Below are 110860 nucleotides of genomic sequence, written 5' to 3'. Positions count from 1 at the left end.
TGCCGAGAGCGAAGAGCATCGCGGAGAGGAGCAGGAGCACGACGCCGGGCAGCTTGGCCCAGCTCAGTTCGACGCCCTGGCCGGTCACCAGCAGCGCCACGCCTGACAGGCCGAAAACCAGCGCGAGGATCCGTCCGAGGGTCGGGCGTTCCCCCAGCACCGGCCATGCCATCAGCGCGGCCCAGGCCGGCATGGTGTAGCTCATCATCGCGCCCTCGCCCGCCCCGACATATTGCAGGCCAAGTGTCGCTATTCCCATCCAGGCGGTGACGTTGAGCAGGGACGAAAGCAGCAGCGCTCCGCGCTTTCCCGCCGGAACCCCCATGGGGATGCCGCGCAGGAGCGCGAAAGCAGCCAGCGCGAAGCCGGCCAGTAGCCCGGCGAAGCCACGGGCAGTCAGCGGTGGCACTTCCGAGAGCAGGAATTTCAGCACCGGCCAGTTCAGGCCCCAGCCGAGCGTGGTGACGACGATGCAGAACAGCCCGAGGCGGCGCGCGCGCGCAGCTTCCACGGGCGCCACCACCGCCGAGGCCACCTCAGTCGAGATAATCCGGCTCCTCGCGGGCGAGGATGCGCTTTACGCTCTCCAAATGAAGCCGGGCGCTTTCGTCCCCGCCCTCCCGCATCTGGGCATAGGTGCGGGCCGCCACCTCGGGCGGCACGGGCTTGAGCGGACGGCCCGTGGCGAGGGCGAGGCGCTGCACCTCGGCGGCGCGCTCCAGGTAATAGAGGTCGTCCCAGGCCTCGGCGATTGAGGGGCCGACGATCATCACGCCATGATTCTTCAGGAAGCCGATATCGGCTTCCGCCATCACCGCCGCGATCCGATCGCCCTCCTCGGAGTCCAGGGCAAGGCCGTTGTATTCCTCGTCCACCGCGGTGCGGCCGTAGAACTTCAGCGCCGTCTGCCCCGCCCAGACGAGCGGCGGGCCCTCGAGCATCGAAAGGGCCGTGGCGTTCGGCATATGGGTGTGGAAGGCTGCGACGGCCCGCGGATGGCGCAGGTGCAGCCGGGCATGAATGTGGAAGGCGGTCGATTCCGGCACGCCCTCCCCGTCCAGGACGTTGCCCTCGAAGTCGCAGATCAGCAGGCGGGAGGCCGTGATCTCCGAGAAGGCCCAGCCATAGGGGTTCACCAGCATCAGGTCCGGCCGGCCGGGCACCAGCACGGAGAAGTGGTTGCAGATCCCTTCCTGCAGGTTCAGCCGCGCGGCCATGCGGAAGCAGGCGGCGAGGTCCACTCGTGCCTGCCGGATTTCCGGCGTGTTGAGGCTGCTGTTGCGGAGCAGCTTCGGGGCGGAGGGAAGCGCTTGCGCCATGGCGAGTTCCGGTCTTCGAGGCGCGCGCAAAGTCGCGCCGACCGGGCCGGACCGCAAGCGGTGACGAGCGGCTCACCTGTCCCGCGGCGCGTTGTGCGCCGCGGGTGCGTCCTGCGGAGCACGGCTGCCCCGCCCGGGCATCTCAGGTGGCGGCGGGCTGCGTCTTCGGCGCGGGCCGGGCGCCGAGCACCAGCAGCGCGGCCAGGAGGCAGGCGGCGCCGGCGAGATGGAATGCCGGCAGGTAGCTGGCGAGCACGTCCCGGCTCAGACCGCCACCGAAAGCCGCGAGGGCGGCGCCGAGTTGGTGGCCGGTGAAGACCCAGCCGAAGACCAGTGGTGCCTTTTCCCCCCAGAGGCCTGGCTGGCGAGCATCGCGGTCGGCGGGACCGTCGCAATCCAGCCCAGGCCGTAGAAAACGGCGAAGAGCGACAGCCCATAGAGGGAGAAGCTGCTCATCGGCAGGATGAGGAGGGAGAAGCCGCCGTGCTCGCAAGCGCCCGCCTCCGCTTCGCCGAATGCGCGGAGGCCGAGTTCCCCGGGCCGGTCGCGACCAAGCAGCAGCATCAGCGCTCCAGCGGCGCCATAGGCGAGGAGGACCGGCGCCATCGCCACCATGCCGATGCCGAGGCCGGTAGAGACGCCCTAGAACAGCCAAAGCTTCCAAAGCTGCGTCATGCGAGGCAGCCCGCGATCACCAGGGTCAGTGCCATGGCAATGCTGCGGCGCAGCCCGTAGCGCTGGAGGATGGCTGCCGCGAAGGGCGCCGTCAGCCCGCAGAGGAGCAGCCATAGGGCAAGGGCCCGGGAGATTGAGGCGGTCTCCCATCCTGTCTCGCGCTGCAAGGACAGAAGCAGCGCGCCCAGTACCCCATTGCGCCGTCCGAGGAGAGGGAGACGAGGACGGTGAGCCCCACCATCACCCAGCCATAGTGGATGCCGCACGGCGCGAGCCGCGCATTGAGGGAGGCGGCGAGCATCACGAAACTCCCTGGCCTGCGGCGACGGACGGGCTGGCATCGGGGCGCCGCGGAACCATCTGTCGTCTCATGATGGTAATCATGATTGAACATGACAGTCGTCATGATAAAGCCAATCCGCTATTCGGATGCTGTCCGGTGCGGGGTCAGGGAGGGCAGAACATGGCGCGGTCGTCGCGGGCAGAGGTGGCGGAGAAGCGGCAGGCGGTGCTGGAGGTGGCGTCGCGGCTGTTCCGGGAACGCGGGGTGGAGGCGGTGAGCGTGGCGGAGGTGATGGCGGCCGCCGGCCTGACCCATGGCGGGTTCTACAGCCACTTCGACTCGAAGGAGGCGCTGGCCGCGGAGGCCTGCTCCGAGGCCTTCGGCCGTAACCGGACACGGTGGAGCAGCCTGGCCGAGCGGCCAGCGGGCGAAGGACTGGACGCCCTGCTTGGGCACTATCTCAGCCCTGCCCATCGCGACTCCCCGGGCAGCGGCTGCGCCGCGCCAAGCTTTGCCGCCGAGGCGGCACGCGATGTGCCCGGTGGCGCGGTGCGTCGCGCCTATGCCAACGGCATCCGCGGCCTCGCGGAGACGCTCGAGGGGCTGCTCCCCGCCTCGGTGAAGCGCCGGCGGCGCGAGCGGGCGCTGATGGCCATGGCAGCGATGATCGGCGCCGTCTCTATCGCACGCGCCATCGGGGATGATCCCCTCTCGGACGAGATCCTGGCCACTGTGCGGGGGGAACTCTCGGCCTAGCATCGCGCGGATGGCGCCGGGCCCTTGCCCGTCCGGCCGCGGGGCCGCATTCATCGCGCTGCATCACGATGGAGCGACGCGCCCATGTCCGGGACCAACCAGCGCATCGACGGCCCGCGCCTGTGGGACAGCCTGATGGCCATGGCCGAAATCGGCGCGACGCCCAAAGGCGGCGTGAAGCGGCTGACCCTGACCGAGGTGGACCGCGCCGGTCGCGACCGCTTCGCGCAATGGTGCCAACAGGCCGGGCTGACCGTGCGGATGGACCATATGGGAAACATGTTCGCCCGTCGGCCGGGCCGCGACCCAAAGCGCAAGCCCGTGCTTTTCGGCAGCCATCTCGACAGCCAGCCGACGGGCGGCAAGTTCGATGGCGCGCTGGGGGTGATCGCGGGGCTGGAGGTGATGCGTACGCTCCAGGACCTGAACATCGAGACCGAGGCACCGCTCGAGCTGATCAACTGGACCGATGAGGAAGGCAGCCGCTTTGGCCATTCCCTCATGGGCAGCGGCGTGTGGTCGGGCGTCTACGACCAGGCCGCGACTTATGCGCTACGGGACACGGAGGGCGTGTCGGTGATCGAGGCGCTGGAGGGCATCGGCTACAAGGGCGACCATCCCGCACGGCCCTTCGAGGCGGATTCCTATTTCGAGCTGCATATCGAGCAGGGGCCGATCCTCGAGCGCGAGGGCAAGCGCATCGGCATCGTCACCGGCGGCCAGGCGCAGGTCTGGTATGAGGCGGTGCTGACCGGTCAGGATTCCCATGCCGGCACCACCCCGCCATCCGCAAGGCGGGATGCGCTGCTGGGCGCGGCGCGGACCGTGACGCTGGTGGATGGGATGATGCGCGCACGGGGCGAAGACGGCCGCGGCACGGTCGGGCGGCTGCAGGTCTTCCCCAATTCCTGCAACGTGGTGCCGGGCGAGGTGCGGTTTTCCGTCGAGTTCCGCCACCCCTCCGGCGATGAGATCGAGATGCTGGCGGCGGAGTTCCCGGCACAGGCCCAGGCGATCGCGGAAGAACTCGGGCTTGTGCTGGAGTTGCGCGAGCTGTTCCGCATCCCTGCCCAACCTTTCGACCCGGATTGCGTCGGGCTCGTGCGAGATGCGGCGGCCCGGCTCGGACTACCGGCGCGGGAGATCATCTCGGGCGCCGGGCACGATGCCGTCTATGTTGCGCGCTGTGTGCCCACGGCGATGATCTTCACTCCATGCAAGGACGGCCTTTCCCACAACGAGGCGGAGAGCATTCTTCCGGAGGAGGCGGCTGATGGTTGCCAGGTTCTGTTCGAAGCGATCCTGGCGCGCGCCAATCGCCCGGCCTGAGGGCAGGCACCCCCGCTGAGGGACGCCTCAGCGGGCAACCAGGTCTCCCGCCGATACGGCCCGGCCGAAGAGCCAGCCTTGCATCACGACGCAGCCCTCCTCGAGGAGGGCCTCGCGCTGCGCCTCCGTCTCCACGCCTTCGGCGAGGAGCGGGATTTCCATGCCCTTGGCGAGGATGGTGACGGCGCGGAGGATAGCGCGCTCCCGCGCCCCACCCGGCAGGCCGGCGACGATGGAGCGGTCGAGCTTCACCTGATCTACCGGCAAGCGCAGCAGATGCGCGAGTGCCGAGCGGCCGCCGCCGAAATCGTCCAGTGAAAGGCGAACGCCGTCTGCGATGAGCTCATGCAGCACGGGGGCGATGGCATCGAGGTCTCGCGCCGCCACATCCTCGGGAATCTCGACTTCCAGCGCCTCCGGCGCCACGCCGTAGCGGGCGAGCGTCGCCCTGACGCGGGCGGGGAACTCCGGGTCGCGCAGCGTAGTAGGAGAGATGTTCACGCCCACGATCTCCGGGCCCTCCCCGGCCGCCATCCAGGCGGCCTTCTGCCGCAGTGCCTCATCCAGTACCCAGGCATCGATCGCGGGCATGAGTCCGGCCGCATCAGCCTCGGGCAGGAACTCGGCCGGGGAGACGCTGCTGCCGCCCGGGCCGCCCGGCCAGCGCAGCAACGCCTCGGCGCCGCGCAGTGAGCCGTTGCGTGCGTCGACCTGTGCCTGCCAGGCGAGCTGGAATTCGCCCCCGGCAACGGCACCCGAAAGCCTCTGCCGCAGGGCGAGCCGGCGCGCGACGCGTTCCCCGAGCGCGGGGTCATAGGGAACCACGGCGCCGTTGCCCTGCCGCTTCGCCTGGGCCAAGGCGAGCGCCGCGGCGCGATGCAGGGCATCCGCATCCTCGCCGTCCTCGGGCGCATGTGCATGGCCGATATTGGCCCGGATCGGATTGGGTCCGGTGCCGAGATCGAGTGGCGCCGCCAGGGCACGCTGGATCCGGCTGGCTATCGCACCGGCTGCCTGCTGCGTGCGGAGCCCCGTGGCGATCAAGGCGAATTCATCCCCGCCAAGGCGGAAGACCTGGTCTAAGGGGCGGGTCTGGTCACGCAGGCGTCGCGCGGCCTCGCGCAGCATTGCATCGCCGGCCACTTGGCCGAGCGCATCGTTTACCGCCCGTAGCCCAGACAGGTCGAGCAGGAGCAGCGAGCCGCCATCCGGTTGCGTCATAAGCTGCGCCAGGGCCTGCTGAAAACGGAAGCGGTTCGGCAGCCCGGTGAGCGGGTCGTGCCAGGCGAAGTGCAGGGCCTGCGCCTGCGCCGCATGCAGCCGGGTGACGTCGAGCAGCATAAGCACGGCCTGTGTCTGCCCGCCGCCCTCCCCCGGCAGCCAGGGCGAGGCCACGAGGATCACCCGCCGCTCCGGCACGCCATCCTGCGCGGGCAGCACCCCCTCCACCTCCCGCCCGGGCTGCAGGCCGAAGGGGCCGCTGCCGGGATGGCCGAGCTGCTGCAGGCCAGATTCCATCAGGGTCGCCGGCAGGCGGCCACCGAAGAGGTCTGCGAGGCGGTAATTGGCGGCGAGCGTGCGACCCTCCGGATCCAGGTGCCAGATGCCGGCCGGAACGCTTTCGTGAATCGCGCGCGCGCGAAGGTCCCGGGCGCGCGAGCCCGTCACGTCCAGGGCAAAACGCGCCACCTCGCCGCCCGAAAGGCGCCGCTTGCTGACCTGGAGGATTCGGCCATCCGGCAGGGAGCGGTCGTATTCGGCGCGGGAGTCGTCCTCGTGCTCCAGGATCTGCTGGGCCATCTCGGCAGCGGTGCCATCCTCCCGGCCATAGGAGGCGGCGAGCAGGTCGTCGAGCTTCGCCCCGGGCGGCACCGGGCGCGGATCGATGCCTGGCAGGTCATAGCCCGGGCTACGGTCCAGCAGCGTGCGGTCGCGCGCGAAGACGGCGTAGCGCACGGCGGTCCTGTCCACTGCCTCCCGGAGAAGGGCTGCACGACGTAGGCGCGGCCAGACGGCGATTCCCGCCAGCAGGAGGGCGGTGACCATAACCAGCAGCAGCCCCGTCACCGCCGGCAACGCCATGGCGGGCGTCAGCAGGATGTTGATGGCGGCAGCGATTGCCGCGCAGCAAAGGAGGAGCCCGCCCCCCAGAGCGATCGCGCGCCGGAGGCGACGCGTCGGGGCCTCTTCGGGCGGCATCAGCGATCCATTCCCGTTCGTTCTTCAGATCCGGTTCGCAAGCCCTTCTTGGACGGCCCCAGGCGGCGCTTGGAACACTTATTTAGACAATATGACAGGTTTGGTCACGTCCGAAACGATGATTCGCTCGCGGAACACTTTATTGCCGTGGCCCCCGCCCCACACGGGCTGCCGCCGCAGGGTTGGCACGGCGGCGGCCCGCCTCTATAGCGGCCAGCGCGCGACTGAAATGCATGCGATCGGCCGACGACGCCGTGCGCCAGCCAGCGACGCCGCGGAGACCCCCTTCCTTGGCCACGACCGAACCTGACAAGCAGCCTCCGACGCCTGAGCGGAGCCCGGCGCTCGTGTTGCAGGACGCCATTCTGGCGCGCCCTGCGACGCCCATCCGCCGCATGGCGGATGCAATTCGCGCCCTCGCGATCGACGGCGTGGAGGCGGCGAAATCCGGCCATCCCGGCATGCCCATGGGCATGGCAGATGCCGCAACCGTTCTCTTCACCCGCTTCCTGAAGCATGACGTCGCCGATCCGCGCTGGCCGGACCGCGACCGCTTCGTCCTGAGCGCGGGCCACGGCTCGATGCTGCTCTACTCCTGGTTGCATCTGACCGGGCATGCCGGGATGGGCGTGGAAGAGCTTCGCCGCTTTCGCCAGCTCCATTCCCCTGCCGCCGGCCATCCGGAAGCGGGCGAGCACCCGGCGATCGAGACGACCACCGGTCCGCTGGGGCAGGGCATCTCCACCGCCGTCGGCATGGCTATGGCGGAGCGGCACCTCGCCGCGCGCTTCGGCAAGAGCCTAGTGGACCACCGCACTTGGGTGATCGCCTCGGATGGCGACCTGCAGGAGGGCATCTCCCACGAGGCCGCCTCGCTCGCCGGGCATTTCGGCCTGGGCAAGCTGACCGTCCTTTGGGACGACAACCACATCTCCATCGACGGCGACACGGCGCTTTCGGTGTCCGAGGACACACTGGCACGCTTCAAGGCCTATGGCTGGGCCGTGCGCCGCGTGGACGGGCATGACCATGAGGCTGTGGCGGCGGCGCTGAACGCCGCGACCAAGTCCCGCAAGCCGACGCTGATCGCCTGCCGCACCATCATCGGCTTCACCGCGCCGAAGAAGGCCGGCACGGCGGGCAGCCATGGCGCGCCGCTCGGCCCGGAGGAAGCGGCCGCGGCCAAGGCGGCGATGGGCTGGGAGTCCGGTCCCTTCGAAGTGCCGGCCGAGATCCGCGAAGGCTGGGAATCGGCCGGCAAGCGCGGCGGCGGCACGCGCCGCTCCTGGTTGAAGCGGCTGGCGAAGCATCCGCAACGCGCGGATTTCGAGCGCGCCATGGCCGGCAAGCTGCCGGAGCGCTGGGACGCGGCCATCGGCGAGTGGAAGGCCAAGGCGGCCGCCGAGAAGCCGAAGATCGCCACACGCGTCGCCTCGCAGAAGGCGCTGGAGGCGCTGGTTCCGGCCGTGCCCGAGATGATCGGCGGCTCCGCGGACCTCACCGGCTCCAACAACACCAATGTGAAAGGCATCCCTGCCCTTTCCGCTGAGAACTTCGGCGGGCGCTTCGTCCATTGGGGCATCCGCGAGCACGGCATGGCCGCGGCCATGAACGGCATGGCGCTGCATGGGGGCGTGATCCCCTACTCCGGCACCTTCCTCGTGTTCAGCGACTACATGCGCCCCGCCATCCGCCTTGCGGCGCTGATGCGGCAGCGCGTGGTGCATGTGCTGACGCATGACAGCATCGGCCTCGGCGAGGATGGCCCGACGCACCAGCCGGTCGAGCACCTGGCCGCCTTGCGCGCCATCCCGAACCTCTATGTCTTCCGCCCGGCCGACGTCATCGAGACGGCGGAGGCCTGGGAGATGGCGGTGAAGCGGACCGACGGGCCGAGCGTGCTGGCCCTTTCCCGTCAGAACCTACCGACGCTGCGCAGTGATGTCGGCGAGAACCGCACCGCGCGCGGCGCCTATGTGCTTGCCGAGGCCTCGGCGGAACGGAAGGCGACGCTGATCGCCACCGGCTCCGAGGTGGAGATCGCCATGGCAGCGCGCGAGACGCTCGAGGAGGCCGGGATCCCGACGGCCGTCGTCTCGATGCCTTGCTGGAAGGTCTTCGAGCTGCAGGATCCCTCCTGGCAGGAGACGGTACTCGGCACGGCGCTGCGGGTGGGGATCGAGGCGGCGCTGGAGTTCGGCTGGTCGCGCTGGCTCGGTCCTGACGGCATCTTTATCGGGATGCAGGGCTTCGGGGCGAGCGCGCCGGCGAGCGATCTGTACAAGCACTTCGGCATCACCGCCGATTCGGTGGTGGCGGCGGTCAAGCGCCGCGTGAACTGAGCGAACGGAAGGGACGGATATGGCGGTCAAGGTAGCGATCAACGGCTTCGGGCGCATTGGGCGGCTCGTGCTGCGCGCGGCGCTTGAGAGCGGCCGTGACGACGTCGAGTTCACGCATATCAACGATCTCGGCTCGGTCGAGGCGAATGCGCATCTATTCCGCTACGACAGCGTGCATGGCCGCTTCCCCGGCGAGGTGCGCGTCGAGGGTGACACGATGGTGATCTCGGCCGCTGGCCGCACCTACAAGCCGATCAAGGTGACGGCCGAGCGCGATCCCACCAAGCTGCCCTGGCAGGGCGTGGATGTGGCGGCCGAGTGCACGGGCATCTTCACCAATTCCGACAAGGCGGCGCTGCTGCTGCAGTCCGGCCCGCGCAAGGTGCTGGTCTCCGCCCCCGTTACCTGGGCCGAGGCGCATGCCGATGACTCCGCCCAGGCGACCATCGTCTATGGCGTGAACCACAAGATCCTGAAGCCGTCGCACCAGATCGTCTCGAACGCGTCCTGCACCACCAACTGCCTGGCGCCCATTGCCAAGGTGCTGCACGACAAGTTCGGCATCCTGCGCGGCTACATGGTGACGATCCACGCCTATACGGGCGACCAGAACACCGTGGACACGCTGCACAAGGACCTGCACCGCGCCCGCGCCGCGGCTGTCTCGGCCATCCCGACCTCGACGGGCGCGGCCAAGGCCGTGGGCCTCGTGCTGCCGGAGCTGAAGGGCAAGCTGGACGGCACCGCCATCCGCATCCCGACGCCGAACGTCTCTCTCGTCTCGCTCGACTTCGTGCCCGCGAAGACCGAGGGCCTGACCAAGGAGGCGATCAACGCGGCGATGAAGGAGGCCTCCGAGTCCCCCGAGTTGAAGGGTATCCTCGGCTACAACACGGCGCCGCTGGTCTCCATCGACTTCAACCACGACTCCCATTCCTCCACCTTCGACGCGACGCAGACGCAGGTGGTCGATGGCGGGCTGGTCCGCGTGATGTCCTGGTACGACAATGAGTGGGGCTTCTCGAATCGGATGAGCGACACCGCAGCCCTGCTCGGCTCGCTCTGAGACTGAACGGGGGCGCTTCGGCGCCTCCGGTTATTTCGGCCCCTTTCAGGAATAGCTCCGATGGCGTCCTTCCGTACCCTCGATGACCTCGATGCGAAGGGGAAGCGCGTGCTCGTGCGTGCCGACCTGAACGTCCCGGTGCGGGATGGGGCCATCACCGACCGCACCCGGATCGAGCGGCTCTGCCCCACGATCCGGGATCTGGCGGACAGGGGCGCCAAGGTGGTGATCCTGTCCCACTTCGATCGGCCGAAGGGCAAGCGCGTGCCCGAGATGTCCCTGAAGCCGCTGGCGGAGGCGCTTTCCTCCGCCCTCGGCAAGCCCGTCGCCTTCGCCGATGACTGCATCGGGCCGGAGGCCGCGGCGGCCGTTGCGAAGCTGCAGGACGGAGACGTGCTGCTGCTCGAGAATACCCGTTACCACGCCGGCGAGGAGAAGAACGACCCGGCGCTTTCGGCCGAGCTGGCGAAGCTGGGCGATGCCTATGTGAACGACGCCTTTTCCGCCGCCCACCGCGCCCATTCCTCCACGGAAGGCGTGGCGAGGCTGCTGCCCTCCTATGCCGGCCGTCTGATGCAGGCAGAGCTGGAGGCGCTGGAGGCGGCTCTGGGCACGCCGTCGCGCCCCGTGGTCGCCATCGTCGGCGGCGCCAAGGTTTCGACCAAGCTGGACCTGCTGGGCAACCTCTCGCGCAAGGTGGATGTGCTGGTCATCGGCGGCGCCATGGCCAACACCTTCCTCGCCGCCCAGGGCTACGACATGGGCCGTTCCCTGCAGGAAGCGGAGATGCACCCGACGGCGCTGCGCATCCTCGACGAGGCCAAGGCCGCGAATTGCGAGATCCTGCTGCCGCGGGACTTGGTCGTGGCCGCCGAGTTCAAGGCGCACCCGGCCACCCGCACCGTGGCGGTGGATGCCGTGCCCTCCGACATGATGGCCCTCGATGTCGGACCCGAGACGGTGGACATGATCGAGGACCGCCTGCGCAAGGCTTCCACCCTGGTCTGGAACGGTCCGCTCGGCGCCTTCGAGACGCCGCCCTTCGATGCGGCGACGGTGGCCGTGGCGCAGAGCGTCGCGGGGCTCACCCAGTCTGCCGGGCTGAAGTCCATCGGCGGCGGCGGCGACACGGTCTCGGCGCTGCGCCATGCCGGCGTTTCCGAGCGGATGACCTATGTCTCCTCCGCCGGCGGCGCCTTCCTGGAGTGGCTCGAAGGCAAGACCCTGCCGGGCGTTGCCGCGCTCCAGCAGGGCTGATCCCTCCCCGCCTCAAGCGGAAACCCGTCGCTCCGCACCCGCGGGCAGCGACGGGTCATGGGTGCAGAGGATCGTCACCTCCTCGCCATGTTCGCGGGCGAGCTTGCGGAGCATGCGTCGGCTCTGCAGCCGCGCCTCTTGGTTCACCTGCATGACGCGGGCATAGGCATCGACGAGGGGCGGCATGCGGAGCGGCTCCTGAAGTTCCGAATGCATGAAGACGGTGTCGCCTGCGTGCAGCACCCAGCCATCGCCCGTATTCAGCGCCACGCCGCAATGGCCTTCCGTGTGCCCGGGCAGCGGGACGAGGAAGATGCCGGGCGGCAAGCCTTCCAGCCCCCGCAGCGTGGGCAGGCCGAACCATGGCGCGCCGGGGGCGTCGTATTCCCGCATTGGATGATCGAGCTGCGGCGGGCGGTAGCGCCCCCGTGCGATCGGGGTGAAGCGCCGGCGCGAGGCGGCGGCTTCCCGCGCATCGACATGCACGCGCGCATGGGGAAAGTCCGTCAGGCCACCGGCATGATCGAAGTCGAGATGCGTCATGACGATGTGGCGCACATCGCCCGGGTCGAAGCCCATGCGGCGCAGGCGTGAGACGGCGGTCTCGTCCGCTTCCAGATGCACGCGATCGGCATGGTAGAAGGCACGGCTGAGGCGCAGGATAGGGCGACTGACGTCATCCAGACCGAAGCCGGTGTCTACCAGCACCAGCCCCGCCTCCGTCTCGGCCAACAGGCATCGGCAGGCCAGATGCGCCGGTCCTAAGCCCGATGTGTGTCCATCCCAGAGCCGCCCGCCAAAGGGGCGCATGGAACCGCATTCGATGGCGTGAATTCGCATGGAAGGCTGAACGCGCGGCCGGGCACCCCGGTTTGGCGAGCGCTAGGCCCCGAAAGGATGAGCGAGACTCTGCGAACAACTTGCATTCTCATAATCAAGGATCCGGGCTATGCCCTTCGCTCCGATTTTGGAGGAGATCCCGATGCCCAGCGTCGCGCGCCGCCTGCTGCTGGCCGCCAGCGTCCTTGCCGCGCCCCTCGCCGCCATGCCCGCCCTGGCGCAGGGCGAGCTGAACATCATCGCCCAACGCCCCGGCTCCCCGGATCAGGAGCCTTTTGCGAGCTTCGCGCGGCAAACCGGCAGCCTCGTCAACTTCCTGCCCAATGCCCGCAATGCTGCTGTCACCGCTCTCTCGGCCACCCCTCGCGGGCCAGGTGACCTGATGCTTGGGACGGATGCCGTGGCCCTGGCGCAGCTCGAGGCCGCCGGCATTTTCGAGCCCTATTCCTCCCCAGCCACGCAGCGCGTGCCGGCGCATCTGCGCCACCCGCAGAACCTCTGGACGGGCGTGTCCGCCCGGGCACGGGTGATGGTGGTGCGGGATGATGCCGCCAACCCGCCGGTACGCTTCGCCGACCTGGCCGACGCCAGGCTGCGCGGCGCGGTCTGCCCCACCGCACCGACTACCTACAACCAGTTCCTCGCAGGCAGGATGATCGTGCACCTGGGCGAGGCCGGCGCGGCGAGCTGGGCCAAGGGCGTCGCGGCGAATTTCGCGCCCGCCGTGCCCATCGCTTCGGACTTCGTGCAGATCCAGGCGGTGGCGGCGGGGCGCTGCGCGGTAGCGATCTCCAACCACTATTACCTGCTGCGCCTCGCGGCCTCGGAGAAGCCGGAGGAGCGCGAGGCGGCAAAGCGCCTGCGCGCGGTCTTCCCCGACCAGGGCGCCGACGAGCCGGGGGCGATGATCAACGTCACCGCCGTCGGCCTGCTGCGCGGTGCGCCGAACCGCGAGAACGCGGTGCGCTTTATCGAGCACCTGATGACGGAAAAGGCGCAGGCCGAATTCGGCGGCGGCATCTTCTATCCCATCCTGCCCGGCGTACCCGTTCCGGAAAGGGCGCAGGTGCTGGGCAGTCCGCGCTGGGACACGACGCCGGTGGCGCGGTTCGGCGACTCACGCGAAGCCGCGGCGCGCATCCTGCGCGAGGCTGCCTGGCCGATGCCGCAGCAGCGCTGATGCGCAGCGGCGCCGTCCCTGCCGGGGCGGCGTCGCCTCCTCAGTACCCCCGGGCGGGATCGATCCGGTTCGGAAGGGGCTTCCCCTCGCGCAGGGCGCGGATGTTCCGGAACAGGATGTCCAGGGTGCGGTCGTTGTAGCGCGCGCGGTCATCCGCCGAGATATGCGGCGTCACCACCATACCAGGGGTGCGCCATAGGCGGTGGTCTGCCGGCAGCGGCTCCGGCACGGCCACATCGGTGACGCAGCCTCCCAGATGGCCGGAGTCCAGTGCATCGCAGACCGCGTCCTGGTCCCACACCGCGCCGCGCGCGATATTCACGAGGCGCGCTCCCTTCGGCAGCAGCGCGATCCGCTCGCGCGAGAGGAGATTGCGGGTCTGGTCCGTCAGCGGGCAAGCAAGGACGAGGAAATCCGCCTCCGGCAGTACGGCATCCAGCGCATCGGTTGTGTAGGTCTCATCGCAGTCCGGATGCGCGCCGGGGCTGTTGCGCACGCCGATGACATGCATCCCGAACTGCTTCGCGCGCCGGGCAATGCCGCCGCCGAGCGAGCCGACGCCGACGATCACCACGCGCTCCCCTTCAAGGGTGGATGCATGGAGCGCCTTCCACTCGCCGCGCCGCTGCTGGTCGGCAAAGGCGGGCATATGCGACTGCAGCATCAGGATCGCCATAATGCCGAACTCGCCGGCCTTGTCGGCATGGGTGCCGCTGTTGTTCAGCAGGGCAATGGAATCCGGCAGCCAATCTTGCAGTGGCAGGGCGGGATCGACGCCTGCGGAGGTACAGGCAATCACCTTCAGCTTCGGCGCCATGCCGGGCAGCGCCCCCGCCGGGAAACGCTTGCGCAGCGCACGCGACCAAGTCAGCAGGATCTCGGCCTCGGGGATCGCGCGGGCGAAGCCTTCGTCATCCCTGGCGAAGGAGACCTCCAGCCCCGTCATGTCCGGGCTGCGGGCCAGGGCGGCCTGCCACTGCGCCTCGGTCACGGCGAAATGCGGATCGTTATAGGGGTTCTGGATATGGATGCGCATTCGGTTGATTTCGCATGAGCCGCCGCCCGCGTGAAGTGCTGGAGCAACGGGAGTAGCCTGGAAGCGTTGCGTCCCCATGGTCAGCCCCATCCTGCAGGAGGCCTCCCGACTGGTCGGGGAGGATCTCGCCTTTCAGCGCCGGGTCTGGCGCTTCCAGCGCATCGGCTGGGCCGTGATGGCAGGGTTCGTGCTGCTCGGCGCACTGGGGGCCTTCGGCGGCGGGCCCCTGGCCCAGGCGCGGTTGCGCAGCGACGACGGCACAGTCGAGATGGAGTGGGAGCGGATCGAGCGCATCGGCCGTGACAGTCGACTTCGCATCCGCACCACCGGGCCCCCATCCGGCTCGCTCATCCTGCGGCTGGAAGGCGAACTCACCGAGTTGGCGCTCCTCGCCATCGAACCTCAACCTGCCAGCGAGTCCCGCGCCCCGGGCCGGATCTGGCTGCGCTTCGATCCGCCGGCGGAGGGACATGCGGCCGAAATCCTGCTGAATCTCCGCTCCTCCCGCCCGGGCATGGTTGAGGGACAACTGGCGCTGGGCGAAGCCGTCCTGCCGCTGCGCCTCTTCGTGATGCCGTGATCCGATGAAGAGGGCGACTTTTTGGAAAGCGTGATCCGGGCGCTGGTGATCTATGTGGTGCTGAGTTTGATGTTCCGCATCACCGGCCGGCGCAGCATGAGCCACATCACCACCTTCGACTTCGTACTGTTGCTCGTGGTCGGAGAGGCAACGCAGCAGGCGCTGCTGGGAGAGGACTTCTCGCTCACCAACGGCATCCTGGCTATCGCGACTCTGCTCGGCCTCGACGTGACCGTCCGTTGGCTGAAGGCTAACCACCAGAAGACGGACCGGGTCATGGAAGGGCTGCCCACCATTCTCGTGGCGGATGGGCAGCCACTGCACGAGCGGATGCGCGAGGCACGGATCAGCGAGGCTGAGGTGCTGCAGAGCGCGCGGGAGGTGCAAGGGCTGATGCGGATGGAGGACATCCAGCTGGCGGTGCTCGAGGTCAGCGGCACGATCTCCATCATTCCGCGCCGCGAATCCTGAGGCCGGCATGGTACCGGGCCGCCCTGCCGACCTTCGGGGGGATGCGGTGACCGCGCGGCCCCCTATCGTGATCGACGCAGGCGTTCCACGGCGGGCGCGCCACGTCTAACCTCGGCCCCATGGAACACCTGACAGAACGGCCGGTCATCCCGCCCATGCGGAGCAAGCTCTTCGTCCCCGGTTCGCGGGAGGAGCTCTTCGCCAAGGCTTCTGCCTCGGCAGCTGACGCCCTTTCCTTCGACCTGGAGGATGCGGTGGCGCCGAACCGCAAGGATGCGGCGCGGGAAATGCTGGCGGGCTTCCTGCACGGTGGCGCGCATGGCGGAAAGGTCATCGTCGTGCGGGTGAACGGGATCGACACGCCGCATTTCGCGCCCGACGTTGCGGCGGTGGCCCTCCCCGGCACGCATATGATCAACCTTCCGATGATCCGCGACGCCGCCGAGGTTGTGCAGGCCGCCGAGGTGCTGGAGAAGGCCGAGCGCGACAACGGCGTGACTCAGCCCATCGGCATCCTCTGCAACATCGAGACGCCACGCGCCCTGCGCCTCGCCCATGAGATCGCGGCGGCGCATCCCCGCGTGACCGGGCTGCAGATCGGCTACGCTGACCTACTGGAACCTTATGGTTTCGACCGGATGGATGCAGCCATGCTCGCCCATGTGCGAATGGAGATCCGCCTCGCCGCTGCCGAGGCCGGGGTGGCCGCCTATGACGGCGCCTTTGCCAAGGTCGACCAGCTCGATGCGTATCGCGCCGAGGCCGCAGCCGCCCGCCGCATGGGTTACGCCGGCAAGAGCTGCATCCACCCGACGCAGATCGCCCTCGCCAACGAGGTGTTCCAGCCGACGCCCGCGGAGATCGCCCGCGCGAAGCGCGTGGTCGAGGTGGGGCGCGAACAGATCGCGGCGGGAATGGGCGCCTTTCTGGTGGATGGCAGCATGGTAGATGCACCTTTCGTCGTCGGCGCCGAGATGCTGCTCGACCTCGCGCGGAAGCTTCGGCTGCCCGGCGCGGACTGACGGGGCGTTGACTGACGGGGCGTGGACACGGGGACCGCCCGGCATGCGAACAGAGAAACGGGAACGGAGGACATGATGGGCGTGATCACGAGGCGGGCTTTGGGCGCGGCCGCGTTGGCGCTGCCGGCGGTTGCGCGGGCGCAAGGGAATGACCAGGGGAACAATGCAGGCAGCTGGCCGTCGCGGCCGGTGCGCGTCGTCGTTCCCTTCCCGCCCGGCGGCAGCAACGATGCCGTGGCACGTCCCCTCGCCGAGCATCTGCAGGCCAGGCTTGGCCAGCCCTTCGTGGTGGAGAACCGCCCGGGCGCCGGCAGCACCATCGGCTCGGCAGAGGTCGCGCGCGCGCCGGCCGATGGCTATACGCTGATGGTCACCTCCTCCACCTTCTCCACCAGCGCGGCGGTGCAACGCACGCCCTATGACCCTTCGGGAGACTTCGAGGCGGTGGCGATGGCGGCGGTGGCGCCGCTTGTCGTCGTCGCCGCGCCATCCTTCCCGCCGAACAACCTGGCTGAGCTGGCGGCCTATGTTCGCGCGAACCCCGGCAAGGTGGATTACGGCTCCTCCGGTCCCGGCAGCATCAATCAGATGGGCGCCGAGCTCTTCGCCCAGAAGGCGGGCGGGCTGCACATGCAGCACGTGCCTTATCGCGGCATGGGCCCGGCCACGACGGATCTCGCGGCCGGCACGATCCAGGTCATCTTCACCACCATCCCCTCAGCACGCGGCGTGATCAGCAGCGGGCGGGTGAAGGTGCTGGGCTGGACCGGTGAGAACCGGCCGGCAAGCGGTCCGCAAGCACCAACCCCGCGCGAGAGCGGCCTTCCCGACTACGAGGCCGGCATCTGGTGGGGGCTGCTCGCCCGCCGCGGCATGCCGCCCGCGATCCGGGACCGCATCAACGCGGTGGCCAACGAGGCGCTCTCCGGCGGCCGGCTCGCGGCCTATCTTGAGAGCGAAGGCGCCCTCCCCACCCCGCTCTCCGCCGCCGAGGGCGATGCCTTCCTGCAGCGAGACCTCGCCCAGTGGCGGGAGGTCGCGTCCAAGGGCAACATCCGCATCGAGTGAGCGGGGTCCGCTGCACCTGCCGCCGCGGCGCCAGCGGCGCGGGTGGTCTGGTGCAGCGCGATACCGCCCCCAAATGTAGCCGACGCCGCCCCTCGGCGGCGCCGGAATGGCGACAGTGGAGACGCCGGAGGGCGAATCATCATCCTCCCGGAGCCTTCATGCGCCGCCCCGGCGCCGGGAGCATACTGGTGGAGTCGCTGCGCCGCGCCCGGCGTCGAGGAGCCGTGGTGGCTTCGCGCAAGGGGCATCGTGCACGGATGACGGCCCGGCGCGTTCCCGCCGGGGAATGGAGAGACGCGATGAACAGGCGTTGCATGCTCCTGGCCCTCACAGGACTCGCCCTGGGTCCACCCGCCCTGGCCCAAGCGCAGGCAGGGCCGCGCCGCATCCGCGGCACGATCGACGGGCTGTCCGGCCGCGATCTCTCCATCGCGACGCGGGAAGGCCAGAAGGTCACCGTGCGCCTGGCCGAGAACGCCGGCGTATCGGCCCTGCGGCGCCTGGAGCTTTCCAGCATCACCCCCGGCAGCTTCATCGGCACGGCCGCCGAGCCGGGCCCGGACGGTGTCTGGCGCGCCTTGGAGGTGCTGGTCTTCCCCGAAGCCATGCGCGGTACGGGCGAGGGACATTTCGCCTGGGACCTCACCCCTAGCTCCACCATGACCAACGCGACGGTCGACTCTGCCGTGCAGGGCAATGACGGGCGCAGCCTCACGCTCACGGCGCGCGGCCAGCAGATCCGGGTGATGGTGCCGCCGGATGTGCCGGTGGTGACGCTGATCCCGGCCGCCATGGTGGATCTGAAGCCGGGCGCCCAGGTCTTCCTCACCGCGACCCAGGGGGCGGATGGCACCCTCACCGCCGCCCGCGTCACCGTGGCGCGGGACGGCGTGGTACCCCCGATGTGAGCGAGGCAGCCCTTCCCTCTCCTTCCGCCATCCGCCCGCGCCGGTCGCGGCGGGAGGGACCGCCGCAGCCCAAGCCAGGACCATGGCCCTGGCTCGACCGCGGCGGCCGCTTCTCCTGGATGAAGGCGGCGGTCCTGCTCGGGTGCTGCGTGCCATTGCTTCGGCTCGCGTGGCTCTGGACAAGCGACGGGCTGGGGCCGGAGCCGCTGACGGAAGCCACGCATCAGACCGGCAACTGGTGCGTGCGCTTCCTCCTCATCAGCCTTGCCATCACCCCGGTGCGCTGGGTGTTCGACTGGCCGAAAGGGTTGCAACTGCGGAGGATGCTGGGGCTCGCAGCGCTCGGCTATGCCGTGGTGCATCTCGCCCTCTATGTGGGGAACGAGCACCTGCGGCTCTGGCATGTGCTGCTGGAGATCGTGAAGCGGCCGTATCTGTCCACTGGCTTCACCGCACTGATCGGGCTCGCGGTGCTCGGCTGGACCTCCACCGATGGCTGGTTGCGGAAGCTCGGGCGGGAGTGGAAGCCGCTGCACCGACTCGTCTACCCGCTGGCGGCGCTCGGCATCCTGCATTTCTACATGCAGTCCAAGATCAACGTCTCCGAGCCCGCGCTGATGAGCGGCCTCTTCCTCTGGCTGATGTTCTGGCGGCTCCTGCCGGCGCGCTGGCGGGGCAATCCCCTGCCCCTGGTGCCGATCGCACTGCTGGCAGCGGCGGGGACGGCGGGACTGGAATACCTCTGGTACGCCCTGGCGACGAAGCTGCCGGCGCCGATGATCTTCGCGGCCAATTTCGACCTGGAGTTCGAATACCGCCCGGCCGTCTGGGTGCTGATCCTGGGGGTGGCAACCGCCGCCCTGGCGGCGGGGTGGTGGGGAATCCGCCAGGTCTTCAGGGATCCTCAGGACCTGCCCGCGCCACCTGGGCTTCGGGAGTAGCGGCTGCGGCTTCCGGAGCGGGCGCCGCGCCTGGCATGCAACGCACGGTGCCGGGGTTGGCCCGGGCCTCTGTGGGGACGGTCCCCTCGGGGCAGGCCAGTTGCCGGTGGGAGGCCGGCGGCAGGTCGTTGTGCCAGCCGGCCACCTCGGTATCCGCGCCGCCACCACGCCGTGCCACGCCGCGCCCGTCGCAGCGGCCGGGGCGGCCCCGCATCGGCCTTCCCCCATTCGGGCAGAGCCAGCGTTGGATCGCCGCGCGGTCGTTCAGGCCCGGCAGTTCCTGGGTGACTATCCTGGGGCCCGGCGACACCTGAAATACCTGCCGCTGCTGGGCCTGGGCCTCGGCCAGCGGGGGCGCCACGCCCATGATCAGGGCCGCGGCGCCCAGCGCCTTCATCCAGCATGAACGCTTCATGCCGCCGCAGATGGTGAGCCCTGGCCCCGAGACAAACCCCAGGGACGCTTGACGCGCTCCCGCCGGCGGGCGAAGCCGCTTGGAACCGCCAGCTTTGCGGAGGAGACCGCCTTGGACCTCGATCCCCAGATTAAATCGGCGCTGGAAGGCGTCTCCACCGCCACCTTGACGACGGTGCTGCTCAAGAAGGGGCTGCGCAACGTCTGGATGCGCGGCACCAAGCCAATCCGCGAGGGCCAGCCCCGCCTGGTCGGCCGCGCCTTCACCCTGCGCTTCGTCCCGGCCCGCGAGGACCTGGCGACGCCCGAGAGCTGGTCCTCCCCCATCTCCACCCGCGCCGCCATCGAGGCGATGCCGGAGGGCTGCATCACCGTGGTGGATGCCATGGGCGTTCAGGATGCCGGCATCTTCGGGGACATCCTCTGCGCCCGCATGGCAAAGAAGGGCGTCGCCGCCCTGATCACGGACGGGGTGGTGCGCGACATCGCCGGGGTACTCGGCACCGGCCTCCCGGTGTGGTGCAACGGCGCCGCGGCCCCGCCCTCCGTCGCTGGCCTCACCTTCGTCGCCTGGCAGCAGCCGATCGGCTGCGGCGGCGTGGCGGTCTTCCCCGATGACGTCGTGGTGGTGGACCAAGACGGCGCCGTGCTGATCCCGCAGGCCCTGCTGGAGGCCGTGACCGAGGCCGCCGTCGAGCAGGAGCGGCAGGAGAACTGGATCATGTCGGAGGTGGAGAAGGGCGCCGCACTCCCCGGCCTTTATCCCCCCAATGCCGAGAACAAGGCGCGCTACGAAGCGTGGAAGAAGGGCTGAACCCCATGACCGACCTGACCGCCGCCAAGGGCGTCTATGCCATTGCCCCGACCGCCTTCCACGAGGACGGAAGGCTCGATGAGGCCTCGAACGACCGCTACACCGACTTTTGCGTGGAGAGCGGCTGCACCGGCATCACCGTCCTCGGTGTGATGGGCGAGGCGCCGAAGCTGGACATGGCCGAGAGCGTCTCCCTCGCCTCGCGCATGATCAAGCGCGCGGGCATCCCCGTCATCGTCGGCGTCTCCGCCCCTGGCTTCGCGGCCATGACCTCGCTCACCAAGGCAGTGATGGACGCGGGCGCCGCCGGCGTGATGATCGCGCCGCCGAACACGCTGCGCACCGATGACCAGATCGTCGCCTACTATGCCCAGGCGGCCGAGGCGATCGGGGCGGACGTGCCCTTCGTGGTGCAGGACTTTCCGCAGACCTTCAGCGTCATCATGACCCCCGCCGTCATCCGCCGGATTGTCCAGGCCAACGCGAACTGCGTGATGGTCAAGCACGAGGACTGGCCCGGTCTCGAGAAGATCTCCGCCCTGCGCGGCTTCGAGAAGGACGGGTCGATGAAGCACATCTCCATCCTGTGTGGGAATGGAGGCCTGTTCATCGACTTCGAATGCGAGCGCGGGGCCGATGGCGCCATGACTGGTTATGCCTTCCCGGACATGCTGGCCGAACTCGTGAAGCTCCAGGCCGAGGGCAAGCGCGACCAGGCGCATGACCTGTTCGACGCTCACCTCCCGTTGCTCCGCTATGAGCAGCAGCAGGGCCCGACGGGACTGGCTGTGCGGAAATACGTGCTGATGCGCCGCGGTGTGCTGGCCAGCGACGCCCAGCGCCGCCCGGGCCTCGGCCTGAGCGCCACCGCCAAGGCCGAGGTGGACTACCTGCTCTCCCGCGTGGCGCGCTTCGACAAGCGGGCCGATCTGGGCGCGGCGAAGGCCGCCTGATCGGGCGGGTCGGTCCCGCGCCCAGGCGCGGGACCGATGCCAGTCCCTCTATCCGCCCTGGCGCCGGGCGGGCAGCACCGCGGCGGGGTCGATAGAGGACCCCATCGCCAGATAGCCGGCGCGATTCGGGTGCAGCTTGTCGCCCGGGCCGCCGGTGGTCGAATCCGGGACCATCTCCGGCCGCAACCCGCCCGTGGCCGGGTCGAGCGTTGCCCGGTCGAACTCAGCGACGGCGTCGAACAGCCCGCCATCCCGGATGAAGGCGTTCAGCCCCTTTCGCTTCTCGTCCTGCTCCGCATGACCATGGGCGGCGCTGGTGCTGCCCAGGGCGGTGGTGACAGTCGCGCCGATCACCCGCACGCCGGGAATCGCCTCGCGCAGCTTCCGCACGCCCTCCTTCATGCCGTTCTGCACCGCCTCCAGCGAGGCGTTGCCGTTGCGGCTGAAGTCGTTCGTGCCCTCGAGCCAGATCACGGAAGTGACGCCGGAGAGGGAGATCACGTCCCGCTCCAGCCGGGCCAGGGCCGAGGGACCGCCGGGGAAAGGCCGGTCCGGCCCGTATTGCGCCGGGCCGACGACCTGGTTGCCACCAATGCCGGCATTCACCACCGAGACGCGGTTCCCCAGCGTCGCGTTCAGCCGCCGCGCCAGCACATCCGGCCATCGGTCGTCACCATTCATGGTGGAGGCGGTACCATCGGTGATGGAGTCGCCGAATCCGACGATCACCGGCGTGCCGGCGGGTGCCGTCATGTCGACGGCATCAAGGAAGAACCAGGAGGCGGTCGAGAAGGGGAAGGCAGCCTCCCCTTCCTCCGCGCCCTTCGATCCCGCACCCGGTGCGGTGCCATAGGAGGTCTGCAGCGCCTTCGCGTGCCAGGTCATCGGACCGCTTGCGCCAGCCACATGGAAGGAGACGGCGAGCTTCCGCCCCATCAGCAGCGGTGAATCGGGCTCGGCGGCGAAGGGAAGCTCCACCGGATCCGACCAGGCCTGCCCGCCGGGTGGAATGGTAACGGACTCCGCCCCGCCGAAGCGCACGGGCCGGTTGGTCCCCGGGACCAGGGTGGCGCCGCCATGATGGAGCCCCGCATGCACGCCATCCAGCGTCAGTGGACGGGTACCGAAGGCGTTGGAGAAGCGAAGCCGCGCCTGCCGGCCCCAGATGGACGGGCGGAGGACGAGGCGCAGCGTCTGGTCACGTGCCCCTTCAGCCGGATCCGGGAAGATGAAGCCCTGGTTCGGCTGGGCCGAGGGGTTGCCGACCGGATAAGGACCCTGAACTGACCCTGCCCAGCTCGTCACCCAGGTCTGGCCGCCCGGCGCACCGCTTGAGGGCGTGGACTGCGCCAGGGCCTCCGGGATGATGGCTTGGGCAAGAGCGGCGGCAATGGCCCCCTGGCCGAGGCTGCGGCGATGCATGGCGTCTTCCTCCTGCGGCTCTGCGGCCAGCGCGGGAGGCTTTCACGCGGCGGCGCCTTCCCGCAAGTGGAAGTAGGTTGTGCGGCCGCCCCGCTTTACACGCAGCAATCGCCAGCGTCGCTCGAGAGCGACGCACTCATCTTTTCCGTCCCCGATGACAGAACCATCGAGCCCAGGCGCAAACCTCGCGGCGCGGGCGCGTTCAGACGCGGTGGCAACAGCCAAGCGCAGGAGGTTGGCGATGGCTGACAAAGAGAAGAGCGCCTACCAGGAGAAGGCCGGCGAGATGCCGGCCGCCGGCAACAGCAAGGGTGGCGGCAATAGCAAGCCGGGCGGGCCCGAGGTCGACATCGTCGGCAACGCCCGGCTGCGGGGCGAGGATCCCTCCCCCGACAACCGCAAGCGCGGCCAGACTTCCAAGGCGGACCAGGGTTCGGCCCGCGGAAGCTGAGCCGAAGCGCCCGGCGCCCTGCCGGACAGGAATGGAGAAACACCGCATGGTCAACGCGGCCAAGCTCGCCGCCGGCGAGATTCAGGACCACATGCCCGTCATCGGCAGCGACGGGCAGCCCTTCGGCATGGTGGATCATGTCGAGGGCGAGTTCATCAAGCTGACCAAGACCGACCCGGCCTCGGGCGGGGTGCACCGCTACATACCGCTTACCACCGTCGCGGGGCTGGATGGCGGGATGGTCCGTCTATCCCTGCCCGCGGAACAGGCGAAGCAGGCTTGCATCGACGAGGCGGAGATGCAGCAGCGCCTTTCCCTGGACCCGGACGCCAAGACCCAACTCGGCCAGGAGCAGGATGGGCCGCATGGCAGCCGCGCCAAGGCCCAGGGTGGCAAGGGCGAGCGAGAGCACCGACCCAGCCCCGTCTCCGAGTCGCCGGGCAAGACCAATTACGGCATCGACCAGCCCGGCTAGGAGCTCGTCTCAGGGCAGCTCAGGCGGCGGAAAGCGGTCGGGGCGGCTCCGATGCACCCGCCTGGGCGCCCGGCGTCCTCGGTGGCGCAGGATGGGTGCGACGAGCAGCAGCGGCGCAGTCAGGACCGGTAGGAGCCCCAGCCAGGCCGCGAGCACCCGCGGGCCAATCATCGCCCCGCCCGCGGCGACGCCCATGCTGGCGGCATTCAGGAGGACGGCCGCCACCCACCAGCGGCGGGCACGAAGCTCAAGCGCTTCGGCTGAGCCGGGCGGATCGGGATCGACGGTATACGGCTTTCCATCCCGGCCCACCTCGTAGAGCCGTTCAGGATCGGGCGTGAACCCCCGAGGGGCCACCGCGATGGCTCAGCGGCGCATCACAACAAAGGCGGGCATGCCGTTGCGGCGAGCCCGCCGCATGCGCCACCAAAGCGATGCAAAGCCAACCATCCCCGCCACGATCACCACGGGAATGAGCAGGCCGAGGATCAGCGCCGCCGCAGCCGCGAGCACCAGCCCGCCCGCTACGGCTGTTGCAAGCACGGCTACACCGCCCAGGCGCAGCAGCGCGCGATCCAGCCACGAGCCGCCAGCCAGCGGGCGCTGCTGGGTTTCCCGGAAGTCGCCCTCGGGCGTCATATCGAGAACGGGGGGCCTGTGAGGGTCCTGGGTCATACGGGGCATGTCGCCATCCGGAGGCATGGCTTCAAGGGGCCGGGCGGCGGCGGTATGGAAAGCGGATGACGCTGCCCCGCCTCCGCTCCCTCGACGAGTTGCATCCCGGCGACCGCTACCAGTTAGGCCGCCTGTCGCTCTCGCTCGAGGAGATCCGCGCCTTCGCCAGGCGCTACGATCCACAGCCCTTCCACCTGGACGTGGAGGCCGCGAAGGAGTCCATCTTCGGCACGGTGGTGGCCGCCGGGCTACATACGCTCTCGGCTTGCTTCGGAATGCTGATGGCCAGCCCGCTGCTGCGCGACATCAGCCTGGCTGGGTCCGCCATGGAAATCCGCTGGCCCGCCGCGCTGCGCCCGGATGAAGAGGTGGTGGTGACCCTTGAGGTGGTCGAGGTGACCCACTCCCGCGCGCGGAAGGATCGCGGCTCCGCCCGGCTGCGCTATGTCGCGACGCGGGTGGCAGATGGGGTGATCGTGCTGGACGCAACGGGGCTGCACCACCTGCGGCGCTAGACTCCCCGAAGCCGGACTAGTTCGCGGCGAGCGCCGCCTCGGCGCGCCGCACGGCGGCCATGGCCAGGGGCGCACGGTCCACCACCCGGTCCTTCACCACCACCAGCCAGCGGTCGCCCGGCAGGGAGGGCCGCAGCTCGACCACCCGTGCCTCCTCGTCCAGCGCCACGGCGTGGAACAGGCGCCAGTTGGTCAGGAGTGGCCCATGAACGCGAACGACGCGGGCGATGGTCTCGCCCGCGTCGTCGCAACCAACCCATTCGCGGGCGCGGAGCCGGCTGGCCCCGTCACCCGGATCGTCCGTGCGGCCCCGCGTCCAGCGCAGCCGCATGGGAAATTAGGCCGAGGCCTTCATGATCTCGTCCGCCACGTTCCGGGGGACGGGATCATAGTGGTGGAACTGCATGGAGAAGGAAGCGCGCCCCTTCGTCATGCCGCGCAGGTTGGAGATGTAGCCGAACATCTCCTTCAGCGGGACATGCGCCCGGATGATGACCGAAGTGGACGCCATGTCCTGCGACTGGATCACGCCACGGCGGCGGTTCAGGTCGCCCACGACGTCACCGACATGGTCGGAGGGGGTGGTGACCTCCACGTCCATGATCGGCTCCAGGATGACCGGGCCGGCCTTCTTCATGCCCTCGCGGAAGCAGGCCTTGGCTGCGATTTCGAACGCGAGCGCGCTCGAGTCGACGTCGTGGTACTTGCCGTCCACCAGGGAGTACTTGAAGTCCACCGTCGGGAAGCCGGCGAGCACGCCCGTATCGGCCTGCACCTTGATGCCCTTCTCGACTGCCGGGATGTACTCCTTCGGCACCGAGCCGCCGGCGGTGGCGTTCACGAACTCGATGCCCGTGTTCCGCTCCTTCGGCTCGAAGACGATCTTGACCTCGGCGTACTGGCCCGAGCCACCCGACTGCTTCTTATGGGTGTAGGTCTCGGTGTGAGACTTGGTGATCGTCTCGCGATAGGCGACCTGCGGCGCGCCGATATTGGCGTCCACGCCGTATTCGCGCTTCAGGCGGTCGATGATGATCTCGAGATGCAGCTCGCCCATGCCGGACAGGATGGTCTGGCCGGTCTCCTGGTCGGTCTTCAGGCGCAGCGAGGGGTCCTCGCCGGCCAGCTTCTGCAGCCCGAGGGTCATCTTCTCGACACCCTCCTTGGTCTTCGGCTCGACGGAGATGTCGATGACCGGCACCGGGAAGGCCATGCGCTCGAGCACAACCGGATCCTCGGCGGAGGCCAGCGTGTCACCCGTGCCGGTGTCCTTCAGGCCCACGAAGGCCGCGATGTCGCCAGCGGTGACCTCCTTGATCTCCTCGCGCTTGTCGGCATGCATCTGGAACATGCGGCCGACGCGCTCCTTGCCCTCCTTGGTGGTGTTGAGGACCGTGTCGCCGGTCTTCAGCACGCCCGAGTAGACGCGGACGAAGGTCAGGTTGCCGTACTTGTCATTGACGATCTTGAAGGCGAGGCCGGCGAAGGGCGCATCCACATTCGCGGGGATGATGCGGCGCTCGGCCGCCTCGTCCTCGCCCTCTTCCGCGGCCACCTTGATGCCGGGGATGTCGACCGGGGACGGCAGATAGTCGATCACGCCGTCAAGAAGCGGTTGCACGCCCTTGTTCTTGAAGGCCGAGCCGCAGAAGACCGGGCGGAAGGTGCCGTCAATCGTGCCGCGCTTGATGCAGCGCTTCAGCGTCGCGACATCCACGTCGCCCTTGTCGAAATACTCTTCCATCGCCGCGTCATCGACCGAAAGCGCGGTGTCGAGCAGGATCTGGCGGTACTCGGCGGCCTTGTCCTTCAGGTCGTCGGGGATCGGGGTCTCGTGGTACTTGGCGCCGAGCTCGTCGCCCTCCCAGATATAGGCCTTCATCTCGACCAGATCGACGATGCCCTTAAGGGTGTCCTCGATGCCGATCGGCAGCTGGAGCGTGACCCAGTTGATGCCGAGCTTCTCGGTCAGGGTCGCGGCCGCGCGGTAGAAGTCGGCGCCCGTGCGGTCCAGCTTGTTGATGAAGATGATGCGGGGGACGTTGTAGCGGTCCGCCAGGCGCCAGTTCGTCTCGGACTGCGGCTGCACACCGGCCACGCCCTCGATGATGAACACCGCGCCGTCGAGCACGCGCAGTGAACGGTTCACTTCGATGTTGAAGTCGATGTGGCCTGGGGTGTCGATGACGTTGATCCGGTGGTCCTTCCACTCGGCGGTCACGGCGGCGGAGGTGATCGTGATGCCACGCTCACGCTCCTGCTCCATGTAGTCGGTGGTGGTGTTGCCCTCATGGACCTCACCGATCCTGTGGGACTTGCCGGTGTAGTAGAGGATCCGCTCCGTAGTGGTCGTCTTGCCGGCGTCGATATGCGCCGTGATACCGATGTTACGGATACGATCGAGGGGGGTGCGCGCCACTTGGGCCTCCGTCGGTCGCGGCTGGGCCGCGCAATGGTGTCGCGGCTAGGCCGCGCGGTGATGTCGCGGCTGGGCCGCGTCATTGGTGTCACGGCCAAGGCCGCGGGAGTGTCACGGCCGGGACCGTGGGGTTCATCTGCGGCGGAGCCGCCTACTTGCTTCGCGGCGCGAACCGCGGGTTGTCTTACGCGACGCGCCGCGGGTGCCTACCGCGAATGCGCCGCATGGGTGCCGCAGCTGCGCCGCCCTGACCTCGTGACGGAGACCGTCCGGTGGCCGTCAGCCAAGCATTCCAGATGCGGCTGCGCGGGCCTACGCGGCATCGCCGCTCCGCCCGTTCCCCGATCCGGTCTGCCTGATGCCGCAAGGCGCAGCTGCCGCGTCCGTGCTGCGGGCGGACACATGCTCTGCCGGGCGGCATTTTGCAAGCATTCCCGGACGCTGCGGCGCCGCCTGCGGCATCCCGGACACGATTCCAGGGCCTCGGGGCACCAAATCCCGGCTTAGAAGCCGGCTCCCTCGCATTCAGGCCTCTGGCATTCAGACCTGGGGCGGGGCGATCCGCGAATCCCCTCGACGGGACCGGTTGGGAACTCACCGACGAGCCAAGTCCAACGATTTCCAGGGGCAAGCCCGCCAAACCAACCCTTTGGCAGGCACGGGAGCCCGGCACAGTCCGCCATTGGGAACGGGCGTCCACTGGTCGGCCTCCAAAATAGAATGGATACGCCGCGCGAAGGCGGCCTTGCGGGGCTGAAGGGCCCTGCGCTCTCAGTCGTCCCGATGCACCCGCTCCATCCGCTCGTGGCGCTCCTGCGCCTCGATGGAGAGTGTAGCGATGGGGCGGGCCTCCAGGCGACGGAGGCCGATCGGCTCGCCGGTTTCCTCGCAATAGCCGTAGGTGCCGTTGTCCACACGCTCCAGCGCCTGGTCGATCTTACTGATCAGCTTTCGGGCGCGATCTCGGGTGCGGAGCTCCAGGGCCCGGTCCGTCTCGACGCTCGCGCGGTCGGTCAGGTCGGCCTCGACGATCCCGCCCTGGCCCATGGAGCTCAGGGTCTCCCCCGCCTCCCGAAGGAGGTCCTGGCGCCATCTCAGCAGCTTCTGCCGAAAATAAGCAAGCTGACGTGCGTTCATGAAGGCCTCGTCATCCGAGGGCTTGTAGTCCGGCGGCAGGGTGATGAGCATGGCTTGCATCCCGATGGCCTGGCCCGACCCCTCCGGTCCCCCCGGCCTGGCAGGCAGCCGCGTATAACGATGCTGCCGGTCTCATAACAAGGGGAGTCCCCCTCCAGAGCGGTGTAACCGGCGGCCTTTCATGCTCTGGCAACCTGAATGCCACGTTTCGGTGCACTTCCGAGGCATGGATTCGGTTCCAAGGCGGATCATTTTACCGCTCCGGTTACCGTGCGGCGACGCTCCGCCGGGCCAGCTCGATTCGGGCCCGCAAGGCAATGCTGGCCAGGGCGTCTGCCAGCACCGCGTCGGCGGGAGCCTCCCCCTCCGCCAGCCGGGCCAGGCGCTCCAGCCGCGCCGGGTCCGCGGCTCCCCGCAGCATCTCAGCCTGTAGCGACGACAGTTCCTTCAACATGTCCCGCGCCCTGGCCGCGCCGCACCGGTCCCGGGCAGCCGCGTCCTCGGCCTCCTGGAGCGCCATGAGCCCGAGGGGGGTAGCCGCCTGGGCCGCGGCGGCTTCCGTGGACTCCTTCGCGCCCGCGGGCAGGCGGAAACCGCCGCCGCGTGACGTGATGCGCGGCCCATTCGCCGGGCCTGCCCGGCCGACGCCGCCGATTCCGTCCATGCCTGCCATGCCGTCTCCTGCCGCTTCACCGCCCGATCCTGCCGGCCCCTGCGGCGAAAGCCGCCCCTGACCGGCAGGTCCTGCCGCCCCTCCCCCGCCCTGCCCTGGCACGGGCATTGCGCTCCGGGAGGTGCCTTGTTGGAGGTCACATTGCGCCAGACCGGTTTCCGAAGCACGAAGGCCGCGCTGATCCCCTGCTTCCTCCTGCTCGCCGCCCTGTTCTGGGCAGGACCAGGCGCGGCACAGGTGCGGATCAAGGACATCGGCGATATCGAGGGCGTGCGAGACAACCAACTGGTCGGCTACGGGCTGGTGGTGGGGCTGCCGGGCACCGGGGACCGGCTTCGCTCGGCCATCTTCACGCGGCAATCCCTGGTCGGGATGCTCGAGCGGCTCGGCGTGAACACGCGGGACCAGGAAAAGCAGCTCGACACGCGCAATGTCGCGGCCGTGATGGTCACCACAAACCTGCCCGCCTTCGCCCGGCCGGGCAGCCGGCTGGATGTCGCCGTGTCCTCCCTCGGTGATGCCTCGAACCTCACCGGGGGGACGCTGCTCGTCGCGCCGCTGATGGAAGCGGATGGGGAGGTCTATGCCGTGGCGCAGGGCGCGGTAGCCACGGGCGCGATCGGTGCGCGGGGCCAGGGGTCCTCGGTGCAGCGCGGGGTGCCCACATCCGCTCGCATCTCCTCCGGCGCGGTGGTGGAGCGGGAGGTGCCCTTCGAGCTGGCAGGGCGCGACCGGATCCGCCTCTCCCTCCGCAACCCCGATCTGACCACTGCCCAGCGGATGGTGGCCGCGATCAACCGGGTCATCGGCGCCGGCAGTGCGACGGCCACCGATCCGCGCACCGTGGTGCTGATGACCGGGCATCGCGACATCGCGCGGCTGCTTACCGATATCGAGCAGCTGCGCATGGAGCCCGACCAGGCTGCTCGCGTCATCATCGAGGAGGCACCAGGCACCATCGTCATGGGCGCGAATGTCCGTGTCTCCACTATGGCCATTGCCCAGGGCAACCTGACCATCCGCGTCACCGAGACCCCGCAGGTGAGCCAGCCCAACCCGCTGGCACGCGGCGAGACGGTGGTGGTGCCGTGCACCAACATAGAGGTGGACGATCAGCGCGAGCGCCGCATGGGCATCCTGCCGCGCTCCGTCACACTCGAGGAGCTGGTTCGGGGGCTGAACTCGCTGGGCGTCGGGCCGCGCGACCTGATCACCATCCTGCAATCCATCAAGGCAGCCGGTGCGCTCCAGGCGGAGCTGGAGGTGCGTTGATGCAGATCGCCGCCTCCGATCCCGCCGCCCTCGCCCGCGTCGCGCGACGCTTCGAGGCGCAGGCCCTCGGCGCCCTGCTCAGGCCGGTCTTCGGGGAGGCGCCGAAGGGGCTGCTCTCCGGCGGGGCGGCGGAGGAGCAGTGGCGGCCGATGCTGGTCGAGCATTACGCCCGCTCCTGGTCCGACAGGGGCGGCGTGGGCATCGCCGATGCCGTCCTCCGCGAATTGCTGCGCGTGCAGGGCACGCAGCCGACGCCACCCCATTCGGAAGGAACTTCCCCATGAGCCATGTCCCGATGATCCAGGCGCTGCTGAACGCCGGCCAGCATCTCGCGGAAGCACTGCGCGCAGAGAACGAGGCGCTCGCCCGGCTCGACCTCTCGCGCGCCGCGACCCTCGCGACCACGAAGCTGCAGGCTTCCGATGCCTTCGCCGCGGCCTACGGCGCCGCGACGAAGACCGGCAGTACCGCGCAAGGCGACCTGCGCGACGCTGCGGAGCGATTGGCCGGACGGCTGCGCGACCTGTCGGAGGAGAATCGTCGGCTGCTGGAGCGTGCCATCGCGCTGCAATCTCGCGTGATCGAGACCATCGCCAGCGCTGCCATCCCGGCCAGTCGGCCGACGACCTATGGCGGCATGGGCCAGCGTGCGATCCCGCGGCAGGCGCCCTCTTTGGCGCTGGCGGCGCGGGCCTGAACCGCCGCGTCGGCACGAGTGTTCGCGCCACCCTGCGCCGCCGCGATCCTTTCTGCAGACAACCTCCTCGTGAAGTGGGTGTTACAGCGGGCGCCATTCGTCACCTCCCCTGCTGGCGCGGTCCACGCCGCTGGGGCATAGCTCAGGCGGATGGACGCCACGTCGGACACCGAAGACCGCGCGACGACGGAGGCCTGGGCCGCTTTGCTGAAGCGGCGTGCCGGCGAGGCCGCGCCATGGCCGTCCCACCCGCTCCACGACCTGTTCGGCCCAGTGCTGTCGGAGGGCGAGGCGAGTGACGGCTGCATGGTGATCGGCCGGCTGGCGCAGACATTGGACGGGCGGATCGCCACCGCCGGCGGATCGAGCCAGTGGATCGGCGGACGCGGCGACATCCTGCACACGCACCGGCTGCGGGCTCTATGCGACGGGGTGCTGGTGGGCGCCGGCACCATTGACCAGGACGATCCGCGGCTGACGACACGCGAGGTGGAGGGCGAAAGCCCGATCCGCGTGGTGCTGGACCCTTCCCGCCGCCTGCCGGTGGAGCGGCGCGTCTTCAGCGATGGGGGGCCGCCCACCCTCCTCGCCTGCCTTGAGGATGTGCCGGGCGGCGCGCGGCACGGCGCCGCGGAGGTGCTGCGCCTGCCGCGCGGCGAGGACGGCATGGATCTAGCCGCCCTGCTCCGCGCCCTCCATGCGCGCGGGCTGTCACGGCTTTTTGTGGAAGGCGGCGGCGTGACCGTCTCGCGTTTCCTGGCCGCGGGCTTGCTGGACCGGCTGCATGTCACGGTGGCTCCGGTCATCCTCGGCTCCGGCCGCGCGGCCTTCATTCTGCCGGAGGCGGCGCGCATCGCAGACGGGCTGCGCTTCGCTTGGACACCTTATCCCCTGGAGGGCGGCGACATCCTCTTCGATATTCCACTCCGCCGCACGCGTCCGCGCGTCTGCGAGGGCGCATGAGCGCGCTGACAGCCACCGCATTCTGGACCACCGGCCCGGGCCAGGGTGCCATCCATGGCGAGACGCTGCGCGCGCCCGGCGAAGGCGAGGTGCTTGTGCGCAGCCTGGCCAGCGGCATCAGTCGCGGCACTGAGCGTCTTGTCTTCCATGGGCGCGTGCCCGAGGGCGAATGGGCGCGGATGCGCGCGCCGCTGCAGGCGGGCGAGTTCCCCTTCCCGGTGAAATACGGCTACGCCGCCGTGGGGCTGGTGGAGGACGGGCCGGAAGACTGGATCGGCCAACGCGTCTTCTGCCTGCATCCGCATCAGGACCGCTTCGTCGCTCCACTCTCTCTATGTGCGCGCGTGCCCGACCGCGTGCCGGAATGGCGCGCGGTGCTCGCCGCGAACATGGAGACGGCGCTGAACATCAGCTGGGACGCGCAGCCGCTACCGGGTGAGCGCGCGCTGGTTGTAGGCGCCGGCGTGGTAGGGCTGCTCACGGCCTGGTTGCTCTCGCGCTTTCCCGCGATCGACCTTGTGGTGGCTGATCCCGATCCACTGCGCGCGGCGGTGGCCCAACGCCTCGGCCTGCGGCTCGTCACGCCAGAGGACGCGCCCGGCGACCGCGACTTGATCATCCATGCCAGCGGCAATCCCGAAGGGCTGCGCACCGCTCTGCGCTGCGCCGGCTTCGAAGGCCGCATCGTCGAGGCCTCCTGGTTTGGTGCCACCGAATGCACCCTGCCACTGGGCGGAGCCTTTCACGCCAACCGCGTCACCATCCGCTCCAGCCAGGTTGGGCAGATCGCGGGGCCCATGCGCGGGCGGCGGACCCATACGCAGCGGATGGAATTGGCCCTATCGCTTCTGGCCGATCCGGCACTGGACGCGCTGTGCGGCCCCATGGTCGCCTTCGCCGAGCTTCCGCGCGTCATGCCGTCGCTGCTCGGTGACCCGACCGAGGAGCAGGCGGCGCCGCTCTGCCCCGTCGTCACCTATGAATGAGAGACGCATGTACAGCCTGACCGTCGCCGATCACGTGATGATCGCCCATTCCTTCCGCGGCGAGGGCTTCGGCCCGGCGCAGCGCGTCCATGGCGCCACCTTCGTCGTGGAGGCCGAGTTCCGGGCGCCGCGGCTGGATGATGCCAACCTGCTGGTGGACATCGCCGCCGCCAGGGTGGAGCTGCGCCGCATCCTGGACAGCTTCGACTACAACAACCTGGACACGCTGCCCGCCTTCGCCGGGCAGAACACCACCACCGAGTTCCTGTGCTTCCATGTCCACGGCCTGCTTTGCGCCGCCCTTGCAGAGGGCAAGTTGGGGGCGGGCGGGAAGGATGTGCGCAGTGTGAAGGTGCTGCTGCGGGAAAGCCCCCTCGCATGGGCGGCCTATGAGGCCGAGGTACCGGGGCAAGCGGCGGCCGCATGAACATCGTCTTTGCCGTGCCGGCGCCGCTGGAGGCGATCAGTGGCGGCTACGGCTATGACCGGCGGATCCTGGCCGGGCTGCGTGAGTTGGGCCACACGTTGCGCGTGGAGGAGATGGCCGGACGCCACCCGCTGCCGGACGCGGCGGCTGAGGCCGCGGCAGGCGAGGTGCTCGCCGGCATGACGGCAACAGAGGTGCTGGTGGTGGACGGGCTCGGCCTTCCCGCCTTTGCGCCGCTCGCACATCAGGAGGCGATGCGCCGCGCCATTGGTCTGATCCACCATCCGACCGCGCTGGAGAAGGGATTCCCCGAGGAGGACCGCGACGCCCTTCGTGAGCGCGAGCGCCGGATCTTCCACCGCATGGCGCGGCTGGTCACCACCTCCCGACTCACCGCCGAGCGCCTCGTGCCGGAGTTCGGCGCCGATCCCGCACGCATCGGCACGGTCGAGCCCGGCACCGACGAGGCACCGCGCGCCACCGGCTCCGGCGGCCCTGGCTGTGCCATTCTGTCCGTCGGCGCCATTGTGCCGCGCAAGGGATATGACGTGCTGCTGCGCGCGCTTGGGCGCCTGACCGACATCAATTGGAGCCTGACGATCGTCGGTGACGTCCGCGACGCGGTGCATCTGCAGGGGCTGCAGGCGCTTGCCGAGCAGCTCGGCATCGCGCAGCGCATCACCTTCGCCGGCGAGGTGGAGCGAGCCGCGCTGGACGCCCTCTACGCCCGTTCGGACCTGTTCGCCCTTGCGAGCTGGTGGGAAGGCTATGGCATGGCCGTGGCCGAGGCGCTCGCGCGCGGCCTGCCACTGGCGCTGACCGATGGCGGTGCGCTGGCCGAGCTGGCGCCGCGCGATGCCGCCGTGATCTGTGCGGCCGGGGACCACAACAGCCTCTCGCGCGCCATGCGGCGCCCCATCTACGATACCAGCCTGCGCCAGGCCATGTCCGACGCCGCCTGGCGCGCGGGCCAGCGGCTGCCCCGCTGGTCCGACCGCGCCACCGCCTTCGCCCGCGAGATCGAAGCCGCCGACATTCCCACTGCCGAGAGATCATGACCGAGAGCTTCGACCCCGACTGGCTCGAACTGCGTGAGCCGCCCGATGCAAGGGCCCGAGACCTGCGCCTGGCGCTGGCGCTGTCCGCAGCCCTACCCGCGCGGCCGCGCCTGCTGGATCTCGGCGCCGGCACGGGCAGCCTGTTCCGCTGGCTCGCCCCCATCCTGAACCGCCCGCAGGCCTGGACCCTGGTGGATGCGGATGTGACGCTGATCGAATTCGCCTTCGACACCATTGCGGACCGTGCGGTAGCGGTTGGCTTCGAGGTTTCGGCACCGAACAAGCGCACGCTGCTGGTGCATACCCCGTCCGGGGCGTGGCGCGTGGAAGGGTTGGTGATGGACCTGGCCGATGCGCCACAGGGCCTGCCGCTGGGCCGCGCCGATGGCGTTGTATGCACGGCGCTCTGCGACCTGGTTTCGCGGTTCTGGGTGTCGCGCATGGCCGCTGGGTTGCGCCTGCCTTTCTACTCGGCGCTGAACGTCCAGGGCGATGCGCGCTTCCTGCCGCCGCACCCGGTTGACGGGCTTGTGGCGCGCAGCTTCCGGCGCGACCAGCTGCGCGACAAGGGCTTCGACGGCCCGGCGCTCGGTTCCGGCGCCACCCGCGCGATGGCGGATGCTTTCCGCGCGCGTGGGTTCCGCGTGGCGACCGCACCCTCTCCCTGGCGCATCGGGACGCATGAGACACGCATGCTGTCCGACCTCGCCCAGGGCCATGCACAGGCCGCCATGCGCCACGCGCCGCGCAGCGGGGCCGCCATCACGGATTGGGCGACGGCACGGACGGTGCAGGCGCGGCGTGGACGGCTGCGGGCGGTGGTCGGGCATTCCGACCTTCTGGCCTTGCCCGCCACGCGCGGAGGCTGACCGAAGTGGCGCGGCTCGGCGCTATCGCTGGCGATCTACCGGGCGCCATTGAGTTCGGCGCACTCATGGGTCGCGGCGGCGTCGAGACTGCGGTTGTGATCGGCCAGCCCGATGCCGCGCTTCCGGAAGCAGAGGCCGTGGCGGTCGCTCTGGCGACGCGCGATGCGCCGGCCGGGCGCGCCGTCGCGGAGAGCCTTGCGGCTTGCGAGTCGCTTCTGGCGGGAGGTGCGCGGCAGATCGTGCAGCTCGTCGATCCCGGCTTCGAGGACGCGGCGATCGGGCCGGTGGCGGATGCGCTGCTGCGGCGGCTGCAATCGGGCTTCACCGCCATCGCGCCGGGCGCGCCTTCATCCGGGCGCAGTGTCTATCTCGGCCATCTTTTCATCGGCACCGCATTGGCGGGCGGCGAGCCGAACCTGCCGCGCCGCCTGGCCGCGCAGACCGACGCGCCGGTGGCGCTCATCCCCTTCCGCATCATGGAGGAAGGCAGCGCGGCCATCCGGCGGGAAATGTCGCGCCTCGCGGAGGCAGGGCGGCGCTACGCCATTGTGGACTCGCTGACGGACGAGCACCTGGTCGCCCTGGGCGAGGCCGCTGCGGCGCAGGCGCTGCTGGTTGGCGGCCCGAACCTGGCGCTTGGGCTGTCCGCGAGACCCGATCAACGCGTGCCGTTGACCAGGGCGGAAGAGGAAAGGCCCAGCGGCCCCGGCGTGGTGCTGGCCGCCTCCGGCGCGCGTGCCGCCATCGCGCAGCTTGGGCTGGCGCGGCTGCACTGCCCAACTCTCGACATTGAAGGGGCGACGAGCGTGGCGGAAGTCCTGGATTGGGCTCTGCCGCGGCTGTCGGAGGACGTGCCATTGGTGATCGCCGCTGCGCCCGTTCGGGCCGATGCGTCCGGCATGCCAGAGATGCTCGCCGCGCTGGCGGAGGCGCTGGTCGCGCAGGGCGTCAGGCGGCTACTGGTCGCAGGCGAGGCCGCGTCGGCGGCGGTGGTGGCGCGCCTGGGCATCCGGCAGATGCGTGTCGGCGCGGAGATCGACCCCGGACTGCCATGGTGCCGAGTGCCGGAGACGGGGCTTCGCCTCGCGCTCAAACCCGGCGCATCGGGCGGGCGCGACATGCTGCTGCGCGCCTTCGAAGCCTGACGCCAGACATAAAAAAAGGGGGCGCCGAGGCGCCCCCTTTCGATAAGCCGCAGCGCGATCAGGTCGCGTCGCCCTCCGTCGCGGAGGTGATCTCCGTCGCCGCCTCGGTCGCGGCGGCGGCGGCAGCCTCAGCCTTCTTACGGGCGCGCGTGGCAGCGCCCTTCCTGGCGGCGTCGCTGCGCGAGGAGGTCGCGGCGCTCTTGCGGGCGCCGGTGCTGCGCGTCGCGGCGGCGCGCGCGGCCGGAGCCTTGCGCGTGGCGGTCTTCGCCGCGGGCTTGGCGGCCGTCGTACGCTTGGTGGTCGCGGCCTTGCGGGCCGGAGCCTTGCGGGCCGTGGTGGCCGTGGTGCGCTTCGCGGCCGTGCTCGTGCGCTTCGCGGCCGGGCGGCGCGCGGTGGCGGACTTGGCGGCCGTCTTGGCGGTGGTGGCGCGCTTCGCGGGGGTGCGCTTCGCGGTGGCGGCGGTGCGGCGCGCCGGAGCGGCCTTCTTGGCAACGGCGGGCTTGCGGGCCGTCGTCGTCTTACGCGCGGTGCTGGTCTTGCGCGCGGTGCTGGTCTTGCGCGCGGTGGTCGCCTTGCTCGCGGCCGTCTTGCGCGCCGGGGCCTTCTTCGCGGAGCGGGCGGTGGCGGTCGCCTTCTTCGCTGTCGCGCTGCCCTTCTTCGGGCCGGGCTTCTTCGCGGCGCTGGCCTTGGTCGCGGTCTTGGCAGCCGGCTTGGCGCGGCCGGCGGTGCTCGCCTTGCGTGTGCCGGCGCTGCGACGCGTCGTGCTCATGGCCATGGCGGCCGCTCGGGGGGTGGTCTCTTCGCTCACGTGCTGAATCTCCTGAATGGTTCGTGCCGGATGGGTCACGTCATGGGCCAAATCTGACCCGCCGACGCGCCCACCTGTCGGGAGGGAGGCGTCACTGGGTCGGTCACCGCTACGCGTTGAGGTGGGGCATCCGTCGCCGGCGCGCATCGGGGGTTCTGCCCTCCGAGGATAGCGCCTGGTCCGGCTTGCGATGATCGGGAGCCGTTTCCGAAGCCCGTCTTTCGCATTCGCCCACGGTTCAATGACCGTCCTTCCGCGTTGCGTCGCGCCGATCACCATCCCTTCTGTTCGTCGCGTCGCTGCCCGCCGGGTGCATCCGAACTGCACAGGGTGCTTGACAGCATCGCGCGCGAATCGTGTGGGACGGTTCATGCGCGAGCCACGCTATCTGCACGCGCATGCTGCATGTCAACAAAAAGACTTCACGCACGCACCGAATTTCGCATGCAGCCGAACCGTGTGATCGCGCGTTGCGCCGCGCCATCATCCGACATGATGCGTTGCGACGTCGAGCAATAGCTCGCGCTCACGCCTTGCAGCAAGCGTCCTGCCCGAATTTCGCCGCGATCCGAAGCCGCGGCTCCGCGCCTGCATGACGCCGGAGCGGGTTGGGCCAGGCTGTTCTCCGCGGGCTCGTCGACCGCTTTCGCTGCACGCCAGGTGACGCGGCGAAGACGAAGATCTCAGCATGAAGCGGCATGTCTAGGCGAAGGTTGAGGTAGCCTCAGCTGTGTGCCGGCTCGCCAGTCCAGACCGGCATCGTCGCCTCCTTGGCACCACCGCTGTGGACCCTTCGGCGCGGCGGTGCCGCACACCGCCGCGCCGGCAGAGGTGATGCTGCGAACCGGCAGGTCGAGGCGTTGGAGCGATGCACGGCGGCGGCGGCGAGCGAAATGTGGGGGCCGACGCAGCGTCGCGAAGAGAAGATGGAAGAAGCTGCCGGAAGGCGCAGCGAATGGTCGGGCGCGCCGCCGGAGGAAGCCGGCGGCGCGCAACGCGGTCAGAAGATGCCGGGCTTGCCCACCGCCAGCTTGCCCTCGGGCAGGCGCACGCTGAGCTGGTGTAGCTCCCCCGCCTTCAGCGAGGCGAGGTTCTCTGCCGTGGCGATGAAGCGATCCGCCTCGGCAGCATCAATGATCCCGTCGGTCAGGATGCGGAACTTGCGGATGTAGTCGGCGCGGCCGAAGGGCTTCGCCCCCAGCGGATGCGCATTGGCCACCGCCAGCTCGTCGGTCAGCACCGTGCCATCCTTGAGCGTGATCTCCACCCGGCCGCCGAAGGCCAGCTCGTTCGGGTCGCGGGAGTGGTAGCGGCGCGTCCACTCCGGATCCTCGCGGGTTTCCATCTTGTGCCAGAGGCGGATGGTGTCCGGGCGCGCGGCGCGCTCGGGCGCGTAGCTGTCCACATGGTGCCAGCGGCCGTCCTGCAGAGCGACGGTGAAGATGTACATGATCGAGTGGTCCAGCGTCTCGCGGCTGGCTTTCGGGTCCATCTTCTGCGGGTCGTTGGCGCCGGTACCGATCACATAATGCGTGTGATGGGAGGTATGGAGGAGGATCTTCTCCACCTGCTCGAGATCCGCAATCTTCTCCCGCATCCGGAAGGCGAGGTCGATCAGCGCCTGCGACTGGTACTCGGCGGAATGTTCCTTCGTGTAGCTGTCGAGGATCGCGCGCTTGCCTTCGCCCGGCGCCGGCAGCGGCACCTGGTAATAGACAGGACCATAGACGTCGCCCTGGTAGCGCTGCGTGCGGCCGGCCAGCACCCAGGCGATGACGGAATCCTCGCCCTCGTAGATCGGGCTCGGCGCGCCCTCGCCGCGCATGGCGCGGTCCACCGCCTCCACTGCCAGCTTGCCGGCATGGGCGGGGGCGAAGGCCTTCCAGGAGCTGATCTCGCCCTTGCGGCTCTGGCGGAAGGTCACGGACACATGCAGCGCCTGCTGCACCGCCTGGAAGATCGTCGCTTGGTCCAGCCCCAGCAGCGTTCCGATTCCGGCCGCCGCCGCCGGGCAGAGATGGGCGATGTGGTCCACCTTGTGCTCATGCAGGCAGATGGCGCGCACCAGGTCGATATGGATCTCGTAGCCGGTGGCGATCCCGCGCAGGAGATCGGCGCCCGACTTGCCCATGGTCTGGGCGACGGCCAGGACGGGCGGGATGTTGTCGCCGGGATGGGAGTAGTCCGCCGCGAGGAAGGTGTCGTGCATGTCCAGCTCGCGCACCGCCGTGCCATTGGCCCAGGCCGCCCATTCCGGCGAGAAGCGCTTCGACGGGTCCAGGCCAAACACGGTGGCACCGCCTTCCCGCGCATGGCCCAGCGCCATCTGGCGCGCGGAGGTGGGGGCGGAACGGTTGATGGCGGCGATCGCCACGGAGGCATTGTCGATCACCCGGTTGATGATCATCGCTGCCGTGTCCTCCGGCACCGGCACGGAATCGGCGGCAACGCCGGCGATCTTCCAGGCGAGCTGGTCTTCGCGTTTCAGCAGGGCCTTGGAGGGATGGACCTTCACGGAATGCGACTGCAACGGCGTTCTCCCCAGGTTGATTTCGGACGCATGGCCGTTTTTGCGCTCGGATCGCGCGCCCGTCCATGGCGCCGCGCCGCTGCGATGCAGCCGGTGCGGCGGACGCAATTCCAGCGCGACGCGATCCGGTCTAGCCTCCCGCCGAACAGGCAGGACCCGACCGATGCAGCTTCCCTTCGACCGCGTGATCCTCGGCGATCTGGTGCTTCCCGACCGGGTGCTGGAGGGCGGCTATGTCGCCGTGCGCGGGGAGGCGATCGCCGCCATCGGCCAGGGCGCGCCGCCGCCCGCGACGGCTGTGGAAGACCATTCGGGCCGCCTCGTCTTCCCCGGGCTGGTGGATGGCCACATGCACACCGCCAGCGCCATCGGCTGGCCGGGCATCGAGGGCGCGACGCTGTCCGCAGCCGCCGGCGGCGTGACCACCTGCGTCGACATGCCCTACGACATCCCCATTCCCGTCACCGATGCCGCCATCCTGAAGGAAAAGGTGGAGTGGCTGCACCGGCTGGCGCATGTGGATGTCGCCCTCTACGGCACCATCCGCAAGAACGGGGGCGTGGAGGCCATCGCCGGCCTGGCCGAGGCCGGCGCCTGCTCCTTCAAGTTTTCCACCTATGAATACGATGCGGTGCGCTTTCCCCGGATCGACCCGGGACTGATGCGCGAGGCCTTCGAGGAGATCGCGAAAACCAACCTGATGGTCGCGGTCCATAACGAGGACCAGGAACTGGTGATGAAGCTGACCGCCGAGGCGAAGGCGGCCGGCCAGACCGATCCCATCATGCATTGCCGCACCCGCCCGCCCCTGGCCGAGAACCTGGCCAATCTCGCGATCTTCGAGATCGGGTTGGAGACGGGGGCGCATGTCCATATCGCCCATTCCTCCCTCGCCCGCGGCTTCGCCATCGCCGAGGACTTCCGCCGCGCCGGCGCCCGCTCCTCCGGCGAGGCCTGCCTGCACTACTTCTGCATGACCGAGGAGGACATCGTCCGCCTCAAGGGCTTCGGCAAGTGCAACCCACCCTTCCGCACGAAGGATGAGGTGGAGCGCATGTGGACGGCGCTGCTGGACGGCAGGGTTGCCTATATCTCCACCGACCACGCGCCCTGGCAGCGGGAGCGGAAGGAATACAAGGGCGACATCTTCGCCCTCGGCGCCGGGCTGACGGGGATGCAGAGCTTCGCCCCGGTGATGTTTACCCTGCTGGAGGAACGCGGCCTGCCGCTGACGCTCATGGCGAAGTACTGCGCCGCCGAGCCCGCCCGCTACCATGGGCTAAATCCGAAGAAGGGTAGCATCGCCGTCGGGAGCGACGCCGATCTCTGCATCATCGAACGCGGCGACTTCACCTTCGATCAGGCGAAGATCCTCGACCGGCCGGAATTCCAGCACTCCGCCTATCACGGCCGGGCCCTTCGCGGCCGGGTGGCTGCCACCTATCTGCGCGGCACCCGCATCTGGGATGGCGAGACGGTGCTGGCGAAGCCCGGAGACGGCCGCTTCGTGCCGCGCCAGCACGCAATGCCGATCGCGCTGGCATGAACCGTCCGCCGCCCCTTCTTGTCGTGCTGATCACCCTGGCAGGGCTGGGACTGGCCCTGTTCGTGGTGCTGGACATGGGACGGGGCGGCGTTGGGCTTGCGCATTATATGGCTGGCGCGATCATCGCGCTGGTGGGCGCTGGCTTCGCCATGATGAAGGGTAAGCGATGAACCGGCCATTGATCGTCGCGCTTCCTGCCGGGCTGGCGGGCTTCGGCTTCTGGGTCTGGCTGACGGGCCCCGGGACTTCCGTCCCGAACGCGCTGCTTGCACTGGTTTGTGGCATCCTGTGTGGCCGCATCGCCTGGTGGCTGGTCTCGCGCAATGCGCCGGGCGACGACGCCCCGCTCGAGGCGCGCTACACGGCCCCGCCGCCACTGACCGGCCGCCGCGTGCCACCGCCCGCCGATCCAGTGCCTTGGCGCAAGCCTGATCGTCCGGAATGACTCCACACTCTACTATATGGATGGAATGGCGATGCATGGCCGGCCCACGATCCGCCGCGTCGGTCAGACGCCGTGGGGCGTATAGAGGACCCGACTGGGAGCACTTCTCCGCTCCCCGCAAAAGATGGTGGCGCCATGCCTGGGGAGATGACTGAGATGGCGAGCGACAGGATCCTCATCGGCAAGGGTACGTCACCGCAGTACCTGCATCTTGCCCTGGCCAACCGGCACGGGCTGGTGGCGGGCGCGACGGGAACCGGCAAGACCATCACCTTGCAGACCCTGGTCGAAGGCTTCTCCCGCTCGGGCGTTCCGGTGTTCTGCGCCGATATCAAGGGCGACCTCGCCGGGTTGAGCCAACCCGGCAAGCCCAATCCGAAGATTGCCGAGCGTGCGGCAAGCCTCGGTCCCGAGGGCTTCGCGTGGCAGGCCTCTCCCGTGGTGTTCTGGGACGTGTTCGGCGAGCAAGGTCATCCGGTGCGCGCCACGGTCGCGGAAATGGGCCCGCTGCTCCTCGCCCGGCTACTCGACCTGAACGACACCCAGGAGGGCGTGCTGGCGATCGCCTTCGCCCTGGCCGATGACCAGGGCCTTCTCCTGCTCGACTTCAAGGATCTCCGCGCGCTGCTGGCCCATGTGGCGGAGCGTGCGGGCGAGTTGTCCACGCATTATGGCAATGTCAGCAAGGCCACCATCGGCACCATCCAGCGGCGCCTGCTCACGCTGGAGCAGCAGGGAGCCGAGCACTTCTTCGGCGAGCCGGCGCTCGAGTTGACCGACCTGATGCTGCTGACGCCGGACGGCCGCGGCTCGGTCAACATTCTCGCCGCGGACAAGCTCGCCGGCAGCCCACGCCTGTATGCGACCTTCCTCCTCTGGCTCCTGTCGGAGCTGTTCGAGGAGCTTCCGGAGGTGGGTGACCTGGACAAGCCCAAGCTCGTCTTCTTCTTCGACGAGGCGCATCTGCTGTTCCGGGACGTGCCAAAGGCGCTGCTGGAGAAGATCGAGCAGGTGGTCCGGCTGATCCGCTCCAAGGGCGTCGGCGTCTACTTCGTTACCCAGAACCCGTTGGACCTGCCGGGCACAGTGCTGGGTCAGCTAGGCAATCGCGTGCAGCACGCCCTGCGCGCCTTCACGCCGGCCGACCAGAAGGCTGTGCGCGCAGCCGCCGAAACCTTCCGCCCGAATCCTGCCTTCCGCACCGACACCGCCATCATGGAACTCTCGGTCGGCGAGGCGCTGGTTTCCACTCTGCAGCCCGGGGGCCAGCCGGGTGTGGTGGATCGCGCGAAGATCCTGCCGCCGCGTTCGCGCATGGGCGCCATCACGCCGGAGGAACGCGCAGTCATTCAGGCTCATAGTCCGATCGGGGCGAAATACGACACGCCGCTTGACCGGGTCTCCGCCTATGAACACCTCTCCGGCCGGGCCACCACGGTGGCGGAGGATACCGCGCCGCGCACCGCCGGCATGGGCGACACCTCGCCCGACCCGGCAATGGACGGCTCCTGGGGTGGCGTGGCGGGCGGCGCCAACAGCCCCGGTCCCTGGGGCGGTCCCTCGCCGCCACCCGGCATGCCCGGAAGCCCCTGGGGCGGCTCCGTCCCGCCGTCGTTGCCCCCCATGCGCCGCATGCCGGTGCCGACCGATCCAACCGCCTCGCGCGGCGCGGGACGCACCGCTCCGCCACCGGCCGGCCAGGCGGGCGGCTGGGGCGGCGTGCTGTCGGATGTGCTGACCGGCGGCGGCGGCCGGCGTCAGGGGGCTGTGGAGGCCATGGCAAAGTCCGCGATGCGGAGCATGGGCAGCCAGGTCGGCCGCGCGCTGGTCCGCGGCGTGCTTGGCTCTCTCCTCAAGCGCTGACCCTCGCGGCAGGCCTCTTGCCGAAACGGAAGGCCCGCGCTGCCTGCTTCCCTTCACCTGACCTACGGAGTTCGATCGCATGTCCCGTCGCCTGACCGTCGCCGCCGCCCAGCTCGGCCCCATCCAGAAGGCAGAGGGCCGCGACGTCGCCGTGGGCCGCATGGTGCGGCTGATGGAGACGGCACATCGCCGCGGCGCCGAGGTGGTGGTCTTTCCGGAGCTCGCGCTCACCACCTTCTTTCCCCGCTGGTACGAGGAGGACCGCGCGGCGGCAGACCATTGGTTCGAGACCTCCATGCCCTCGAACGCGACCGCCCCGCTGTTTGAGGCGGCGCGCAAATACGGCATCGCCTTCCATCTCGGCTATGCCGAGAAGACGCCGGAAGGGCGGCACTTCAACACGGCGGTCTTCGTCGATCCCTCGGGCGAGATCGTGCTGAAGTACCGCAAGGTGCATCTGCCCGGGCACGCCGAATACGACCCGATCCGGAGGGTGCAGCATCTGGAGAAGCGCTACTTCGAGGTGGGTGACCTCGGCTTCCCCGTGGTGCGTGCCCCGGTCGGTGGGGCTGGGCCCGTGAACCTCGGCATGCTGATCTGCAATGATCGCCGCTGGCCGGAAGCCTGGCGCGTGCTGGGGCTGCAGAGCGTGGAGCTGGTGATGATCGGCTACAACACGCCCAGCCTGAACATGGACAACCGCGGCTTCGAGGCCCACCACCTGCGCGTCCTGCACTCCCACCTTTCGCTGCAGGCGGGCTGCTACCAGAACGCCACCTTCGGCGTCGGCACCGCAAAGGGCGGCACGGAGGACGGGCATGAGCTGTTCGGCCATTCCATCATCGTGAACCCGCAGGGCGAGATCATGGCCCAGGCCACCTCCTGGGACGACGAGCTGATCGTTGCCGATTGCGACCTCGACATGTGCCGGCTGGGGCGCGAGACGATCTTCAACTTCGCCGCGCATCGCCGCGTGGAGGCCTACGGGCGCATCACCGCCCAGACCGGCGCCGAAGCTCCGGCAGAATGGCATCCGAAGGGCGGCTGACAACCCTTCGTGGGCGGGGCGCGTTGAGGCCATGGAGGTATCCCATGCGCCGCATCGCCCTCGCCCTCATTGTTCTGGCAGCCCCGGCTGCCATCGCCCAGAGCCCCGCGCAGCGCCAGGCGCAGCAGGAGTTGGAGCGCGACCAGCGGCGCGACCGCGTAACCGATGTGGCGCGGGACCTGGAGGCAGGCGGCGCGCGCAGCACAGCAGGCGTGGTGGATGACATGAACCGGGAGCGGCCGACGGTCGCGCCCACCAGCCGCGATGCTGAAATAAGCACACCGCGGGTCCGGGCCGGCACCACCCTCCCGCTGCTCAGCGACAATCCGCAGCGTTGAGGCGTGAGCGCGGAGGCGGCTGCCATCTCGCCACCCTGCCCCGGAGCGGCCTTTTCCGAGCCGCAACAGTGCCACCGGCGCTGCGTTTCCTTTCCGACGGCTGGCTCCACCTGGAGCCACTCAGATGGAGAACCCGATGCGCCGCCAATTCCTGATTTCCGGCAGCCTTGCCCTGGTCGCGCTTGGCGCCGCATCCGCTCGCGCGCAGAATCTCAATCAGTTGCTGGACGGCGCCATACGCCAGTTCGGCGGCAATCCGGAGGAGGACCGCCGCCGGGCCGAAGATGAGGAGCGCCGCCGGAGGGAAGAGGCGCGCCGCGACCGCAATGACGACCGCAGCCTCTCCGGGGAGCGTGGTCGCGGTCGCATGGAGGATGAGCGGGGGGAGTCAGAGCGCCGTCGCGAGGCGTCGGAGCGCAACCGTGAGCGCCGCGAGAGCCGTGGCGAACGCTTCGGCGATGACGAAAGGTCCCGCCCCGGTCGAGACCGCGAGCGCACGGATCGCGACCGCCAACTGGCCGAGCAGCAGCGGCAGATCGATGAGCAGCAGCGCCGGCTGGACGAGCAGCGGCGGCGCGCGGAGGGGGACCGGCGCCGCTGAGAGCGGCTGAGCGCCGCAGGCCCAGCCTTCCCCGCAGGCGGCCTGCGGCCCCTCCGCCGGCAACTTCGCCGCACAAGCAGGCGTTGTAGCCGGCAGGAGACCCATTCATGCCCCGCCCAGTTCTTGCCGCCTTCGCCATCGCCGGGCTCGCCATGGGCGCGCCCTCCCTGGCACATGCCGATGACGGGATTTTCGGCAGCTTCCTCAGCGGCTTCAGTCGAGCCTCCGAGGTGAAGCCGACGGCGCGGACAGAGCTTCAGGACCGCGAGCGCGAGGCTCGCAACCTTCGCCGCGAATACTGGGAGCGCGAACGGAACCGCTTGGCCCGGAACGGGCCGGCTCGCGATGCATCGACCCAGACCGTCGCCACGCGCTGAGCGCCGCGCTTCCCCTGCATCGCGCCCGGTCCGCAGGGGCCGGGCGCTCGCTTTTTCAGGTCACCGCGAGCAGCGCCTGGACCGCCGCTGCGGCACAGGGCTCGATGACCGGCACGCCAATCTCCGCCTCCAGATAGGCCCGGTGCCCCGCCATGCCGGTGCAGCCCAGAACCACGGCGGCGCTTCCCGCCTCAACCAGCCGCTGGCCGGCAGCCACCAGGGCGGCGCGGGGCGCCTCCGGGTCGGTCAGCGCGGACATGGACAAGTTGAGCGCCTCGGTCGCCGCCAGCCGGTTTTCCACGCCCATGGAAAGCAGCACGCGCCGCTGCCTCTCCTTGCTGGCGTCCACGAAGGCGATGACGCCGAAGCGGTCCGCCCGCGCCATGGCGGCCAGGACGGCCGAGCGGAACGGGCCGATGACCGGACGGTCCGTTACCTCCCGCACCGCCTCGACCCCTGGATCGGATACGCAGGCGATGACATAGGCATCGGCGGCTTCGGCCTGGACGGCGGCGCAGAGCGGCAGGGCCACGCCGTACCAGTCCTGCCAGCTGGCGATGCAATCGGGGCCTTCCCGAAGCTGGATGGTGTCAAAGCGGGCTTGGCCGGGACGGCCGAAGGGCTCCAGCGCCGCGGCGATGCCGGCCGTGCAGCTTGCATCCTTGTTCGGGTTGATGACGAGGATGCGGCGTTCCATTCCTCGATGGTGGCGGCCGGCCCCGCGCACGGCAAGCCCATGGACGCTTGCCGTCCCGTCCCCGGCCGCCCATATTGCACCGCAACAAAGCATGCTGGGGCAGCGTTATGCCGCAAGCCCCTGGAGGACCGCCGTCATGCCCAGCCCGCCAGCAGTGCCCCCAACCGTGACGACCTGGCGGTCCGCTTCCGCGCGCGCCGCGGCCGGAGAGGCCGAACTGCCCTCCATGCTCACCATGGTCCGGCGGGGCATGCTGAACCGCTGCCCGAACTGCGGAGAGGGCAAGGTCTTCCGGGGCTTCCTCAAAGTGGTCCCGGAATGCGAGGTGTGCCATGCGCCGCTCGGCCAGCTGCGGGCGGATGACGCGCCGCCCTATATCGTCATCTTCCTGACGGGTCATATCCTCTTCCCCCCGATCTTCTGGATTGAAAAGGCCTATGAGCCGCCGATGCTCCTGCAGATGGCGGTGTGGCTGCCGCTCTTCGCCGTCGTCTGCACACTGCTGCTGCGCCCGGCGAAGGGGGCCGTGGTCGGCTGGATGATGAAGCTGGGCTTTGCCGACCAGGACAGCCCGCACAGCTGGCCCGCCGACACCGGCACCTCCCGCGATGGCTGAACTCGCGCTGGCCGAACCTGCCGTGGCGTCTCGTGACATCGTGCGGATCGAGCTTGAGGAGCACGCGCCCCTCCCCTCTGCCTTTGCGGAGGCAGACCGGCTACAGGCCGTGGCGGACCTTCTGGCTGGCAACCGCTTTTCCCCCACCGGCCTGCCGCCGGGCCCCTATGTGCTGCACCTGGCGCTGCGCGACGGCCGGCTGGTCCTGGACATCCGGGACGAGGCTGACGCACCACTGCACGCCTATCTGCTCGCCCTTGGTCCGTTCCGACGGCTGATCAAGGATTATCAGATGGTCATCGACGGCCATGAGCAGGCGGTGACAGAGGGTGCGGCCGAAGCCCGCATCCAGGCTATCGACATGGGCCGCCGCGGGTTGCACAACGAGGCGGCCGAGTTGCTGCGCGAGCGCCTGGATGGCCGTGTGACACTCGATTTCGAGACCGCGCGCCGCCTCTTCACCCTGGTCTGCGCCCTGCACCAACGGATCTGACACCTTGAAGATTGACGGCAAGCCCTTCCGCAGCGTCTGGCTGGACACGGACGGCCATTTCATCTGCATCTTCGACCAGACGAAGCTGCCCTGGGCCGTGGAGACGCTGCGCCTGTCCGATGAGGAGCAGGTGGCGCAGGCCATTCGCTCGATGCAGGTGCGGGGCGCACCACTGATCGGCGCCGTGGGCGCGTATGGGCTTGCCATGGCCCTGCGCCGGGATCCGTCCATCGAGAATCTGGAGCGGATGGCGGCGATGCTGAACGAGACGCGCCCAACGGCCGTGAACCTGAAATGGGCGCTGGACCGGATCTGCGCGGCCACCCGTAACCACCCGCCCGAGCGTCGGGCCGATGCCGCCTATGCCGAGGCGGCGGCTATCTGCGACGACGACGTGGAGACCAACCGCCGCATCGGTGAGCACGGCCTGCCGCTTCTGCAGGAGATTGCCGCCCGCAAGGCGCGGCAAGGCCGGGCGGGAGAGCCGGTGCGGGTGCTGACGCATTGCAACGCGGGCTGGATCGCGACGGTGGATTTCGGCACCGCCCTTTCCCCCATCTACCAAGCCCATGACTCTGGCATGGACGTGCATGTCTGGGTGGACGAGACCCGCCCGCGCAACCAGGGCGCGGCGCTGACCGCCTGGGAGCTGGGCGCGCATGGCGTGCCGCACACGCTGGTGGCCGACAATGCCGGCGGGCACCTGATGCAGCGGGGGCTGGTGGATATCGTCCTGGTTGGTACCGACCGTGTCACCCGTCAGGGCGACGTGGCAAACAAGATCGGCACCTATCTCAAGGCCCTGGCCGCGAAGGATAACGACGTTCCCTTCTGGGTGGCCCTGCCGCATTCCACCCTGGACATGAAGGTCCGGGACGGGCTGGTGGAAATCCCGATCGAGGAGCGGTCCGGATCCGAGGTGACGGATGCCACCGGGCGCCTGCCCGATGGCAGCGTAGCGACGGTACGAGTGGCGGCGGAGGGAACCCCGGCCGCCAATCCGGCCTTCGACGTGACTCCGGCCCGGCTGGTGACAGGCCTGATCACGGAGAGGGGACGCTGCGAGGCGAGCGAGGCGGGACTGGCCGGGCTCTACCCCGAGAAGGCCTGAACGCTCAGGTCAGCTGGCGGGCGGGGGAGAAGGCACGGCGCTCGAGGACCGTGAGGCCGGCCACGATGGCGCCGCCCGAAAGCGTGGCGCCGACGGCTGCCAGGATGGGCAGGCTGTCCGAAGACACGCCGTTCACCAGACTGCCAACGATGGCGAGGATCAGGACGAGGCCAAAGGTGATCGCAGCGAGGGCAATGCGGTCCATGGCGAGGCTCCTTAGCCGGCATGATTGCCGGCAAGGCCTTAAACGCCTCCGGCAGGGCGAAGACTTGCCCAGAACATGGCATTATCGAGGCAAATCCCCTCCCCTGCACAAGGCTTGCATGCAAGGCTCGCATCACCGCCGAATCCCATGAGGAATACCCGCATGCGCCGCCTCCTGCTCGCCGCCGCCCTGGCGGCCCTGCCCGCCGCCTCCCTCCCCGCCCTTGCCCAGGGCGGCCCGCCGTTGCGGACGGCGGTGGACGGCACCTTCGCGCCGCATGCCTTCCCGCGGATGGAGGGCGGGGTGCAAGGCTTCAACGTGGACCTGTTCCGCGAGGTCGCGCGCCGCATGGGACGCGAGATCACCATCGACAGCGCCTCCTTCTCCGGCCTGGTTCCGGCGCTAAACGCCGGGCGCTACGACTTCCTCGCGGCGCCGGTCACGGTGACGAAGGAGCGTGCGGAGTCGATGCTCTTCGCCGAGGGATATCTCTATACCGAGTTCCAGTTCGGCATCCGCCGCGGCAATGCCTCCATCCGCAGCACGGATGACCTGCGCGGCAAGGTGATCGCCGTGAACAAGGGCAGCGCCTATGACGCCTGGGCCCAGGCGAATGCCGAGCGGCTGGGCTTCACCTTCCAGACCTATGACACGAACCCGGATGCGGTGCAGGCCGTGATCTCCGGCCGCGCCTATGCGGTGCTGGCAGGGAACACGGTGGTGAAATACGCCGCCAGCCAGCAGCGCAACCTGGTGCCGGACTTCTCCCTGCGGGAGACGCGCGCGCACTGGGCCGCCCCCTTCCGCCGGGACAATGCCGAGCTGCGCAATGCGGTCGAGAACGTGCTGGAATGCATGAAGAAGGACGGCTCGCTCGCCGCCCTGTCCGAGAAGTGGTTCGGCGCCAAGCCGGCGGCGGACGATGCCGAGAACACCATCTTCCCCGGCTATGGCGTCCCCGGCCTGCCGGGACATGACGCCACGCCGCACGAGCCGCGCTGCAGCTGAGCCGGCGCGGGTCCTGAACTGGCATGGGTGGGCTGGACGGATTCGCCATCACCTTCCTCAACGCGAAGGTGATGGCGGAGTGGCTGCCGAAGATTGCTTCCGGCTTCGTGCTGACGGTGGCGCTTGCCGCGCTGATCGTCGCGGCAGGGCTGGCGCTCGGCCTGGGGCTGGCGGTGCTGCGCGCCTTCGGGCTGCGGGTGGTGAACTGGGGGATCATCCTGCTGGTGGACGTGTTCCGCGCGCTGCCGCCGCTGGTGATCATCGTGCTGCTGTATTTCGGCTTGCCGGGGATGGGCATCTCCCTCTCCGGCTTCTGGGCCACCTGGCTGTCGCTGACCCTGGTGCTCGCCGCCTTTTCGGAGGAGATCTTCTGGGCAGGCATCACTGCCACCCCAAAGGGGCAGTGGGATGCCGGCAAGGCGCTGGGGCTGCGCTTCCTGCCCATCCTGTTCCACATCATCCTGCCCCAGGCGGTGCGGATGGTGGTGCCGCCGCTCACCAACCGCACCATCGCCATCACCAAGGGCACGGCCCTCGCCTCGGTGGTGGGGGTGGCCGAGATCCTGGGGGCGGCGCAATCGGCCATGGCCTTCTCGGGCAATCCCTCGCCGCTCACGCTGGGCGCCATCGCCTATGCGCTGCTGTTCCTGCCCGTGGTCGGGCTCGGGCGGTGGATCGAGCGGCGCGTCGCCATTCCTAGCCGTTGAGCGAGGGCCGCTAAGCCGTGTTCGAGGATTTCGTCGACTCCTTCCTCAACCTGGAGATCATTCTCCGCGCCATGCCGATCCTCTGGCGCGGGCTGATGCAGACGCTGCTGCTTGCCGCGATCGTCATCCCGCTGGGGTTGGGTGGCGGCATGGCCATTGCCCTGCTGTCCCGCGCGAAGACCCGCTGGGTGCGCTGGCCCCTCGCCATCTGGACCGACACCTTCCGCGCCCTGCCGCCGCTGGTGCTGCTGATCTTCCTCTACGCCGGGCTGCCCTTCCTCGGCGTCGATCTCGGCCCCTGGGGCGCGGTCGCGCTCGCCTTCTTCCTCAACACCGGCGCCTATTACGGCGAGGTGTTGCGCGCGGGGCTGGACAGCGTGCATCCCGGGCAGATGGAGGCGGCGCGTGCCCTTGGTCTGCGGCCATCCCTCGCGCTCTGGCTGGTCGTGATTCCTCAGGCGGTGCGGAACGTGATGCCGGACCTCGTGTCCAACACGCTGGAGGTGGTGAAGCTCACCTCCATCGCCTCGGTGGTGGCGCTGCCCGAGCTGCTGTTCCAGGCGCGGCAGGCGCAGAGCGTGACCTACAATGCCTCGCCCATCGTGGCGGCGGCCCTGGCCTATTTCATCATCCTCTGGCCGGTGGTGCGGCTGCTGTCGCGGCTGGAGAATCGCGCGGTGGCAGGGCGCGGCTGAGTCAGGCCGCGCCCCGCGGGCACAGCGCGTCCGCCAGCTCCTCCATCCGCGCGAAGAAGCGCGCCGGGTTCCGTGCCCGCAGAATCTCCGGCGTCGCATAGCCCCAGGCGACGGCGCCGGATGAAATGCCCGCCTTCCGCGCCGCCTCGATGTCCCGCACCTCGTCGCCGATGGCGATGGCCGTCTCGGCGGGCAGTCCGGCGCGTCGCAGCACGCGGCGCAGCAGCGGCGCCTTCCCGAAGATGGAGGCGCGGCATTCCATGAAGGCGACGAGATCCGCCAGCTCCGGCCCAAGCACCCGACGCACCACCGCCTCCTCATTGGAGGTGACGATGGCCAGCGTCGCGCCCCGCGCGGAGAGCGCCCGCAGCATCGTCTCGGTGCCGGGGAAGAGCCTGATGCTACCGGCATCCTCGGTGATGCGCCGGCGCATATGGGTGGCGATCATCGGCAGCTTCCACATCGGCACGCCAAGTGCCCGGATGATGGCGCGATTGTCCTGGCCGCGCAGCGCGGCGATCTCCGCCTCATCGACGCGGCGATAGCCGAAGCGGTCCGCCTCTTCGTTCAGCGTGCGCATCACCCAGGCGGCGCTGTCGGCGAGGGTGCCGTCGAAATCGAAGATGACGAGGCGGGGGATCACGACAGGACATCCGGGCAGCAGGGCGCGCGCCAGTAGGTCCTGGGCCTGCGGCCGTCAACGGGCCAGCGCCGGACAGGTGGCGGGAACCGCCATCCGCGCTCCGTCCATGACGCGGGCGAGGCATAGGCCGCGTCGCTTGACGCCTTCCCGGCCGCGCGCTCAGCCTGCCAGCTGAAACTACACGCCCTGCCGAAAGGGCGGTCCATGAAAGGAACGACCATGCCCGGATCCGGCAAGATGAGGCGCGCCCTGATGGGCATGGCCTGCGCCATTGCCCTCGCGCCTGTTCCCTCCCTCGCCCAGGAGGCTTATCCAAGCCGCTCCATTCGCATGATCGTGCCCTTCGCGGCTGGCGGCACGACTGACCTCATCGGCCGGCTGGTGGGCGCCGAGATGTCCAAGCGCCTTGGCCAGCCACTGGTGGTGGACAACCGCGCGGGCGCGGGCGGCAATATCGGCGCGGAGGCCTGCGCGAAGGCGCCGCCGGATGGCTACACCATCTGCATGGGCACGATCAGCAGCCATGCGATCAACCCCTCGATCTACCCGCGCATCCCCTTCGACAACCTGCGCGACTTCGCCCCGCTGGCGCTGCTCGGCAGCCAGCCGAACATGCTGGTGGTGGCGAACAACATCCCGGCCAGGACGGTACAGGAGTTGGTGGCGCTGATGAAGGCGCGGCCGGGGCAGATCAACTATGGCTCCTCCGGCGTCGGCACCTCGATCCACTTGGCTGGGGAGCTGTTCACGCAGCTGACCGGCACCCAGGCGGTGCATGTCCCCTATCGCAGTAGCGGTCAGATCATGACGGACATGCTGGGCGGCACCCTTCCCATGGCCTTCGACAACTTCTCCTCCGGCTGGCCGCACGCGAAGGAGGGGCGTGTCCGCGCCATCGGCGTGGGCAGCCTGCAGCGCGTCCCGCAGGCGCCTGACGTGCCCACCCTGGCCGAGAGCCTGCCGGGCTTCGAGAGTGTATCCTGGCATGGCCTGTTCGCCCCCGCCGCCACCCCGCGCCCGATCGTGGAGCGGCTGAACCGCGAGGCGCTGGCCGCCCTGGCGAGCCCGGAGGTGAAGGCCCGCTACGAGGAGCTGGGCATCACCGCCGGCACCTTCTCCCCGGACCAGTTCCGGGACTTCGTCGCCGACCAGACCCGCCGCTGGGGCGAGGTGGCGAAGCGGGCGAACATCCGGGTGGAGTGACGCCCCCGGTCCCCGGTCCTGGCGCCCCGGTCCTGGCATCGCCCCTCAGCGCTGGCGCCAGGGCAGGTCCGAGGCCTTCCAGCCGGCGGTCCGGCCGCGGTGGCCTTCCGCATCCACCGGCCCCTCGAAGCCATCCGCCACGTTGTAGGAGCTGGGGAAGCCCGCCGCCTGCGCGGCCTGGGCGGCGGCGAGGGACCGCGCACCGGAGCGGCAGAGGAAGTACAGCTTGCTGAGCGGCGTGGCGCCCGCCCGGCGCAGATGCTCGACGAAGGCGCCGTTCACCTGCATGGAGGGGTAGAGCTGCCAGGGGATGAGCACCGGCTGCTTTCCCGCCTCCGAGAGGTCCGGGATGCCGACGAAGTTCCATTCGGCATCCGTCCGGACATCGACGAGGATGGTGTCGGGATCGCTCTTCAGCGCCTGATAGCTCTCCTGGGGGGAGATGTCCTCGACCGGCATGGGCGCGTCCTCGCTTGATGTAGCCCGGCAGATTGGGTTCCCGCCGCCCGGGTGCCAAGGCCCGGCGGGCTGACGGCACCGATTTGCGGTTCCGACGCGGTGCGAGCCGTGCAAGACGATGGCGCGAGCCTTGCAATGAGCCTTGCAAGACGCTGGGGATGCGAGAGTTGTGGATGCCAGGGCTGCGAACGAGTGCGTGGGGGGATGGGCGGCGATGACGGGGTTCGAGAAGCCCTTCGTGGAGATCGACGAGGTCTCCATGCGCTATGGGGGCACGGATGGCACGCTGGCGCTGCGCAACACCTCCATGCGAGTCGGCAAGGGGGAGTTTGTGGCGGTGGTCGGCCCCTCGGGCTGCGGCAAGTCCACTCTGATGCGATTGGTGACCGGCCTCTGGCCCTGCTCGGCCGGCAGCGTAATCGTGGCCGGAAGGGAAGTGGACGGCCCCCTCTCCATCGCCGGAATGGCCTTCCAGGCCCCGACCATGCTGCCCTGGCGAACGATCCTGCAGAACGTGATGCTGCCGCTGGAGGTGGTGGAGCCGCATCGCCGCCGCCTGCGCTCCGAGCGCGCCATGTATGAGGACAAGGCTCGCAAGCTGCTGGAGCTGGTCGGGCTGAAGGGTTTCGAGGACAAGACGCCCCACCAGCTTTCCGGTGGCATGCAGCAGCGCGCCAGCCTCTGCCGCGCCCTGGTGCACGACCCGCAGCTGCTGATGCTGGACGAGCCCTTCGGCGCGCTGGACGTCTTCACCCGGGAGGACCTCTGGGTGGAGTTGCAGGGTGTGTGCAACATCCTCAAGCCCACCGTGATCCTGGTCACCCATGACCTGAAGGAGGCTGTGTTCCTGGCGGACCGCGTCCTCATCATGTCGGCGCGCCCTGGCCGGATCATCGCGGAACGGGCTGTTCCCTTCCCCCGGCCCCGCGCCCTCGACATCACCTATACCCAGCCCTTCCAGGAACTGGTCCACGACCTGCGCGAGCACATCAGCGCCGCGCGGCGCGGCGAGGAGATCGCCGGCAAGGCAGCCGGGCTCGGCCAGGAGACCACCCATGCCGCTTGACACCACCCCCTCCACCGCGCCCACCGCCGCCCAATGCCGGATTGATGCCCTTGCCACCGCCGCGCGGCGCCGGCGCAGGCTCCAGGCGGCGCTGCCCTGGCTGATCATCATTGGCGCCCTCCTGGTCTGGGAGCTGGGCTGCCAGGCCTTCGCCATCCCGCAGTTCATCCTGCCGGCGCCCTCCGCCATTAGTGCCAGCATGGTGAAGTGGTGGCTGCCGCTGCTCGACAATGCCTGGCAGACGCTGATGACGACACTGATCGGCTTCGCCCTGGCGATTGTCTTCGGCTTGCTGCTGGGGGTCGCGATCGGCTCCTCCACGCTGCTGTACCACGGGCTCTATCCGCTGCTGATTGCCTTCAACTCGGTGCCGAAGGTCGCGGTGGTTCCGATCCTGGTGATCTGGTTCGGCATCGGCACGGTGCCGGCGGTGATCACCGCCTTCCTGATCAGCTTCTTCCCCATCGTGGTGAATGTCGCGACCGGCATTGCCACCGTGGAGCCGGAACTGCGGGACGTGCTGCGAGCCCTGGGCGCCAGGCCCACCGACATCATCCGCAAGGTCGGCCTGCCGCGGGCGATGCCCTATTTCTTCGCATCGCTGAAGATCGCGATCACCGTCGCCTTCGTCGGCTCGATCATGGCGGAGACGGTGGCGGCGAATAAGGGAATCGGGCACCTGATGATGCTTGCCTCGTCCCGCTTCGACGTACCGCTGGTCTTCGCCGGGCTCATCATCACCGGTGTCATGGGGGTGGTGATGTATGTGGTGGCCGTGGCCATCGAGAACCGCACCACGGGCTGGGCCATGCGGGGCCGGGATTCCGGTCAGGTCTCGGTGGCGGGGGTTTAACCGCCCGCCCCTACCCGGCTTTCCCTACTCGGGAACGCCATGATAGGGCTTCTGGTCGGTATTCCCCCTTCCGCCACGGCGCCCGGCCGGTGCGGGGGCCGCGGGATCGCCAGGGGAGAATAACGGCCGGATGTTCATCGCGCTCCGCGACCTATCGGTGCATGTGCAGGTCCAGGGCCCGCCCGGCGCCCCGGCGCTTCTCATGCTGCACAGCCTCGGCACCAATCTTCATGTTTGGGATCCCCAGGCCGAGGCGCTGGCCCGCACCCATCGTGTCATCCGCTGCGACCTTCGCGGCCACGGGCTGACCAGCCTCGTCCCTGGCGAGACGACCATCGCAACACTGGCCGAGGACGCCTTGGCCCTTCTGGACGCGCTCGGCGTGAAGGCCGCGCATGTCGCCGGCATCTCGATTGGCGGCCGAATCGCGATGGAGATGGCGGCCGCCCAGCCGGAGCGCGTGCATTCCCTCTTCCTGCTCGACACCGCGCTGGAGTTCACACCGCCCTCCAACTGGCAAGCCCGCATCGAGGCGGTGGGGACCGGTGGCATGGCCGCGGTGGCCGAGGGGGTGATGGCACGCTGGGTGGTCGACCAGGCCTCCCCCTCTTCCCGCGCGCTGCGCGCCATGCTGATGGGCACCCCGGCCGAGGGTTATGCCGCTGCCTGCGCTGCGCTGCGCGACGCCACCGCCGCGCCGCTTCAGGGCCGGCTCCGCGGCCCGGCGACCGTGGTGGTGGGCGAGTTGGACCATGCCTCTCCCGTCTCCGCCGCCGAGGCGATTCGCGACGCCATTCCCGGCAGCCGCCTGATCGTGCTGCCCGGCGTCTCCCACATCCCGACCTTCGAAGCCGCGGACGCGATCGTCGCCGCCCTTCAGGCGCATCTCGCCCAGGGAGCGGAGGATGATTTCCTCGCCGCTGGCATGGGCGTGCGCAAGGCGGTGCTGGGCGAGGCCCATGTCGCCCGCGCCCAGGCGAATGTCACGCCGCTGGACGCGCCGTTCCAGGACTACATCACGCGCAACGTCTGGGGCCAGATCTGGACCCGGCCGGGCCTGCCACGCCACACGCGCTCCTTGCTGACCCTGGCCGTCACGGCCGCCCTGGCGCGGGAGGGCGAGTTCGGCCTGCATGTCCGGGCGACGCGCAACACCGGCGTGTCGCCAGAGGAGATTGCGGAGGTCCTGCTGCAGGTCGGCGCCTATGCCGGCGTGCCGGTGGCCAATCATGCGCTGAAGATCGCCAAGGAAATTGTGGCGGACATGGAGAAGACGTCATGAGCGATGTCGTCCACGGCTATCGCCGTCCCAATCCCGCAACCCAGCCGCCCCTGAACTCGCCTTCCTACGGCAGTACCCATGCGCGCTACCCGACCCAGCCGCTGCTCGAACTGCCGCACACGCTGACCGAGACGAGCAGCCCGATCTTCACCCCTGCCCGCTACCCCGAGGTCACGGACCTCACGGTGCTGGAGAACGGCAAGGGCCAGGCGATGGGCGAGCGCATCATCGTCGGCGGCCGGCTGACCGACGAGGATGGCCGCCCAATCCGCCGCGCGATGGTGGAGGTATGGCAGGCCAATGCCGCCGGGCGCTACAACCATGAGGGCGACACGCATGACGCGCCGCTCGACCCCAATTTCCGGGGCATGGGCCGCGTCTTCACCGATGATGAGGGCTGGTACCGCTACGTCACCATCCGGCCGGGTGCCTATCCCTGGCGGAACCATCAGAACGCCTGGCGGCCGAACCACACCCATTACAGCCTGTTCGGCTCGGGCTTCGCACAGCGCATGATCACCCAGATGTACTTCCCGGGCGACCCGCTGCTGCCGCTCGATCCGATCTTCAACACGGTGGCGGATGAGGCGGCGCGGAACCGCCTCGTCGCGAAGTTCGACCTTGAGATGACAAAGCCGGAATGGGCGCTGGGCTACCGCTTCGACATTGTGCTGCGTGGGCGCGAGGCCACACCGATGGAGGATGGTCACCATGACTGAGGCGACCCCGGAACTGGCGCCCTCCGACGCGCTGGTCGCCTCGGCCCATCAGACCGCCGGCCCCTACTGGCACCTCGTCGACTTCCCGGAATGGGCCGACACAACCCGCCACTTCGCCGACAGGCTGCCTGAGGGGGCCGAGCGCATTACCCTCGCTGGCACGGTGAAGGACGGCAAGGGTGCGCTGGTGACGGATGCGCTGGTGGAGATCTGGCATGCCGATCCATCCGGCCGCTATCCCGACCAGAACGGTGATCCCACTGCCTTCCAGGGCTATGGCCGCTGCGCCACCGACAAGCAGGGGCGCTTCCGCTTCGTGACACTGAAGCCCGGCCCCGTGCCGGTCGGCCCGCATGCCGGCGGCAATGCGATGCAGGCGCCTCATGTTGCCTTGGCCATTTTCGCCCGCGGGCTGCTGCAGCACCTTTCCACCCGGCTGTACTTCGAGGGCGAGCCGCTGAACGCCACCGACCCCGTGCTGAAGGCGGTGCCTGAGGCGCGGCGCGGCACGATGATCGCGAAGCCCGCCGGGAACGGCACCTGGACGCTCGATCTTCGCCTCCAGGGCGAGGGCGAGACCGTCTGGATGGCCGTTTAGGCATGAGCGTCAATCCGGCGGACGGGGCAGTCTGGGGCGTCCTCTACGGAACCGACGCCATGCGCAGCGTGGTGGGGGAGATGGCGCTTCTCCAGCGCATGCTGGATGTGGAGGCGGCGCTTGCGCGCGCCGAGGCCGGGCTCGGCATCGTCCCGGAGGAGGCCGCGCGGGCCATTACGGCCGCGGCCCGGGTGGAGCGGCTGGACCTGCCGACGCTCGCCGCCGCCACGCGCAACACCGGCTATCCGGTGGTCGGGCTGGTGAAGCAGCTCGGCACTCTGGCAGGCGAGGAGGCGGCGCGCTGGACCCATTGGGGCGCGACGACCCAGGACATCCTGGACACCGCCCTGGTGCTGGCGCTGCGTGACGCCTTCTCCCTCATCCGCACCGATCTGGACGCCACCATCACCGCCCTTGCCGCCCGCGCGCGGGAACACCGCGGCACGGTGATGGCCGGGCGCACCCATCTGCAACACGCCCTGCCCGTCACCTTCGGCTATAAATGCGCCGCGTGGCTGGCGCCGCTGATCAATGCGCGGGACACGCTGGATGCCCTGCTGCCGCGCCTGCTGCGCGTGCAGTTCGGCGGCGCGGTCGGCACCCTCGCCTCCCTCGGCGAGCAGGGACCGGCTGTGGCCGATGCGCTGGCGCGGGAGCTGGACCTCGCCGTGCCGGAGATCCCCTGGCATGTGGCGCGGGACACCGTCACAGAGGCGGTGTGCTGGTGCGGCATCCTCTGCGGCACGCTCTCCAAAATGGCGACGGACGTCATGCTGCTGATGCAGACCGAGGTCGCCGAGGTGTTCGAGCCGCATGAGGCCGGGCGCGGCGGCTCCTCCACCATGCCGCAGAAGCGCAACCCGATCGCCTGCGAATACGTGCTGGCGCAGGCGCGCGGCGTTCATGCGCTGGTGCCGCAGGTGATGTCCGCCATGGCGCTGGACCATGAGCGCGGCACCGGTCCCTGGCAGGCCGAGCCACTGGCCATCCCCCAGGCGCTGCTGCTGACCCATGGCGCGCTGGATCAGGCGCGGCAGATCGCTCAGGGCATGACGGTGGATGCCGCCCGCATGCGGCGGAACCTTGATGCCACCGGCGGCGCCATCATGGCGGAAGCTGTGATGATGGGTCTCGCGCCGAAGCTCGGGCGCGGTGCGGCGCATGACGCCGTGCACCATGCCTGCGATGTCGCGCTGGCCGAGCGCATCCCGCTCGCCGAAGCGCTCGGGCGAGCCGAGGCCGTCTCCTCCCGCCTCGATCCGGCGGCCATCGGGCGGATCACCGATCCCTCTACCTATCTCGGAAGCGCCGGCCTCTTCGTGGACCGCGTGCTGGAGCGCCTCGCATGAGCCCCCCCGACACCAACGGCGCCGCCCCAGTCCCTCCCCCGGCGCGGAGCGTCTATCGCAGCGTCCCCAAGGACCTGCCGCGCCGCCTGCGCTCGATCCTGGCGCTCGACGATTTCGAGCCGGCGGCGCGGCGGAAGCTGCCCCGGCCGCTCTTCGGCTATATTGCTGGTGCAGCCGAGACGAATGCCTCGCTGAAGGATAATCGGGAGGTCTTCCAGGAATGGGCCTTCCGCCCCCGCTACCTGATCGACGTCTCCCGCCGCAGCATGGCGACCACCCTGTTCGGCCAGGAATACAGCGCCCCCTTCGGCATCGCGCCGATGGGGATCAGCGCCATCATGGCCTATCGCGGCGACCTGGTGCTCGCCCGTGCGGCACGGGATGCCGGCATCCCGATGATCATGAGCGGATCCTCGCTCATCCCACTTGAGGAGGTTGCGAAGGAAGCGCCCGGTAGCTGGTTCCAGGCCTATCTGCCGGGTGACTCGGACCGGATCGCGGGGCTGGTGGATCGCGTGGCGGCCGCCGGCTTCGGCACGCTGCTGCTGACGGTGGACACCACCACCATGGGCAATCGCGAGAACAACGTCCGCAGCGGCTTCTCCACCCCGCTGAAGCCCAACCTGCGCCTTGCCTGGGATGGCGCGATCCGCCCGCGCTGGCTGCTGGACACGATGTTCCGCACCCTGCGCCACCACGGCATGCCGCATTTCGAGAATTCCTTCGCAACGCGCGGCGCCCCCATCATCGCGCGGCATGTGGAGCGGGACTTCAGCGCGCGGGACCACCTGAACTGGACGCATCTCGCCCAGATCCGCAAGCGCTGGAAGGGCCGGCTGATCGTGAAGGGCATCCTGCATGGCGAGGACGCCCGCCGCTCCGCCGAGGAAGGTGCTGACGGCGTCGTCGTCTCCAACCATGGCGGACGACAGCTCGATGGCGCCATTTCCGCGTTCCGCGCCCTGCCGGAGGTGAAGGCGGCAGCCGGAACCATGACCGTGATGATGGACGGCGGCATCCGCCGCGGCGCAGATGTGCTGAAGGCCCTGGCCATGGGCGCGGATTTCGTCTTCGTCGGGCGCCCGTTCCTCTATGCCGCCGCGGTGGGCGGGGAGGCTGGGGTGAGCCACGCCATTTCCATCCTCTCGCAGGAGGTGGACCGCAACCTCGCCCTCCTCGGCTGCCAGCGGCCGGAGGAGGTGGGGATGCAGCACCTCATGCGCGTGGGCGGGGTTCCGCCCGTCTAGGCCCGCGAGACGGCCGCTCAGTCGGCGGCCGGGGACAGCGTGGCGCCCGGCCCGGCGATGGCCGGCAGATCGCTCAGCTCCACCGCCTCGATCGCGACACCCCGGCGGGCGATCTTGCCGGTGGTGATCTCGATCTGCTGCACATCATTCTGGATGTCGACGAAGTGCTTGCGGAGCCGGCCCACCCGCTCGTCCAGGCGCCCGACATCCTTCACCAGCTCGGCGACCTGGATCTTGATCTGCCCGGCCTCCGCCCGCATCCGGACATCCTGCATCAGCGCACGCATGGTCCCGAGCACGGCCCAGAGCGTGCTGGGCGAGACGATGTAGACGCCCCTCCGCGCCGCCGCATCCACGACCGGTGAATGGGCGGAGTGCAGGTCGGCGTAGATTGCCTCGCTGGGCACGAAGATCAGCGTGCCGTCCGCGGTCTCCCCGGGGCAGATATACTTGCCGGCCACATCGTCCACATGGCGCGTGATGTCGGCGGCGAAGCGCTTCGTGGCGGCGAGGCGGGTCGCATCGTCCGTGGCATCCCTTGCCGCGAGCCAGGCTTCGAGTGGGAACTTGCTATCCACGGCAATGGGGCCGGGCGGGTTCGGCAGGCGGATCAGCACGTCGCAACGCGTGCGGTTCGCCAGGGTGTGCTGCCAGACGAAGCCATCCGGCGGCAGCCGGTCCTCGACGATCTGGCGCAGCTGCACCTCGCCGAAGGCGCCGCGAGACTGCTTGTTGCCCAGGATCTGCGCGAGGCTGCCCACCTGCGCGCCCAGCGCCTCCATATTGGCACGGGCGGCGTCGATCACCGCCAACCGCTCATGGATCTTGCCGGCAGTTTCCTCGGCCTTCAGGGCGTTCTCGTTCAGGATGCGGCCGATCCGCTCGTTCTGCGCGGCCACCGCCGCGCCGAGCGACTCCTGGGTGCTGGCGAGCCGGTCCGCCAGGGCCTTCTCCTGCGCCGCCAGCCGTTCGTTCTGGGCGGCGAGGGCATTTGCCAGCGTCTCAGTCAGCGCCAGGGTCGAGGCCGAGAGCCGCTCCGACAGCATGTTCTCCTGCGCCGCCAGCCGCTCGTTCTGGGCCGCCGAGCTGTTCGCCGCGGCCAGCCCCTGGGCGGAAAGCGCCTCGGCCATCGCGCGGGTCGCCTCGCCCAGCCGGTCGGCCAGCATCTGCTCGGTGGTGCCCAGCCGCTCGCGCTGGGCGGCGAGGGCGGCATCGGTCGCCAGCCGCGTCTCGGCCAGCCGGTCGGCCATGGCGCGCTCGGCCGCCGCGCTCCGATCTGCCGCGGCGGCGGCCTGACGGTCCTGCGCCGCCCCGAGCGCGTCCAGCTTGCCCGACAGCGTCGCCAGCGCATCGCCACCACCCGATGGACGCCGCAGGAGGATGACGAGCACCCCCAGCAGCGCCAGACCAGCCAGGATCACGGGAAGTAGCGTCGTCAGTTCGGCCATCCGGGGGCTTTCGGTTCGAGTCGAGCGGGGCGGGCCTCCCCATGCCGGCAATCCATGCCATATACGCCGGGCCCATGGGAACATTGCCGGAACCCTTCGCGGGCTGGTTTGCCGCTCGCGGCTGGACCCCGCGCCCTCACCAGATCGCCCTTTGGAAGGCCGCCAAGGCCGGAGAGAGCGCCCTGCTCATCGCCCCGACCGGTGGCGGCAAGACGCTGGCGGGCTTCCTGCCCAGCCTGCTGGACCTGCATGCCGAGCCGCGCGAGGGGCTGCACACCCTTTATGTCTCGCCCTTGAAGGCGCTGGCGGTGGATATCGCCCGCAACCTGATGGACCCGGTGCGGGAGATGGACCTCCCCATCCGCATCGAGACCCGCACCGGCGACACCCCCCAGAACCGCCGCGCCCGCCAGCGCGAGGCGCCGCCGCAGATCCTGCTGACCACGCCCGAAAGCCTCGCCGTCCTCCTCTCCTCCCCCGAGGCGCCCCAACTCTTTGCGGGGCTCCGGACCGTGGTGGTGGATGAGGCCCATGCGATGGCCGGCACCAAGCGGGGGGACCAGCTCGCCCTCTGCATGGCGCGGCTCGACATGCTCGCGCCTGGGCTGCGGCGTGTTGGGCTCTCGGCGACGGTGGCTCATCCGGAGGCGCTCCGGGCCTGGCTCTCACCCAGCGCCCGGGCCAGCGACGTGCGGCTGGTCGTCGGCAAGGGCGGGGCGGAGCCAGTGCTCCACCTCATGCTGCCGGAGGGGCACCTGCCCTGGGGCGGCCATATGGGCATCGCCTCCTCCCCGGGGGTGCTGAAATGCATCCGGCAGGCGGGGGTCACCATCGTCTTCGTGAACACGCGCGCCCAGGCGGAGCTGATCTTCGCCGCCCTTTGGAAGCTGAACGAGGACAACCTGCCGATCGGCCTCCACCATGGTTCGCTGCAGATCGAGCAGCGGCGGAAGGTGGAGGCGGCCATGTCGGCCGGGAAGCTGCGGGGAGTGGTGGCCACCGCCTCGCTCGATCTCGGCATCGACTGGGGTGCGGTGGACCAGGTGATCCAGGTCGGCGCGCCCAAGGGCGTCTCCCGCCTGCTCCAGCGGGTCGGCCGGGCCAACCACCGGATGGACGAGCCCTCCCGCGCCGTGCTGGTGCCCGCGAACCGTTTCGAGGTGATCGAATGCGTCGCCGCCACCGAGGCCGTGCGGGCGCATGAGCTTGATGGCGAGCCGCCGCGCCCGGGCGGGCTGGACGTGCTCGCCCAGCACATCCTGGCCATGGCCTGCCAGGCGCCGTTCCAGCCCGACGACCTCTATGCCGAGGTGACACGCGCCGGCCCCTATGCCGGCCTCACCCGCCGCGACTTCGACGACGTGCTGCGCTTCGTCGAGGATGGCGGCTACGCGCTGCGTGCCTATGAGCGCTTCCGCCGCCTGTTCCGGGACTCCGAGGGGCTGGTGCATGTGCGGGACCTGCGCGTGGCGCGGCAGGCGCGGATGAATCTCGGCACCATTGTCGACACGCCGATGCTGAAGGTGCGGCTGCGCGGCGGGCCGGTGCTGGGCGAGGTGGAGGAATGGTTCGCCTCCACCCTCGAACCTGGACATTGCTTCATCTTCGCCGGCCAGACCCTGCGCTATGAGGGCATCGACGCGCTCACCATGGTGGTGACGCGCGGTGGGGAGGGAGAGCCGCGCGTGCCGGCCTATGCGGGGGCGCGCCTGCCGCTCTCCACTCATCTTTCCTTCCGCGTCCGCTCCATTCTGGCCGATCCGAAGCGCTGGCGAACCCTGCCGGAGCCGGTGCGGGACTGGCTGCGCCTGCAGCAGCGGCGTTCGGAGCTGCCGCAGCGGGACGGCATGCTGATCGAGGTTTTTCCGCGCGGCGGCCGCTGGTTCATGGTCGCCTATTGCTTCGAGGGGCGGTTGGCGCATCAGACGTTGGGAATGCTGGTGACCAAGCGCATGGAGCGCATGGGCTATGGCCCGCTCGGCTATCTCGGCACCGACTACGTCCTCGCCACCTGGAGCGCCTTCGAGCCAATTGACCCCGAGCGGCTATTCGAAGAGGACATCCTCGGCGAGGAGCTGGAGGAGTGGATCGCGGAATCCTCCATGCTCCGCCGCACCTTCCGCAACATCGCCACCATTGCCGGGCTGATCGAGAAGAACCACCCGGGCCAGGAGAAGTCCGGCCGCCAGATGAGCATGAATGCCGACCTAATCTACGACGTGCTGCGCAAGCACGAGCCCGACCACATCCTGCTGCGCGCCACCCGCGCCGAGGCCGCGACGGGCCTGACCGATGTTGGACGCATCGCAACCCTTCTTGCCCGGATCCAGGGCGCCATCCGCATCCGCCGGCTGGATCGTGTTTCGCCGCTTGCCGTGCCCGCGCTGATCGAGGAGGGGCGGGAATGGGTGGCCGGCGGCGCCGAGGATGCACTTCTCGCCGAGGCCGCCGCGCTGGTGGATGACGCGACCGGCGGGGTGGAGCATTTCGCCGATGTACTCTCCGAGGTGACGGAGGGCATCCGCGTGCGTTCCGGTGTGGTGGATCGCCCCAGACGACAGAACCGCAAGCGTCGCCCGCCGCCCCGCCGCTTCATCCGCAGCGCCAAGGGGCTGGCCCCGTGACACCCGCCCCGCTGCACCTGGCCGGGGAACGGTTGATGCTCGATCCGATGGGCGTGGTCTCCTGGCCCGCGCGTCGGACCCTGGCCGTGTCCGACCTGCATCTGGAAAAGGGCAGCCATTTCGCCGCCCGCGGTTTCTTCGTGCCGCCCTACGACACCCGCGAGACCCTTTCGAAGCTTGCCCTCGTGGTGCGGCGCTACCGCCCTGCCCGGCTGGTCTTGCTTGGCGACAGCTTCCACGACGCGCTGGGCTGCCAGCGGATGGCGCCGGCCGACTGCGCCGCGCTCGGCCGCATCCTGGCCTCGGTGCAGGAGGTTGTCTGGGTGCTGGGCAATCACGATCCGGTGGCGCCGGTCGGGCTGCCGGGCCTTGCCGTGAACAGCTTCGCGGATGGCTCCCTCACCTTCCGGCACGAGGCCGATCCCCGTGCGGTGGGGGAGTTGAGCGGGCACTTCCACCCGAAGGCGACATTGGCCACGCGGGCGGGCGGAATCAGCCGCCCCTGCTTCGCCACCGACGCCCGGCGCGTGATCCTGCCAGCCTTCGGAGCTTATACGGGCGGGCTGGACGTGCGCGACCCGGCGCTGGGCGGGCTGTTCCCGCGCGGGGGCCGCGTCTTCATGCTTGGCACGGACCGACTGTTCAGCGTGCCCATGGCGCCGATGCGGCGGCGCACGGATTCGGCTGCGTGACCGCGCCCGCCATCCTCTGGTTCCGCCATGACCTGCGCCTGGCAGACAACCCGACGCTGGAGGCGGCAGGGGCCCTCCGGTCTCTCGCCGCATCTGCGCTTGGGCGAAGTCTCGCCGCGCCAAGTCTGGCACGCGGCACGGGAGGCGGGCCGTGCGGAAGCTCTCCCTTTCCTGCGGGAGATCCTGTGGCGGGAGTTCTCGCATCACCTGCTCTGGCACCGGCCGGAAATGCCGCGCACGGCCCTGCGCGCCCCTTTCGCCCGCTTTCCCTTCGCGCCGGACCGGGACTTGCTTGCGGCCTGGAAGCGAGGGCGCACCGGCTATCCGATCCTGGATGCCGGAATGCGGCAGCTCTGGCGGATCGGGTGGATGCATAATCGGGTGCGGATGATTGCGGCCTCGCTCCTGGTGAAACACCTCCTCCAGCCCTGGCAGGATGGCGCCACATGGTTCATGGATACGCTCGTGGATGCGGATCCGGCCAGCAACAGCGCCTCCTGGCAATGGATCGCCGGCAGCGGCACGGATGCCTCAGCCTATTCCCGAGTCTTCAACCCGGTGTTGCAGGGGGAGAAGCTCGACCAAGGCGCCTATGTCCGCCGCTGGGTGCCGGAACTGGCGCGGATGCCCTCGCGCTTCGTCCACCGCCCGCATGAGGCACCGGCGGAAATCCGCCGAGCAGCCGGCATGGCGGACGAAGCCTATCCCCGCCCGGTGATCGAGCATTCCGCCGGCCGCGTCCGGGCACTCGCTGCGCTGCGCGCCACCAGCCGCGGTGAACTTTCCGAGGAGGCGGAGGCTTGAGAGACCTCCGGCACCGCTTTGAGGGCATCCGCGTGGTCGGCGACGTCCACGGCGATGCCGATGCCTTCCAGGCCGCCGTCGAAGGGGCGGCGGCGGAGCGCCTTTTCCTCATCCAGCTAGGCGACCTGACAGATGGCGGCTCCGATGCGCCGGGGGTGCTACGGCGCGCCTTTGCGCTGCGTGCCGAGGGGCGCGGGATCTTCGTGCTTGGCAATCACGACCATAAGCTCCGCCGCGCGCTCGAGGGCGCGCCGATCCGCATCGAGGCGAACGGGCTAGGCCGCACGCTGGAGCAGATCGATGCCGCCGCGGATCGCGAGGCGCTGCGCCGCCGTGCCGTGGCTGAGATCGGCCGCGCCCCGGCCTGGCTCCGGATCGACCAGCGGCTCTTCGTGCATGGCGGCTTCCACCCGCGCATGCTCCACGCGGCCCCGCCGCCTGATGCCGGCGCCCGCAAGCCGGAGGGGCTCGTTCCCCGCGCGTTGTTCGGCCACGTGACCAGCCGCATGCGCGACGATGGTTTCCCAGAGCGGCTGCATGACTGGGTGGACCGGATTCCGCAGGGTTTCACCGTCTATTGCGGGCATGAGATGAGGAGCACGAACGGGCGTCCGCTGATGCAGCTGGGCGCCGGCGGTGGGGCGGCGGTGTTCATGGATACCGGCGCGGGCAAGGGAGGACATCTCTCCTGGGTGGACCTGCCCTGGTAGGCGCTACAGCGGCTCAAACTCGCCTGTGATGGCTTCCACCGTTTCAACATCTTCTTGAGGAACGGTTTCGCACTCCCGGCTGTTCTTGGTCGTCCGCGATCTCGCCCTAATCCCGCCCGCGAAGCACCCAGCGCGACAGCAGCGACAGCGCCAGGAAAATCGCGATGCCTGTCGCCGAAACCAGGGCGAGTGCCGCGAACATGCGCGGGATCTGGAGCTGGTAACCCGCTTCCAGGATTCGGTAGGCCAGACCGGATTCCGCCCCCCCTGCCCCGGCCACGAATTCTGCGACGATCGCCCCGATCAGCGCCAGCCCGCCCGAGATGCGCAACCCCGCCAGAAAGAGCGGAAGCGCCGAGGGCAGGCGCAGGCGCACCAGCACCTGCCATCGGCTGGCGCCATAAAGGCGGAACAGATCGTGCAGATTGGGATCGGCGCTGTTCAGCCCGAGCGTCGTATTCGACAGCACCGGGAAAAACGCCACGATCCAGGCGCAGAGCAGCAGTGCCAGCCAGACCTGGTCCACCCAGATGATGATCAGCGGCGCGATCGCGACGATCGGCGTCACCTGCAGGATGATGGCATAGGGAAAGAGTGCGGTTTCGATCAGCTTCGATTGCGCGAAGATGATCGCCAGCAGGAGCCCGAGCACTGCCGAGGCCACCAGCGCCATGGCCGTGACCTGGAGCGTCATCAGCAGCGATTGCCAGAGCAGCGGCCAGTCCCGCACCAGCGCTGCGCCGATCGCGGCGGGCCCGGGCAGGATGTAGGGCGGCACGTTATTCGCGCGAACCGCCCATTCCCATCCGCCGAGCACAAGCAGCGCCACCAGCAGCGGTGCGGCCACGCGCGGCCATTCGGCCAGCCATTTCCTCATGCCGCCTTCGCCTCCATGGCGCGGGACAAAGCGTGGGAGGCCTGCCGGCACAGCGCGGCATATTCAGTGGAGGTGCGGTACTCGGCTCCTCTCGGCAATGGCGCCTCGACGGGCAGTTCCTCGGCGATCCGCCCAGGCCGCGCGGCCATCACGGCAACACGGCTGGAGAGGTAGACACTTTCGAAGACCGAATGCGTCACCAGGATCGCGGTGAAGCGTGTCGCCTCCCACAGCATCAGAAGATCGTCGTTCAGGCGGTGGCGCGTGATTTCGTCGAGCGCGGCGAAGGGCTCGTCGAGCAGCAGCAGCCGCGGGCGCGTCACCAGCGCGCGGGCGATGGAGACGCGCATCCGCATTCCACCCGACAGGGCGCGCGGCCGCGCCCGCTCCGAGCCCGAGAGGCCAACCTGCGCCAGCGCCTCGGCCGCGCGCGGCTCGGCCTCGCGGCGCGGCACGCCCGAGAGGCGCAGCGGCAGCATGACGTTCCCAATGGCGCTGGCCCAGGGCATCAGTGTCGGGTCTTGAAAGACGAATCCGGTCTCGCCGTGCCGCGCGGCGCGCACCTCCACCCGCCCGCTGCTCGCCGGGATCAGTCCGGCGATCACGCGCAACAGGGTGGACTTGCCGCAGCCGGAGGGGCCGAGAAGGGAGAGGAATTCTCCCTCCTCCACCGCGAGGTCGATGCCCTCCAGGGCCAGCGTTCCCCCAGAGGGATCATTGCCGTAGCGCTTCGAGACCCCCGAGAGGAGGACCGACTGCGCCACCTCAGCCGACGCCGATCTTCCGGTTCACGAATTCCAGCGAATAGCCCCGGCGAATGTCGATCCCGGCTGGGTAGACGCCGGTTTCCCGCATGGTGGCGTAGAAGCGGTCCCAGCGCTCATGGGTCATGGCGCCGATGCCGAGCGTCTCGGCCTCGTGCGAGCGCACGATGCCGCGTTCGTTCAGCGCCTTCAGGCCATAGGCCAGCAGGTCGTCCGGCATCTCCGGATTGTGGCGCTTGATGAGGGCATTGGCCGCCTCGACGTCCTGGCCCTTCATGTACTCGGCCCAGCCTTCCATGGTTGCGTCGATGAAGCGCTGCACCAGGTCACGCTTCTCCGCGACCATCCTGGCGGAAGTGTCGATGGTGGTGTTGTAGGCATCGTAGCCGGCATCGGCGAGCAGATGGACGCGCGGATGGGCGCCCGCCTGCATGGCGGCGTAGGGCTCGGAGGAGACGAAGCCCTGGTAGATCGAATTCCGGTCCGCCATGAAGGGTTGGAGGCTGACGGATTTCGGCCGGATCTGGCTGTCGTCGAAGCCGAAGCGGCTGCGCAGGAAGGGCCAGTGGGTGACGCGCCCGGCCGCGCTGATCGATATCGGCTTGCCGCGCATCTTCTCGAAGCTGTCGATCCCGGCTTCCTCATGCGTCATGAGGATTACGGGATCCTTCTGGAAGATCGCCCCGATGCAGAGGAAGGGCATGCTGTCACGGGCGTAGTTCAGTGCCTGGAAGGGGTTCGACATGATCATGTCCACCCGCCCGGTCACCAAGAGCTGCGCCGGGTTGAGCTGCGGCCCACCCTGACGCAGGTCGCAATCGATGCCGTGGCGCCGGTAGATGCCCTTGGCGATCGCCTGGTAGTAGCCGCCATGCTCCGCCTGGGCCCGCCAGTCGGTTTGGAAGGAGACCTTGTCGAGCGTCTGCGCGGAGACGCGCGCGCCAGGCACCGGCACGAGGGAGAGGGCGGCGCCGCCCGCCAGGAGGGTTCGCCGCTGGATGCGGTACTTGGTGCCCATGGTGGGTCTCCGTCGTCAGGATGCCGGTTCCGTGCGCGGGCCCAATGCCCGCGTCGATGCTCGATCCGTCCCCTGAATGCCACGGCCGGGCGCACCGGCACCAGCCACCATGCATGTCCCTGTGGCGGCGGGTTCCCGTGAACGGGTTATGCCTGGGCGGCTCGGCGGCTATGCTGCGCCGCCTCGCCAGCCGATCCAGCGACCTCGCCCCACCCCTCCCCTGCCTGAAGAGGCCCGAACCCGCTCGTATGGCCAGCGCCGTCACCCTCACCCATGTCACCACCTACCGCTACGACAGGCCGGTGTTACTGGGTCCCCAGACGATCCGACTCTCCCCGGCGCCGCATGCGGCAGCGCGCATCCTGCGCCATGTGCTGTCGGTGGAGCCGGGCAACCACCGCCTGTTCCATCGGCGCGACCCGCAGGGGAACCCGGAGGCGCGAGCAGTCTTCGATGGCAGGGTGGAGCATTTCACCATCACCGCGCGGCTGGAGGCGGAGCTTCAGCCGATGAATCCCTTCGCCTTCATCCTGGAGGATGGGGCGGATCGCTGGCCCTTCACCTATGACCCGCTGCTGGCAGCCGAACTTTCGCCAAACTTGCGGGCCGCTCCCCTGACGGCCGGCCTCGCCGCCCTGCTGCCGCAGCGGTGCGAGGGCGGGGAGGACACGATCCCGACCCTGCTTGCCCTGGCCCGCCGCGTGGCCGGCGAGATCGCCTATATCCGGCGTGACGAGCCCGGCATCTGGGAGCCCGAGGAGGTGATCTCCCGCGCCCAGGGCTCCTGCCGCGACACCGGCTGGCTGCTTGTCCATGCCTTCCGCGCCATGGGGATCGCAGCCCGTTTCTGCTCGGGCTACCTGCTGGACACGAACGAGAACACGGCCGAGCTGCATGCCTGGGCCGAGACCTTCCTGCCCGGCGCCGGCTGGGTCGGCTTCGATCCCACCTCCGGCCTGCTAGCCGCCGAGTTCCACCTGCCGCTCTCGGCGGCGTCCGATCCCCGGCTGGCGGCGCCGGTCAGCGGCACGCATGAGGCCTGCGGCGTCACCTTCTCCGCCTCGCTGAAGCTGGAGGCGGCGTGAGCGCCCCAGTGGACGAAATGGTGGATGGCGGCGGCCGGGTTCGCCCGCATTGGCGCGGCCTGCTCGGCTCGCTCTCCAGCCTGCCTGAAGGCGGGCTTGCCGAGCGCGCAAGGCTGCTGGACCGCGCCTTTGAGGAGGAGGGCGCCGCCGGACTCCTCCCCTCCCCGGCGCGAGGGGCGGCGGGGCGGCTCGACCCGGTGCCGCTGGTTCTGAACGGAGCGGAATTCGCCGGCCTCGCGGAGGGGCTGATCCAGCGCGCGCGGCTTCTCGAGGCCATTCTGGTGGATCTCTACGGGCCGCAGCGCCTGGTCGAGGAAGGGCTGGTCCCGCCCGAACTCGTCTTCCCCAACCCCGCTTTCCTGCGCCCCTGCCGCAACGCCGCGTCGGGGCGCTTCCTGCACGCCTATGCCGCTGACCTGATCCGCGGGCCGGACGGGCAGTGGCGCGTCGCAGGCGACAGTGTGGTGGCGATGGACGGGCTAGCCCAGGCCCTGGGCAACCGCATCCACATGGCGCGCAGCATGCCCGAATGCGCCCGCGCCGTTCAGATGCGGCCCCTGCGCCCCTTCATCGAAACCTGGCGGGACGTGCTGCAGCGCGCAGCGGGAGCGGAGGTTGCCGGGGCGGCTGCGGTCGCGCTTCTGACGCCCGGCGTCGGACATCGGGCCTGGGCGGAGCATGTCACCGTGGCGCGTGACCTCTCCTGCGCCCTGGCGGAGGTAGGCGACCTGACCGCGCGGGGCGGTGCGCTCTTCCTCAAGACCCTGCGCGGGCTGCAGCCGGTGCGGGTGCTGCTCTCGCGCGTGCCGGGCTCCACCCTGGACCCGCTGGAAATGGGCGGGCGGCCCGCCAGCGGCATTTCTGGACTGCTCGACGCGATGCGGGCCGGCACGGTCGCGGTGCACAACAATCCCGGCGCGGGGCTGGTGGAGGCCCCGGCCATGGCGGCCTTCCTGCCCGCCCTCTGCCAGGCCCTGCTCGGCGAGGCGCTGGTGGTTCCTTCGCAGGAGACGCTTTGGCTCGGGAACCCTGCGGCGCTTGAGCGCTACCTCGCAACGCCTGGAGAATTCGCGCTGCATGCCGCCGGGCGCGCGGGTGCGGAAGCCGAGGCGATCGAGGGTGATCCGCGCGGCTGGGCTGCCTCGGCAAGGACGGTGCCGTCCCTTGCTCCCTCCCTTGTGGACGAGGTCCTGGAGCCCCGGCCTGTAACGCTGCGCCTCTTTCTCCAGCATGACGGTGAGAGCTGGTGCTGCATGCCCGGTGGTCTCGCCCGCATCGTGGATGCCGACGGACAGGGCGGCAACGTCTCCAAGGATGTCTGGGTGCTGTCGGAGGAACGTGCCGAGATCCGTGGGCCCGCTACGCTGCACATCCCGGCCCTGGCCATCCGGCGGGCGGCGGGCGACCTGCCGTCCCGCGTGGCCGACAACCTGTTCTGGCTCGGCCGGTATGTGGAGCGGCTGGACGATTCCGCCCGGCTAATGCGTGCCGCCCTCGCCCGGCTGGAGCGCGCGCCCATGTTGCCGCGCGACCTGGCGGAGATCGCGGCCCTATCGCGCTGCCTACTCGATGCGAAGCTCATCACCAAGGAGGAGGTGCCTACCTCGGGCGACGACGCCGCGCTGCGCCGCGCACTGCTAGGTGCTGGGCGCGAGGGCGGGCCGCTGCACCGGCTGACCAGCGAGGTTGCCCGGCTGGTGGAAGGCACGCGCGACCGGCTGACCGGCGACATGCACGCCGCCTTCACCTTGCCGCTGCGCGACAGCCGCGCCGCGCTGATGGCGGCAAAGACCCCGGCGGCGCTCGGCGCGGCGCTGGGCGGTATGGTGCGCTACGCCTCGGGCGTCGCGGGTGTCGCGGCGGAGAACATGGTGCGTGGCGGCGCGCACGGCTTCCTCGATCTCGGGCGGCGACTGGAGCGCGGCGCGAGCGTGGCGGCGCTGCTCGGCCACCTGCTGGACGAAGCCCCGGCGCGGGTGGAGAGCGCGCTCGCCCTGGCACTCGAGCTTTGCGATTCCGTCATCACCTATCGGACCCGCTACCTCCATGTCCTGCAGCCCGGCCCTGCGCTGGACCTGGTGATGGCGGATCCCGGCAATCCGCGCGGGCTTGTCTTCCAGCTTTCGGCCGCTGAAGGGCTGCTCGCCACGGTGGAGGGCGGCGGTGACCCGTCGCTTTCGGCCTGGGCACGGCGCCTGCGGCAGCATGGCGAGGCGATGGCGGCGGAAGTCGTGGCGGCAGCCGATGGCGCCTCGGCGGCGACGGGCCTTTCCGGCCGTCTGCTGGCTCTGGAGGAATCTGTAGGCGCGCTGTCGGACGCGATCGGGCGGCGCTACTTCACCCTCATCGCCGCGCCGAGGCTGCTCGGAGTGGATACGGCGGATGCACCCGGCGGTGGTCCCGTGCGGGGGGCGGCGTGATCTACCGGCTGCGGCATGTCACCGCCTACAGCTATGAATCTCCGGTCGAGATGGCGGCGCATGTGCTCCACCTCTCGCCCCGCCCAATGGCGCGCCAGGCCGTCCTGCGTGCCAGCCTGACCAGCGGCCCCACGCCGACACGGCGAAGCGAGGGAACCGACTACTTCGGGAACCCCACCGCCTGGTTCTATATCGACCGCCCGCACAAGCGCTTCACCGTCACCGCGGAGTCCCTGGTGGAGGTGAGTGCGCCTCCGCCCCTCCCTGCCGCGATGCCCGCATGGGAAGCGATCCGCGACTTGGCGCTACAGGACCGCGAGGCGGCGGAGTTCCTGTTCCCCAGCCCCTTGCTGCCACCCGTGGAGGCGGCGCGAGCCTTTTTCGCCCCGCATTTCGCGCCGGGCCGGACGGTGGGCGAGGCGGCGGTGGAGATGATCGCCTGCTTCCGCGGCCAGATGGCTTTCCGCGCCGGCGTGACCACCGTTTCCACCCCCGTGGAGGAGTTGCTGAAGCGGCGCGCAGGGGTGTGCCAGGACTTCGCGCATCTGATGGTCACGGGGCTGCGAATGTTCGGCATCCCGGCGCGCTACGTCTCGGGCTACATCCGCACCCGGCCGCCGCCGGGCGGCACACTTCGGGTGGGGGTGGACCAGTCCCATGCCTGGGTAGCGGCCTGGATGGGGTCCGAGGCAGGCTGGGTGGAGATGGACCCCACCAACAGCCTGTTCGTCGCGGACGAGCATGTCGTGCTTGGCTGGGGCCGCGACTTCGGGGATGTGTCGCCGCTGCTGGGGGTGATCCTGGGCGGCGGGCGGCATTCCGTGACGGTCGGAGTGGAGATGAGCGAGGCCGGCGCGCTTACCGAAAGTTGATCGCGGCACCATTCCTGCATGGACGCGCGGCGCACGCCGGGCCACACCGGCGGCACGCGTGACCCGGAGCAGCCCGTCATGAACCTTCCCCGCCGCACCCTACTGGCCGCTGGTGCCGCCGGCCTGGCCCTTCCCCATATCCGCACCGCGGCCGCCCAGGCGCCGATCCGCTTTGTCCTGGACTGGGCGTTGCAGGGCAATCACGGCATGTTCGCCCTGGCCGAGGACCGCGGGATATTCCGCCGCGAGGGCCTGGCCGTGCGCATGGACCGCGGCTTCGGCTCCGGCGACACAGCCATCAAGATCGCGTCCGGCGCCTATGACATCGGCTACACCGATGTCAGCACCGCGGTGAAGTTCAACGCCGAGAACCCCGTAAAGCGCCTCGTCTCCATCTACCAGGTGCTGGACCGCACGGCCGCGGCGCTGACCACGTTGCGCAAGTCCGGCATCACCGAGCCCAAGGGCGTGGTGGGCAAGCGCCTGGGCGCGCCGGAGGGCGAGGCGAGCCGGATGATCTTCCCGGCCTTCGCCAAGGTGCAGGGCTTCGATCCTGCCGCCGTGCGCTGGACCAGCATGGCCGCGAATCTGCGCGACACCATGCTGGCCCAGGGCCAGGTGGATGCCGTGACGGGCTTCATGTTCACCACCCATTTCAACATCCTCGGCCTTGGCGTGAAGGAGGAGGACATCGTGTCCTGGCCCTATGCCGAGAACGGGCTCGATATCTTCGGCTCCGCCATCATGGTCCGGCAGGAATGGCTGGAGCGGAACGAGCAGCAGGCCGCCGGCTTCGTGAAGGCCTCGATCGAGGGGCTGAAGCTGCTCCTGGCGGAGCCCGATGCAGCGATGGCCGCGCTGAAGAAGCGCGAGGCGCTCTTCGACGAGGCGCTGGAGAAGCGCCGCTGGGCGATGACGCGCGACCGCTCCATCCTGACGCCGCATGTGCGTGCGAACGGAACCGGCTCCATCGACATGGGACGGGCGGAGACGTTGGTCCGGGTGAATGCCGAGGCCTATGGCGTGACCAATCCCCGCCCGGTTGCCGAATTGTTCACCGAGCGGTTCCTGCCCCCGGCGAGCGAGCGCAAGATCGCCTGATCTTGCAGGAGCGGCCGGGGGCTAACACTCCTGGCCGCCCAGCCTTGCCGTATCGATCTGCGCCTTCAGCGGCAGATGGTCGGAAGCGCGGCGGGCCAGCGGCGTGTCATGCGCCTCTACCGAACGGACCAGTCCGCGCGGGTGGCCCAAGATCCGGTCCAGGCACAGGAAGGGCTGGAAGGCCGGGAAGCTGGGTACGGCCTGGGCACGGCCGAAGACCGGCTCCAGCACCGCGAGAGCCGAGCCATGAGGCCGCCACTCATTGAGGTCGCCGAGCAGCAGCGTCGGCAGGCGGGCACCTTGTCCGGTCTGCATGGCCTCCAGAAGCACCGCCGCTTGCGCCCGCCTCCGCGCTGCCCCGAGGCTGAGATGCGTGGCGAGGAGGCGGAACGGTCCCCAGCCGAGATCCAGCTCGGCCAGGATCGCGCCGCGCGGCTCCAATCCGGCGATGCGAAGACCCACTGCCGGGCGGAGCACCCTGGCATCCCGCCGAAGAAGCACGAGGTTGCTGCGCCAGCCCTGCTCCCCGGGCCTCTCGGACAGTGGCAGCAGGCGCAGCCCCGCCTCACGCTCGATCAAACCCGCGTCCAGCATGTCCTTTCCAGGCCGTAGGTAATGCTGCGCCTCCTGCAGGGCGATCAGGTCGGCGCCAGTCTCGGCGATCACCCGGGCAATGCGATCCGGGCGGAACAGGCCGGCCGGTCCCCGGCCACGATGAATGTTGTAGGTGGCGACCAGCATCTTCCTCAGTCGCCCGGCGCCTCACCGGCCCGCGTCGGGCCATGGGGCGCAGCGGCGACCGCCGGCGCCTGGTCCTCGGCCGGCAGCGGCTCACGCGTCCGGACGAAGGCGGCGGCAAGTGTGGCGCCGAGGGCGGTGAGTGCCACGTCGGTCCATGTGTCCATCCAGTCCCCGATGAGGTGGGTGGCCCATTCGAAGACTTCCCATACGATGCCAAGCGCGACGCCGAATGCGGCGCCGGCCAGCACCAGCCGCGCCTTCGGCCGGTCCAGCCCGTCCGCCTTGAGCAACCCCAGGAAGACCAGCCCGGCCAGCACCCCGTTCAGCAGATGCACCACCTCGTCATAGGGGTTCGCGCCGTAGAACCAGTTCACGCCATAGCCAGGGCTCACCACCAGCGTGGCCAGCACGACGGTGGCATCCAGCCGCCGTGGCAAGGCACGAAGCCGCCAGGGCAGCACCGCCATCCGCTCCCGCGGAGGCAGGATCAGCCCAAGACAGCCAGCCAGCGCCGCGACGCTGCCCAAGGCGGCATTGTGCTTGTCGATCGTCCAGAGCCAGCAGGCCACCGCGGCCAGCAGGGCCAGGCAGGCCCAGGCGAAAGGAGATTGGCGCCGGATATCGTCTCTCGTCAGCAGCGGCACCCGCCGTCCTCCCCTGCCGTCCGGGCCGCCACCCCGTCGCCGCGCAATATCGCTGGCGATGCGCACCGGGCGTGATAGGCCTCGCCTTCGCCATTGGAAGGAAGCTGCCCGATGAAGGTCGCCGTGTTCAGTGCCAAGCGTTACGACCGCGCGATGCTCAGCGAGTTGAACGTGGGGCACGGCCACGCGTTGACCTTCCAGGAGGCGCGGCTGGAACCGGAGACCGTCGCGCTCGCCAGCGGCTATCCGGCCGTCAGCATCTTCGTCAACGACCAGCTGGACGGGGCGGTGCTCGAAACGCTGGCCGCGGGCGGCACGCGGCTGGTCGCCACGCGCTCCACCGGCTTCAACCAGATCGACTTGCACGCCGCCGCACGGCTGGGCATCCGCGTGACGCGGGTGGCGGATTACTCACCCCATTCCGTGGCCGAGTTCACCGTCGGCCTGCTGCTGGCGCTGAACCGCCGCATCCACCGGGCCTATGAGCGCACGCGCAACGGCAATTTCGAGCTGGACGGGCTGATGGGCTTCGATCTGCATGGCCGCACCGTGGGCGTGATCGGCACGGGCAAGATCGGCCGTGTCTTCGCGCGGATCATGGCGGGCTTCGGCTGCCAGCTGCTGGGCCATGATGTCGCGCCCCACCCCGGATTCGAGACGCTGGGCGGCCGCTACGTATCGGCCGAGGTGCTGGCACGAGAATGTGACGTGATCACCCTCCATTGCCCGCTGACCCAGGCCACCCGGCACATCGTGAACGGCTCCTTCCTGGCGCAGGCCAAGCCGGGATTGCTGCTGCTCAATACCAGCCGCGGTGGGCTGGTGGACACGAAGGCGGTGATCGCCGCGTTGAAGAGCCGGCATCTCGGCGGGCTGGCGATCGACGTCTATGAGCAGGAGGCAGGGCTGTTCTTTCAGGACCGTTCCAGCGACATCATCGATGACGATCTGATCCAGCGCCTCGTCTCCTTTCCCAACGTGTTGCTGACCGGCCACCAGGCCTTCTTCACGCGGGAAGCCTTCGGGACGATCTGCGCCACCACACTCGAGAGCATCACGGCCTTCGAGCGAGGGGAGTTCCTGGCGAACGAGGTGCCGCCGCCGGGGTGAAGACTACTGCACGCTGATCTTCTGCTCGCGGATGATCCGGGCCCAGCGGTCCGACTCAGCCGCGATCCGCTCTGCGAATTGGCCCTGCGTGTTCGGCAGGTAGATCAATCCCTGCTCCTCCAGCAGCTTCTTCACCTCCGGTGTACCGGCTGCCGCGGTATAGGCCTCGTAGAGCCGGTCGATGATGGGGCGGGGCGTGCCGACGGGGGTGATCACGGCATACCAGGTGACAACATCCACATCGGGATAGCCTGATTCGATCATGGTCGGCACGTCGGGCAGCTGCGGCAGGCGCTGCGGTGTGGTGACGGCGAGCGCCTTGATCGCGCCGGCCCTGAGCTGCGGCAGCATGAGCGGCAGCGTGTCGAACATGGCGTGCACATCGCCGGTCAGCATGGCCGGCAGGGACTCATTGGTGCCCTTGTAGGGCACGTGCTCCATCTGGACGCCGTCTCGCTCCTTGAACATCTCGAAGATCAGGTGCTGCGCGGTGCCGACGCCGACCGAGGCGGCGTTCATCTTCCCCGGGCGCGACTTCACGAGAGCGATCAGATCCGCGACGCTATTCACCGGCAGATCCTTGTTCACCACCAGCACGAGCGGCGATGCGGCGAACATGGCGACGGGAGTGAGGTCGCGGCGCGCATCATAGGGCATCTCCCTGTAGAGATGCGGGAAGATGGTCAGCGGCCCGAGATTGCCCATGCCGATCGTGTAGCCGTCCGGTGCCGACCTCGCGATTTCCGCCACACCGATGCGCCCTCCCGCACCCGCCTTGAAGTCGTTGACGATGGTGGCACCAAGCCGGCGCGAGACCTGGTCGTTGTAGCCGCGCGCGATCAGGTCGTTCAGCCCGCCCGGCGGCCAGGGGATGATGAAGCGGATGGGCTTGGACGGCCAGGCGCCCTGGGCCAGGGCGGGACGGGCGAGGCCCAGGGCCGGAAGGGTGAGGAGCGCGGCAAGGTCGCGGCGGCGCAGGTCGGACATGGGAATCCCTTGATTCGGGCGCGGTGGGCGCCACTCTGCCGCATCCGCCGAACCGCGCCCATGCGTGGGCGGGAGGATGCGGGGCCGATGCAAGGGATGCACCCCCCATGCCAGCGGCAGTTCGAGCGGCCTTGACCGGAGGGGCGCTGCCGCGCGACCGTCCCGCCATGCAGCCCGATCTCCTGAAGCCCATCGGCGGCCGCGCCGCCTGGACCGGCGCCGACCTCGCCTCCGACCCGAGCTGGGTCTTCCGCCTGGAAGCGCCCGCGATCGCCGAGATCGACGCGGCGTTGGCCGGCATCCGCGCGCGCGGGCTGCCCCTACCCCGCATTCGTGCAGCGGACTTCCCGCTACCGACGGTGCAGCCGCTGCTCGAGACCGTCTCGAAGGAGTTGGAGGAAGGGCGCGGCCTTGTCCGCATTTCCGGCCTGCCGGCTGAGCGCTATTCCGCGGATGACATGAAGGCCGTGTTCTGGGGGATCTGCGCCCATCTCGGCACGCCGTTGCCGCAGAACACCAAGGGCGAGATCCTGGCCGAAGTGCGGGACGAGACCGGCACCGGGGCGGCCGTGACCGGGCCGGATACCACAGGCGCCGTGCCCTCCGCCCGCGCCCGCTCGCGCTCCACCGGTCCGCTACGCTTCCACACGGACAAATGCGACGTGCTGGCTCTGCTTTGCGCCTCCAACGGCATCGCGGGCGGGGAAAGCCGCATCGTCTCCACCGTGGCCATCCATGACGCGCTTGCCGCGCGGCGCCCGGACCTGCTGGAGGTGCTGTACCAGGACTTTCATCGCATGCGCCCCGCCGACGAGGAGGGCGAGGGCCATTCCGACCGCGTCTTCACCATGCCCGTCTTCTCGCGTGGGCCGACGGGCGCCTTCACCAGCCAGTATTCGCGCACCTATGTCGAGATGGCCCATGCCGAACCCGGCGTGCCGCCACTGCGGCCCGAGCAGGTCGAGGCGATGGACGCGCTGGCGGCGATCGCCGACGAGCTTTGCCTGCAGCTGCCCTTCGAGGCCGGGCAGATCCAGCTGATGAACCAGCACGTCACCTATCACGGGCGCACGGCCTATGCGGACGATGCCGCCTCGGGCACGTCCCGCGTGCTGATGCGCATCTGGCTCTCCGCGTCCAACAGCCGGGCGCTGCCTGCGGGCCATGCCGTGCAATGGGGCACCACCGCGCCTGGCGCGGTGCGCGGCGGGGCTATCCCGGGGCGCTCCGCCCTGGCGGCGTGAGGGAGGGGCGCGGCCCCTCACCTCAATCCGGCTGAATCTTCGCCTCGCGCACCACGCGGGTCCATTCATCCAGTTCACGAAGCACACGAGCCTGCATTTCGGCGGGCTGCATGATGCGGATGATGGCGCCCTGCTCCTCCGCGCGGCGGCGGAAGTCGGGTGTGTCCACCACGGCGTTGCAGGCCTCCACCAGGCGCTTCAGCACAGGCGCGGGCGTGCCGGCGGGGGCAAAGACGGCGAACCAGCCGACCACCTCGAGATCCGGCAGGCCGGATTCCGCCAGGGTTGGCACATCCGGCAGGGCGGGATGACGGGTGCCGGCGGTGATGGCGAGTGCCTTCAGCTTGCCCTCGCGCACGAAGGGCATCAGCGGCGGCGGGGTGGTCATCATCATCTGAACGCGGCCGGAGATAAGGTCCTGCGTCGCCGGGCCCGTGCCTCGATAGGGCACATGGGTCATGTCCGTGCCGGTACGCAGCTTCAGAAGTTCAGTGCCCAGATGCTGGAGCGAGCCGGTGCCGGAGGAGGCGTAGTTCATCTTGCCCGGATTGGCCTTGGTATAGGCCACCAGCTCCTGCACCGTGTTCGCCGGCACGGAAGGATGCAGGAAGACCACCTGCGGGGCGTCCAGCAGCAGGGAGACGGGCGCGAAGTCCTTCCGCACGTCGTAGCCGATGTTCGGCACGATGGCGGGCGAGCCGACATGATAGCCGGAATACTGCACCAGCAGCCGCGTGCCGTCGGGCCGCGCCCGCGCCACATCCTGCGTGCCGAGCGCGCCATTGGCGCCTGCCTTGTTCTCCACCACCACCGGCTGGCCGAGTTGGCGTGAGAGTGGCTCAGCCAGGAGGCGCGCGGCGAAATCCGTGGTGCCCGCGGGCGCGGTGGGCACGACGAGGGTGATGGTGTTGGACTGGGCGGATGCGCCGCGGGCGATGAAGGCGGTGGCGAGGCCGGCGACGGCCCCTCGGCGTGTGATGCGCATGGGACGCTCCCCGTTTCGTTGCAAGCAGGATGCCGCATGCGGGGAAATGCCGCCAGTCACGTCGCCGCAGGACCGCCCTGGCGCGGCGGTGCTCAGGGGAAAGGCATGTCCGTGATAGCGCATGTATCGACCTGCCGCCGCTCGGACGCCTGTCCGTTTCCGTAGACCACGCGGACATCGTTGACGCATTGGCCCTGCGGCAGCCGGAGGATCACGCTGCCGCCAGGCGGCAGGATGCTCTGGCCGAGATGATCGGCGCCCCAGTTCGATTCCGAGGAGGCGGACACGTAGATTTCGCGGATCGCGATCTTGCCGTTGTTGCCGAGCCTGAAGGACGGATCCGCCGAGGATGCGGCAGCCGTCTGCTGGCCCCGGGAGCCGCCATCCGGGGCTGGCGACTGAGGGCGGCCCTGCTGCTGCCGGAACATGTGCTGCTGCAGCATCCGCTCATTGGCGGTGCCGAGCATGGAGCCCTGAGGGTTGTTGAAGGTCGTGCCGCCGGAGCCGTTCGGAAGCCAGTATTGCTGGGCGGCGGCAGGCCAGGGCATGGCGAAGGCGGCGGCCAGCCCGCCGCAAGCGAGCAGGGTGAACGCGGACACTTTCACGGCGTGGCTTCCTTTGGAGGCAGCTTGGAGGTTGCGGCCGCCTATCCCTCCGTTCCGCCCACGCATCAAGTCACATTCGCGCCGCACGCAGCTAGGCGGCGGCCGGATCGCCCGGCGCCGTCTCCCAGGCCAGGCCGACCAGCGCCACCACGCGCCTTCCGCCGGCCGCCGGGCGCGTGACGATCAGACCCTGTTCCTCAATCCACCCCAGCAGGCGCCGCGCCCGGCCGGCGGAACGGCTGCCATAGGCGCGCGCGATGGCCGCATCCGATGGACAGGGCAGGCCCTGGCGCGCCGCATGGGCCAGAAGCAGGAAGACGCCCTGCGTGTCCTCGGGAAGACTGTCGGCCCGGGCGGCGGCCTCGGGCCAGCCGGGGTCGTTCGCGGCCTCGGGCGGCACGCCGGCGCGGGCCACGGCGAGCATGCGGCGGAAGGAGGGCAGTTCGGGCGGCTTGCCGGGCACGGCATGGATGCGAAGGCGCACCAGGAGGTCCTGGTAAAGCACACCGATGGGCCGGAAGGCGGCATCGGGCTCGGCCAGCATGTCGTGCAGGATGGCGCGGGTCCGGGCCTCCCGCTCGGCCACCTCCTCCGGCGAGGGTTCCGGCTCGGCCACGCGGGTGGTGGCGGGACGCGCATTAGCGGAGGCCTGTGCGAGCTGGGCCAGGATGTCCTGCGGCGGCGCCGGCGGCGCGCGCCGCGCCGGGCGGGGCGCGACCGGGCCGGGGGCCGCAAGGATCAGCTCGCGGGCTTCTTCCGGGGCCGTCTGGGGCAGCGGGGTCAGCGACGGTCCGGAACCGCGACTCTCCGTCTCCACCGCGCCGATGCGGATGGCCAGCGGGCGGCGGGACAGGGCCGGGCCGAGTCCGATGAAATGGCCGCGCTGGAGGTCACGGAACTGCTCCGCCTGGCGCCGTTCCATGCCTAGCAGGTCGGCGGCGCGGGCCATGTCGATATCGAGGAAGGTGCGGCCCATCAGGAAGTTCGAAGCCTCGGCCGCCACGTTCTTGGCCAGCTTTGCCAGGCGCTGCGTCGCGATGATGCCAGCCAGCCCGCGCTTGCGGCCACGGCACATCAGGTCCGTCATGGCAGAGAGCGAGGCGCGGCGCGCGTCGTCCGTGGTGTCGCCACCGGCTGCGGGGGCGAAAAGCTGCGCCTCGTCCACCACCACCAGCATCGGGGTCCAGTGGTCGCGCTCGGCGTCGAACAGCCCGCCCAGGAAGGCGGCGGCGTGGCGGAGCTGGCGGTCGGTCTCGAGCCCCTCAAGGTTCAGCACGACCGAGACGCGGTGGCGACGCACGCGGTCCCCGGCGGCGGCCATGGCTTCCTCGGCATGGGCGGCGGCATCGATCACTAAATGGCCGAAGCGGTCGGCGAGCGAGGTGAAGTCGCCCTCGGGGTCGATCACGGCCTGCTGCACCCAGGGGGCGGATTGCTCCATCAGCCGGCGCAGAAGGTGGGACTTGCCGCTGCCCGAATTTCCCTGAACTAGGAGGCGGGTCGCGAGAAGCTCCTCCAGGTCCATCATCCCGCCGGCGCCTGTATTCGTGCGCCCCAATTCGATGCCGATCGTCATACTCCGCTCCGCCCGCACGCCCGCAGCGCGGGGGCGGCTCCTATAGCGGATCGGGCTGGGCTGTGCAGGCCGCTGCGGGCTGAGGCGGCGCGAGACCGGGTTCTGTGGGCAAGCAGGTCACAGTCTCCCGCGCATGCTCCGCCCGGCTGCCGTGCAGTGTCGTCCGGCATCACGCGCGCCATGCCGAAATCATGTGCCAGGCGCCTACTGCCCCTGGCCCTGCGACAGCCGAGCCACGCAGGCATACCAGTCCCGGCCCGACACGCCGGCATCCGGCACGGAAAGCGTGGGGGCGGAGACGCCCCGGCCAATCACGCTCACGGTGCCGCCGCCAAGCAGGTCACGGATCCGCCCCTCCCCCGCGTCGTTGAGCGGCATGCTGGCCGAGGCGGCGCGGCGCCCATCCGTGCGGCCAGGGAGCTGCCAACCGCCGCCGTCGCCGCTGAAGGCAAGGCGCAGCGGGCCGCCAGCCGGGAGGCTCCGGCCGGGCGCGCTCAGCGAGAAACTGGCCTGGCGGCCCGGGCCGGCGGTGATGCCGAGCGTCATGTCCCGATGCGCCACGCGGGCGGTGCAGCGGTCGCCGACAATGCCGAAGGACCAGGCACCCTCAACCTCGGCGGGCGTCGCCGGTGCCGGTGCCGGTGCCGGCGCACGGGTCACCGGGCGCCTCGGCGCCTGGGGCGGCGCCGCCTGGCAGGCCGCGAGCGCGAGGAAAAGGGAGAGCAGGAGGGGCGAGGGCCGGTTCATGATGGCGCCTCACCTAGCATGAAGTGCTGCCACGGGCTCGCCGTGTACCGGCGCGCGGCGCGCGAAACCGTCAGCACGCGCCAGGCATAGAGGCCGGGCTTGCTGGGGCGGACAACCTGCTGGTCCGGCGCCTCCGCATAGGCAGCGAAGACCTCCCTCGGGGCGCCCCCCCCGCCTTCGACGGCCACGACCTCGACGAAGCAGCAGCCGGGCCGCGCCTCCACAGGGGCGCGCCAGGAGAGGGCAATACCCTGCTGCGCCGCCTCCGTGGGCAGCAGCGCACCATTCGGCGGGCTGGCCGGGGTGACGGCCTCCGGTGCGGACGCATCAGGGTCCTCGGCAGGTTCCGGACGTTCGTCGCGCGCAGTCGCCGCGGCGGGCAGGCCCACCTCAATGGCGCCGGGCCGCGGGAGCGTGGCGCCGACTGGCCCGAGCCGCGGCACCGCTTGGCCAAGCTGGGTCGCGCTAACCTGCTGGACCCGCAGCGCGGCCTCGCGATCTTCGTGGAAGAAGTAGCTGACCACTGGCTCCCCGGGTGCACGCGAGATCGGGAAGGGTTCGCCGACGGAAAGACCCGCTCCGCGCAGCTCACCGGAAAGGTCGGCGGCGCGCTGCGAGGCCTCGGCCGTGCCGCGGGGATAGGTGATGACGACCCGGACCATGGCGCCGGAGGGCAATGGGGCAGAGGCAGCCTGCTGCCCGCCGGCGCCTTCGGGGGCCTCGAGCCCGCCGGGCGGAGCGTCGGCCGCTTGCGCAGCATCCGCCGTCCCTGGGTCGGTCCAGGCCGGCCTCGGTGCCGTGAAATCTTCCGCTGTGGGCCGGTCGGTCGCGGTGAACGGCCTGTCGGGAGCCTGGGGCAGACCCGGTCCGCCCGGTCGTGCCGGGAAGACAAGCCAAGCAATTGCGGCGCCGATTACGAGAATGGCCGCCACGGCCGCGATGCGCTCGTTCCACGACCCGGGCAAGCCGCGCCCAACCGGCGCTTCAGACATCGGCGGTTCCGAGGCGCGGGTCGGCGGCCCTTCCGGAGGCGGTTCGTCCGAAGGCTCGGTTTCCCGGCGCGACGGCGGGGGCGGCGGCTCGGCCCTTGGGGCCTGCTCGGAGGGAGGTGGGACCGCATTTCGCGCCGACGGCCCGTCGGCCGGGAAGTCTGCGCGGAACGCCGCTGCCTCGTTCACGTGCTCCGCCTCGACCTGCTGCGCGCCCGCCATGTCGGCCACCAGGAAACTGGCCCCGGTCAGCAGGTTCAGCCGCCCCGGGATGCCGCCGGCCTGCTCCGCCAGCGCGGTCAGCGCGCCCTTGGACAAGCGTCTCCGCTCCAGCCCCATACGGCCGAGGCGAAGGGCGACATAGGCCGGGATTTCGGTCGCCCTCAGGGGTTCCAACTCCACGACCCGGTGCGGCAGGGATGCCAGCCTTCCGGCGAAGCCCGGCCGGCCGACGAGCACGGCAAAGCCCGTCACGCGGTACGCCAGCTGCTTCAGCGCGGCATCGTCCAACCGGTCCGCTTCATCGATGAGCAGCACCTGTGCCGGGGTCGCGCCATGGGTCCATTCGTCGCCCTGCAGCCGCTGGACGTGGAACTCGGGCGACCGGAGCGAATGCTCGATATCCTGCAGAAGCAGGCTCTTGCCGACCCCGGTTGGGCCGAGGAGCGCGATGAGATGCTCGCCGGCCGCGAAGGCTTCCAGGATGTCACGACGCGCTGCCGTCCAGGCCGCATGCGGCACAGGAGCCGCGCCGCTCGCGGCTTGAGGAGTCGAAATCGGGCCATCCACCATCTTTGTCTATGTGACCGAAGGTTGTGGCGCTCACAATACCCTTGCGCGTGCACGGAGCCCTCGATGCGGCGACGTGGTGCGGCGGAAACCGTGCCGGCGGAGCGCCCTCGCGCGCCCTGCCTGCTATGCTGCCGGAATGGACCGACTCCTGATCACCGGCGCCCGCGTTCTCCTGCCCGACGCGACCGCCGCGCCGCACCGCGAGATCGTTGTGGAGGGTGGCCGCATCGCCGCCCTGCTGCCGCCCGGTACCGCGGTGGAGGATGCTGCTCGGCACGACGCTGCCGGCCGGCTGGTCATCCCCGGCCTGGTCAATGGCCATACCCATGGGCATGGCGGCCTTTCCAAGGGCATGGGCGACAAATGGGACCTGGCGTTGCTGCTGACCCACGCTCCCTGGATCGGCGGGCATCGCGGGCTGGAGGAGAAGCGCCTCGCCACCATGTTGACCGCGGTGGAGATGCTGCGGAAGGGCTGCACCGCCGGTTATGATCTGGCCTTCGAATTCCCTGGCCCGACGATGGAAGGGCTGCAGGCCATGGCGGAGGCCTACCGTGCCGTCGGGCTGCGCGCCGTGCTGGCGCCGATGGTGGCCGACCTCACCTTCTTCCAGGCAACGCCCGGCCTGATTTTGGCCCTGCCGGAGGAGTTCCGCGCCCGCGCCGCGGGGCTGTCCATGATGCGCGGGGAGGATGTGCTGGAGGCCATCCATCACGCCGCCTGCGGCTGGCGTGGGGATGACGTGCGGCTAGGCTGCGCCCCCACCATTCCCCTGCACTGCTCCGACGACTTCCTGGAGGGCTGTCGCGATCTCGCCGCCGAGCATGGGATGCTCATGCAGACCCATGTGGCCGAGGCCCGCTACCAGGCAGGGGGCGGGCTGGAACGCTATGGGACCTCGTTGCTCGCGCATATGGACCGGCTGGGGCTGGTGGGACCGCGCTTCAGCGTGGCGCATGGTGTCTGGCTGACGGACGCCGATCTCGCACTGATGGCGGAGCGCGGCGCCGGGCTTTCGCACAATCCGGGATCGAACATGCGGCTCGCCTCCGGCATCGCCCCGGCCCGGGCAGCGATCCGGGCGGGGGTGACGGTGGGTCTGGGCACGGATGGCTCCGGCTCGTCCGATAACCAGAACATGTTCGAGGCGATGAGGCTGGCCGCCTTCGCCTCCCGCCTCTGGGAAGACGCGACGGAGGAAGACTGGCTCGGCACCGCCGAGACGGTGCGGCTCGCGACCGAAGGTTCGGCGAAGCTGCTGGGGCTTGATGCCGGGGCAATCGCGCCGGGGAAGCTGGCCGATCTAGTCTTCCTCGACCTTTCACACGTGAACTGGGCACCGCTGAACGATGCCGCCAACCAACTCGTCTGGACCGAGGACGGCTCGGCAATCCGCGAGGTGATGGTGGGCGGCGATTGGAAGCTGCGCGACGGGCGCGTGCTGGGCGTCGACGAGGCGGCTCTGGCGCGCCAGGCACAGGAGGCGGCGGATCGGCTGGCAGGGCTCAACACAGGGATGCGGGAATGGTGCGAGGCGGTGGCCCCGCATGTCTCCTGCCATTGCCGCGCGCTGGGGTCGCGCTTCACCCAGGCAAGGCGGCTGCTGCGGGCCGATTGAGCGGCGGGCTATTCCGCCGCCAGCCGGGCCTCCGCGCCGCGGGCTGCAATCGCCTGCCAAACCTTCTCCGGCGTCAGCGGCATGTCGAGATGTGCCAGCGCCAGCGCGTCGCAGACGGCCGAGACGATGGCGGGTGGCGCCCCGCAGGCGTCCCCCTCCCCTGCTCCCTTCACGCCGAGCTCGTTGGTCGGGGTCGGCACGACATTCAGCGCAAGATCGAAGTCGCAGGCGTCGCCCGCACGCGGCATGCAGTAGTCCTGGAATGTGCTGGTGAGGAACTGGCCGCTTTCGGGGTCGTAGCGCGCCTCCTCCATCAGCGCATGGCCGATGCCGGTCATGATGCCGCCATGCATCTGCCCGTGGACGAGCATCGGGTTGATGACATTGCCCACATCATCTACCGCCGCGTAGCGGACGAGCGTGACGGCGCCCGTCTCGGGGTCCACCTCCACCTCGGCCACATGGCAGCCATTGGGGAAGTTGCATTCGGTGTCACGCATATAAGTCAGCGCCTCGTCCAGCCCGGGCAGCTCGCCCTCCGGCAGCTGCGCCGGATCATGCGCGGCGACCAGCACGCGCGGCCAGTCGAGGACGAGGTCAGTGCCAGCGACGCGGAAGCAGCCATCCGCCAGCTCCACATCCTCGGGCGCCGCCTCCAGCAGATGTGCGGCGATGCGCCGCGCCTTATCCGCCACCGCATCGCTCGCGCGCAGCACGGCGACGCCGCCCATCTGGGAGGAACGCGAGCCGCCTGTACCCGTGCCCTGCTCGACCTCGTCGGTGTCGCCCTGGATGAAGACGATGTCCTTCGGGTCCAGCCCCAGGCGCTCGGCCACGATCTGCGCGAAGGCGGTCTCATGGCCCTGGCCATGGCTGAAAGTACCGACGCGGATCTCCGCCCTGCCATCCGGCGCAATCCGTAGCCGCGCCCATTCGCTGGGCATCCCACCCGACGCCTCAATGAAATAGCCGAGGCCAATGCCGCGCAGCCTTTCACGCGCCCGCGCCTCGGCACGGCGCGCCGGGAAGGCCTCCCAATCCGCTATCCGGAGCGCCATGGCCTGGGTGGCCGGGAAGTCGCCGCGGTCGATGACGTTGCCCACCACGTTGCGGTAAGGCATCTGCTCCGGGCGGACATAGTTGCGGCGCCGCACCTCGTCGCGACCCATGCGGAAGGCGAGCGCGGCCTGATCGAAGAGACGCTCCATGATATAGGCGGTCTCGGGGCGCCCGGCGCCGCGGAAGCTGTCGGTGGGCACGGTGTTGGTGAAGACGCAGCGCACCTGGTTGTTGATGGCCTGTACGTCATAGACCGTGCCCGTGACCCGTGCCCCGCCCGAGGTCGGCACGCGCGGCCCCATGTCCTGCAGATGGGCCCCCATTCCGGCGAGGGTGCGGATGCGGACGCCCAGGCAGCGGGCCTTCATCCAGCGCCATTTCCGCCCGCGTCACCTGGTCGCGGCCATGTGGATCGGACTGAAAAGTCTCGGTGCGGCCCGCCAGCCATTTCACCGACTGGCCGAGGCGGCGTGCGGCCCAGAGCACCATGGCATTCTCCGGCATCAGCTTGCCGCGCACGCCGAAGCCGCCGCCCACATCGGGCGAGACCACCCGCAGCATCTCCGGCGGAACCTTCAGCGCGTGCCTGGCGAGGTTGTCGCGCACGCGATGCGCACCTTGGCTCGGGCCGTGGAAGACATAGCGCCCGGCGGCGGCATCTCATTCGCCGAGCGCGACGCGCGGCTCCATCGGATTGCCCACCATGCGGTTGTTCACCAGCTCGACGGATACGACGCGATGCGCCTGCGCGAAGGCTGCCTCCGTCTCCTCGAAGCGGCCGCTGTCCCAAAGCACGGCGGTGTTGTCCGCCCGCCCCTCCCAGATCACAGGCGCGCCGGGCGCGGCTGCGGCCGATGTATTGGTGACGGCGGGCAGCGGATCGTATTCGACCTCCACCAGCTCGGCGGCATCCAGCGCCTGCTGCCGGGTTTCGGCCACGACAAGGACCACCGGGTCGCCGACATAGCGCACGCGCGCGGCCTGCAGGTTCCATGATGGGGGCAACCACCGTGCCCGCCGGGGGTCGCCGACATAGCGCACGCGCGCGGCCTGCAGGACGGCCCGCTTTGGATCGAAGAGCGGAACGTCGCGGCCGGGCACGTCGACGAGGGTAGGAAGCGGCCCGATACCGTCCGCTTCCGCGTCCCGCCCCGTCAGCACCGCCAGGACGCCGGGTGCGGCCTTCGCGACCGCCGTGCCGATGGAGACGATACGCGCATGGGCGTGGGGGGAGCGGAGGATTACCGCCTGGGCGCAGCCGGGCGGGTCTAGGTCGTCGGTGTAGCGACCACGGCCGGTGAGGAGGCGGACGTCTTCGCGCCGCCGCACCGGCTAGCCGATCCCGTACTTCTCAACCCGCCCCTCCACCGATTGTTCCGGGCAGTATAGGGCGGGAGCGGAAGGCCGAAAGGCGGGGTCAGGCGACCCCGCCGAGTTTCAGCGGGCAACCTCCTCGATGGAGTAGCCAAAGGCGGCAACGCCTTCCGAGAGGTAGTCGCCGAACAATTCCATGCCGGTGAGGTATTCCGCCGCGGTACCGCTCTCGTTACGCTCCTTGGCCAGGCGGAGCGCCTCATCCCATTCTGTGGTGTCGTAATCCCCGCGGCCGATCCAGGTCAGGGCGATCAGCGCGGCCTGCTCGTCCTCGTTCAGCTCATCGATCAGGCCTTTCAAGGTATCCGCCAGGGCATCCGGGTCGTTCTCGTCCGGCACCTCCTCGTCCTGAACGTCCTCGTTATTTGCTTCTTCTTCCAATTCGCCGACGGCGCGGGCGGCATCGATGATGCCCGCGATAGTCGCGAGGCTGACGACGAGATCTACCTCGTCATCGGGGTCGGAACGGTCGCTCATCTTCGCCGCCTCTCATCGATTGCTCGGGTTGTCCGCCAACGCGGTAGAGTGGCCGAGGCTGCGGAGCAGTTGCGCGATTTCCGCAGCCAAGGGTCGTGCGGTGCCTGTGCCGCAACACTGTGGCTGCCGCTCCTGCGTCAGCTCAGTCCCGCCGCTCGTTCATCCGTCGGCCGCGCACCGGGGAGATGTCCACGGGACCGCCGAGCGCCTGTCCCAGTTCGGACCGGTCGCCAGACTGGAACTCGCCGGGCGAGACGGGCTCATCGGCCGTGCCCGCCGCCGGGTCCTCTCCGCGTTCCGGGCTGAGCCGGCCATGGGCCTGCCGCCTGGCACGCGGATTGTCCTGGATGGGGTTGGGCTTGTCGCCGGGGGAGTCACCGGGCTTCCGGTTCTCGTCTTCGCTCATCGATCGGCTCTCCGGCATGAGAGGGAACAAACGCCGCGCGGATTCGGCAGTTGCCGCGCCATCTCGCTGCGCACCTCTCAAGGAGATGGGGCGGTGGAGCCTTGCCAGCGCCCGGCGCGGGACGCAGGCTCCTCCGCAGAATCTTGGAGGGGGAAGAAGCCCATGGCGGATCGCTATGCCGTCGTCACCGGCGCAGGAACGGGAGTTGGACGCGCCGCGGCCCAGGCGCTGCTGGCCGATGGCTGGACCGTGGCCGTTTTCGGCCGCCGCCTCGCGCCGCTGGAGGAGACCATTGCCGGTCAGGCCAGGGGCATCGCCATCACCGCCGATGTGGGCGACCGGGCCCAGGTGGAGGAGGCCTTCGCCCAGGTGAAGCAGCGCTTCGGGAGGCTGGACCTACTGTTCAACAATGCCGGGCGCGGCGCCCCCGCCGTCGATTTCGACGAGCTGTCGCATGAGGACTGGACCGGAGTGGTGGCCGCCAACCTGAACGGCACCTTCTACTGCGCCCAGGCTGCCTACCGGATCATGAAGCACCAGAGCCCGCAGGGCGGGCGGATCATCAACAACGGCTCGATCAGTGCCCATGTCCCGCGGCCCGGTGCCGCGGCCTATACCGCCACCAAGCACGCAGTGACGGGGCTGACCAAGCAGATCGCGCTGGATGGCCGCAAGCATGACATCACCTGCGGCCAGATCGACATCGGCAATGCCGCCACGCCGATGACCGAGCGCATGGTCAAGGGCGTGCCGCAGCCGGATGGCTCAATGATGGTGGAGCCGCGGATGGACGTGGCGCATGTCGGCCGGGCCGTCGCGCACATGGCCGCGCTGCCGTTGGATGCGAACATCCCCTTCATGACCATCATGGCCACGAAGATGCCCTTCCTCGGGCGCGGCTGAGGAGGCCGGGCTCGCCTGCCCGCTCCAGCGGGCGTGCGGGCCGCCGCCCGGCGCGCTACCGCGCGCGGGCGATGCAGAACTCGACGATCCCGGCCATGGCGCGGCGTTCCGGCCCGTCCGGGAAGATGGCGAGGGCATCCAGCGCCCGGTTTCCGTATTGGCGGGCCCGGCCGATGGTGGCAGCCAGGGTGCCGCGCGACTGCATCAGGGCGATCGCCTTTTCCAGGTCACCTTCCGCCTGCTCGCGCTCCTCGAGCACGCGGCGCCAGAAAACCTGCTCCTCCGCATCCGCGGAGTTGAAGGCGAGTAGAATCGGCAGGGTGATCTTGCCTTCGCGGAAGTCGTCGCCCACCGTCTTGCCGAGCGCGGCCTGGCTCGCGGAATAGTCCAGCGCATCGTCCACCAGTTGGAAGGCGACGCCAAGCGAGCGGCCGTATTCCCGCAGCGCCTCCGCCTCCTCCTGCGGGCGGTCGGCGACCACGGCGCCCACCTCGGTAGCGGCGGCAAACAGGGCGGCGGTCTTGCCCTCGATCACCTGCAGGTACTGCTCCTCCGTAGTGGCCGTGTCGTTCTGGGTGACAAGTTGGAGCACCTCCCCTTCCGCAATAGTCGCGGAGGCGGTGGCGAGGATGTCGAGCACCCGCAGCGACCCGTCCGCCACCATGATCTGGAAGGCGCGGGCGAAGAGAAAGTCGCCGACCAGCACGCTCGGCTTGTTGCCGAAGACCGCATTGGCACTGGGAGCGCCGCGGCGGAGCGCGCTCTCGTCGACAACGTCATCATGCAGCAGGGTCGCGGTGTGGATGAATTCCACGCAAGCGGCCAGGGCAACGTGGCGCTGGCCCTGATGGCCGCAGAGTTTCGCCGCGGCGAGGGTGAGCAAAGGCCTGATGCGCTTGCCACCCGCGGCGACGAGATGGGCGGCGAGCTGCGGGATCAGCGCGACCGGGCTTTGCATACGCTCCACGATCAGGCGGTTGCAGGCCTCAAGATCGGTCCGCACGAGTGCCGTAAGTGCCTCGAGGGCATGTTCGGGATCGCGCGCAGAGGTGACGGGCGCGGTGGTGACGCTCACGCGGGCATTGACCTGTCCATGGGGGGCGGCACCATAACGGCGGGGTCCAGGGGCGGCAACCGGCGCCCCCTGCGCCTGGGGGGAGTGCCATGATCCGCGTGCTGCTGTCCGAGGGCGACCCCGTCCGGTTGGGCTTCCTCCAGGCTCTTTTGCGCGACGGCGGGCTGCGGCCCCTGCTGCTGGACAGCCATATCAGCGCCGTGGAGGGCCGCATCGGCGCCTTTCCGCAGCGCCTTGCCGTGCCGGAGGAGGAGGCCTCCGCCGCAGAGGCGTTGTTGCGCGAGGCGGGGGAATGGCGGACGGCCTGAATGATGGCCTAGATCCCGGGACCATCCACACGCTGCTGGGCGGACAGGTGCGGCTGCGGCAGCCAGAAGGCGGGCTTCGGGCCGGGCTGGACGCCGTAATGCTGGCCGCCGCCGTCGAGGCGCGGCCTGGCCAAACCGTGCTGGATGCGGGCTGCGGGCCCGGGGGCGTGTTCCTGAGCGTGCTGGCCCGCTGCCCTGGGGTGCGCGCCGTGGCGGTGGAGCGCGATCCCTCCCTCGCAGCGTTGGCGCGGGAGAATGCAGCCTTGAACGGCTGGGCGGACCGGGTTGAGGTGTTGGAGGGCGACGTGGTGGACCCGGGGCTGCGCGCGCGGCTGCCCCGCTGCGACCATGCAGTGAGCAACCCGCCCTATTGGCCGACAGGCTCGGCGCCGCCCGAAGCCATCCGGGCCGGGGCGACTCATGGCGGCGGGATCGGGCTCGATCCCTGGGCCGGTCTTCTGGCGTCATCGCTCGGACGCGGGGGATGGGCGGGGATGGTGCTGCCGGCGGCCCGACTGGACGAGGGCATCACCGCTCTGCGCAAGGCCGGGCTGGGGGGGATCATGCTGATGCCGCTCTGGCCACGTGCGGGGCGGGCGGCGAAGCGGGTGCTGATCCGCGCCCGGCGCGCTCCGCGCGCGCCAGCGGTGATCCTGCCGGGACTTCTACTGCACGCAAATGAAGGCTGGACGGACGCGGCGGATTCAGTACTGCGTGGAGCTGCCCTGAGCTGGGACACAGGCTGAAAGCGCCCCGGTGGGAAACCGGCGGCCCCTGTGCCGCCGGATGCATGGCTAGTCGCGGCTCTCCGGATGGCGCAACAGCCAGAGCCGCTCATGGGCCGCGACCAGACTTTCCATGTTCTTGCGGCGATTGGTATCGGGCGAAACGGTGCGTCGCGTGAGCATCATCTCAAGAATGCGCAGCATCTCCTCGGCCACCTCGAAGTCACCCTGATCGCAGGCATGGTGGAAGGCGATCAGGATCTTGTCCGTCAGCCGACGCGTGTGCCGGGGCCCTGCCATGGGGCGTCCCGGCGGCTTTGAACCTTCTGGCTCGTCCGCGGCCATGCCGTTTGCAACTCCCCAACCCGTCCAAATCCCGCCCACTTCCGGCGACCGGCTCCCCGCATGGAGAGCACGGGTACAGCATAGCCGCGGAGCGCGATTTCGTGAACGGTCCCAGATCCCTCAACGGCAGCAAACCACGCGTGTTGCAGCAATTGCAGCGAAAATTCGGATAGTGGCGGGCCCGAACCGGGCGTGGGACGAGCCGCCACCCCGCCAGCTGCAACCTGGAGGCGCAGACCCTCCGCCTTTCCTCTACCTACGGCCGCGCCAGGAGGCGCGGCCGCGACGCAGTGGGCTCAATGGCGCGGCGCAACGCCCAAGTCGATCTCGCCCTGTGGCTGCGGCGAGCCGTTGAAGGCGTGGTCGGCGAAGGCCTCTTCCCAGGTTCCGCCCGTGGAGGCGCGGGAATATTCGGTGGAGCGGTTCTCGAAGAAGTTAGCGTGCTCCACGGCGTTCAGCATCTCGTCCAGCCAGGGGAGCGGGTTCTTCTCAATGTGGTACAGCGGCTCGAGACCGAGCTGCTGCAGGCGGCGGTCGGCGATGAAGCGGATGTATTCCTTCGTCTGCGCCGCATCGAGGCCCTGCACGCCGCCCATGTTGAAGGCGAGATCGATGAAGGCGTCCTCGTGGTCCACGATGGTCGCGCAGATGAGGTAGAGGTCGCGGCGCAGTTCCTCGGTCCAAATCTCCGGGTTCTCCTGCACAAAGGTGCGGAAGAGGCGGATGACGGAGAGACAGTGCAGCGTCTCGTCCCGCACCGACCAGGAGACGATCTGGCCCATTCCCTTCATCTTGTTGTGGCGCGGGAAGTTCATGAGGATGGCGAAGGAGGCGAAGAGCTGCAGGCCCTCCGTGAAGGCACCGAAGGCGGCCAGGGTCTTCGCAATCTCGGTTTTGTTCTCGACCGAGAAGTTCTGCATGTAGTCGTACTTGTCCTTCATCTCCTTGTACTGGAGGAAGGCCGAGTACTCGAGTTCGGGCATGCCGATCGTATCGAGAAGATGGCTATAGGCCGCGATATGGATCGTCTCGATATTCGAGAAGGCCGAGAGCATCATGAGCACTTCCGTCGGTTTGAAGACCTGGGAGTAGTGCTTCATGTAGCAATTGTTCACCTCGACATCGGCCTGGGTGAAGAAGCGGAAGATCTGCGTCAGCAGGTTCTTCTCGCCGGGCGTGAGGTTCTTCTGCCAATCCTTCACGTCATCCGCCATCGGCACTTCTTCCGGCAGCCAATGGACGCGCTGCTGCATCAGCCAGGCGTCATAGGCCCAGGGATAGCGGAAAGGCTTGTAGACGGGGTTCGCGGTCAGCAGGTCGAACTGCACGGGCAGCTCGTCGCGATTCATGGCGCCGTCGGGCATGGCGTGGATCCTGGGTACTTGGTGCTGGGCTTGAGCGGTGCCGGCGGGCCGTGGTCCACCGGGCTTGTTTCAGAATGCGGTCGCCTGGAGGGCTCGTCGAATCACACGTGATCGACTTGCGCGTGATCGGCTCACTGGCAGGCGAGGCATTCCTCGTAATCTGCGGCGTTCTGGGCCGGGGCCGCGACGAGCGGCAGCGGCGCCGTCAGGTCGTTCGCGATAATACCGAGCTTCGGCTGCACCGCCACCTTCTCGCTGATGGTGTCGGCCCGCTGCATCGAGAGCGAGCGGCAGTAGTAGAGCGACTTCACACCCTTCTTCCATGCCTGGAAGTGGATCTGGTGCAGGTCGCGCTTGTGGATGTTGGCCGGCAGAAAGACGTTCAGCGATTGGCTCTGGCAGACATAGGGCGTGCGATCGGCCGCATGCTCGATCACCCAGCGCTGGTCCAGTTCGAAGGCGGTCTTGAAGACGTCCTTCTCCTGCTGCGTCAGGAAATCGAGATGCTGTACCGATCCCTTGGTGACGGTGATCGAGGTCCAGGTGTCCTCATCGTCACGACCATGCTTCGCCAAGACCTTCTGGAGATAGGGGTTGCGGACGATGAAGGAGCCCGAGAGCGTCTTGTGGTTGTAGACATTGGCCGCGATGGGCTCGATCCCCGGCGAGGCGCCGCCGCAGATGATGCTGATGCTCGCCGTCGGGGCGATTGCCATCTTGTTCGAGAAGCGTTCCATGATGCCGTATTCCGCGGCATCCGGGCAGGGCCCGCGCTCGGCGGCCAGTTCGCGGCTGGCGGCATCGGCTTGTATGCGAATGTGCTTGAACATTTTCATGTTCCACACCTTCGCGATCACGCTCTCGAACGGAACATTCTGCGACTGCAGGAATGAGTGGAAGCCCATCACGCCAAGGCCGACTGAGCGCTCGCGCATGGCGCTATACTTGGCCTTCGCCATGGTGTCCGGCGCCGTGTCGATGAAGGACTGCAGCACATTGTCGAGGAAGCGCATCACATCAGGAATGAAGCGCGGCTCATCCTTCCAGTCGAACCACGTCTCGCAGTTCAGGGAAGAGAGGCAGCACACAGCCGTGCGGTCGCGGCCATGATGGTCGCGGCCGGTCGGCAGGGTGATTTCGGAGCAGAGGTTGGAGGTCTTCACCTCAAGGCCAGCAAGCTTGTGGTGCTCCGGCCGATGGCGGTTCACATGATCCGAGAAGATCAGGTAGGGCTCGCCCGTCTCGATCCGGGCGGTGAGGATGCGGATCCAAAGCGCGCGCGCGGAGATCTTGCGCACCAAGGCGCCGTCCTTCGGGCTGGTGAAGGCCCATTCCTCATCGGCTTCGACGGCGCGCATGAAGGCGTCGGACACGAGGATGCCGTGGTGGAGGTTCAGCGCCTTGCGATTCGGGTCGCCGCCCGTGGGGCGCCGAATCTCGATGAACTCCTCCACCTCGGGATGGGAGATCGGGAGATAGACGGCAGCCGATCCTCGACGCAGCGAGCCTTGGGAGATCGCGAGGGTCAGGCTGTCCATGACGCGGATAAAGGGCACGACTCCGGAGGTCTTGCCGTTCATCCCCACCTTCTCGCCAATCGAGCGGAGATTGCCCCAGTAGGAGCCGATGCCGCCACCCTTGGAGGCGAGGGCCACGTTCTCGTTCCACAGGCCGACAATGGCATCGAGGCTGTCATCGGCTTCGTTCAGGAAGCAGGAGATGGGGAGGCCGCGCTTCGTGCCGCCGTTGGACAGCACGGGGGTGGCGGGCATGAACCAGAGCTTCGAAATGTAGTCGTAGATTCGCTGCGCATGCGCTGCGTCATCGCCATAGGCGCTGGCCACGCGCGCGAAGAGGTCCTGGTAGGATTCGCCAGGCAGCAGATAGCGGTCGCTCAGCGTGTCCTTGCCGAACGCAGTCAGCAGGGCGTCGCGCGAACGGTCGACCTTAACCTGGCCATGGCCCTCGAGCTGAATGGCATCGAACATCGATCAGAAACCCCTGAATTCCCCCGGACCGGAGGATGCCTCTGGGTGGGTGGTCCGCACAAGATATCGCGCGGCATTGACCAAACGAACCCCAGATGTAGCGGGTTGCCGTTGCGCTCGGGACACGCCTCGGCGGCCCGCTATAGCAAGCATCCTGCGACTCGCGCGAATTCAGCGAGTCGCCGGTTGCAGTTCATCGTTTCACACAACGGAAACATTAATGTGAGGGTGAACAACCCCCGGTATCCACCTAATCCACAGCTTGCTTGTTGCCCCGCCCAGCCCCTCAGCGCAGCGGTGGCGCGTATTGGAGACCGCCCTTGGTCCAGAGCGCATTGATGCCGCGCTGGATACCGAGCGGCGCGAGATTGCGGTCCCACACCTCCGCGAAATTGCCGACCTGCTGTACGATCTGGGCCGCCCAGTCATTGCTCATGCCCATAGTCTGGCCGAGTTCGCCGGAGCGACCGAGGAAGCGCTGTACATCGGGATTCGGATTGTTCGCGAAGCTGTCGATGTTACGGCTGTCGATACCCAGTTCCTCCGCGGTGACCATCGCGAAATGCGCCCAGCGCGCCATGTCGAAGAAGCGCCAGTCACCCTTGCGGATGGCGACGCCCAACGGCTCCTTCGAGATGATGTCAGGCAGAACGAGGAAGCGTTCGGCATTCGCTCCCTGGCTGGCGCGGTAGGTTGCGAGGGCCGAGGCATCGGTGGAGTAGCTGTCGCAGCGGCCAGCCAGGAAGGCGGCGCGCAACTCCTCGATGTTGTCCATGATCACGGGGGTGAAGCGCATGTTGTGGGTGCGGAAGTAGTCGGCGACGTTCAGCTCGTTCGTCGTGCCGGGCAGCAGGCAGATCGTGGCGCCGTCGAGCTGCCTCGCGGAGGTGATTCCCGACTCCGTCTTCACCAGGAAGCCCTGGCCGTCGAAGACGTTGATGCTGGCGAAGGCGAGACCCAGCCCTCCTTCGCGCGACATGCTCCAGGTCGTCACGCGGGCCAGGACATCGATCTCGCCTGATTGAAGCATGGTGAAGCGTTGCGCCGTGCTGGCGGGAACGAAGCGCACCTTGCGGGCATCCCCCAGGACGGCGACCGCGATGGCGCGGCAGGAATCCACGTCGATGCCACGCCACTCGCCCCGGCTGTCCGGCACGCCAAAGCCCGCTGAGTTAGGGGTAACGCCACAGACCAGCGCGCCGCGCGCGCGGATGGCAGCCACCGTGTCGGGGGACGGCTGCGCCATGGCTGGCCAGGCGAGAAGCGCCGCCATCCCGGCGGCCAGGATTGTTTTGAGCATGGTCGGTTTCCCCCAAAGGAACTGCCCCTGCTTTCAGGTGGCGGAACCTATCCTGGCCTGTTCCGCCGCCATTTCCCAGGGCGCCCTTCAGGGCCGGCCGGGGCTCACTCCCACTCGATCGTGCCGGGGGGCTTGCTCGTCACGTCGTAGGCCACGCGATTGATGCCACGCACCTCGTTCACGATGCGGTTCGAGACACGAGACAGGAAGGCGATCTCGAACGGGTAGACATCCGCTGTCATGCCATCGGTGCTCGTCACGGCGCGCAGCGCGCATGCCTGGTCGTAGGTGCGGCCATCGCCCATCACGCCGACGGTGCGCACTGGCAGCAGCACGACGAAGGCTTGCCAGATGGCATCATAGAGGCCGGCGTTGCGGATTTCCTCCAGGAAGATCGCATCGGCCTTCTGCAGGATCGCCACCTTCTCGCGCGTCACCTCGCCGGGGATGCGGATGGCGAGGCCCGGCCCCGGGAAGGGATGGCGCCCGACGATCGCTTCGGGCACGCCCAGCTCGCGGCCGAGCGCGCGGACCTCATCTTTGAACAGCTCGCGCAGCGGTTCGACCAGCTGCATCCGCATACCCTCGGGAAGGCCGCCGACATTGTGGTGAGACTTGATGGTGACGGAAGGGCCGCCGGTGGCCGAGACGCTCTCGATGACGTCCGGATAGAGCGTGCCCTGAGCGAGGAAGTCGGCGCCGCCGATCTTCGCCTGCTCCTCCTCGAACACCTCGATGAACAGGCGGCCGATCGTCTTGCGCTTGATCTCGGGGTCGGTGACGCCAACGAGGGCGCCGAGGAACAGGTCACTCGCGTCGCGGTGGATAAGCTTGATGTTGAAGCGGTCGCGGAAGGTGGAGACCACCTGCTCCGTCTCGCCGCCGCGCATCAGCCCGTGGTCTACATAGATGCAGGTCAGCTGGTCCCCGATGGCCTCGTGCAGCAGCACGGCCGCTACGGAGGAATCGACGCCGCCAGACAGGCCGCACACCACCTTGCCCGTGCCGACCTTGGCGCGGATGCGGGCGATCTCCTCATGGCGGAAGGCGCCCATGGTCCAGTCGCCCTTGGCGCCGCAGATGCTGCGGACGAAGTTCTTCAGCAACGCATGGCCATGCGGGGTGTGCACGACCTCCGGATGGAACTGCACGCCATAGAAGCGGCGGGTGTCGTCGGCGATGGCAGCGAAGGGGGCGCCCTCCGAGGTGGCGACGGCGCGGAAACCGGGCGGCAGCGCCGTTACCCGGTCGCCATGGCTCATCCAGACCTGCTCGCGCGCGCCCTTCTCCCAGACGCCGTGGAACAGGGCGCAATCATCGGCCACCTGCACATGGGCGCGGCCGAACTCCCGGTGGTCGCTCCCCTCCACCTGGCCGCCCAGCTGGGCGCACATGGTCTGCTGGCCATAGCAGATGCCGAGGACGGGCAGCCCCATCCCGAACACTGCCTGCGGCGCGCGGGGGCTTTCCCCCTCGGTGACCGAGGCCGGGCCGCCGGAGAGAATGATTCCCATGGGATCGAAGGCGCGGATCCGCGCCTCCTCGGCGGTGAAGGGCCAGATCTCGCAATAGACGCCCTCCTCGCGGAGGCGGCGCGCGATGAGTTGGGTCACCTGGCTGCCGAAGTCGAGGATCAGCAGGCGCTGGTGGCGCTCGCTTCCGGGCTGGTTGGCATAGGGAGCGTCGGAGGGAGGAGTCGTGTCGGCCATGAAGGCCATCACCACAGAATGGGCCGCGCTTCAACCCTCTCCGAGCGCATCCCCCTCCCGCGTCGCCGCGGTGGCCTCCAGCAGCAGGCCGATTGGGTTCCACAGCACCGCGGTCTGCTCCACCGAACAGCCACCGAAGTGGATCACCTCCCGCCCTACGGGCCGGCCCCCGAGATGGCGATAGAACCAGCCCGCGCCATTGGCGGAGAGCACCCAGAGCATGGCGGAACTGCAGCCAATGGCGGAGAGATGGGCTGCTGACGCGCGCATCAGCCGGCGCCCAATCCCCTGCTCCCGCCAATCCGGCAACAGGTAGAGCGTTTCGATCTCTCCTTCCGCGATGCCTTCCCTCCGGGCGCGAGCCGCGGAGGCAAAGCCCACCACATTCCCGTCCGCCGCACAGGCGACGAAGATAGCCTCCCCGCCCCGCCGGGCGAGCATGCCCCGCAGATAGCCAGCGGCAATCCGGCGCTGGTCCAGCCCTGCGAGATAGGAGTCAGGCAGGATGCCCGGGTAGCTGTCCTGCCAGACCAGGCGGTGGATGGCGCCGACGGCGGGCGCGTCTTCCGGCCGGGCGCGCCGCACCTGGATCATGGTGCACTCCCGGTCGTCACGGGCTCAGGGCCGCCGTCGCAGCACGGCGGCGAAGAAGCCGTCCGTGCCGTGGCTGTGGGGGGCCAAGGCCATATGCGGCCCTTCGCCGGGCGGCGGCCCCTGCATCCCAACCTCCGCCCAGGCCTCGGCCAGGGGCAGCGCGGCGAAGTCGACGTGATGGTCGAGGAAGTCGCGCACCTGCTCTTCATCCTCCCCGGGAAGTACCGAGCAGGTAGCGTAGATCAGCTTCCCGCCGGGGCGCACCAGGGACGCGGCCCGATCGAGGATTGCGCGCTGTTTCGTGATCAGCTCCGCATAGTCGCGGTCGGTCGTGCGGAGCCGTGCATCCGGATTGCGGCGCCAGGTGCCGGTGCCGGTGCAGGGCGCATCCACCAGCACGCGGTCGAAGGTAGCGGCGCGGCGCTTCACCCAGCGGTCACCGGTTTCCAGGAGATGCGTCTCGGCATTGTCCACGCCAGCGCGGCGCAGGCGCTTGGTGGCTCCGGTGAGGCGGGGGGCGGAGACGTCCAGCGCGGCAATGCGGCCGCGGTTGCCCATTGTGGCCGCCATGGCCAGGGTCTTGCCGGCAGCCCCAGCGCAGTAATCAGCCACCTTCATCCCTGGCTTCGCATCGGCCAGCAGGGCGATCAGCTGGCTGCCCTCGTCCTGGATCTCGATGAGCCCATCCTGGAATGCCTGGGTCGCGAGGACCGGTCGGCGGTCCGCAATCCGCAGGCCCCAAGGGGAAATGGGTGTCGGGGTGGTGGGAATGCCCTCAGCCGCCAGGGCCTGGGCTGCGGCCTCCCGCGTGGTGCGAAGCAGGTTCACCCTGAGGTCCAGCGGCGCGGAGCCCTCCAGGCCGGCAGCGGCCTCCGGAAGCGCGTCGCCGAAGCGGGCCCGCAAGCCTGGCAGCGCCCATTCCGGCAGGTTGAGGCGTGTGGCCTCGTCCATCTTCGGATGCAGGAGGGGGCGGCCCTCCAGCTTGGCGAGGAAGCGCCGCTCGTCGTTGCTCAGGGCCCGCTCGGCATATTGCGAACCGTTGAAGGCAGCCTCCACCCCGGCCAGGCCCCCACTTTCGGCGAGGACCATGTAGGCAGCCATCAGCAGCCGCCCGGTGGGGGCGGCGCCGACATGGTCGAGATGCCAGTCGAGCCGCGCCCTCTCCCGCACCACACCCCAGGCGCGGTCGGCGATGGCGCGGCGGTCCCCGCCGCCGATGAAGCGGCGGGCGCGGAAGAAGTCGTTCGCCACCGCGTCGGCGGGACGACGTGGGGCGGCCTCCAGCGCGTCCAGGAGGGAGATGGCGGCGGAGATGCGTGCGAGCGGGGTCATGTCATCCTGACGGAGGTGGTGCGGCCGGTGCGCACCGCCAGGATGCGGCGCGCGAAGGGCCCTACCCTTCCTGGCGGTAGTTCGGGGCCTCACGGGTGATCGCCACGTCATGCACGTGGCTCTCCCGCAGGCCCGCACCGGTGATGCGGCGGAAACGGCAGTTGGTCTGCATCTCGGGAATGGTGGCATTGCCCGTGTAGCCCATGGCCGACTTCAACCCGCCGACGAGCTGGTGGATGACGTTGCCCACCGGGCCCTTGTAGCCAATGCGGCCCTCGATGCCCTCGGGCACCAGCTTCAGCTGGTCCTGGACATCCGACTGGAAGTAGCGATCGGCCGAGCCGCGCGCCATCGCGCCGAGGCTGCCCATGCCGCGATACGACTTGTAGGAGCGGCCCTGGTAGAGGAACACCTCGCCAGGTGCCTCGTCCGTGCCGGCGAAGAGGCTGCCCATCATCACACAATCGGCGCCGGCCGCGATCGCCTTGGCAATGTCGCCCGAGGTGCGGATGCCGCCATCGGCGATGGCCGGCACCCCATGCTCCCGCGCGGCGGCGGCGCATTCCATCACGGCGGTCAGCTGCGGGACGCCCACGCCGGCCACGATGCGCGTGGTGCAGATGGAGCCAGGGCCGATGCCGATCTTCACGCCATCGGCGCCAGCCTCGATTAGGGCCTGCACCGCCTCCGGCGTCGCCACATTGCCCGCGATGATCTGGACGGAGTTGGAGAGGCGCTTGATCACCTCCACCGACTTCAGCACGCCGGCCGAATGGCCATGGGCAGTGTCGACCACGATGATGTCCACATCGGCGGCCACCAGCGCCTCGGCGCGGGCGCGGCCATCCTCGCCCGTGCCGGTCGCGGCAGCCACGCGCAGGCGGCCCATCGCATCCTTCACAGCGTTGGGGTTGGCCTGCGCCTTGTCCATGTCCTTCACGGTGATCAGGCCGACGCAGCGGCCCCTGTCGTCCACCACCAGCAGCTTCTCGATCCGGTGCTTGTGCAGCAGGGAGCGCGCCTTGTCCGGCGTGACATCGGTGGGGACCGTGACCAGGTTCTCCCGCGTCATCAGCTCGTAGACGCGCTGGTTCGGGTCGGTCGCGAAACGCACGTCGCGGGAGGTTACGATGCCGACGAGCCGGCCCGTCTCCGGCTCCACTACCGGGATGCCGCTGATGCGGTGCTGTTCCTGCAGGGCGCGGACATCGGCCAGCGTCTGTTCGGGATGGATGGTGACGGGGTTCACCACCATGCCGCTCTCGAACTTCTTCACCCGACGGACCTGGGCGGCCTGCTCCTCGATGCTGAGGTTCTTGTGGACCACGCCAATGCCGCCGGCCTGGGCCATGGCGATGGCCATGGGACCTTCCGTCACGGTGTCCATCGCGGCGGCGACGAGAGGGATGTTCAGCCCGATCTCACGCGTGATCCGGGTGCGGGTGTCGGCCTGGTTCGGCAGGACCTTGGAGTAGCCCGGGACGAGGAGGACGTCGTCGAACGCATAGGCCTCCTCGAGGCGGGCGAGGAAGCGAGTCTGGGTAGTATCGGGTGCCATTGAGCGGGGGCCTCTCGGGACGGGGCGGCGCTGCCTTGGCGATCCCTCCTACGCTTGTTGAGGCCCGTGCCGCAAGGCCGGCCGCATGACGCCAGCGAGAGGCTGCCCCCCGCCGCCGGCTTGGGTTGCGGTCCGGCGCTGCAAAGCCGGTGGCACTGGCCTAGGCTGCGGCTCAGCGGCCTACCTCAGCGTCCCGGCCCAGCCCCCTGCCCGCCCCGGAAGCCCTGCGCGACCACATACATCTCGGCGCTATCCTTGCGGCTTGCGGGCGGCTTGGCGTGGCGCACCGTGGCGTAGTCGCGCTTGAGTGCGTTCAGCAGCTCACGCTCGGTCCCACCCTGGAAGACCTTGGCCACGAAGGCGCCGCCCGGTGCCAGGACCTTGCGCGCGAAATCCGCCGCCAACTCCACCAGGGCAAGGATCCGCAGGTGGTCGGTCGCGTTGTGGCCGGTGGTGTTGGGCGCGATGTCCGACATCACCAGATCGGCCTGGCCCGCCAGGGCGTCCAGCACCGCGCGCTCGGCTTCCTCCTCCTGGAAGTCACCCTGCAGGACGATCGCACCATTCATGGGCTCCATCGGCAGAATATCCAGTGCAACCACCTTGCCCCTCTCGCCAGCGCGCCGGACCGCGACCTGTGTCCAGCCGCCGGGAGCGGCGCCCAGATCCACGATGCGCTGGTGCGACTGGAACAGCTTGAAACGCTCGTCCAGCTCGAGGATCTTGAAGGCGGCCCGAGAGCGGTAGCCCGCGGCCTTGGCGGCCTTCACATAGGGGTCGTTCAGCTGGCGCTCGAGCCACTTCTGGCTGGCGGTGGTGCGGCCCCTGGCGGTGCGCAGGCGCGTGGTGAGGTTGCGGGCGCCCCCCATTTTGCTGGATTCAGTCACGGATCAGTCCTTGGGTAGCGTTCAGGCGCCGCGGCGGGCGCGGCGGCGGTCCCGCATCGCCCGCAGCAGCAGCCCTTCGCGCAGGCCACGATCGCAGACAGTGATGCCAGCCGCCGGCCAGACCTCGCGGATGGCTGCGTAGATGGCGCATCCCGGGAGGACGAAATCAACCCGCTCCGGCCCAATGCAGGGATGCGCGGCCAGGCCAGCGCGGCCCATCGCCCGAAGCGCCTCCAGCGCCCGGTCTGCGCAGCTCATCTTCAGGTCATGCCCGTCCACCGCTGCGCGGCTGTAGCGCGGCAGGTCCAGCGCGATGCCGGCCAGGGTGGTGACAGTGCCGGAGGTGCCCATCAGCCGCACCCCGCCCCCACGCATCTCCTGGCGGATCCGGTGGACCGAATCGAAGGCCTCGAAGCGGGCAGCCACCTCCTGGACGACCCGGTCGAACCCCTCGCCCCCGAAGCAGGCGGCGCCGTCGCGCTCAACCAGGGTGACGACGCCGAGCGGGACGGAGATGGTGCCGATCAACCGTGGCCGCCCCGGCTCGTCGGTGCGGATCCAGGCGATTTCAGTCGATCCACCGCCGATGTCGAAGAGCAGGGCGCGCCGGTCCTCCGGGCGGAAGAGAGGGGCGCAGGATTCCATGGCCAGCTCCGCCTCCTCCCGGGCCGGAATGACGCGGATGGGCGCGCCGAGGGCCTTTTCCGCCCGCTGTATGAAGCGCGGTCCGTTAGTGGCGCGGCGGCAGGCCTCGGTGGCGACCGCCTGTACGACCTGGATGGGGCGGCGGGCCAGCTTTTGGCCGCAGGCCTCCAGCGCCGCCTCCGCACGGTCCATGGCGGCATCCGAAAGGGCACCGGTGGAGCTCAGCCCTTCGCCGAGGCGGACGATGCGGCTGAAGCTATCCAGCACCCGGAACCCCCCGGGTCCGGAGGGACTGGCGACCAGCAGGCGGCAGTTGTTCGTGCCCAGATCCAGCGCGGCATAGATCGGCGCCCCCCAGGAGAGATGGCCTGAGGGAAGACTGGTGGGCGGCACCGGGGGGCCCTCCCCCCGCCTGCCACCCGGCGGCTGGTGGGCGTTCCGGGTTTGCATGGCAATGGTCGACGAATGATCCGCTTGCAAATGGGGTGGGGCAAGCCCTTATTCCACCCGCGCGTCACGGGGCGGGTTGCAGGGCCGTCCGCACCGGGCTATAGGGCGCCCCGCCTGCCGTTGGGGAATAGTTTAACGGTAGAACTCCCGACTCTGACTCGGGCAGTCTTGGTTCGAATCCAGGTTCCCCAGCCACTCCGGCACAAGCTTCTGATCTCACAGTGAACGTTGGTGATCGCGCCCACCCCAGGCGGCGAGACGCACAACTGTGACACATCACTGGGCCACAACGGCGCAGGTCAGTCCGGATCCAGCCCCGCGCCGAGCCTGCTCTCCCTACCTCGTTCCCGCCCATCTCACCCACCGCAGCGGCATCTGGTACTGGCGCCGCCGCCTCCCCGCCCCCCTCGTGCGAGGCACAAACCTCGCGAGCGGAAATCCGACGGTCCGGCTATCCTTGCGGACGCGCGATCGCCGCATAGCCATCTCCCGGGCCCGGCAACTGGACGCGCTGCTCGAAAGGACGGCCGCCATGGATGCTTCCGGGACGATCACCGCAGCCCAGTTCGCCGGCCTTGCACGCGACCACATGCACTCGCTGCTCGAGGCGGCGCGTGCCCGGCGCGCACCGGACCCAGTCCTTGCGACTGGCGGGGACGTTGAGGTCTCCCTCGACCCCGACCTCGCCAACAGGATCCTCGACTTCGTCCTCGCGGCGGAGGACGCACCCCCCGATGACGACCCTACGGACTCCCATCTCAGTCTCGCTGGTCGCGATGGCGGCCCAATTCACCTTCCCGACGACCTGACGGCGCCGCTCATAGTCGCAGTCGGATCGGCGCAACCGCCCGAGCGCCCGATGCGGCGCAGCACCCTCGCCGGGGCCCTGCGCCGGTCCCAGGCGGCCCTCGGCCGCGCCGTGGTAGTCAGGCGCGCCCTCATGGTGAACGACGGCGCCTTGGCCCGCGAGATGGTGGTCAGCGCCGCTACCGCCGCCGGCGTCGAGATCACGCCCGAGGTCCGGCCGCTCCTTGAGCGTGTCGGCCTACGGGTGCTGGAGGGCGTGTTCCGCGAGGAGGCCGCGCGGGAGGCAGGCATCTACAAGAGCGTTCCGGAAGAGGACCCGTCCCTGGCCGCCCTCCATCTGCATCCGAGCACCCCGCAGGAGGCGCGAACACCCTCGGTCGCGCCCGGCGAGATTGCTGCTCCTGCACTGCCCGCTGTGGCGCCGGAGCCTTGCCAGACAACTGCGGTACCCGCCGAGCCGTCAGCCGCAGCGCCCCCCTCCACTGCGCCCGCCGTGTCGCTCTCCTCTCTCGTCGAGCCGTTCTTCGGCAAAAGGACGCGCGACAAAATCCGCCAGCAAGGCATGGCCCAGGAGCGCACAACCCTCCGCCTCTTCTTCGAAATCGTCGGTGACCGCCCCGTGCGGGAGTACAGACGCCAGGACATCACAGCCTTCCTCGATACCCTGCGTCGCCTTCCCTCTCGCTACGGGAAGTCGCCGAAGGATAAGGACCTCTCGGTCCAGGAATTGATCGAGCGCGCGGACGAGACTGACGCACAGCGACTGACGGACAAGACAGTCAAACGCCACCTTTCCGCCCTCTCCGTGTTTTTCAAGCTTGCCGTGGATCGCGGCCACCTCACCCTGACCGAGCGGAACGACATCATTGGCGAGCACGACTTCTCGCTCGATGACGCTCGCGAAGCGCGCGACCAGTGGACAGGAGAGGAGCTACGCCAGCTGTTCTCCTCCGCTGTCTGGACCGGCCGTGATCCCTCCCGGCGTTCCGCTCCGGGAACGGCGATCACTCGCGACGCCCGGTTCTGGATCCCACTGCTATGCATCTTTGAGGGCACGCGACTTGAGGAGGTCGCCGACCTCCGTCGGAAGGACGTCAGGAACGAGGCTGGCGTCTGGCAGATGGAGATTACAACAGAGCATCGGCGTCTGAAGAACAACAGCGCGAAGCGTGCGGTCCCGATCCACCCGGAACTCATTCGGCTGGGCTTCCTGGAGTATGTCGCGCGCATCGCCCCGCAGCCGACCGATCCGCTCTTCCCCGATCTTGAGCCTCAGGGAGCTGACCAGAAGCGAGGCCCGCGTATCACGCGGTGGTTCGTGGAGTATCGTCGGGACATCGGCGTCTTTCGCGAAGGCGCCGGCGCCCACGCGTTTCGCCATAACGTCAACACCCGCTTGCGCGAGGAGCTGCACGACTACTCCGACCAGCTGCGCCTGAGCTATCTCCTCGGCCACGCCAGTGGAACGGGCGAGGGTGATGCCGATATGATAAGGGGCGCGAGGCACATGCAGTGGCAGCGTTGTTGGCCCGGCTTACATATCCGGAGGTCAACCTCGCCCACCTGCACATTCGAGAAGACCGCGATTTTTCAGTGCCGAGCGACTGGTGAGAAAGGAACCGCTTTGACTGTTGGGTCGCCAGGATCCCCAACTCGGCTTCGAGATTCTTTTACTGGTTCAGGGTCTTAGGTCGGCTTGTGGGGAATGTGTGACATAGATGTGTGACGGTCAAGAAGTGAGAGATGGTAGGGGCGGAAGGGATCGATATCGACGGCTATTAAGCTTGTTCCTCTCTGCATAGGCCTACGGTGTTGCGGCACTCGGGCTGCGCCCCTCGTCCGGCCCAATGGGTACGGCGACGGCCTGGTCTCGGTCTGACCTTGGTGTGGAGCGCGCGTGCACCGGCGCGCCCTGAAGGCGCGCGTCCTGATCACACGCCCCAGGTCACGCCTTCGCGTGGGGGAAAGGCCTAGAAACGGCTCAGGGCCGCTTCGCGCCGAGGCTGTGTGAAAACACGGCATCTGGGCTTTGGCGATCCTGGTCCAATCCGCTGCTGGTAGTGGCCTGCCCGGTTCGGCTGACACGCGGAGGGATGCGGCTGTGCTGCGCGAGGCGCAGCTCGGTCCCTATCTCGCCGGGAGAGCTGCCAGCAGTGGCTCGATGCCGCAGATCGCGATCACCCGCTTCATGTTGTAGGCCAGCACGTGCAGGCTCATCTCCGTGCTGACCCGCCGCAGGCCACGAGTGAGGAAGTGGGTGGCACCCATCCACGCCTTGATCGTGCCGAAAGGATGCTCAGCCGTCCACCGTCGCACCCGCATGGCATCTGGCTTCAGGTCAAGGCGTCGCTGCATGGCGTCAACGACGTGCTCATGCTCCCAACGCTTGATGCGGCGTTCCTTGCCGGTCGTACATTGCGCTTTCATCGGGCACGTCTGACAGGTGCTGGCCCAGTAGGCACGGATCGTCATCCCGTTCTCGACGCTGTTGCAACGCCAGGTCAGCCGCTCCCCGGCCGGGCATCGGTACTCGTCAACCTCGGGCAGGTAGATGAAGTCCTGCTTGCCGAAGCGTCCCGCGGCCTTGGCACCCGAGGTCTGTGGCTTGGGCACGAGAGGCGTGATGCCGGCCCTCTCGCAAGCGAGGATCTCCTCGCCGGCGAAGTAGCCCCGGTCAGCGAGGCCGGTCAGCCCCTCGTGACCCATGGCGTTCCGCGCCCGCTCCGACATGCCCGAAAGCTGGGCGCGGTCGTTGCCGATGTTCGTTACCTCGTGCGCCACGATCAGGTGGTGCTCCGTGTCTACCGCCGCCTGCACGTTGTAGCCGACGATCCCCGAATCCTTGGCGCTCGTCGCCATCGCCCGCGCGTCCGGGTCGGTGATCGAGACCTGCCCGTCGGGTGCGGTGCGGACCGCCTCCTCCATCTCGTGCAGCTGCTCCATCCGCCGCGCCAGGCTCGCCAGCCTGTCCTCCAGCCGGGCAGTCCTCACCCGAGCCGTCTCGTCCTCCTGCCGGTCTGCCGTCTCCAGCGCGGCCAGGTAGCGCGCGACACTCGCCTCAACCTGGGCCATGCGGCGCCGGACAAGGTTGGGGGTGTAGCTCGTCGGCCTTGAATAACCCCATCAGGCTGCGTGGGCGGTGATCTGGTCGCGTTTCGCCCGGTCGATCGCCTGGATGAGGCTGGCGATGAGAGCGGCCAAAAGAGCTCTGAGGTGGGCGAGGATCTTGCGGATGTTGTGACCGCAGCCGCAGAGCACGGCGAAGATGGCGTCGCCGAGGGTGCCCCTGAGGGCGCAGCGGGCGAGGCGTCCGTCGGTCTTCATGTGGCCGATCTCGGGTTCGATGGCGCTGCGGCGCCGGAGCAGTCTTGTCAGCCTCGGCGTCAGGCCGCGCCGTGTGCCGCTGATGAGGACCTTCGTGCCGTGGGCGCCATGGCCGCGGTAGCCGCGATCGACCACAGCGAGGCTGGGGCATCGCCCGGTGAGGGTTTCGACCTGCTGGAGGGCGTCCGCGAGGGTGTGTCCGTCATAGGGATTGCCGGGCATGGAGCGCATGCCGACGACGAAGCCGCCGGCGAGCGTGGTGGCGATGCTGACCTTGCAGCCGAACTCGTAGCGGATGCGGGCCTTGCCCTTGGAGATGCAGTCCACCTCCGGCTCGTGCAGGGCGTAGATCTTGTTCGGGGCTTTCGGCGTCTGTCGCAGCAGGCGCGTGACGAGCGCGATGCGCTGCTCGATCCGTGTCCGCAGCCGCTCGTCAGGGACGGCGCCGATCTTGCGGCCGATGTCGCGCAGGACGCGGCCCGTGTAGCCCTTTAGCGTGCGCAGCACCTTGCGCATGCGCCGGAACTGCCGGGCATGGGCGTGCCGCCCCGCTTGCGCTGCCAGGCGCGGAGCCAAGCGGTTGTAGTTCTGCCGCAAGGTGATCCTGGCCTTGTGCGCCAGCGTCACCAGGGA

General features: G+C 69.3%; 113 protein-coding genes, 1 tRNA gene and 2 pseudogenes (1 of these 116 cut by a window edge). 65 read left to right on the top strand and 51 right to left on the bottom strand.

What is annotated here, in order from left to right; translation table 11 throughout:
• The 4 genes from GSE44_RS11605 to GSE44_RS26765 all read right to left on the bottom strand — a co-directional run.
• Positions 1-511, bottom strand: the 5' portion of a protein-coding gene (locus GSE44_RS11605; protein ID WP_235924732.1) for a DMT family transporter. Its footprint begins 377 nt before the window's first position; 511 of the gene's 888 nt are visible here — the first part of the coding sequence; it begins with the start codon at positions 509-511; its stop codon lies beyond the left edge, outside the window.
• Positions 512-536: 25 nt separating this feature from the next.
• The gene (locus GSE44_RS11600) at positions 537-1319 is read right to left on the bottom strand and encodes an aldolase (RefSeq protein WP_159348952.1); all 783 of its coding nucleotides are present in this window, start codon (positions 1317-1319) and stop codon (positions 537-539) included.
• A 264-nt stretch (positions 1320-1583) separates the two neighbouring features.
• The gene (locus GSE44_RS26770) at positions 1584-1925 is read right to left on the bottom strand and encodes a hypothetical protein (RefSeq protein WP_201306039.1); all 342 of its coding nucleotides are present in this window, start codon (positions 1923-1925) and stop codon (positions 1584-1586) included.
• 65 nt (positions 1926-1990) lie between these two features.
• Complete coding sequence (locus tag GSE44_RS26765; protein WP_201306038.1) at positions 1991-2161, bottom strand: hypothetical protein; 171 nt, start codon at positions 2159-2161, stop codon at positions 1991-1993.
• Positions 2162-2457: 296 nt separating this feature from the next.
• Between GSE44_RS26765 and GSE44_RS11590 the strand changes: the two genes are divergently transcribed.
• Both GSE44_RS11590 and GSE44_RS11585 read left to right on the top strand, forming a co-directional pair.
• Positions 2458-3033: a TetR/AcrR family transcriptional regulator gene (locus tag GSE44_RS11590; protein WP_159348951.1), complete on the top strand. Its 576-nt coding sequence runs from the start codon at positions 2458-2460 to the stop codon at positions 3031-3033.
• A gap of 84 nt (positions 3034-3117) precedes the next feature.
• Positions 3118-4362, top strand: coding sequence for a Zn-dependent hydrolase (locus tag GSE44_RS11585; protein WP_159348950.1), 1245 nt, complete (start codon positions 3118-3120; stop codon positions 4360-4362).
• 27 nt (positions 4363-4389) lie between these two features.
• On the opposite strand, the gene GSE44_RS11580 is transcribed toward GSE44_RS11585, so the two are convergent.
• Positions 4390-6561 carry a putative bifunctional diguanylate cyclase/phosphodiesterase gene (locus GSE44_RS11580; RefSeq protein WP_159348949.1) on the bottom strand — a complete coding sequence of 724 codons (2172 nt, stop codon included), beginning with the start codon at positions 6559-6561 and terminating at the stop codon, positions 4390-4392.
• 395 nt (positions 6562-6956) lie between these two features.
• On the opposite strand from GSE44_RS11580, the gene tkt reads away from it, so the two are divergent.
• Genes tkt through GSE44_RS11565 form a run of 3 tightly spaced genes read left to right on the top strand, consistent with a single transcriptional unit; the run spans position 6957 to position 11226 of the window.
• Positions 6957-8903 carry a transketolase gene (tkt, locus tag GSE44_RS11575; RefSeq protein WP_159348985.1) on the top strand — a complete coding sequence of 649 codons (1947 nt, stop codon included), beginning with the start codon at positions 6957-6959 and terminating at the stop codon, positions 8901-8903.
• Positions 8904-8922: 19 nt separating this feature from the next.
• Positions 8923-9969, top strand: coding sequence for a type I glyceraldehyde-3-phosphate dehydrogenase (gap, locus tag GSE44_RS11570; protein ID WP_159348948.1), 1047 nt, complete (start codon positions 8923-8925; stop codon positions 9967-9969).
• Between the two features lie 60 nt (positions 9970-10029).
• The gene (locus tag GSE44_RS11565) at positions 10030-11226 is read left to right on the top strand and encodes a phosphoglycerate kinase (RefSeq protein ID WP_159348947.1); all 1197 of its coding nucleotides are present in this window, start codon (positions 10030-10032) and stop codon (positions 11224-11226) included.
• A 12-nt stretch (positions 11227-11238) separates the two neighbouring features.
• Here GSE44_RS11565 and GSE44_RS11560 read toward each other — a convergent pair whose 3' ends face one another.
• Positions 11239-12036, bottom strand: a complete 798-nt coding sequence (locus GSE44_RS11560) for an MBL fold metallo-hydrolase (protein WP_328799073.1) — start codon at positions 12034-12036, stop codon at positions 11239-11241.
• 172 nt (positions 12037-12208) lie between these two features.
• Between GSE44_RS11560 and GSE44_RS11555 the strand changes: the two genes are divergently transcribed.
• Positions 12209-13246, top strand: coding sequence for an ABC transporter substrate-binding protein (locus GSE44_RS11555; RefSeq protein ID WP_159348945.1), 1038 nt, complete (start codon positions 12209-12211; stop codon positions 13244-13246).
• Between the two features lie 40 nt (positions 13247-13286).
• On the opposite strand, the gene GSE44_RS11550 is transcribed toward GSE44_RS11555, so the two are convergent.
• On the bottom strand, positions 13287-14282 hold the full coding sequence (locus GSE44_RS11550) for a D-2-hydroxyacid dehydrogenase (protein WP_159348944.1): 996 nt from the start codon (positions 14280-14282) through the stop codon (positions 13287-13289).
• A 76-nt stretch (positions 14283-14358) separates the two neighbouring features.
• Here GSE44_RS11550 and GSE44_RS11545 point away from each other — a divergent pair, with 76 nt between their 5' ends.
• From GSE44_RS11545 to GSE44_RS11520, 6 genes are all read left to right on the top strand, one after another.
• Complete coding sequence (locus GSE44_RS11545; protein ID WP_159348943.1) at positions 14359-14862, top strand: hypothetical protein; 504 nt, start codon at positions 14359-14361, stop codon at positions 14860-14862.
• A 30-nt stretch (positions 14863-14892) separates the two neighbouring features.
• Positions 14893-15333 (top strand): DUF421 domain-containing protein, encoded by a 441-nt coding sequence (locus GSE44_RS11540; protein WP_235924737.1) that lies wholly within the window; start codon positions 14893-14895, stop codon positions 15331-15333.
• Positions 15334-15452: 119 nt separating this feature from the next.
• Positions 15453-16355, top strand: coding sequence for an HpcH/HpaI aldolase/citrate lyase family protein (locus GSE44_RS11535; protein ID WP_201306036.1), 903 nt, complete (start codon positions 15453-15455; stop codon positions 16353-16355).
• Positions 16356-16427: 72 nt separating this feature from the next.
• Positions 16428-17423, top strand: a complete 996-nt coding sequence (locus GSE44_RS11530; protein WP_159348941.1) for a Bug family tripartite tricarboxylate transporter substrate binding protein — start codon at positions 16428-16430, stop codon at positions 17421-17423.
• A gap of 299 nt (positions 17424-17722) precedes the next feature.
• Positions 17723-18331, top strand: a complete 609-nt coding sequence (locus GSE44_RS11525) for a hypothetical protein (protein WP_159348940.1) — start codon at positions 17723-17725, stop codon at positions 18329-18331.
• Complete coding sequence (locus GSE44_RS11520; RefSeq protein ID WP_235924731.1) at positions 18328-19272, top strand: protein-methionine-sulfoxide reductase heme-binding subunit MsrQ; 945 nt, start codon at positions 18328-18330, stop codon at positions 19270-19272. Before GSE44_RS11525 ends, GSE44_RS11520 begins: the two co-directional genes overlap by 4 nt.
• On the opposite strand, the gene GSE44_RS11515 is transcribed toward GSE44_RS11520, so the two are convergent.
• Entirely contained in the window at positions 19226-19669 is a 444-nt protein-coding gene (locus GSE44_RS11515; RefSeq protein WP_159348939.1) for a hypothetical protein, read from the bottom strand. The two genes, GSE44_RS11520 and GSE44_RS11515, sit on opposite strands and share 47 nt — an antisense overlap.
• A gap of 129 nt (positions 19670-19798) precedes the next feature.
• Here GSE44_RS11515 and GSE44_RS11510 point away from each other — a divergent pair, with 129 nt between their 5' ends.
• A complete protein-coding gene (locus GSE44_RS11510) occupies positions 19799-20500 on the top strand; it encodes a ribonuclease activity regulator RraA (RefSeq protein WP_159348938.1) in 702 nt (233 codons plus the stop codon).
• A gap of 5 nt (positions 20501-20505) precedes the next feature.
• Complete coding sequence (locus GSE44_RS11505; RefSeq protein WP_159348937.1) at positions 20506-21453, top strand: dihydrodipicolinate synthase family protein; 948 nt, start codon at positions 20506-20508, stop codon at positions 21451-21453.
• 48 nt (positions 21454-21501) lie between these two features.
• Here GSE44_RS11505 and GSE44_RS11500 read toward each other — a convergent pair whose 3' ends face one another.
• Positions 21502-22875 (bottom strand): GDSL-type esterase/lipase family protein, encoded by a 1374-nt coding sequence (locus GSE44_RS11500; RefSeq protein ID WP_159348936.1) that lies wholly within the window; start codon positions 22873-22875, stop codon positions 21502-21504.
• 241 nt (positions 22876-23116) lie between these two features.
• Here GSE44_RS11500 and GSE44_RS11495 point away from each other — a divergent pair, with 241 nt between their 5' ends.
• Both GSE44_RS11495 and GSE44_RS11490 read left to right on the top strand, forming a co-directional pair.
• Positions 23117-23326: a hypothetical protein gene (locus GSE44_RS11495; protein WP_159348935.1), complete on the top strand. Its 210-nt coding sequence runs from the start codon at positions 23117-23119 to the stop codon at positions 23324-23326.
• 46 nt (positions 23327-23372) lie between these two features.
• Positions 23373-23801, top strand: coding sequence for a DUF2171 domain-containing protein (locus GSE44_RS11490; protein WP_159348934.1), 429 nt, complete (start codon positions 23373-23375; stop codon positions 23799-23801).
• Positions 23802-23810: 9 nt separating this feature from the next.
• Here the strand turns inward: GSE44_RS11490 and GSE44_RS11485 are convergent, their stop codons facing one another.
• Both GSE44_RS11485 and GSE44_RS11480 read right to left on the bottom strand, forming a co-directional pair.
• On the bottom strand, positions 23811-24158 hold the full coding sequence (locus GSE44_RS11485) for a hypothetical protein (protein ID WP_159348933.1): 348 nt from the start codon (positions 24156-24158) through the stop codon (positions 23811-23813).
• A 9-nt stretch (positions 24159-24167) separates the two neighbouring features.
• Positions 24168-24485 carry a hypothetical protein gene (locus tag GSE44_RS11480; RefSeq protein ID WP_235924730.1) on the bottom strand — a complete coding sequence of 106 codons (318 nt, stop codon included), beginning with the start codon at positions 24483-24485 and terminating at the stop codon, positions 24168-24170.
• A 56-nt stretch (positions 24486-24541) separates the two neighbouring features.
• Here GSE44_RS11480 and GSE44_RS11475 point away from each other — a divergent pair, with 56 nt between their 5' ends.
• On the top strand, positions 24542-24991 hold the full coding sequence (locus GSE44_RS11475) for a MaoC/PaaZ C-terminal domain-containing protein (RefSeq protein WP_159348932.1): 450 nt from the start codon (positions 24542-24544) through the stop codon (positions 24989-24991).
• Positions 24992-25007: 16 nt separating this feature from the next.
• Here the strand turns inward: GSE44_RS11475 and GSE44_RS11470 are convergent, their stop codons facing one another.
• From GSE44_RS11470 to GSE44_RS11455, 4 genes are all read right to left on the bottom strand, one after another.
• Complete coding sequence (locus tag GSE44_RS11470) at positions 25008-25322, bottom strand: hypothetical protein (RefSeq protein WP_159348931.1); 315 nt, start codon at positions 25320-25322, stop codon at positions 25008-25010.
• 6 nt (positions 25323-25328) lie between these two features.
• Positions 25329-27410 (bottom strand): elongation factor G, encoded by a 2082-nt coding sequence (gene fusA, locus GSE44_RS11465; protein WP_159348930.1) that lies wholly within the window; start codon positions 27408-27410, stop codon positions 25329-25331.
• A gap of 771 nt (positions 27411-28181) precedes the next feature.
• On the bottom strand, positions 28182-28598 hold the full coding sequence (gene dksA / locus GSE44_RS11460; RefSeq protein WP_159348929.1) for an RNA polymerase-binding protein DksA: 417 nt from the start codon (positions 28596-28598) through the stop codon (positions 28182-28184).
• A gap of 214 nt (positions 28599-28812) precedes the next feature.
• On the bottom strand, positions 28813-29220 hold the full coding sequence (locus GSE44_RS11455) for a flagellar assembly protein FliX (RefSeq protein ID WP_159348928.1): 408 nt from the start codon (positions 29218-29220) through the stop codon (positions 28813-28815).
• Positions 29221-29361: 141 nt separating this feature from the next.
• Here GSE44_RS11455 and GSE44_RS11450 point away from each other — a divergent pair, with 141 nt between their 5' ends.
• The 9 genes from GSE44_RS11450 to GSE44_RS11410 all read left to right on the top strand — a co-directional run bounded on the left by GSE44_RS11450 (position 29362) and on the right by GSE44_RS11410 (position 36637).
• Positions 29362-30492, top strand: coding sequence for a flagellar basal body P-ring protein FlgI (locus GSE44_RS11450; RefSeq protein WP_159348981.1), 1131 nt, complete (start codon positions 29362-29364; stop codon positions 30490-30492).
• On the top strand, positions 30492-30776 hold the full coding sequence (locus tag GSE44_RS11445; protein ID WP_159348927.1) for a rod-binding protein: 285 nt from the start codon (positions 30492-30494) through the stop codon (positions 30774-30776). Before GSE44_RS11450 ends, GSE44_RS11445 begins: the two co-directional genes overlap by 1 nt.
• Positions 30773-31189: a hypothetical protein gene (locus GSE44_RS11440; RefSeq protein ID WP_159348926.1), complete on the top strand. Its 417-nt coding sequence runs from the start codon at positions 30773-30775 to the stop codon at positions 31187-31189. The genes GSE44_RS11445 and GSE44_RS11440 overlap by 4 nt, the downstream gene beginning before the upstream one ends.
• Positions 31190-31339: 150 nt before the next feature.
• The gene (locus tag GSE44_RS11435; RefSeq protein WP_159348925.1) at positions 31340-32152 is read left to right on the top strand and encodes a RibD family protein; all 813 of its coding nucleotides are present in this window, start codon (positions 31340-31342) and stop codon (positions 32150-32152) included.
• Complete coding sequence (locus GSE44_RS11430) at positions 32149-33138, top strand: zinc-dependent alcohol dehydrogenase (protein WP_159348924.1); 990 nt, start codon at positions 32149-32151, stop codon at positions 33136-33138. Before GSE44_RS11435 ends, GSE44_RS11430 begins: the two co-directional genes overlap by 4 nt.
• A 7-nt stretch (positions 33139-33145) precedes the next feature.
• Positions 33146-33565 (top strand): 6-pyruvoyl trahydropterin synthase family protein, encoded by a 420-nt coding sequence (locus GSE44_RS11425; protein ID WP_159348923.1) that lies wholly within the window; start codon positions 33146-33148, stop codon positions 33563-33565.
• Positions 33562-34623, top strand: a complete 1062-nt coding sequence (locus tag GSE44_RS11420) for a glycosyltransferase family 4 protein (RefSeq protein WP_159348922.1) — start codon at positions 33562-33564, stop codon at positions 34621-34623. The genes GSE44_RS11425 and GSE44_RS11420 overlap by 4 nt, the downstream gene beginning before the upstream one ends.
• Complete coding sequence (locus GSE44_RS11415) at positions 34620-35492, top strand: class I SAM-dependent methyltransferase (protein WP_159348921.1); 873 nt, start codon at positions 34620-34622, stop codon at positions 35490-35492. The genes GSE44_RS11420 and GSE44_RS11415 overlap by 4 nt, the downstream gene beginning before the upstream one ends.
• 5 nt (positions 35493-35497) lie before the next feature.
• Positions 35498-36637, top strand: coding sequence for a four-carbon acid sugar kinase family protein (locus tag GSE44_RS11410; RefSeq protein WP_159348920.1), 1140 nt, complete (start codon positions 35498-35500; stop codon positions 36635-36637).
• Between the two features lie 58 nt (positions 36638-36695).
• On the opposite strand, the gene GSE44_RS11405 is transcribed toward GSE44_RS11410, so the two are convergent.
• Positions 36696-37445: a hypothetical protein gene (locus tag GSE44_RS11405; protein WP_201306035.1), complete on the bottom strand. Its 750-nt coding sequence runs from the start codon at positions 37443-37445 to the stop codon at positions 36696-36698.
• Positions 37446-38445: 1000 nt separating this feature from the next.
• Entirely contained in the window at positions 38446-39975 is a 1530-nt protein-coding gene (locus tag GSE44_RS11400) for an MmgE/PrpD family protein (protein ID WP_159348919.1), read from the bottom strand.
• Between the two features lie 163 nt (positions 39976-40138).
• On the opposite strand from GSE44_RS11400, the gene GSE44_RS11395 reads away from it, so the two are divergent.
• The 8 genes from GSE44_RS11395 (at position 40139) to GSE44_RS11360 (ending at position 46193) form a co-directional block, all read left to right on the top strand.
• Positions 40139-41521, top strand: a complete 1383-nt coding sequence (locus GSE44_RS11395) for a dihydroorotase (protein ID WP_159348918.1) — start codon at positions 40139-40141, stop codon at positions 41519-41521.
• Positions 41518-41691, top strand: a complete 174-nt coding sequence (locus GSE44_RS11390; protein WP_159348917.1) for a hypothetical protein — start codon at positions 41518-41520, stop codon at positions 41689-41691. Before GSE44_RS11395 ends, GSE44_RS11390 begins: the two co-directional genes overlap by 4 nt.
• On the top strand, positions 41688-41966 hold the full coding sequence (locus GSE44_RS11385; RefSeq protein ID WP_159348916.1) for a hypothetical protein: 279 nt from the start codon (positions 41688-41690) through the stop codon (positions 41964-41966). The genes GSE44_RS11390 and GSE44_RS11385 overlap by 4 nt, the downstream gene beginning before the upstream one ends.
• 156 nt (positions 41967-42122) lie before the next feature.
• Entirely contained in the window at positions 42123-43829 is a 1707-nt protein-coding gene (locus tag GSE44_RS11380) for a helicase HerA-like domain-containing protein (RefSeq protein WP_159348915.1), read from the top strand.
• 79 nt (positions 43830-43908) lie between these two features.
• Positions 43909-44877, top strand: coding sequence for an N-carbamoyl-D-amino-acid hydrolase (locus GSE44_RS11375; protein WP_159348914.1), 969 nt, complete (start codon positions 43909-43911; stop codon positions 44875-44877).
• A 44-nt stretch (positions 44878-44921) separates the two neighbouring features.
• Positions 44922-45215 (top strand): hypothetical protein, encoded by a 294-nt coding sequence (locus GSE44_RS11370; protein ID WP_159348913.1) that lies wholly within the window; start codon positions 44922-44924, stop codon positions 45213-45215.
• 124 nt (positions 45216-45339) lie between these two features.
• The gene (locus tag GSE44_RS11365; RefSeq protein ID WP_159348912.1) at positions 45340-45816 is read left to right on the top strand and encodes a hypothetical protein; all 477 of its coding nucleotides are present in this window, start codon (positions 45340-45342) and stop codon (positions 45814-45816) included.
• Between the two features lie 107 nt (positions 45817-45923).
• Positions 45924-46193 carry a hypothetical protein gene (locus GSE44_RS11360; RefSeq protein WP_159348911.1) on the top strand — a complete coding sequence of 90 codons (270 nt, stop codon included), beginning with the start codon at positions 45924-45926 and terminating at the stop codon, positions 46191-46193.
• A 55-nt stretch (positions 46194-46248) separates the two neighbouring features.
• Here GSE44_RS11360 and GSE44_RS11355 read toward each other — a convergent pair whose 3' ends face one another.
• Positions 46249-46890 (bottom strand): aspartate/glutamate racemase family protein, encoded by a 642-nt coding sequence (locus tag GSE44_RS11355; RefSeq protein ID WP_159348910.1) that lies wholly within the window; start codon positions 46888-46890, stop codon positions 46249-46251.
• A 136-nt stretch (positions 46891-47026) separates the two neighbouring features.
• Here GSE44_RS11355 and GSE44_RS11350 point away from each other — a divergent pair, with 136 nt between their 5' ends.
• From GSE44_RS11350 to mtnA, 3 genes are read left to right on the top strand one after another with little or no spacing between them, the layout of a single operon-like run.
• Entirely contained in the window at positions 47027-47506 is a 480-nt protein-coding gene (locus GSE44_RS11350; protein ID WP_159348909.1) for a DUF983 domain-containing protein, read from the top strand.
• The gene (locus GSE44_RS11345) at positions 47499-47999 is read left to right on the top strand and encodes a UPF0262 family protein (RefSeq protein WP_159348908.1); all 501 of its coding nucleotides are present in this window, start codon (positions 47499-47501) and stop codon (positions 47997-47999) included. Before GSE44_RS11350 ends, GSE44_RS11345 begins: the two co-directional genes overlap by 8 nt.
• A 4-nt stretch (positions 48000-48003) precedes the next feature.
• Entirely contained in the window at positions 48004-49110 is a 1107-nt protein-coding gene (gene mtnA, locus GSE44_RS11340) for an S-methyl-5-thioribose-1-phosphate isomerase (protein WP_159348907.1), read from the top strand.
• A gap of 4 nt (positions 49111-49114) precedes the next feature.
• Here the strand turns inward: mtnA and GSE44_RS11335 are convergent, their stop codons facing one another.
• Entirely contained in the window at positions 49115-49315 is a 201-nt protein-coding gene (locus GSE44_RS11335) for a hypothetical protein (RefSeq protein WP_159348906.1), read from the bottom strand.
• A gap of 162 nt (positions 49316-49477) precedes the next feature.
• Here GSE44_RS11335 and GSE44_RS11330 point away from each other — a divergent pair, with 162 nt between their 5' ends.
• The 3 genes from GSE44_RS11330 to GSE44_RS11320 are packed head-to-tail and all read left to right on the top strand — an operon-like array spanning position 49478 to position 51725.
• Entirely contained in the window at positions 49478-50323 is an 846-nt protein-coding gene (locus GSE44_RS11330; RefSeq protein ID WP_159348905.1) for a transporter substrate-binding domain-containing protein, read from the top strand.
• Positions 50324-50346: 23 nt separating this feature from the next.
• Entirely contained in the window at positions 50347-51030 is a 684-nt protein-coding gene (locus GSE44_RS11325) for an amino acid ABC transporter permease (RefSeq protein ID WP_159348904.1), read from the top strand.
• A gap of 17 nt (positions 51031-51047) precedes the next feature.
• Entirely contained in the window at positions 51048-51725 is a 678-nt protein-coding gene (locus GSE44_RS11320; protein ID WP_235924729.1) for an amino acid ABC transporter permease, read from the top strand.
• Between the two features lies 1 nt (position 51726).
• Here the strand turns inward: GSE44_RS11320 and GSE44_RS11315 are convergent, their stop codons facing one another.
• Positions 51727-52368 carry an HAD hydrolase-like protein gene (locus GSE44_RS11315; RefSeq protein ID WP_201306034.1) on the bottom strand — a complete coding sequence of 214 codons (642 nt, stop codon included), beginning with the start codon at positions 52366-52368 and terminating at the stop codon, positions 51727-51729.
• A 237-nt stretch (positions 52369-52605) separates the two neighbouring features.
• Here GSE44_RS11315 and GSE44_RS11310 point away from each other — a divergent pair, with 237 nt between their 5' ends.
• Entirely contained in the window at positions 52606-53571 is a 966-nt protein-coding gene (locus tag GSE44_RS11310) for a Bug family tripartite tricarboxylate transporter substrate binding protein (protein ID WP_235924727.1), read from the top strand.
• Positions 53572-53616: 45 nt separating this feature from the next.
• Here GSE44_RS11310 and GSE44_RS11305 read toward each other — a convergent pair whose 3' ends face one another.
• Positions 53617-54030, bottom strand: coding sequence for a rhodanese-like domain-containing protein (locus GSE44_RS11305; RefSeq protein WP_159348902.1), 414 nt, complete (start codon positions 54028-54030; stop codon positions 53617-53619).
• 214 nt (positions 54031-54244) lie between these two features.
• Between GSE44_RS11305 and GSE44_RS11300 the strand changes: the two genes are divergently transcribed.
• The 7 genes from GSE44_RS11300 (at position 54245) to GSE44_RS11270 (ending at position 61144) form a co-directional block, all read left to right on the top strand.
• On the top strand, positions 54245-55096 hold the full coding sequence (locus GSE44_RS11300; RefSeq protein ID WP_159348901.1) for an ABC transporter ATP-binding protein: 852 nt from the start codon (positions 54245-54247) through the stop codon (positions 55094-55096).
• Positions 55086-55949, top strand: coding sequence for an ABC transporter permease (locus GSE44_RS11295; RefSeq protein ID WP_159348900.1), 864 nt, complete (start codon positions 55086-55088; stop codon positions 55947-55949). Before GSE44_RS11300 ends, GSE44_RS11295 begins: the two co-directional genes overlap by 11 nt.
• 130 nt (positions 55950-56079) lie before the next feature.
• Entirely contained in the window at positions 56080-57231 is a 1152-nt protein-coding gene (pcaDC, locus tag GSE44_RS11290) for a bifunctional 3-oxoadipate enol-lactonase/4-carboxymuconolactone decarboxylase PcaDC (RefSeq protein WP_159348899.1), read from the top strand.
• Positions 57228-57950 (top strand): protocatechuate 3,4-dioxygenase subunit beta, encoded by a 723-nt coding sequence (gene pcaH / locus GSE44_RS11285; protein ID WP_159348898.1) that lies wholly within the window; start codon positions 57228-57230, stop codon positions 57948-57950. The genes pcaDC and pcaH overlap by 4 nt, the downstream gene beginning before the upstream one ends.
• A complete protein-coding gene (gene pcaG, locus GSE44_RS11280; protein WP_235924725.1) occupies positions 57943-58548 on the top strand; it encodes a protocatechuate 3,4-dioxygenase subunit alpha in 606 nt (201 codons plus the stop codon). Before pcaH ends, pcaG begins: the two co-directional genes overlap by 8 nt.
• A 2-nt stretch (positions 58549-58550) precedes the next feature.
• Entirely contained in the window at positions 58551-59897 is a 1347-nt protein-coding gene (gene pcaB / locus GSE44_RS11275) for a 3-carboxy-cis,cis-muconate cycloisomerase (RefSeq protein ID WP_159348897.1), read from the top strand.
• Complete coding sequence (locus tag GSE44_RS11270) at positions 59894-61144, top strand: alpha-hydroxy acid oxidase (protein WP_159348896.1); 1251 nt, start codon at positions 59894-59896, stop codon at positions 61142-61144. The genes pcaB and GSE44_RS11270 overlap by 4 nt, the downstream gene beginning before the upstream one ends.
• A gap of 17 nt (positions 61145-61161) precedes the next feature.
• Here GSE44_RS11270 and rmuC read toward each other — a convergent pair whose 3' ends face one another.
• Positions 61162-62592 carry a DNA recombination protein RmuC gene (gene rmuC / locus GSE44_RS11265; protein ID WP_159348895.1) on the bottom strand — a complete coding sequence of 477 codons (1431 nt, stop codon included), beginning with the start codon at positions 62590-62592 and terminating at the stop codon, positions 61162-61164.
• A gap of 74 nt (positions 62593-62666) precedes the next feature.
• Here rmuC and GSE44_RS11260 point away from each other — a divergent pair, with 74 nt between their 5' ends.
• The 4 genes from GSE44_RS11260 to GSE44_RS11245 all read left to right on the top strand — a co-directional run bounded on the left by GSE44_RS11260 (position 62667) and on the right by GSE44_RS11245 (position 67422).
• The gene (locus GSE44_RS11260; RefSeq protein ID WP_159348894.1) at positions 62667-65216 is read left to right on the top strand and encodes a ligase-associated DNA damage response DEXH box helicase; all 2550 of its coding nucleotides are present in this window, start codon (positions 62667-62669) and stop codon (positions 65214-65216) included.
• Positions 65213-65908 carry a ligase-associated DNA damage response endonuclease PdeM gene (pdeM, locus tag GSE44_RS11255; protein ID WP_201306033.1) on the top strand — a complete coding sequence of 232 codons (696 nt, stop codon included), beginning with the start codon at positions 65213-65215 and terminating at the stop codon, positions 65906-65908. Before GSE44_RS11260 ends, pdeM begins: the two co-directional genes overlap by 4 nt.
• Before the next feature lie 99 nt (positions 65909-66007).
• Positions 66008-66712 carry an FAD-binding domain-containing protein gene (locus GSE44_RS11250; RefSeq protein ID WP_328799072.1) on the top strand — a complete coding sequence of 235 codons (705 nt, stop codon included), beginning with the start codon at positions 66008-66010 and terminating at the stop codon, positions 66710-66712.
• Positions 66709-67422, top strand: a complete 714-nt coding sequence (locus GSE44_RS11245) for a metallophosphoesterase (protein WP_159348892.1) — start codon at positions 66709-66711, stop codon at positions 67420-67422. The genes GSE44_RS11250 and GSE44_RS11245 overlap by 4 nt, the downstream gene beginning before the upstream one ends.
• 106 nt (positions 67423-67528) lie before the next feature.
• Here the strand turns inward: GSE44_RS11245 and GSE44_RS11240 are convergent, their stop codons facing one another.
• The 3 genes from GSE44_RS11240 to GSE44_RS11230 are packed head-to-tail and all read right to left on the bottom strand — an operon-like array spanning position 67529 to position 70081.
• Complete coding sequence (locus GSE44_RS11240; RefSeq protein WP_159348891.1) at positions 67529-68299, bottom strand: ABC transporter permease; 771 nt, start codon at positions 68297-68299, stop codon at positions 67529-67531.
• Positions 68296-69063: an ABC transporter ATP-binding protein gene (locus GSE44_RS11235; protein ID WP_159348890.1), complete on the bottom strand. Its 768-nt coding sequence runs from the start codon at positions 69061-69063 to the stop codon at positions 68296-68298. The genes GSE44_RS11240 and GSE44_RS11235 overlap by 4 nt, the downstream gene beginning before the upstream one ends.
• A gap of 1 nt (position 69064) precedes the next feature.
• Positions 69065-70081 (bottom strand): ABC transporter substrate-binding protein, encoded by a 1017-nt coding sequence (locus GSE44_RS11230; RefSeq protein WP_159348889.1) that lies wholly within the window; start codon positions 70079-70081, stop codon positions 69065-69067.
• Between the two features lie 248 nt (positions 70082-70329).
• Between GSE44_RS11230 and GSE44_RS11225 the strand changes: the two genes are divergently transcribed.
• The 4 genes from GSE44_RS11225 to GSE44_RS11210 all read left to right on the top strand — a co-directional run bounded on the left by GSE44_RS11225 (position 70330) and on the right by GSE44_RS11210 (position 75559).
• The gene (locus tag GSE44_RS11225) at positions 70330-71166 is read left to right on the top strand and encodes a transglutaminase family protein (RefSeq protein ID WP_159348888.1); all 837 of its coding nucleotides are present in this window, start codon (positions 70330-70332) and stop codon (positions 71164-71166) included.
• Complete coding sequence (locus GSE44_RS11220; protein ID WP_159348887.1) at positions 71163-73586, top strand: circularly permuted type 2 ATP-grasp protein; 2424 nt, start codon at positions 71163-71165, stop codon at positions 73584-73586. Before GSE44_RS11225 ends, GSE44_RS11220 begins: the two co-directional genes overlap by 4 nt.
• A complete protein-coding gene (locus GSE44_RS11215) occupies positions 73583-74458 on the top strand; it encodes a transglutaminase family protein (protein WP_159348886.1) in 876 nt (291 codons plus the stop codon). The genes GSE44_RS11220 and GSE44_RS11215 overlap by 4 nt, the downstream gene beginning before the upstream one ends.
• 78 nt (positions 74459-74536) lie before the next feature.
• On the top strand, positions 74537-75559 hold the full coding sequence (locus tag GSE44_RS11210) for an ABC transporter substrate-binding protein (RefSeq protein ID WP_159348885.1): 1023 nt from the start codon (positions 74537-74539) through the stop codon (positions 75557-75559).
• 21 nt (positions 75560-75580) lie between these two features.
• Here GSE44_RS11210 and GSE44_RS11205 read toward each other — a convergent pair whose 3' ends face one another.
• Positions 75581-76300, bottom strand: coding sequence for an endonuclease/exonuclease/phosphatase family protein (locus tag GSE44_RS11205; RefSeq protein WP_159348884.1), 720 nt, complete (start codon positions 76298-76300; stop codon positions 75581-75583).
• Positions 76301-76305: 5 nt separating this feature from the next.
• On the bottom strand, positions 76306-76944 hold the full coding sequence (locus GSE44_RS11200; protein ID WP_159348883.1) for a hypothetical protein: 639 nt from the start codon (positions 76942-76944) through the stop codon (positions 76306-76308).
• A 111-nt stretch (positions 76945-77055) separates the two neighbouring features.
• Here GSE44_RS11200 and GSE44_RS11195 point away from each other — a divergent pair, with 111 nt between their 5' ends.
• Complete coding sequence (locus GSE44_RS11195; protein WP_159348882.1) at positions 77056-78054, top strand: 2-hydroxyacid dehydrogenase; 999 nt, start codon at positions 77056-77058, stop codon at positions 78052-78054.
• A gap of 3 nt (positions 78055-78057) precedes the next feature.
• Here the strand turns inward: GSE44_RS11195 and GSE44_RS11190 are convergent, their stop codons facing one another.
• The gene (locus GSE44_RS11190; RefSeq protein WP_159348881.1) at positions 78058-79041 is read right to left on the bottom strand and encodes a Bug family tripartite tricarboxylate transporter substrate binding protein; all 984 of its coding nucleotides are present in this window, start codon (positions 79039-79041) and stop codon (positions 78058-78060) included.
• Between the two features lie 107 nt (positions 79042-79148).
• Between GSE44_RS11190 and GSE44_RS11185 the strand changes: the two genes are divergently transcribed.
• Positions 79149-80285 carry a TauD/TfdA family dioxygenase gene (locus GSE44_RS11185; RefSeq protein WP_235924724.1) on the top strand — a complete coding sequence of 379 codons (1137 nt, stop codon included), beginning with the start codon at positions 79149-79151 and terminating at the stop codon, positions 80283-80285.
• Positions 80286-80307: 22 nt separating this feature from the next.
• Here GSE44_RS11185 and GSE44_RS11180 read toward each other — a convergent pair whose 3' ends face one another.
• The 5 genes from GSE44_RS11180 to GSE44_RS11160 all read right to left on the bottom strand — a co-directional run bounded on the left by GSE44_RS11180 (position 80308) and on the right by GSE44_RS11160 (position 85928).
• Complete coding sequence (locus tag GSE44_RS11180; protein WP_159348880.1) at positions 80308-81270, bottom strand: Bug family tripartite tricarboxylate transporter substrate binding protein; 963 nt, start codon at positions 81268-81270, stop codon at positions 80308-80310.
• A gap of 92 nt (positions 81271-81362) precedes the next feature.
• On the bottom strand, positions 81363-81875 hold the full coding sequence (locus GSE44_RS11175) for a hypothetical protein (RefSeq protein WP_159348879.1): 513 nt from the start codon (positions 81873-81875) through the stop codon (positions 81363-81365).
• A gap of 91 nt (positions 81876-81966) precedes the next feature.
• The gene (locus GSE44_RS11170; RefSeq protein ID WP_159348878.1) at positions 81967-83451 is read right to left on the bottom strand and encodes an ATP-binding protein; all 1485 of its coding nucleotides are present in this window, start codon (positions 83449-83451) and stop codon (positions 81967-81969) included.
• A gap of 204 nt (positions 83452-83655) precedes the next feature.
• Entirely contained in the window at positions 83656-84198 is a 543-nt protein-coding gene (locus GSE44_RS11165; protein WP_159348877.1) for a hypothetical protein, read from the bottom strand.
• Positions 84195-85928, bottom strand: coding sequence for a hypothetical protein (locus GSE44_RS11160; RefSeq protein ID WP_159348876.1), 1734 nt, complete (start codon positions 85926-85928; stop codon positions 84195-84197). The genes GSE44_RS11165 and GSE44_RS11160 overlap by 4 nt, the downstream gene beginning before the upstream one ends.
• A gap of 187 nt (positions 85929-86115) precedes the next feature.
• Here GSE44_RS11160 and GSE44_RS11155 point away from each other — a divergent pair, with 187 nt between their 5' ends.
• The gene (locus tag GSE44_RS11155; RefSeq protein WP_159348875.1) at positions 86116-87597 is read left to right on the top strand and encodes an amidohydrolase family protein; all 1482 of its coding nucleotides are present in this window, start codon (positions 86116-86118) and stop codon (positions 87595-87597) included.
• An 8-nt stretch (positions 87598-87605) separates the two neighbouring features.
• Here the strand turns inward: GSE44_RS11155 and GSE44_RS11150 are convergent, their stop codons facing one another.
• The 5 genes from GSE44_RS11150 to GSE44_RS11140 all read right to left on the bottom strand — a co-directional run bounded on the left by GSE44_RS11150 (position 87606) and on the right by GSE44_RS11140 (position 90913).
• Entirely contained in the window at positions 87606-88958 is a 1353-nt protein-coding gene (locus GSE44_RS11150) for a xanthine dehydrogenase family protein molybdopterin-binding subunit (protein ID WP_268893653.1), read from the bottom strand.
• Positions 88903-89262, bottom strand: a complete 360-nt coding sequence (locus GSE44_RS26230) for a molybdopterin cofactor-binding domain-containing protein (protein WP_268893650.1) — start codon at positions 89260-89262, stop codon at positions 88903-88905. The genes GSE44_RS11150 and GSE44_RS26230 overlap by 56 nt, the downstream gene beginning before the upstream one ends.
• A 54-nt stretch (positions 89263-89316) precedes the next feature.
• Positions 89317-89985, bottom strand: coding sequence for a xanthine dehydrogenase family protein molybdopterin-binding subunit (locus GSE44_RS25675; protein WP_235924723.1), 669 nt, complete (start codon positions 89983-89985; stop codon positions 89317-89319).
• Between the two features lie 108 nt (positions 89986-90093).
• Complete coding sequence (locus GSE44_RS11145; RefSeq protein ID WP_159348874.1) at positions 90094-90507, bottom strand: DUF3775 domain-containing protein; 414 nt, start codon at positions 90505-90507, stop codon at positions 90094-90096.
• 142 nt (positions 90508-90649) lie between these two features.
• Entirely contained in the window at positions 90650-90913 is a 264-nt protein-coding gene (locus GSE44_RS11140) for a hypothetical protein (protein WP_235924722.1), read from the bottom strand.
• A gap of 162 nt (positions 90914-91075) precedes the next feature.
• Here GSE44_RS11140 and GSE44_RS11135 point away from each other — a divergent pair, with 162 nt between their 5' ends.
• Positions 91076-91816 carry an SDR family oxidoreductase gene (locus GSE44_RS11135; RefSeq protein WP_159348873.1) on the top strand — a complete coding sequence of 247 codons (741 nt, stop codon included), beginning with the start codon at positions 91076-91078 and terminating at the stop codon, positions 91814-91816.
• A 55-nt stretch (positions 91817-91871) separates the two neighbouring features.
• Here GSE44_RS11135 and GSE44_RS11130 read toward each other — a convergent pair whose 3' ends face one another.
• On the bottom strand, positions 91872-92891 hold the full coding sequence (locus GSE44_RS11130; protein WP_235924721.1) for a polyprenyl synthetase family protein: 1020 nt from the start codon (positions 92889-92891) through the stop codon (positions 91872-91874).
• 89 nt (positions 92892-92980) lie between these two features.
• Here GSE44_RS11130 and GSE44_RS11125 point away from each other — a divergent pair, with 89 nt between their 5' ends.
• Positions 92981-93199 carry a putative signal transducing protein gene (locus GSE44_RS11125; RefSeq protein ID WP_328799071.1) on the top strand — a complete coding sequence of 73 codons (219 nt, stop codon included), beginning with the start codon at positions 92981-92983 and terminating at the stop codon, positions 93197-93199.
• Positions 93184-93945 (top strand): tRNA1(Val) (adenine(37)-N6)-methyltransferase, encoded by a 762-nt coding sequence (locus tag GSE44_RS11120; RefSeq protein WP_159348872.1) that lies wholly within the window; start codon positions 93184-93186, stop codon positions 93943-93945. Before GSE44_RS11125 ends, GSE44_RS11120 begins: the two co-directional genes overlap by 16 nt.
• Positions 93946-93993: 48 nt before the next feature.
• On the opposite strand, the gene GSE44_RS11115 is transcribed toward GSE44_RS11120, so the two are convergent.
• From GSE44_RS11115 to GSE44_RS11070, 10 genes are all read right to left on the bottom strand, one after another.
• Entirely contained in the window at positions 93994-94224 is a 231-nt protein-coding gene (locus GSE44_RS11115) for a hypothetical protein (protein ID WP_235924720.1), read from the bottom strand.
• Positions 94225-94565: 341 nt separating this feature from the next.
• Entirely contained in the window at positions 94566-95633 is a 1068-nt protein-coding gene (locus tag GSE44_RS11110; protein ID WP_159348870.1) for a ribonucleotide-diphosphate reductase subunit beta, read from the bottom strand.
• A gap of 131 nt (positions 95634-95764) precedes the next feature.
• Positions 95765-97621, bottom strand: a complete 1857-nt coding sequence (locus tag GSE44_RS11105; protein WP_159348869.1) for a ribonucleoside-diphosphate reductase subunit alpha — start codon at positions 97619-97621, stop codon at positions 95765-95767.
• A 286-nt stretch (positions 97622-97907) separates the two neighbouring features.
• Entirely contained in the window at positions 97908-98921 is a 1014-nt protein-coding gene (locus GSE44_RS11100; protein ID WP_159348868.1) for an amino acid ABC transporter substrate-binding protein, read from the bottom strand.
• Positions 98922-99025: 104 nt separating this feature from the next.
• Positions 99026-100630, bottom strand: coding sequence for a glutamine-hydrolyzing GMP synthase (gene guaA / locus GSE44_RS11095; RefSeq protein ID WP_201306032.1), 1605 nt, complete (start codon positions 100628-100630; stop codon positions 99026-99028).
• 30 nt (positions 100631-100660) lie between these two features.
• Complete coding sequence (locus GSE44_RS11090; protein ID WP_159348867.1) at positions 100661-101224, bottom strand: GNAT family N-acetyltransferase; 564 nt, start codon at positions 101222-101224, stop codon at positions 100661-100663.
• Between the two features lie 24 nt (positions 101225-101248).
• A complete protein-coding gene (locus tag GSE44_RS11085) occupies positions 101249-102556 on the bottom strand; it encodes an RsmB/NOP family class I SAM-dependent RNA methyltransferase (protein WP_159348866.1) in 1308 nt (435 codons plus the stop codon).
• Between the two features lie 61 nt (positions 102557-102617).
• Positions 102618-104114 (bottom strand): IMP dehydrogenase, encoded by a 1497-nt coding sequence (gene guaB / locus GSE44_RS11080; RefSeq protein ID WP_159348865.1) that lies wholly within the window; start codon positions 104112-104114, stop codon positions 102618-102620.
• Positions 104115-104299: 185 nt separating this feature from the next.
• Positions 104300-104983 carry an RlmE family RNA methyltransferase gene (locus tag GSE44_RS11075; protein ID WP_159348971.1) on the bottom strand — a complete coding sequence of 228 codons (684 nt, stop codon included), beginning with the start codon at positions 104981-104983 and terminating at the stop codon, positions 104300-104302.
• Positions 104984-105022: 39 nt separating this feature from the next.
• A complete protein-coding gene (locus GSE44_RS11070) occupies positions 105023-106039 on the bottom strand; it encodes a Ppx/GppA phosphatase family protein (protein ID WP_235924719.1) in 1017 nt (338 codons plus the stop codon).
• A gap of 178 nt (positions 106040-106217) precedes the next feature.
• Here GSE44_RS11070 and GSE44_RS11065 point away from each other — a divergent pair.
• The 3 genes and pseudogenes from GSE44_RS11065 to GSE44_RS11060 all read left to right on the top strand — a co-directional run bounded on the left by GSE44_RS11065 (position 106218) and on the right by GSE44_RS11060 (position 108593).
• Positions 106218-106291: transfer RNA gene (locus tag GSE44_RS11065), tRNA-Gln, on the top strand.
• Positions 106292-106364: 73 nt separating this feature from the next.
• Positions 106365-106607: pseudogene (locus GSE44_RS26475) on the top strand (DUF6538 domain-containing protein); the annotation flags it as partial.
• A gap of 21 nt (positions 106608-106628) precedes the next feature.
• Positions 106629-108593: a site-specific integrase gene (locus GSE44_RS11060; protein WP_159348863.1), complete on the top strand. Its 1965-nt coding sequence runs from the start codon at positions 106629-106631 to the stop codon at positions 108591-108593.
• A gap of 437 nt (positions 108594-109030) precedes the next feature.
• Here the strand turns inward: GSE44_RS11060 and GSE44_RS11055 are convergent.
• Both GSE44_RS11055 and GSE44_RS11050 read right to left on the bottom strand, forming a co-directional pair.
• Positions 109031-110017 (bottom strand): annotated as a pseudogene (locus GSE44_RS11055) (IS1182 family transposase); the annotation flags it as partial.
• A 9-nt stretch (positions 110018-110026) separates the two neighbouring features.
• The coding region (locus GSE44_RS11050) for an IS5 family transposase (protein WP_159348861.1) at positions 110027-110860 on the bottom strand (834 nt) is incomplete at its 5' end.

Source organism: Muricoccus harenae (assembly GCF_009848505.1).
GTDB lineage: Bacteria > Pseudomonadota > Alphaproteobacteria > Acetobacterales > Acetobacteraceae > Roseomonas > Roseomonas harenae.
The sequence above is the reverse complement of the archived record's forward strand: the minus strand, read 5'-3'. Positions and strand labels throughout refer to the sequence as shown.

Coding starts and splice junctions, on each gene's coding strand:
- GSE44_RS11600 (WP_159348952.1), bottom strand. CDS start 1,319: ATGGCGCAAGCGCTTCCCTCCGCCCCGAAGCTGCTCCGCAACAGCAGC.
- GSE44_RS26770 (WP_201306039.1), bottom strand. CDS start 1,925: ATGGCGCCGGTCCTCCTCGCCTATGGCGCCGCTGGAGCGCTGATGCTG.
- GSE44_RS11590 (WP_159348951.1), top strand. CDS start 2,458: ATGGCGCGGTCGTCGCGGGCAGAGGTGGCGGAGAAGCGGCAGGCGGTG.
- GSE44_RS11585 (WP_159348950.1), top strand. CDS start 3,118: ATGTCCGGGACCAACCAGCGCATCGACGGCCCGCGCCTGTGGGACAGC.
- GSE44_RS11580 (WP_159348949.1), bottom strand. CDS start 6,561: ATGCCGCCCGAAGAGGCCCCGACGCGTCGCCTCCGGCGCGCGATCGCT.
- tkt (WP_159348985.1), top strand. CDS start 6,957: ATGGCGGATGCAATTCGCGCCCTCGCGATCGACGGCGTGGAGGCGGCG.
- gap (WP_159348948.1), top strand. CDS start 8,923: ATGGCGGTCAAGGTAGCGATCAACGGCTTCGGGCGCATTGGGCGGCTC.
- GSE44_RS11565 (WP_159348947.1), top strand. CDS start 10,030: ATGGCGTCCTTCCGTACCCTCGATGACCTCGATGCGAAGGGGAAGCGC.
- GSE44_RS11560 (WP_328799073.1), bottom strand. CDS start 12,036: ATGCGCCCCTTTGGCGGGCGGCTCTGGGATGGACACACATCGGGCTTA.
- GSE44_RS11555 (WP_159348945.1), top strand. CDS start 12,209: ATGCCCAGCGTCGCGCGCCGCCTGCTGCTGGCCGCCAGCGTCCTTGCC.
- GSE44_RS11550 (WP_159348944.1), bottom strand. CDS start 14,282: ATGCGCATCCATATCCAGAACCCCTATAACGATCCGCATTTCGCCGTG.
- GSE44_RS11545 (WP_159348943.1), top strand. CDS start 14,359: ATGGTCAGCCCCATCCTGCAGGAGGCCTCCCGACTGGTCGGGGAGGAT.
- GSE44_RS11535 (WP_201306036.1), top strand. CDS start 15,453: ATGGAACACCTGACAGAACGGCCGGTCATCCCGCCCATGCGGAGCAAG.
- GSE44_RS11530 (WP_159348941.1), top strand. CDS start 16,428: ATGATGGGCGTGATCACGAGGCGGGCTTTGGGCGCGGCCGCGTTGGCG.
- GSE44_RS11525 (WP_159348940.1), top strand. CDS start 17,723: ATGAACAGGCGTTGCATGCTCCTGGCCCTCACAGGACTCGCCCTGGGT.
- GSE44_RS11515 (WP_159348939.1), bottom strand. CDS start 19,669: ATGAAGGCGCTGGGCGCCGCGGCCCTGATCATGGGCGTGGCGCCCCCG.
- GSE44_RS11505 (WP_159348937.1), top strand. CDS start 20,506: ATGACCGACCTGACCGCCGCCAAGGGCGTCTATGCCATTGCCCCGACC.
- GSE44_RS11500 (WP_159348936.1), bottom strand. CDS start 22,875: ATGCATCGCCGCAGCCTCGGCCAGGGGGCCATTGCCGCCGCTCTTGCC.
- GSE44_RS11495 (WP_159348935.1), top strand. CDS start 23,117: ATGGCTGACAAAGAGAAGAGCGCCTACCAGGAGAAGGCCGGCGAGATG.
- GSE44_RS11490 (WP_159348934.1), top strand. CDS start 23,373: ATGGTCAACGCGGCCAAGCTCGCCGCCGGCGAGATTCAGGACCACATG.
- GSE44_RS11480 (WP_235924730.1), bottom strand. CDS start 24,485: ATGCCCCGTATGACCCAGGACCCTCACAGGCCCCCCGTTCTCGATATG.
- GSE44_RS11475 (WP_159348932.1), top strand. CDS start 24,542: ATGACGCTGCCCCGCCTCCGCTCCCTCGACGAGTTGCATCCCGGCGAC.
- GSE44_RS11470 (WP_159348931.1), bottom strand. CDS start 25,322: ATGCGGCTGCGCTGGACGCGGGGCCGCACGGACGATCCGGGTGACGGG.
- dksA (WP_159348929.1), bottom strand. CDS start 28,598: ATGCTCATCACCCTGCCGCCGGACTACAAGCCCTCGGATGACGAGGCC.
- GSE44_RS11455 (WP_159348928.1), bottom strand. CDS start 29,220: ATGGCAGGCATGGACGGAATCGGCGGCGTCGGCCGGGCAGGCCCGGCG.
- GSE44_RS11445 (WP_159348927.1), top strand. CDS start 30,492: ATGCAGATCGCCGCCTCCGATCCCGCCGCCCTCGCCCGCGTCGCGCGA.
- GSE44_RS11440 (WP_159348926.1), top strand. CDS start 30,773: ATGAGCCATGTCCCGATGATCCAGGCGCTGCTGAACGCCGGCCAGCAT.
- GSE44_RS11435 (WP_159348925.1), top strand. CDS start 31,340: ATGGACGCCACGTCGGACACCGAAGACCGCGCGACGACGGAGGCCTGG.
- GSE44_RS11430 (WP_159348924.1), top strand. CDS start 32,149: ATGAGCGCGCTGACAGCCACCGCATTCTGGACCACCGGCCCGGGCCAG.
- GSE44_RS11425 (WP_159348923.1), top strand. CDS start 33,146: ATGTACAGCCTGACCGTCGCCGATCACGTGATGATCGCCCATTCCTTC.
- GSE44_RS11420 (WP_159348922.1), top strand. CDS start 33,562: ATGAACATCGTCTTTGCCGTGCCGGCGCCGCTGGAGGCGATCAGTGGC.
- GSE44_RS11415 (WP_159348921.1), top strand. CDS start 34,620: ATGACCGAGAGCTTCGACCCCGACTGGCTCGAACTGCGTGAGCCGCCC.
- GSE44_RS11395 (WP_159348918.1), top strand. CDS start 40,139: ATGCAGCTTCCCTTCGACCGCGTGATCCTCGGCGATCTGGTGCTTCCC.
- GSE44_RS11390 (WP_159348917.1), top strand. CDS start 41,518: ATGAACCGTCCGCCGCCCCTTCTTGTCGTGCTGATCACCCTGGCAGGG.
- GSE44_RS11385 (WP_159348916.1), top strand. CDS start 41,688: ATGAACCGGCCATTGATCGTCGCGCTTCCTGCCGGGCTGGCGGGCTTC.
- GSE44_RS11380 (WP_159348915.1), top strand. CDS start 42,123: ATGGCGAGCGACAGGATCCTCATCGGCAAGGGTACGTCACCGCAGTAC.
- GSE44_RS11375 (WP_159348914.1), top strand. CDS start 43,909: ATGTCCCGTCGCCTGACCGTCGCCGCCGCCCAGCTCGGCCCCATCCAG.
- GSE44_RS11370 (WP_159348913.1), top strand. CDS start 44,922: ATGCGCCGCATCGCCCTCGCCCTCATTGTTCTGGCAGCCCCGGCTGCC.
- GSE44_RS11365 (WP_159348912.1), top strand. CDS start 45,340: ATGGAGAACCCGATGCGCCGCCAATTCCTGATTTCCGGCAGCCTTGCC.
- GSE44_RS11360 (WP_159348911.1), top strand. CDS start 45,924: ATGCCCCGCCCAGTTCTTGCCGCCTTCGCCATCGCCGGGCTCGCCATG.
- GSE44_RS11355 (WP_159348910.1), bottom strand. CDS start 46,890: ATGGAACGCCGCATCCTCGTCATCAACCCGAACAAGGATGCAAGCTGC.
- GSE44_RS11350 (WP_159348909.1), top strand. CDS start 47,027: ATGCCCAGCCCGCCAGCAGTGCCCCCAACCGTGACGACCTGGCGGTCC.
- GSE44_RS11345 (WP_159348908.1), top strand. CDS start 47,499: ATGGCTGAACTCGCGCTGGCCGAACCTGCCGTGGCGTCTCGTGACATC.
- GSE44_RS11335 (WP_159348906.1), bottom strand. CDS start 49,315: ATGGACCGCATTGCCCTCGCTGCGATCACCTTTGGCCTCGTCCTGATC.
- GSE44_RS11330 (WP_159348905.1), top strand. CDS start 49,478: ATGCGCCGCCTCCTGCTCGCCGCCGCCCTGGCGGCCCTGCCCGCCGCC.
- GSE44_RS11325 (WP_159348904.1), top strand. CDS start 50,347: ATGGGTGGGCTGGACGGATTCGCCATCACCTTCCTCAACGCGAAGGTG.
- GSE44_RS11310 (WP_235924727.1), top strand. CDS start 52,606: ATGAGGCGCGCCCTGATGGGCATGGCCTGCGCCATTGCCCTCGCGCCT.
- GSE44_RS11305 (WP_159348902.1), bottom strand. CDS start 54,030: ATGCCGGTCGAGGACATCTCCCCCCAGGAGAGCTATCAGGCGCTGAAG.
- GSE44_RS11300 (WP_159348901.1), top strand. CDS start 54,245: ATGACGGGGTTCGAGAAGCCCTTCGTGGAGATCGACGAGGTCTCCATG.
- GSE44_RS11295 (WP_159348900.1), top strand. CDS start 55,086: ATGCCGCTTGACACCACCCCCTCCACCGCGCCCACCGCCGCCCAATGC.
- pcaDC (WP_159348899.1), top strand. CDS start 56,080: ATGTTCATCGCGCTCCGCGACCTATCGGTGCATGTGCAGGTCCAGGGC.
- pcaH (WP_159348898.1), top strand. CDS start 57,228: ATGAGCGATGTCGTCCACGGCTATCGCCGTCCCAATCCCGCAACCCAG.
- pcaG (WP_235924725.1), top strand. CDS start 57,943: ATGACTGAGGCGACCCCGGAACTGGCGCCCTCCGACGCGCTGGTCGCC.
- pcaB (WP_159348897.1), top strand. CDS start 58,551: ATGAGCGTCAATCCGGCGGACGGGGCAGTCTGGGGCGTCCTCTACGGA.
- GSE44_RS11270 (WP_159348896.1), top strand. CDS start 59,894: ATGAGCCCCCCCGACACCAACGGCGCCGCCCCAGTCCCTCCCCCGGCG.
- rmuC (WP_159348895.1), bottom strand. CDS start 62,592: ATGGCCGAACTGACGACGCTACTTCCCGTGATCCTGGCTGGTCTGGCG.
- GSE44_RS11260 (WP_159348894.1), top strand. CDS start 62,667: ATGGGAACATTGCCGGAACCCTTCGCGGGCTGGTTTGCCGCTCGCGGC.
- GSE44_RS11240 (WP_159348891.1), bottom strand. CDS start 68,299: ATGAGGAAATGGCTGGCCGAATGGCCGCGCGTGGCCGCACCGCTGCTG.
- GSE44_RS11230 (WP_159348889.1), bottom strand. CDS start 70,081: ATGGGCACCAAGTACCGCATCCAGCGGCGAACCCTCCTGGCGGGCGGC.
- GSE44_RS11225 (WP_159348888.1), top strand. CDS start 70,330: ATGGCCAGCGCCGTCACCCTCACCCATGTCACCACCTACCGCTACGAC.
- GSE44_RS11210 (WP_159348885.1), top strand. CDS start 74,537: ATGAACCTTCCCCGCCGCACCCTACTGGCCGCTGGTGCCGCCGGCCTG.
- GSE44_RS11205 (WP_159348884.1), bottom strand. CDS start 76,300: ATGCTGGTCGCCACCTACAACATTCATCGTGGCCGGGGACCGGCCGGC.
- GSE44_RS11195 (WP_159348882.1), top strand. CDS start 77,056: ATGAAGGTCGCCGTGTTCAGTGCCAAGCGTTACGACCGCGCGATGCTC.
- GSE44_RS11190 (WP_159348881.1), bottom strand. CDS start 79,041: ATGTCCGACCTGCGCCGCCGCGACCTTGCCGCGCTCCTCACCCTTCCG.
- GSE44_RS11185 (WP_235924724.1), top strand. CDS start 79,149: ATGCCAGCGGCAGTTCGAGCGGCCTTGACCGGAGGGGCGCTGCCGCGC.
- GSE44_RS11180 (WP_159348880.1), bottom strand. CDS start 81,270: ATGCGCATCACACGCCGAGGGGCCGTCGCCGGCCTCGCCACCGCCTTC.
- GSE44_RS11170 (WP_159348878.1), bottom strand. CDS start 83,451: ATGACGATCGGCATCGAATTGGGGCGCACGAATACAGGCGCCGGCGGG.
- GSE44_RS11165 (WP_159348877.1), bottom strand. CDS start 84,198: ATGAACCGGCCCTCGCCCCTCCTGCTCTCCCTTTTCCTCGCGCTCGCG.
- GSE44_RS11155 (WP_159348875.1), top strand. CDS start 86,116: ATGGACCGACTCCTGATCACCGGCGCCCGCGTTCTCCTGCCCGACGCG.
- GSE44_RS11150 (WP_268893653.1), bottom strand. CDS start 88,958: ATGGGGCCGCGCGTGCCGACCTCGGGCGGGGCACGGGTCACGGGCACG.
- GSE44_RS11145 (WP_159348874.1), bottom strand. CDS start 90,507: ATGAGCGACCGTTCCGACCCCGATGACGAGGTAGATCTCGTCGTCAGC.
- GSE44_RS11140 (WP_235924722.1), bottom strand. CDS start 90,913: ATGAGCGAAGACGAGAACCGGAAGCCCGGTGACTCCCCCGGCGACAAG.
- GSE44_RS11135 (WP_159348873.1), top strand. CDS start 91,076: ATGGCGGATCGCTATGCCGTCGTCACCGGCGCAGGAACGGGAGTTGGA.
- GSE44_RS11125 (WP_328799071.1), top strand. CDS start 92,981: ATGATCCGCGTGCTGCTGTCCGAGGGCGACCCCGTCCGGTTGGGCTTC.
- GSE44_RS11120 (WP_159348872.1), top strand. CDS start 93,184: ATGGCGGACGGCCTGAATGATGGCCTAGATCCCGGGACCATCCACACG.
- GSE44_RS11115 (WP_235924720.1), bottom strand. CDS start 94,224: ATGGCAGGGCCCCGGCACACGCGTCGGCTGACGGACAAGATCCTGATC.
- GSE44_RS11110 (WP_159348870.1), bottom strand. CDS start 95,633: ATGCCCGACGGCGCCATGAATCGCGACGAGCTGCCCGTGCAGTTCGAC.
- GSE44_RS11105 (WP_159348869.1), bottom strand. CDS start 97,621: ATGTTCGATGCCATTCAGCTCGAGGGCCATGGCCAGGTTAAGGTCGAC.
- GSE44_RS11100 (WP_159348868.1), bottom strand. CDS start 98,921: ATGCTCAAAACAATCCTGGCCGCCGGGATGGCGGCGCTTCTCGCCTGG.
- guaA (WP_201306032.1), bottom strand. CDS start 100,630: ATGGCCGACACGACTCCTCCCTCCGACGCTCCCTATGCCAACCAGCCC.
- GSE44_RS11090 (WP_159348867.1), bottom strand. CDS start 101,224: ATGATCCAGGTGCGGCGCGCCCGGCCGGAAGACGCGCCCGCCGTCGGC.
- GSE44_RS11085 (WP_159348866.1), bottom strand. CDS start 102,556: ATGACCCCGCTCGCACGCATCTCCGCCGCCATCTCCCTCCTGGACGCG.
- guaB (WP_159348865.1), bottom strand. CDS start 104,114: ATGGCACCCGATACTACCCAGACTCGCTTCCTCGCCCGCCTCGAGGAG.
- GSE44_RS11075 (WP_159348971.1), bottom strand. CDS start 104,983: ATGGGGGGCGCCCGCAACCTCACCACGCGCCTGCGCACCGCCAGGGGC.
- GSE44_RS11060 (WP_159348863.1), top strand. CDS start 106,629: ATGGATGCTTCCGGGACGATCACCGCAGCCCAGTTCGCCGGCCTTGCA.